The following is a 114,302-nucleotide window of genomic DNA, read 5'->3' as shown; positions in this document are numbered from 1 at the left end:
ACGCCCCCGCGTGGGCCCCACCGGCCTCGGCCGACCGGCCGCCCTTCCTACGACGTCTGTGGCGCGGCCGCCCCGAGGACCCCCGCTGGGTGCGCCCGGCCTTCCTCGGCGCTCTCCTGCTCATCGGCGCGCTCTACACCTGGAACCTGACGGCCTCCGGGTACGCCAACTCCTTCTACTCGGCGGCCGTCCAGGCGGGCAGCCAGTCCTGGAAGGCGATGTTCTTCGGCTCGCTGGACGCGGCGAACGCCATCACCGTCGACAAGCCCCCGGCCTCGCTGTGGCCGATGGCCCTGTCGGTGCGGGTGTTCGGCCTGAACTCCTTCGCGATCCTGTTCCCGCAGGTGCTGATGGCCGTCGCCACGGCGGCCGTGCTCTACGCCGCCGTCCGCCGCCGCTTCACCGCGACCGCCGGCCTGCTGACCGTGGCGGTCTTCGCCTCCACCCCGGTCGCCGCGCTGATGTTCCGCTTCAACAACCCGGACGCGGCCCTCGCCCTGCTGATGGCGACCGCCGTGTACTGCACGCTGCGCGCGCTGGAGAAGGCGCAGACGAAGTGGCTGCTGTGGGCGGGTGCGGCGATCGGACTCGCCTTCCTGGTCAAGACCCTCCAGGCGTTCCTGATCCTGCCCGTCCTGGCCGCCGTGTACGTCGTATGTGCGCCTACGACGGTGAGGAGGCGGGTCGGCCAGGTGCTGCTGGCCGGGCTCGCGATGGTCGTGGCCGGCGGCTGGTGGGTGGCGGTCGTCGAGCTGTGGCCGGCCTCCTCACGGCCGTACATCGGCGGCTCGCAGAACGACAGCTTCCTGGAGCTGACCTTCGGCTACAACGGCCTCGGCCGGATCAACGGCGACGAGACCGGCAGCGTGGGCGGCGGTGGCGGCGGCCAGGGCGGTGGCTGGGGCGAGACCGGCTGGGACCGTATGTTCGGCTCCAGCATCGGCGGGCAGATCTCCTGGCTGATCCCGGCCGCGCTGATCCTGCTGGTCGCCGCGCTGTGGCTGACCCGGAAGGCCGCGCGCACGGACACCGCCCGGGCAGCGTTCCTCCTCTGGGGCGGCTCGCTGCTGATCACCGCGCTGATCTTCAGCTATATGCAGGGCATCTTCCACGAGTACTACACCGTCGCCCTCGCCCCCTACCTCGCGCCGCTGATCGGCATGGGCGCGGCCGTCCTGTGGGAGGAACGCGGCCGCGCCTGGGCCTCGCTGACGCTGGCCGGAGCGCTGACGGCGACCGCGGCCTGGGGGTACGTCCTGCTGAACCGCTCCTCCGACTACCTGCCCTGGCTGAAGTGGCTGGTCCTCGTCGGCGGGCTGGTCGCCGCGCTGGGCCTGGCCTTCGTCACCCGGCTCGGCCGGCCGCTCGCGCGGGGCGTGGTGGGCCTCGGGCTCGTCACCGCCCTCGCGGGTCCGACGGCGTACACGCTGACCACGCTCGGGGAGGGTCACAGCGGCTCCATCGTCACGGCCGGTCCGGCGGTCGCGGGCGGCCGGGGAGGCCCCGGCGGTGGCGGAATGCCGGGCGGCGGTCCCGGGGGTGCCGGGGGTGACGGAGGCTTCCCCGGCCAGAACGGACAGAACCAGCAGAACGGCCAGAACCAGCAGAACGGCCAAGGCGGCCAGGCGGGCCAGCCCCCGACCGGCGGCTTCGGCGGAGGCTTCCCCGGCCAGAACGGCCAGAACGGCCAGAACGGCCAGAACGGCGGCGCCCAAGGCGAAGCCGGCGGCCCCGGCGGAGGCGGCGTCGGCGGTCTCCTCAACGGCGCGAACGTCGGCACGGAGGCCAAGAAGCTCCTGGAGGCCGACGCCGGCAGCTACACCTGGGCGGCCGCGGCCATCGGCGCCCAGAACGCCGCGAGCTACCAGCTCGCCACCGGTGAGCCCGTGATGGCGATCGGCGGCTTCAACGGCACGGACCCGTCCCCGACACTGTCCGAGTTCAAGAAGTACGTCGAGGAAGGAAAGATCCACTACTTCATCGCCGGAGGCGGCATGAGAGGCGGCATGGGCGGTGGCGGCGCGGGAGCCGGCACGTCCTCTGAGATCTCCGAGTGGGTGCAGGCCAACTTCAAGGAGGTCACGGTCGGTTCGGCGACGTTCTACGACCTCACGCAGGAGGCGGCCGGCAGCTGACCGAAACCCGGTTGTACACCGTAAAGGAACTCCTTTACGGTGTACAACCATGTCCACCTCCCCCCACCCCCAGGGCCACCCGCAGCGCTGGCTCATCCTCGGCGTGATCTGCCTCGCCCAGCTCACGGTGCTGCTGGACAACACCGTCCTGAACGTGGCGATCCCGTCCCTCACCGTGGAGCTGGACGCGGCCACCGCCGACATCCAGTGGATGATCAACGCGTACTCGCTCGTGCAGGCCGGTCTGCTGCTCACCGCGGGCAGCGCCGCCGACCGGTACGGCCGTAAGAAGATGCTGACCGCCGGACTCGCCCTGTTCGGGGCGGGCTCACTGGTCGCCGGACTGGCCGACACCGCCGGGCAGTTGATCGCGGCGCGGGCCGGCATGGGCGTCGGCGGGGCGCTGCTGCTGACCACGACCCTCGCGGTGGCGATGCAGATCTTCGCCCCCGAGGAGCACCCCAGGGCGATCGGCATCTGGAGCGCGGTGAACGCGCTCGGCTTCGCCTGCGGCCCGCTCATCGGCGGGTTCATGCTGGACCACTTCTGGTGGGGCGCGATCTTCCTGGTCAACCTGCCGGTCGCGGCCCTGGGCCTGGCCGCCGTGGTGGCGCTGGTCCCGGAGTCGAAGAACCCGCTGGGCGACCGCCCGGACCTGCTGGGCGCCCTGCTCTCCACGATCGGCATGGCCGCGCTGGTCTTCGCGATCATCTCCGGCCCGGCGCACGGCTGGACGTCCGGCCGGGTCCTGGCCGCCGCGGGTGTCGCGGTCCTGGTGCTCGGGGCGTTCGCGTACTGGGAGAGCCGTATCCCGTACCCGATGCTCGACCTGCGCTTCTTCCGTGACCGCAGGTTCACCGGCGCGGTCGCCGGCGCGGTCCTGATCACCTTCGGCATGGGCGGAGCGCTGTTCCTGCTCACCCAGCACCTCCAGTTCGTCCTCGGATACGGCCCTCTGGAGGCGGGCCTGCGGACCGCTCCGCTGGCGCTGGCCGTGGTGGTGCTCAACTTCTCGGGACTGTCGGCGAAGTGGACGACGAGCCTCGGCACCCCGGTGTCCATCCTGCTCGGCATGACGCTGATGGCGGGCGGGCTGGTGTCGATCGCCGTAGCCCCCGGCGGCTATGCCGGGACGCTGGCCGGGCTGCTGCTCATCGGTGTGGGCTGCGCGGTGGCCAATCCGGCGATGGCGCACGCGATCATGAGCGCGATTCCTCCGGAGAGGGCGGGCGTGGGGGCGGGCGTCAACGGGACGTTGGCCGAGTTCGGGAACGGCCTCGGGGTGGCTGTCCTCGGGGCGGTTCTCGTGGCAGGGGGTGCCGCGCCCTCTTCGACCAGGGCCTTCTCCGACGGGGTGTCCAGCAGTCTGTTCGTGGGGGCGGTTGCTGTGTTGCTCGGCGGAGTTGTTGCGGCGGCGTTGTTGCGACGGGCGGAGAGGGCAGACTCCGGGATGGTTGTCGCCCACTAGCCCGGCTGGTCCGTGGTTCTTCGCACCCACGCGGTAGAGCCGCATATCGGGCACAGCCCCGCGCCCCTGGGGGCATACAGTGAGCCGAAGTCGAGGAGTTAGGTGCGCCGATGGTGAAGGCTGCCGCAGGGCGGACCAGTGTGTGGCTCGAAGGAAAGGCCCGCCGCGGGAAGCAGGGGGGCGGAGGGCAGCCCTCGGGGCTGGACCGGGAGCGGATCACCGAGGTGTCGGTGCGGCTGCTGGACGCCGAGGGACTGGCGAAGTTCTCCATGCGACGGCTGGCCGGAGAGCTGAACGTGACGGCCATGTCCGTCTACTGGTACGTCGACACCAAGGACGACCTGCTCGAACTCGCCCTCGACCGCGTCTACGGCGAGCTGCGCCTGCCCGGCCCGGACAGCGGCGAGGACTGGCGGGTGCAGCTGCGCGCGCTGGCCACGGAGTACCGCGCGCTGCTGGTGCGTCACCCGTGGGTGTCCCCGCTCGCCGGGCGCTATCTGAACATCGGCCCGAACTCCCTCGCCTTCTCCCGCACCGTCCGGCGCGTGATCCGCGGGGCGGGCCTGCCCGCGCACGGGGTGATCGGCGCGATCGCGGCCGTCTTCCAGTTCGTCTACGGCTACGGCACGATCGAGAGCCACTTCCTCACCCGGGTCGCCGACGCCGGGACGACCCCGGACGAGTACTACGCCCACGCCATGAGCTCGGTGGCGGAGACACCGGAGACGGCCGAGGTCATCGAGGACTCGCGGGACATCATGGAGGCCCGCGGCGGCGACACCGTCGCCGAGATGCTCGACCGTGACTTCGACTTCGCCCTGGACCTGCTGGTCGCGGGCATCGAAGCCATGGCCGAGCGCGGCTGACCCGTACGTCAGTTGCTGAAGTAGAGGTACTTCCAGCTGCCGTACGTCGTGGAGTTGACCGAGTCACCGGACGAGCCGTTGACGTAGACGGACCGCATACGCGCCTTGATGCCGGCTTCATCGGGGGCGCCGAGGTCGACGGCGGACTTGCCGTTGGTGCCGAGGTCGAAGTACTCCTGGCCGATGGTGTGCCAGCCGCCCTGGTAGTAGGCCTGGAGGTCGAAGCGCTGCTTGCGGCCCGGGTAGTACGTCATGGTCGTGGTGAGCAGCGGGTTGGTGCTCTTGTGGAACCAGTAGTACGAGGTGGAGCCGATCTTGCCCGTCTTGTAGTGGCGGGACACGGCGGTCGACACCCGGACCTTGGCGTACGCGGTGACCTTGACGGTGCGCGGCTTGTAGCGGGAGTCGCCCTTGAAGACGGCGTAGACGGTGGTGTCGCGGGCCATGTCGACGACGCCGGCGATGTTGCCGTACGAGTTGACGGTCCCGGACTTGATCAGCCGCTTGGGCCGGTCGGTGCCGAAGGGGTCGGCCCAGATCTCCACGGTGCGGTTCTTGTACGTGGTGCCGAGGTGCGCGGTGAACCGCACATCGGCGCCGTACGAGTACACCTTGCCGTTGTTGTTCAGCGTCAGACCCGGCGTGGCCCGGGAGACGGACACCTTGTCGTAGGCGCTGGCCGCGGTGTGCTCGGCGTCGCCCGCGTAGGACACCCGGTAGGTGACGGTGCCGCCGGAGTACGGGGTGTCGGTGAAGGAGTAGGTGCCGTCCGCCTTCACCTTGGCCGCGGGCAGCGTCGCGCCGTCCGGGTGCTCCATGTCGGTGCGGGTCACCTTCAGCGGGGTGCCCGCCGGGAGCTTCACCGTCGCCGTGACCTTGCCGGTGACGGTGAGGGGCTTGGCGCGGGTGGCCGTGGAGGGGGCGTTCACCGTGATGGTGGGGACGCTGGCGGTGGGGCGGGTGAGGGCCTTCAGGGTGTAGCTGCTGTAGTCCCAGGTGCTGCTGACGAGCGCGAAGACCCGCGAGGCGTCCGGCGCCCAGGCGACCTCGTTGACGGCCGTGGTGCTGGTGCTGCTGAAGGTGCGCACCGGCTGGGTGGTGCCCGGCTTGTAGATGTTCACGCTGCGGTCGTAGACCTGGGCGATCGTGCCGTTCGGCGCGATGTCGGCGGACCAGCCCCAACCGAGCTGCGCGCCCTCGGTGAGCAGCCCGTCCGCGTACGTCCACTTGCGCATGCCGTTGGTGAGCACCTCGGCGGCGCCGGGCACCAGGTCGGCGTCCCCGAAGTAGTCCCCGCCGTCGCTCTTGGCGACCAGCTGCGGGGTCTCGCCCGAGACGTCGAGGATGTTCGACGCGCCGGAGGAGTCGCCGTTGTCGCTGACGGACAGCAGGCCCGGCGCCGACGGCTCGGCGTCCAGGAGGGCACCGTTGTAGTACGGCGCGACGCCCACCGGGAGCTGCTCCAGGCGCACCTGCTCGGTCGCGGCGGCCGGGTCGATCGAGCCCAGGTTGCCGTGGAAGTAGCCGTCGGTGCCGGTGGTCCGGTAGGAGAACCACAGCTTGCCGCCGGCGAAGGCGACCTGGCGCAGGGTGGCGCCCTCACCGACGTCGTGGCGGGCCTTGACCTCGAGGGTGGCCGGGTCCAGGGCCACGATCTCGTGGCTGCCGGCCACAGCGGCGTACAGCGTGGCGCTGTCCGCGGAGAGCGCGAGGTCGGTGACCCCGCCGAGCCCGCTCGCCGTCTGGAGCAGGTTGCCGGAATAGTCGCTGGCCAGGACCGTCCCGGCCGAGCTGTCGCCGACGAACACCCGCTGGTGCACGCCGTCCACGACGATGCCGCCGGGCGTCTTGACCACGGCGGACGCGGCCGACGCGGAGCCGGCCGTGGCGACGACGGTCAGGGCCGCCGAGCTGAAGAGGACCGCGAGCGCTGTCGCGGTCGAGATGCTGCGCGTACGCACAGTGCTGTGTACCCCCACGAGGAAACCCGGCCGGGCCGGGTGGTGTCGAGAGCGCCGCGCAGCGCCCGGACACGCCCGCACCCCAAGGGGCGGCGGCGTCCGGGGCGCGGCTGCTGGGGGCAGCGTATGGCATGCCTGTGACAGACGAGAACGCGGTTTCCGGCCGGGGCCCCTGAGGCCTCAGGCGACCGGCAGCGTTTCGCCCTGGACCGCCTGGATGTCCAGCTCCACCTTCAGGGTCGTGCCGACGGCGGCGATGCCCGCCTGGAGGATCTGGTTGTAGCGCAGGGCGAAGTCGTCCCGGTGCAGTTCGGCCGTCGCGCGGAACGCGGCGCGGGTGCCGCCCCAGGGGTCGGCGCCGGTGCCGAGACAGGCGAGGTCCAGGTCGACCGGTCGTACGACACCGTGCAGGGACAGCTCCCCGTGCACGGTCCACCGGTCGGGGCCGGCGGCGCTGAGGCCGGTCGAACGGTAGGTGATCTCCGGGTGGTTCTCGACGTCGAGGAAGTCGGCCGAGCGCAGGTGGGTGTCGCGCATGGCGTTGCCGGTGTCGATGGACGCGGCCCGGATGACCGCCTCCACCCGGGACTTGGTGAGGTCGTCCGGGGCGATCTCGATGGAGGCGGTGAAGTCGGTGAACCGGCCGCGCACCGAGGAGATGCCCAGGTGGCGGGCGACCGCGCCGACCGTCGAGTGCGCCGGGTCCACGGTCCACGGCCCCGGCGGCGGCAGTTCGGCCCCGCCCTGCCGGGCCAGCGTCACGGTGCCGACCTCGGCGCGGCCGCTCGCCGTGACGAGCGCGCTGGAGGCGGCGGGCGCGTAGCCGACGGCGGTCACGATCACCGTGTACGCGCCGGGCGCCAGGACGGTCGTGTCCCGCACGGCCCCCTCGTCGTCCGCCTCCGCCCGCAGCACCTGCGTGCCGCTCATGTCGGTGACGGTGACGACCGCGTGCGACACGGCCCATCCGTCGCGGGTCCGGACCTTCGCGGTCAGCCCCATCTCACGTACTCCTCATTCTTGGAAGAAGAACCGGCCCGCGGCGGGACGCGCACCTCCGCTCGGAGCGCGCGCCCCGCCACGGGCCGGGGTCCGGAACTACTCGCCGGGGTGGGCGAGTTCGATGTCGTGGCCGTCGACGCCGGGGCCGGCGACCCGCAGGGACGTCGCCACGGGCGGGTAGCCGGTCGCGATGACCGTGTACTCGCCGCTGTCCAGATCGGTGAAGGCGTACGCCCCGTCCGCGCCGGTCGTCGCCGTGCCGGCCACGTTGCCCGCCGCGTCCAGCAGCGTCACCCGGGCGTCGGCCAGCGGCCCGTGCGGGGCCCGTACGACGCCGGTGACCTGGGCACCCGCCTCCAGCTCGACCTCGATCCGGGTCACCCCGGTGCCGCCCACCTCGACAGGCAGGGCGCGCGGCCGGAACCCGGCGGCGTTGACCGCCACGGTGACCGTGCCGGGCACCAGCTCGCCGAAGGAGAAGTCGCCCTGCTCACCGGTGGCCGCGGTGGCCAGCAGTTCGCCTCGTACGTCGGTGACGACGACCATGGCGTCCCCGACCGGCCGCCCGTCCTCGGCGGCGCGGACCGTGCCGGTCAGGCCGCTGGTGCCGCTGAGGAGGATGTCGTACGCCACCGGGTCCTGGTCGACGACGACCGTGGAGGCCTGCGGCTGGAAGCCGTCGGCCGCGGCGATGAGCACGTACGAGCCCGCACCCGGGGCGTCGACGGTGTACGAGCCGTCCAGGTGGGCGACGGCGCGGCCCTGCTGGCGGCCGTCGAGGGAGATGAGGGTGACGGTGGCGTTCGGGACGGGGGTGGATTCCGCGTCCCGGACCACGCCGTGGACGGGAGTGCCGGTCGCGAGCGGCTCCTGGGAGACGGTCTCGCCGCCGTCGGCCGCCGGGGCCGAAGCCGCCGGGGCCGGGGTCTCCTCCGCCGGGGCCGGGGTCTCCTCCGCCGGGGTCCCCTCGACCGAGGCCGCTGCCTGGGCGAGGGCGCCCGTCGTGCGCAGGGGGACCTCCTTGATGAAGAGGGTGACGACGAAGGCGAGGAACGCGATCGGGGCGACGTAGAGGAAGACGTCGGCGATGCCGTGGCCGTACGCGCCCTCCAGCCAGCTGCGGATCGGGGCGGGCAGCCGGTCCATGTCGGGGATCTGCCCGGAGCCCGCGGCCTTGGCGGCGGCGGCCTGCTCCTGCGGGCTGAGCTGCCCGATGGTGTCCGCGGCGTAGTGGCTGATCCGGGTGGTCATCACCGAGCCGAGCGCGGAGACGCCCACCGCACCGCCCAGGGAGCGGAAGAAGGTGACGACCGAGCTGGCGGCGCCGAGCTCGTGCGGGGCGACCTGGTTCTGGGTGGACAGGACCAGGTTCTGCATCATCATGCCGACGCCGAGGCCGAGGACCGCCATGAACAGGGCGATCTTCCAGTAGTCGGTGTCGTAGCGCATGGTGCCGAGCAGGCCCAGGCCCGCCGTCAGCAGCACACCGCCGCTGACCAGCCAGGCCTTCCACTTGCCGGTCTTGGTGATGACCTGCCCGGAGACGGTCGACGACACGAACAGGCCGGCGATCATCGGGATCGTCATGACGCCCGACATGGTCGGGGACTTGTCACGGGCGAGCTGGAAGTACTGGCTGAAGAACACCGTGCCGGCGAACATCGCGATACCGACGAACAGCGAGGCGATCGAGGCCAGCGCGATGGTGCGGTTGCGGAACAGGTGCAGCGGGATGATCGGCTCGGCGGCCTTGGTCTCGACGAACAGGAAGATCAGCGCCAGCGCGAGCGCGCCGCCGACCATCGAGTACGTCTGCCAGGACAGCCAGTCGTACTTGTCGTCCGCGAAGGTGACCCAGACCAGCAGCAGGCTGACCGCGGCGGTGATGAAGAAGGCTCCGGCCCAGTCGACCTTCACCTTGCGGCGGCTCTCCGGCAGGTGCAGCGTCTTCTGCAGCACGAAGAGCGCGATCAGCGCGAACGGCACACCCACGTACAGGCACCAGCGCCAGCCGAGCCAGTCGGTGTCGGTGATGACGCCGCCGACCAGCGGGCCGCCGACCGTCGCGACCGCGAACGTCGCGCCGAGGTAGCCGGAGTAGCGGCCGCGCTCACGCGGGGAGATCATCGCGGCCATGATGATCTGCGCCAGCGCGGTGAGACCGCCGGCGCCGAGGCCCTGGATGACCCGGGCGCCGATCAGCATGCCGGAGTTCTGGGAGAGACCGGCGACGACCGAGCCGGCGATGTAGATGACCAGCGCTATCTGTACCAGCGCCTTCTTGCTGACCAGGTCGGCGAGCTTGCCCCACAGCGGGGTGGACGCCGTCATGGACAGCAGGGCCGCGGTGACGACCCAGGTGTAGGCGCTCTGGCCGCCGCCGAGGTCCTGGATGATCTCGGGGAGGGCGTTGGAGACGATCGTCGAGGACAGGATGGCGGCGAACATGCCGAGCAGCAGCCCGGAGAGCGCCTCCATGATCTGCCGGTGAGACATCGCCCCGCCGTCGGGGGAGCCTCCCCCGTGCTTGGCGTGGGCCCGCACACCGGTCGGTGTGGTCGTTGCCATGGGCTTCCTTCTCTTACTTCGATTCCGCGGGTGTACGGGTGGTCTGCTGTGGTTCTTCGGCGTACGTGGCCCGGCAGTCGCCGAAGCTGTCGCGCAGGCGGGTCATCAGCCGGATGAGCTGGCCCACCTCGTCGTCGGTCCAGTCGCCGAGGCGGGTGGCCAGCAGGTGGGTCGTCCGCCGGGACAGCTCGTCGAGCTGGGCGCGGCCCGTGGGGGTCAGGCGCAGGATCCTGGAGCGTTTGTCCGCCGGGTCGGGGGAGCGCTCGATCCAGCCGCGGGCTGCCACGTGGGCGACGTGCCTGCTGGTGACGGACATGTCCACCGAGAGCAGCTCCGCGAGCCGGCTCATGCGTATCTCGCCGTTCCTGTCCAGCAGCGTCAGCACCGCCGCCGAGCCCGCCGGGCAGTCGGGCGGCAGAATCCTCGCCATCCCGCGCTTCACGGCGCCTACGGCGCTGAGCTGGCGGGCGAGTTCCTCGTACAACGCCTGCTCGGCCATGGGCACCTCCTGATTTGTTGCTTAGGGCAACCATAGAAGTAGATGGTTGCCGCAGGCAAACGAAATCGGCTGCATCGGCCATAAAAAGTTGGCAAAGCCAAGCATCGCGAACGTAAACCGGCCAAGAGGCTCGGCCACCCCGCCGTGGTGGTCATCGCTGGTTGTCGCATACGACCCCGCAGCCGGAACCACGGCGTCGGTGCGGGCGCCCACCGGCGGGAGTGGGGCGTGGGGGTGCGGCGCAGCCCGGCGCTTAGCTGGTTACCACCCACGTTCCACGTGTAGGCGGTCCTAGGGGCCAGACCCGCGCCGGGCTCGCCGCGCCCCCACGCCCCCGAACCACCCACCGGCAAAGGCAGCGCCCCACCGGCCGCACCCCTCCGGCGACGAGATCGCCCACCGGCAGAAGCGAAACGCAGGAGGGGCCCTGCAGAGGTGACGCCCCGTCCCGCGGGTGGACGGCTTTCGCAAGGTCGGTCGGCCCCAGGTGTACCCGCCGCTTGGGCCGCGCAGTCGGATTCGCTAGGCTCGCGGCCCATGGCCAACACCCAGGACCCGCAGGGCAACTACGACCCCGCAGGCAGCACCCAGATGTTCCGCGCGTTCGTCGACGAGGCGCCGCAGGCCGGCAGCAGCCCGCAGGCCTCTTCCGGCCCGCGGGTCGGTCTGATCCTCGGCGTCGTCGTGGCGGTCGCGGTCGTCGCGGCTGTCGCCTGGCTCGCGCTGAAGTAAGGCGGGCGGGCGGCCGACCCAGGCCGCCCGTCAGGCCCAGTCCACCGAGACGTCCCGCGTCTCGACGTGCATTCCGAGCGGTACCCGCCACGCCTCCACGCACACCTTCCAGGTGCGTTCCGCGCGGGCCCCGGCCGCGATCGGCACCGGCAGGTCCTCCGTCGACCTCACCGTGCCCCAGTCGATGCCCAGCGCCCCGATGATGTGCGTACCGAAGGTGACCGTCCCCGAACGCACCGCCGTACCACCGGCGTTGTGCATCTCCAGCGTCACGTCCTCGCACCAGCGCTCCGCCACAGTCTCCCGCACCGGTTCGCCCACCCTCAGCTCGGCCGGCGACGGCGACGGCGACGGCGAGGGCGACGGCCCCGGCGACGACGCAGGCGGCGGTGCCGACGGCGGTCGAGACGGCGTACGGCCCCCACCGGAGGGCGATGTGGAGCCGGCCCCGGAGGGCGATGTGGAGCCGGCCCCGGAGGGCGACGTGGAGCCGGCCCCGGAGGGCGTCCGGGACTCCGCCGCGGTGGGCGCAGGAGTGACCCCCTCCCGCCGCGTCGGCCCCGGCGGACGTGGGCCTGCCTCCACCGAACCCCGCCCCTCGACGGGCACCCGCCTCTGTCCACCCGGCGGCTCCGGCGGAACCAGCGGCACCAGCGTCACCCCACCCGTCGGCGCGACAACCGAGCCACCCGTCCCCGAAGACCCCGGAGCCCCCACCGCCGTATAGCCACCCTCCCCCGCCCCACCACCCCCGCAGCCGCTCAACGCCACCGAGCCCAGGCAGACGACGGCCGCCGAAGCACCCAGCAGGGCGCGTCGGCGGCCGTGTGTCGTAGATGTGGAGGCGGTCGTCGCTCGAGGCATCGCGACATGGTGGCTGACGGAGCGTCAAATGAGAAGCCCCGCGCACAGCCCCTTCGCGTCAGTCCGAGATCAGGCCGTCCCGCAGCTGGGCCAGGGTGCGGGTCAGCAGCCGGGAGACGTGCATCTGGGAGATGCCGACCTCCTCGCCGATCTGCGACTGGGTCATGTTGGCGAAGAAGCGCAGCATGATGATCCGCCGCTCGCGGGGCGGGAGTTTGGCCAGGAGGGGCTTGAGGGACTCGCGGTACTCGACGCCCTCCAGGGCCGTGTCCTCGTAGCCGAGGCGGTCGGCCAGGGAGCCCTCTCCGCCGTCGTCCTCGGGGGCGGGCGAGTCCAGCGAGGACGCGGTGTAGGCGTTGCCGACCGCGAGGCCGTCGACGACGTCCTCCTCGGACACGCCCAGCACGGTGGCGAGTTCGGCGACCGTGGGCGAGCGGTCCAGCTTCTGGGACAGCTCGTCGCTGGCCTTCGTCAGAGCCAGCCGCAGCTCCTGAAGCCGGCGCGGCACCCGCACCGACCACGACGTGTCGCGGAAGAAGCGCTTGATCTCGCCCACGACGGTCGGCATCGCGAACGTCGGGAACTCCACGCCGCGTTCGCAGTCGAACCGGTCGATCGCCTTGATCAGCCCGATCGTGCCGACCTGGACGATGTCCTCCATCGGCTCGTTGCGCGAACGGAAGCGCGCGGCCGCGTAGCGGACGAGGGGGAGGTTGAGCTCGATCAGGGTGTCCCGGACGTACGCGCGTTCGGGGCTGTCCTCGTCGAGGGCGGCGAGCCGCAGGAACAGGGAGCGGGAGAGGGTGCGGGTGTCGATGTCCCCCGAGGCCGGCGGGGCAGGGACAGGTGCGGCCGGGAGGCCCTGGGCCGGCGCGGCCTCGAGGACCGCGGCGTCGTCGAACGCGGCGTCGGGCGCGGACTCGCTCTTCGTGAGCGTGAGCACCTTCGAGCTGCCCTTGTCTGCGGACATGCCACCCCCTTTGGGTCGCGGACGGTCGCGGCCGGCCCTCATGCCGAGGAGCACAGCCCTCACCTGAATACCGGAGCCGGAGCCACGGCAAACGCGCTTCCCGCAGAATGTCACATGTCGGCAACACGCTGTAGTGACATGTCGACATGCGAGATGCGAATCGGCCCTGGAAACAGGGGGTGTGACGGTTTTTCAGGGCTTTTTCGACAGCAACGCCGCAGGTGGACGATTCGCTCTCGCAGGTTATGCCTCGCGCACGCGTTCTACCTGCTCTCCAGCGCCCCTCAAGGCACCCGAGCGCCCGAGGCGCCCGAGGCGCCCAAGGCACTCAAGACGCCCAAGACGCCGGTCCGGTCAGGCCTCGATGCGGTTCGCCATGCGCAGCCGCTGGAAGCTTCGCGCGAGCAGCCGCGAGACATGCATCTGGGAGACGCCGAGTTCGGCACTGATCTGCGACTGGGTGAGATTGCTGTAGTAGCGCAGCAGCAGAATGCGCTGTTCGCGTTCGGGGAGCTGGACCAGGAGGTGGCGGACCATGTCCCGGTGTTCCACGCCGTCCAGGGCCGGGTCCTCGTAGCCGAGGCGGTCGAGGAGGCCCGGCAGCCCGTCGCCCTCCTGCGCGGCCTCCAGTGAGGTCGCATGGTACGAGCGCCCCGCCTCGATGCACGACAGCACCTCCTCCTCGGTGATGCGCAGCCGCTCGGCGATCTCGGCGGTCGTCGGGGTGCGCCCGAAGGCGGTGGTCAGGTCCTCGGTGGCGCTGGTGACCTGCACCCACAGCTCGTGCAGCCGGCGCGGTACGTGGACCGTACGGACGTTGTCGCGGAAGTAGCGCTTGATCTCGCCGACGACGGTCGGCATCGCGAAGGTCGGGAACTGCACGCCCCGCTCGGGGTCGAAGCGGTCGATGGCGTTGATGAGCCCGATGGTGCCGACCTGGACGACGTCCTCCATCGGCTCGTTGCGGGAGCGGAAGCGGGCGGCCGCGTAGCGCACGAGCGGGAGGTTGGCCTCGATGAGCGCCCCGCGCACCCGGTCGTGCTCCGGTGTGCCCGGCTGGAGGTCCTTGAGCTGGGCGAAGAGCACCTGGGTCAGCGCCCTGGTGTCCGCCCCTCGGCTGCGTTGCGGAGCGGCCGGAGCGGGAGCCTCTTCCTGGGGCGGCGCAGTACTGGCCGACACGGTCAACGCCACCTCTTCATCGGTCAACTCATCCGTCAAAAGCGGTCATAGCATCACAAGACATGCCCACTGTGTGCAAGCACCGCATAACGCCGTGTTGAGGTACGAGTTGGGATGGATCGGGGCGTAAGACGCACAACGGCCCCGCACCGTTCAGGTGCGGGGCCGTCGGGAAGCGGCTCAGAACTCGTAGTCGGCGATCACCCACGTGGCGAACTCGCGCCACAGCGCCACGCCCGCCTGGTGCGCGGGGTGCTCGACGTAGCGGCGCAGCGCCTCGGCGTCCTCGAACGCGGAGTTGATCGCGAAGTCGTAGGCGATGGGGCGGTCGCTGAGGTTCCAGCCCAGCTCCCAGTGGCGGAGCTCGGCGATCTCGCCGTCGAGGGCGCGGAAGGCCTTCTCGCCCTCGATGACGCGCGGGTCGTCGCGGTCGACACCCTCGTTGAGCTTGAAGAGGACCAGATGGCGGATCATGACTTACCTCCGTGGGCGACCCAGGTCATGAAGTCGCCGATGGCCTTCGCGGCGTCCGATATGCCCTCGAACCCTATCTGCACGTAGTCGGCCGCCTTGGCCGGGTCCGTGATGATCAGGTACAGGATGAAGACCACGAGCACATAGACGGCGATCTTCTTCGCGTTCACCGCCACCGCGGCCTCCCCTGTCGTCGCCTGCCGATGTCACCTGTCATGGTCACGGACGCCCGTGCACCGGCGGCGAGTGTAACTAGAGGCCGTATTCAACGACCAACGCCCTACCGGTCGGCACACCGACCGGGGAACGCACGAAGGGCCCCGTCTTGCGACGGGGCCCTTTCTTCGAGCGGTAGCGGAGGGATTTGAACCCTCGGTGACTTGCGCCACACTCGCTTTCGAGGCGAGCTCCTTCGGCCGCTCGGACACGCTACCGAGGGAGACCTTACAGCACGCCGGGCCCAGGTCAGAAATCGGTATTCGGGCCGGTCCTCAGCGGGTCCGGAAGAAGTCCGTGAGCTGCCGCGCGCACTCGTCCGCGAGGACGCCCTCGACGACCTCGGGCCGGTGGTTGAGCCGCCGGTCGCGTACGACGTCCCAGAGCGAGCCGGTGGCGCCCGCCTTGTCGTCGCGGGCGCCGTAGACGACACGGTCGACGCGGGAGAGGACGATCGCGCCCGCGCACATCGTGCACGGCTCCAGCGTCACCACGAGGGTGCAGCCGGTCAGCCGCCACTCGCCGAGCCGCTCGGCCGCGCGCCGGATGGCGAGCACCTCGGCGTGGGCCGTGGGGTCGCCGCCGGCCTCGCGCTCGTTGTGCCCGGTGGCCAGGACCGTCGTACCGTCCGCGGCCAGCACGACGGCGCCGACGGGCACGTCGCCGCCCCGGACGGCCAGTTCGGCCTCCCTCAGGGCGAGGCGCATCGGGGCCCGCCAGGGGTCGCGCACCGGGTCGGGGACACGGTCGCCCGTGTCCCCGCCGGTCGGGTCGTACGTGGTCATGTCCTGAGCGGTCAGCGGACGGTCTCCAGGACCTCCGAGGCTCCGAGGGCCTCGGCGATCTCGGTGAGCGCGTCCTCCGACAGTGCCTTCAGCTCCTTCTCGCTGACGCCGAGGTCGTCGAGGACACCGGGATCGCCGACCGGCCCGTGCGGTACGGCGTCGGCGGTGGCGGCCGGTCCGGCTTCGTCGGAGTCGTCGTCACCGTCCTCGCCGTCCTCGGTGCCGTCGAGGTCGAGGGCGTCCAGGTCGTCCTCGTCGCCGGGTTCCCGGCCGAGCAGTTCGTCGGTGAGCAGGATCTCCCCGTAGCTGCTGCGGGCGGCCGCGGCGGCGTCCGAGACATAGATCCGCGGGTCGTCCTCGCCGTCGATGCGGACGACGCCGAACCAGGCGTCCTCCTGCTCGATCAGGACGAGAACGGTGTCCTCGTCGGGAGAGGCTTCCCGGGCCAGGTCGGCCAGATCCGACAGGGTCTCCACATCGTCGAGCTCTGTGTCGCTCGCTTCCCACCCGTCTTCGGTGCGCGCGAGCAGTGCGGCGAAGTACACCGTGACTCTCCCACTGGTCAGAGGCGTGCCGGTTGGGGGTCCCCCCGGCGGAGGTTACGGGCGGAGAGAGCTCAGGCTCCGAGCCCCACCCACTCGGAATCGTGGCAGAAACAAGGCGCCCAGGGGACGTCTTCGGCTCCCTGTGTCCGGCAGTTTCGATCGCGGACCTGCGATCGGCTCACCGGCGTGCTCGTCGCCACCACCAGCGGATCGTACGCGGGTTTTGCCGCGGCCCACGCATGCCCGGCAAGGTCAACGCCCGTGACAGGAGCGGATCTTCCCGTTCCGCCGCGATCTTTCCGAGCGGCGGTTCTCTACCAGCGGAACGTCCGCATGCGCATCGCGTGCCGCAGCCGCGCGGCCTTGGCCCGCCGCGGCTGAACCCGGTCACGCAGTTCCCTCGCCTCGGCGAGTTCCCGAAGAAACCGGGCGCGCCGCCGACGCCGTTCGCCGTCCGACTCCGTCACCTGCTCGTCGGCGCCGTCGACGCCGTCGACGCCGTCGGCACCGCCGGTGGGTCGGTCGCCGGTTCCGGCGTCGGAGGCACCGCGGGAGGCGCCGCCCGCGCCGGCACCCGAGCCGGCACTTGAGGTGCTGCCGCTGCCACTGCGGGCCGCACTGCGGGTGCCGCCGCGCGACGCCGAGCCGCGGTCGTCCGTCCCGGCCCCGCCTGTGCGCGTCCCGGTGGCGGCCCTGCCCCTGCCGCGCACGGTCGGGGCATCGGCGTCCGGTTTCCTGCCCGGTGTCCTGTTCCCGGTCGTACGGGAACCCGGCGTGGCGGCCCCGGCCATGTCGCCGGTGTCGTCACGGCCCTTGCGGCTTCCGCGTTCGGTGCCCTCGCGGTCAGGCAGGTCTGGCATCGGCTCACCACCCCGGTCCGTCCCTCCCACTGTCCCCCGGCCGGGTGGTTCCATGCCAGCGCGCGGCGACAGGGAGCGCGGTTACTGTTATGGACATGCGTCTCCACGTCGTCGACCACCCCCTGGTCGCCCACAAGCTCACCACGCTGCGCGACCAGCGCACCGACTCCGCGACCTTCCGGCGTCTCGCCGACGAACTGGTCACCCTGCTCGCCTACGAGGCCACGCGGGACGTGCGCACCGAGCAGGTCGACATCGACACCCCGGTGTCCCGGACCACGGGCGTCAAGCTCTCCCACCCGCGCCCCCTCGTCGTGCCGATCCTGCGCGCGGGCCTCGGCATGCTGGAGGGCATGGTGCGGCTGCTGCCGACCGCCGAGGTCGGCTTCATGGGCATGATCCGCAACGAGGAGACGCTCCAGGCCTCGACGTACGCCACGCGCATGCCGGAGGACCTGTCCGGGCGGCAGGTGTACGTCCTGGACCCGATGCTGGCGACCGGCGGCACGCTCGTCGCGGCGATCCAGGAGCTGATCAAGCGGGGCGCCGACGACGTGACGGCCGTCGTGCTGCTCGCGGCGCCCGAGGGCGTCGAGGTCATGGAGCGGGATCTGGCGGGCGCGCCGGTGACCGTGGTGACGGCCTCCGTGGACGAGCGGCTCAACGAGCACGGCTACATCGTGCCGGGCCTGGGTGATGCGGGAGACCGCATGTACGGCGCAGCCGAGTAGAACGCCCTCTTAAGGGGCGCGGGGAACTGCGCGAACAACCACGACGAACGCGTAGACGCCCGAGTGCCGTCGGCCCACGGTGCGTTCGCGGCTTTCCGCCCGTTGTGGCTGATCGCGCAGTTCCCCGCGCCCCCGAAAAACCGCTCAGCAGGTCTTCTTCGACGTGCTCGGGGCCGGCGCCGGTGCCGTCAGCTTCGTCACGGCCTGGGCCGCGTCCGCCTTGGGCGTCAGCGCGCGGAACCTGTTGCCGATGATCAGGTCGAGGGCCGTGCCCTTGCGGCCGGGCTCGGTGCGGCGCTCCGCGCCGGTGAGCTGGGTGGCGAGGACGGGCAGCGAGGTGTCCTGGGCGCCGGCCGGGCCGAGGAGCAGGCCGGTGCCCTTGATCTTCTTGTCGTACTGGGCGCCGGCGTTGCCGACGTCGCCGATGCGGAAGCCGCGCCTCTTGAGCTCGTCCGCGGTCTGCTTGGCCAGGCCCTGCCGGGTCGTGGCGTTGAAGACGTTGACGGTGATCCGGCGCGGTTCTGGCAGGGCCGCGGCCGCGCTGGGCGACGGGCTCGCCTTCCGGGTGCAGTCGGCCGTGGAGCCGGCCGCGGTGGTGCTGTCCCCGTCGCCGCCGGAGAAGACGTCGATGAGCTGCAACGTGCCCCAGCCGGCCGTGCCGAGGACGGCGAGGGAGGCGACGACCGCGAGGACGACCCTGCCACGCCGCCGAGGGCGACGCATTCGTGGGTATTTGTCCCCCGTGATCCGGTACTGGCCGCCCATGCCAGGGGGAGTCAGCATGCTCATGGGCGCAGCGTAGTGCGACCGAGCGGCGATGCCTACTAGATGATCATTCGACGCCGCACGGACCAACCCGAAAGGGCCAACGCCGGACGGTCGACGCCGAACGGGTCAACGTCGAAAGGGCCGTCGCCCGAAGGGTCGACGGAGGAGCGGCGGCTCGCGTCAGTCCAGCTCGAGGACGCGCGCGTGCAGCACCTGGCGCTGCTGGAGCGCGGCGCGGACGGCGCGGTGCAGGCCGTCCTCCAGGTAGAGGTCGCCCTGCCACTTGACGACGTGTGCGAACAGATCGCCGTAGAAGGTGGAGTCCTCGGCGAGGAGGGTCTCCAGGTCGAGCTGCTGCTTGGTCGTCACGAGCTGATCGAGGCGGACCGGGCGCGGCGCGACGTCCGCCCACTGCCGGGTGCTTTCCCGGCCGTGGTCGGGGTACGGCCGGCCGTTTCCGATGCGCTTGAAGATCACACGGAAAGCCTACCGGTCAAGACGTTCCGGGCGCAGCCATGGAGACGCAGTGCGACTCTGGAAAAGATGCCGCGAATCGGGGTGAAACGGAACAGGGGTCCGAGATGAGCGACCGCGAGACCATGCCCGGGACCACCGGCCGTGAGACCCCGGGCAGTGCCCCGGCCCTCCCTGCACAGGCCCTTCGGATCGCCGCCGGGTACGCCTTCACCGGCCCCGCCCTGGACCTCGGCGCCCTGCTGTGGGACGGGGTCTGTCTGCCGGACGCGCAGGTGCGCATCCCGTTGCCCGTCCTCAACCGGCACGGCCTGGTCGCGGGGGCGACCGGCACCGGCAAGACCAAGACGCTCCAGCTGATCGCCGAGCAGCTCTCGGCGCAGGGCGTGCCGGTGTTCCTCGCCGACATCAAGGGGGACGTGTCGGGGATCTCCGCGCCCGGGACGGAGAACGACAAGGTGCGCTCGCGGGCCGCCGAGGTGCATCAGCAGTGGTCGGCGACCGGCTTCCCGGCCGAGTTCTACGCCCTCGGCGGGCTCGGCCACGGCATCCCGGTCCGCGCCACCGTCACCGGCTTCGGGCCGGTGCTGCTGTCGAAGGTGCTGCAGCTCAACCAGACGCAGGAGCAGTCCCTCGGCCTGATCTTCCACTACGCCGACACCAAGGGCCTGGAGCTGGTCGACCTCAAGGACCTGCGGGCGGTCGTCGCCTTTCTGACCTCCGACGAGGGCAAGGCGGAGCTGAGGAACCTCGGGGGCCTGTCCACCGCCACGGCCGGGGTGATCCTGCGCTCGCTGACCGCCTTCGAAGCGCAGGGGACGGGCGCGTTCTTCGGGGAGCCGGAGTTCGACACGGCCGAGTTCCTGCGGACGGCCGGGGACGGGCGCGGCATCGTCTCGGTCCTGGAGCTGCCCGCCGTACAGGACAGACCACAGCTGTTCTCCACGTTCCTGATGTGGCTGCTGGCCGACCTCTTCCACGACCTGCCCGAGGTGGGCGACGTCGACCGGCCGAAGCTGGTGTTCTTCTTCGACGAGGCTCATCTGCTGTTCGACGGGGCCTCGAAGGCGTTCCTGGACGCCATCACGCAGACCGTGCGGCTGATTCGCTCGAAAGGGGTCGGCGTGTTCTTCGTGACGCAGACCCCGAAGGACGTCCCCGCCGACGTCCTCGCCCAGCTCGGCAACCGGATCCAGCACGCCCTGCGCGCCTTCACACCGGACGACCAGAAGGCCCTGAAGGCCACGGTGAAGACGTTCCCGAACTCCGCCTACGACCTGGAGGAACTCCTCACCGGCCTCGGCACCGGCGAGGCCGTCGTGACCGTCCTCGGCGAGAAGGGCGCCCCTACGCCGGTCGCCGCTACCCGACTGCGCGCGCCGCAGTCCCTGATGGGCCCGGTCGAGCCCGCCGAACTGGACCGCGCGGTGACGTCCTCGCCGCTGTACGAACGTTATGCACAGGCTGTGGACCGAGAGTCGGCCTACGAGAAGCTGGCGCCCGCGCCTGAGGCGGACAAGCCACGCGCCAAGGCCCCGAAGGAGGAGCCGTCCATGGTGGAGCAGGTCGTCGGCAGCGGCATGTTCAAGTCCCTGGCCCGCTCCATCGGCACACAGGTCGGCCGCGAGATCACCCGCTCACTCTTCGGCACGGCCCGCCGGCGGCGGTGAGGGCCGGGCGCCCGGTGAGGGCGCCCGGCTCGGATGCTCAGGGGCGGGTTTCGCGCTCCTGAGCCGGCGGGCGCGGCTCCGGCCGCTTCCGCTCCGGTTTGGGTGTGCCGCGCGCGGCCTCGGCGCGCAGCAGGGCGCGCAGGACCGCGTAGGGGTCCGAGGGCATCTCGGTGCTCCTTGCGTCGTGACGGACAGGGCCTGGGGGAGCGGCTCTGTCAGCAGCGCAGGACCACGGTGCGCAGCACGTCCGGGCCGTACGACGGGAGGGGTGCGGCCGGGACGGCGGGGACGGGTGGCCGCCGTGGGGCCCGGACCGGGTCCGGGCGCGGGGGCGCGACAGGCCTGGGCAGAACGCGGTGCGGCGGGCGCAGGGCCGTGTCCAGGACGTCGTACTCGACGATCTCGCCGGGGACGGCCAGGGCGGCCGGTGCCGTGAGGCCCGCCGCCGCCGAGGGTGCGCCCGGCAGCAGCAGGACGAGCGCCAGCGCGAGCGCCCGCAGCCGGCGGCGGCTGCGAGCGAAGCGCGGTGCGGTGCTCATGCCCGGTGCTGTGCCCGGCACGGCCCCGGCGTCAGCACGCCGAGGCCGAGAACCGCCCGCTCGGACCACATGCGCCGCTCGCAGGGTGCGCGGTGCCTGCCGGCGGGGCCGAGCGTGACGAAGACGGTGACGATCTCCAGGACGCCGACGGACCCCACGCGTCCCTCACAGAGAGCGTGGCACCGTGAGGTGCGGCCGGGCATGACGGGGCGGTGACGATCTCTGCGAGGGCGTCGGGTCACACGCGTTGCTCGAGGGTTGTGCGGTACCTGTCGTGCGGGGCCGGGCATGTCGGCGGCGGTGACGGTCCCCCGGGGCCGTCGGATCGCACCCGCCGCTCACAGAGTGCGCGGCACCTGTCGGACGCGGCCGCGCATGACGACGGCCGTGACGATCTCCACGACGCCGACGGCCACGAGCCAGATGCCGCCGACGAGGGTGAGGACCGCGACCGACTCGAAGGGTGAGTCGATCAGCACGATGCCGCCGAGGAACGTGAGCACGCCGAGGAGGATCTGCCAGCCGCGGGCCGGCATCGAGCCGTCGGAGGCGGCGGCCAGGGTCTGGGTGATGCCGCGGATGAGCCAGCCGATGCCGATCCACAGGGCGAGCAGCAGGATCGACTGCATCGGGCCGCGGAAGCAGAAGAGACCCAGCAGGATCGACAGGGCGCCGCTGATGAAGGCGAGGACGCGCAGGGCGGTGGTGCGGTGGGTGCCGAACGCGGCGACGAGCTGGAAGACCCCGCTGATCACGAGGTAGAGCCCGAAGAGGATGCCGGCCGCGAACAGGCTGGCCCCGGGCCAGACCAGGACGAGGACGCCGAGGATCAGCGAGGCGACGCCGGTCAGCAGGACGACCTGCCAGGCGGCGCGGGAGAGGGCGTGAAGGGGGCCCTCGAAGGGGGGTTCCGGCTCACGGGGGGTGGGGCGCGGGGGTGCGCCGCCATGGACGCGGCGGTCGTCGTACTCGGTCATGATCAATGCTGCGACCGGGCGGCGGCGGTCCGCTACCTGGCGGAGTCCGTCCTGGTGACGTCCGCCCGCCCCCGAGGGAACCGCCCTCAGGCCTTTTCTCCTGCCTTGGCTCTTTTTGCGGCTGCCTTCAGCTCCTGCTTGTGTGCGCGCACCTTGGACAGGGACTCCGGGCCCGTGATGTCGGCGACCGAGCGGAAGGCGTCCGGTTCGCCGTAGGAGCCCGCCGCCTCGCGCCAGCCCTTCGGGCGGACGCCGAGTTGTTTGCCGAGGAGGGCGAGGAAGATCTGGGCCTTCTGTTTGCCGAAGCCGGGGAGGTCCTCCAGACGGCGGAGCAGCTCGCGGCCGTCGGGGACGCCCTTCCAGACGAGCTCGGCGTTGCCGTCGTAGTGCTCGACGAGGTAGTGGCACAGCTGCTGGATGCGCTGCGCCATGGAGCCGGGGTAGCGGTGCACGGCCGGTTTCTCCGACAGCAGCGCGGCGAAGTCCTCCGGGTCCTGGGCGGCGATGTCGTGGGCGTCCAGGTCCCGCGCGCCGAGCCGGTCGGCGATGGTCCGCGGTCCCTTGAACGCCCACTCCATCGGAACCTGCTGGTCCAGCAGCATCCCGACCAGCGCGGCGAGGGGTGAGCGGCCGAGCAGTTCGTCGGCCGCGGGGTCCTGGGCGAGGTGCAGCGTGACGTCCATCCCCCGATCATCCCTCCGCCTGGGTCGCGTAGCATTTCGCAGCACAGACTTAGGCAAGGCTTACCTAAAGCGAAAAGGGGTCGACGGTGACCGCCGAGATCTACCGGGACACGTGGGGCATCCCGCACCTGCGTGCCGACAGTGCCCTCGCGCTCGCCCGGGCCCAGGGCCGGGTCACCGCGCGTGACCGGGCCTGGCAGGTGGAGGTCGAGCGGCACCGGGCCCAGGGCACGACGGCCGCCTTCCTCGGCGCCGACGCCGTCGCCTGGGACGTGTTCGCCCGCAGGCTCCGGCTCGCCGACACCGCACGCCGGTGCTACGACCGTCTGGAGCGCACCGCCCCCGAGAGCGCCGAGTGGGTGTGCGCGTATGCCGAAGGAGTGAGCGAGGGACTCGCGGAGGCCCTCGCGCCCGAGTTCGCGCGGGTCGGGCTCGCCCCCGGGCGTTGGGAGCCCTGGACGCCGCTGGCGGTGTGGCTCACCGCGCACGTGCCGTTCGCCGGGTTCCCCGCCAAGATCTGGCGGGACCTGCTGCGGCGTCACCTCGGCCCCGGCGCGATCCCGCTCTTCGCCACCGACGGCCCCGGCACCCTCGGCAGCAACGGCTGGCTGATCGGCGGCGAACGCACCGTCAGCGGGCAGCCGCTGCTGGCCGGCGACCCGCACCGCTACATCGAGGACCCGGGCGTCTACCAGCAGATCCGCCTCGCCTGCGACGAGTTCGACGTCGTCGGCCTCGCCGTCCCCGGTGTCCCCGGCATCGCCCACTTCGGGCACACCGGCACCGTCGCCTGGGCCATCACCCACGCGATGGCCGACTGCCAGGACCTGTACCGGGAGCGGCTGCGCCGTACCGGTGCCGGGGTGGAGGCCCTGGGCCCCGACGGGCAGTGGCACCGCGCCGCCACGCACACCGAGACCATCGAGGTCGCGGGAGAGCAGGCCGTGCGGATCGAGGTCGTCGAGACCGAGCGCGGCCCGGTCGTCGCCGGGGGACCCGAGGGCCTCGACGACGGCACCCCGCTCGCCCTCAGCCTGCGCTACGCCGCCCGCGTCACCGGCGACCTCGGCTTCGGCGCCCTGCTGCCGCTGCTGCGCTCCCGCACGGTCGCCGACGTGGACCGGGCCGCCGACCTGTGGGCCGAGCCGGTCAACGTCCTCCAGGCCGCCGACACCGAGGGCGGCACCCTGCACCGGGTCGCCGGCCGGGTGCCGGTGCGCGCCGAGGCCAACCGGGCCGGGATCGTGGATGCCTGGGAGCCCGGCCACGACTGGCAGGGCTGGCACGCCATGCCCCGCGCCGGCCTCACCGACGGCGTCGCCGTCATGGCCAACGCCCGCGGCCTGGCCGGCCCGCTCGGCGTCGAGTTCGCCCCCCGCCACCGCGCCGAGCGCATCACCGCGCTGCTCTCCGAGAAGGAGCGGTGGGCGCCGCAGGACATGCCCGCCCTCCACATGGACACCCACCTCGCCTCCGCCGCGGCCCTCCTGGAGCGACTGGACGCCCTGGAGGAGCCCCTCAGCCCACGCGCCGCGGCCCTGCGCGACCGGCTCCTGCGCTGGGACCGCCGTATGGACGCCGGCAGCCGGGACGCCGGCGCCTACGCCGCCCTGCGCACCCGGGTCGTCCGGGCCCTGGCCGCGCAGCCCGTGTTCGCCGCGCTCGCCGAGCCGCCCGCGCACTCGGAGATCCTGCTGCCTTGGCTCGCCCTCGTGCCGCGTGTCGGCTTCGCGCTGGAGAACCTGCTGCGGGCGGACGACCTGTACGGCATCGACCGCCCGGCCCTCGTCCGCCGGGCCCTGGAGGAGACGGCCGCGCTGCCCGAGGCGACCTGGGGCGACACCCACCGCCTCGCCCCCTGGCGGGCCCTGCCGAACACGTCGTACGACGAACCGGGGCTGTCCGGCGACAGCGACTGCGTGCTGTGCACCTCGGCCGTCCCCGGTGTCACCGACCTCGCCGCCCGCGCCTCCGCGGCCCGCTTCGTGTGGGACCTCGCCCGGCGCGAGAACAGCCGCTGGATCGTGCCGTACGGCGCGTCCGGCGTCCCCGGCTCGCCCCACCACCGCGACCAGCTGCCGTTGTGGCTCGTGGGAGACCTCGCCCCGGTCGTCACCGACTGGGACCGCCTGGAGAAGGAGACCGATGTCTGACCTGGCCGCCACCACCCCGTACGCCTCCCGCGAGGCCGTCCACGAGCAGGAGGTCGACGGCTTCGGCACCGTCCGCGTGCTGCCCCTCGACCCGGCCGCCGACGCCCCGCTCCTGCACCGCTGGGTCAGCGAGGAACGCGCCGCGTTCTGGGGCATGACCGACCTGACCGAGACTCAGGTGGCCGAGATCTACGCCCACATGGACACCCTCGACACCCACCACGCGTTCCTCCTCGAACGCGACGGCGAACCGGTCGCCCTCCTGCAGACCTACGAGCCCGACGCCGACCGCGTCGGCGAGTGCTACGACGTCCGCCCCGGCGACATCGGCATCCACCTGCTGCTCGCCCCCGCGGGCCCCGGCGGCGCCCGGCCCGGCTGGACCGGCGCGCTGGCCCGCGCGATCTTCTCGTACGCCCTGCTCACCCTGGACCGGCGGCGGATCGTCGTCGACCCCGACGTACGCAACGACAAGGCCGTCGCCCTCTTCCACAAGCTGGGCTTCGAGGCGGGACCGGCGGTCGTGCTGCCCGAGATCGACCTGCCGGACGTGTACCTGCCGGAGAAGAACGCCCAACTCGCCTTCATCACGCGGGAGGTAGCCTTCCCGGCATGATGCCGGAGGAGCTCGTCGACCACTACGGCCTTCAGCCGATACCGCGCGAGGGCGGCCTGTTCCGCCGCACCTGGACCGGGCCAGACCGGCCCGACGGCCGCCCGGAGGGCACCGCGATCGTCGCCCTGCTCCACGCGGACGACTACTCGGCCCTGCACCGCCTGACGTCGGACGAGACCTGGCACTTCTACCTCGGCGACCCGCTGGAGCTGCTGCTCCTGGCCCCGGACGGCACCTCCCGTACGACCGTCCTGGGCCCGGACGTCCGCCGCGGCCAGCAGCCGCAGCTGACCGTGCCCGCCGGCACCTGGATGGGCGGCCGGGTCGTCCCGCCGGGCGCCTGGACGTTCTTCGGCTGCACCACCACCCCCGGCTTCACCTACGAGGACTACGAGCACGGCGACGCCGGCCGCCTCACGGCGCGCTACCCCGCCGAGGCCGACCGGATCATGACACTGTGCCGGCCATGAGCGAGCGGCGGTACGGACTCCTGAACGGCCGGGTCGCCCTGGTCACCGGCGCGGGCGGCGGCATCGGCCGCGGCATCGCCCTGCGGTTCGCCGAGGAGGGCGCGGCGGTCGCCCTGCACTGCCGTACGGCCGTGACGGCGGCCCACGAGACGGCCGCGCGCATCGCGGACTCCGGCGGCCGGGCGACCGTTCTCACGGCCGAGCTGACGGACCCCTCCGCATGCCGGGCGCTGGTGCGCGAGGCCGCGCGGTGGGGCGGCGGACGGCTGGACGCCCTCGTCAACAACGCGGCCGTCCAGCCCGTGCGCGACCTGCCCGGCATGACGGCGGACGAGTGGCGCGAGGTCGTCGACACCAACCTGACACCGGTGTTCGCCTGCACCCAGGCGGCGGCCGAGGTGATGCGCGACGCCGACGGCGGCTCGGTCACCCACATCGCCTCCGTCGAGGCCCACCGCCCCGCCCCCGGCCACGCCCACTACAGCGCCTCCAAGGCCGCCGTCGTCATGCACGCCCGCGCGGCCGCACTGGAGTACGGCGCCTGGGACGTCCGCGTCAACACCGTCTCCCCCGGCCTCATCGACCGCCCCGGCCTGACCGAGACCTGGCCGGAGGGCGTGAACCGCTGGCACGAGTCCGCCCCCCTGCGCCGCCTGGGCCGCCCGCAGGACATCGCCGACGCCTGCGTCTTCCTCGCCTCCCCGCTGGCGTCCTGGATCACCGGCCAGGACCTGGCCGTGGACGGCGGGGTGTCGGCGCGGCCGGGGTGGTGACCCCGCCCCCGACGCCGAGGTGAGCAGAACGGCCCGGAGATCCGTACCCGTACGACGTGCGACGCATCCGGCCTGCCCTCCTGCTCGGCATCCTCCTGCTCACCCTGCTCGCCCCGGCCACTCCCGCCTCCGCCCACGCCGCCCTGCGCGGCACCACCCCCGGCGACGGCACGGTTCTGCGGTCGGCCCCCCGCGACCTCACCCTCACCTTCACCGAGTCCGTGGCCCTGCTGGACGGCTCGATCCGGGTGCTCGACCCCGGAAGCCACCGCGTGCGCACGGGAGAGCCACTCCACGCGGCGGGCGGCGGCGACACGATCCAGGTGAGCCTGCCGCCGGACCTGGGGCGAGGCACGTTCACCGTCGCCTGGCGGGTCGTCTCCGCGGACAGCCACCCGGTCTCAGGGGCGTTCACCTTCTCGGTGGGTGAACCCACCCCCACCGTGGCGGCCACCGCCCCCTCCGAGGACCCGGCCACCACCACCCTCCACAACACCGCCCGCTACCTCGCCCACCTCGCGGCCGCCCTGCTCCTCGGCACCGCCGCGTTCGTGGAGGTGTGCCGCCCCCCGGACCCGGGCCGGCTGCGCCCGCTGCTGCGCACCGGCTGGTGGACCCTCCTCGCGGCCACGCTCGCCCTGCTGCTGCTCCGCGCCCCGTACGAGGCGGGCACCGGCCTCGCGACGGCCCTCGACCCCGCCGCGCTCACCCGCACCCTCGGCGGCCGCCCGGGCCTCACCCTCCTCGCCCGGCTGGCCCTGCTCGCGGCGACGGCCCTGTATCTACGACGCCCCGCCCGCGGCCCCCGCACCGGCGCGGCCCTCGCCGTCGGACTCGCCCTCACCTGGGCCACCGCCGAACACGCCTCGGCCGGCATCCAGGTGCCCGCGGCGATCGTCTCCACCGCGCTGCATCTGCTGGCCATGTCGGTGTGGCTGGGCGGCCTCGCGGCCCTCCTGCGCAGCACCCCCTCCACCGAGGCGACGGCCCGCTTCTCCCGACTGGCCCTCACCTGCGTGGCCGTCCTGGTGCTCACCGGCGTCTACCAGTCCTGGCGGGGCCTCGGCTCCCTGGACGCCCTGACCGGCACCTCGTACGGCAGGATCCTGGCGGCCAAGCTCGCCGCAGTGGCCGTACTGCTCGCGGCGGCGGCGTTCTCGCGCCGCTGGACGAACCGGCTCGCCACCCCCAGGCGCTCGGTCCTCACCGAGGCGGCCGTCGGTGTCCTGGTCCTGGTGCTCACCACGCTGCTCACGGCCACGCTCCCCGGCCGGTCCGCCGAAGCCGCGGAAGCCGCCGAAGCCGCTGGGGGCGGCACCCTCGCGGCAGCGGACCGCGTCACCTCCACCGCGACCGTCCCCTTCGACGTCGGCACCCCCGGCGGCCACGGCAAGGTGCAGGTCTCCTTCGACCCCGCGCGAGCCGGCGCGAACGCCGTCCAGGCCGTCGTCCTCGGCCCCGACGGCGGCATCGCCACCGTCCCCGAGCTGCGGATCTCCTTCACCCTGCCCGACCAGGACGTCGGCCCCCTCGACGCCCGCCTGAAGAACCTCGGCGGCTACTGGGGCACCGACGCCGTCACCCTCCCCCTCCCCGGCACCTGGACCATGAAGCTCACCGTCCGCACCTCTGAGCTGGACCAGGTGACCGAGACGGCCCCCGTCGTCATAGGCCCCTGAAGGGGTCAACCGAACGGATGACCCCCGAAGGGCCGCACCGGGGGAACAATGAAGGTGTTTGCCCAGTTCAGCGCGGCCAGGGAAGGCAAGGCGAATGACTCCCAGAGAGGAACGGGACGACACCCGCACCCTCGCGGTCGTCATGCACACCGCCTTCTTCGTGCTGCTCGGCGCGTCCCTGGCCCGCTACCTCGCCCGGCACGCCGGTGACCCACGCACGCCCTGGGTGATCGCCCTGTCGGTGCTGCTGGCGGCGCTGTACGTGCTGGGCCCGGCCCTCGGTACCCGGCTCAGCGCACGCCGGCTGGTGTGGCTGGGTGCGGTCGTGGGTGCGTGGGCGGTGCTGGTGGTGATGGCGCCGAGCTTCGCCTGGTGCGCGGTGCCGCTGTTCTACACCGGCCTGCGGACCCTTCCGGCGCGGGCCGCGGTGACCCTGGTCGCGCTGCTCACCGCCCTGACCGTGGGGGCCCAGCTGAAGCTGGCCGGCTGGGCGGACCCGAACGTCCTGCTCGCGCCGCCCGCCGTCGCCGCCGTGGCCACCGCCGTCTTCGTCGTCATGGAACGGCAGGCCGCCCGGCAGCGCGCCCTCATCGACGACCTGATCCGCACCCGCCGCGAACTGGCCGCCACCGAGCGCCGCGAGGGCACCCTCGCCGAGCGTGAGCGGCTCGCCCGCGAGATCCACGACACCCTCGCCCAGGGCCTGTCCAGCCAGCGCATGCTGCTCCAGGCCGCCGACCGGGTCTGGGACACGGCCCCGGACACCGCCCGCGCCCACATCCGCACGGCCGCCTCCATCGCCGAGTCCCACCTCGCCGAGGCCCGCCGTTTCGTGCACGACCTCACCCCCGCCGACCTGGCCGGTGCGGGCGGCCTGCCGGAGGCGCTGCGCGCGGTCGCCGAGCGGGAGAGCGGCGCGGACCTGACGGTGCGCGTCCACACCGAGGGCGCGGTGCCGAAGCTGCCCATGCCGGTGGAGTCGGCGCTGCTGCGGATCGCCCAGGGCGCTTTGGCCAACGTGCGTGAGCATGCCCACGCCGGCGCCGCCACGCTCACCCTGACCTGCCTGGACGACCAGATCGTGCTGGACGTGGCGGACGACGGGCGTGGCTTCGACCCCCGGTCCGTGAAGGCGTCCGCCGCCCGCGGCTACGGCCTGCCCGCCATCCGGGCCCGGCTGCGCCAGCTCGGCGGCACCCTCACCGTGGAGTCCGCACCGGGCGAAGGAACCGTCCTGTCCGCCGCGATCCCGCTGGAGCCGAAAGTGGAGCCCCGATGACCCGCATCCTCGTCTGCGACGACCACGTCGTGGTCCGCGCCGGCCTGCTCGCCCTCCTCGCCAGCGCCCCCGACATCGAGGTGATCGGCGAGGCGGGCAGCGGCGAGGAGGCGATCGCGCTGACCCGCAAGCTGGAGCCGGACGTGGTGCTGATGGACCTCCAGCTCGGCGAGGGCATCGACGGCGTGGAGACCACCCGCCGGATCGTCGCCTCGCGCACCGGCGACAAGCCGCACGTCCTGGTCCTCACCACCTACGACACCGACGCCGACATCACCCGCGCCATCGAGGCGGGCGCGACGGGCTATCTCCTCAAGGCCGAACGCCCCGAGGAACTCTTCGCCGCCATCCACGCCGCCGCCGAGGGCCGCACCGCGCTGTCCGCGCCGGTCGCCGGCCGGGTCATGGCCCAGATGCGCAGCCCCCGCCCCACCCTCACGCCCCGCGAGCGCGACATCCTCACCCATCTCGCCCAGGGCCTGCCCAACCGCGAGATCGCCCGCGCCCTCTTCATCAGCGAGGCCACGGTGAAGACGCACCTGCGCCGCATCTACGACAAGCTCGGCGTCGACACCCGCGCGGCGGCGGTGTCGGTGGCCAAGGAGCAGCGCCTCGTCCCGTGACGTCACAGGACCGCGATACCGAGGGGCCGGTGCCCCGCGGGCAGCCGCCGGGCGCGGCCGGTCGCCAGGTCCACGACCGTGATGCCGTCCCAGTACCCGTCCCGGGTGAACCCGCCGGTGACGTAGGCGGTACGCCCGTCCCGCGACACGGCGACGTCCTCGTGCGGCCCGTCCAGCGGATGCACCCGCTCCCGCCCGTCGGGCATGCGCACGGTCAGGGACGGCCCCCGGTCGGAGGCCGGATCGATCGGCCCGGTCCCGACGACGAGCAGCGTCCCGTCCGGCGTGACGGCGACCCCGTGCTGATGGGTGTTCGCGGTCATGGCCTCGACCCGGGACCGCCCCGTGCGCGGATCGACCACCACCAGCTTCTCGCCCTCGAACGGCAGCAGCAGCCGCCCGTCCGACGGCCGTACGGCGGCGTGGTGCGGCTTCAGCCAGGAGCCGAGCCCGCCCTCGGTGCCGTAGGGGGCGACCTCGATCCGCCGCGGGCGCCCGCGTGCGGGGACGACGGTGACGTCGAAGGAGTCGTGCCCGGTGACGTACACCTCGGAGCCGTCCCGGGAGACGTCCACATCGAACGGCCGCCGCCCGACGGGCACCGTCCGGACGACCTTCCGCGCGGCCGTGTCGACGACTTCGAGCACCCCGTTCCCGCCGGGGACATTGACCCCCACGTACGCGTACCGCCCGTCGGGCGCGAGCGCGATGCCCATGCCGCCGCCGCGGTACTCGCCGTACGCCGGCTGCCCGAGGCGGGTCGGGGAGGTCCGGTAGGGGATCAGTCCGAGTCGCCGCCGCGCCCGGGTGTCGATCACCGCGACCCCCTCGGCCGCCGCCACCCAGGCCAGTCCGTCGTCCCCGAGGGCGATCCCGTAGGGGGCGGCACCGGCCCGCACGGAGGCCACGGGCCCGCTCGCCGGGTCGACGAAGGTGACGGTGTCGGCCCCGAAGTCGGTGACGAGCAGAAGCCCGGCGGAGGAGGGGGCGGCGGAGCCGGTCGTACGACGTTCCGCGCGCGGCTCCTCCGGAGCGGCGGACGGCGTGCACGCGGAGGCGGCCACCGTCCCGGCGAGGGCGCCGAGGAAGGCACGCCGGTTCACCGGGCGGCCCTCCGCAGCAGGGCGGCGATCTCCTCGAAGCCGCGGCGCTCGGCGTGCCGCAGCGGCGTGACACCGTCCCCGTCGGGGAGGTCTGGCGTGGCACCGGCGGCCAGGAGCAGCTCGACGATCTGCTGGTGGGCGCGGCCCCCGTCACCGAGGATCACCGCCTCCAGCAGGGCGGTCCAGCCGAGCCGGTTGACGTGGTCGACGTCGATGTCGGTCTCGTCCAGCACGGCACGGACGTAGGCGACATGGCCGCGTTCGGCCGCGGGGATGAGGGAGACGCCGCCGTAGCGGTTGCGCAGCCGCAGGTCGGGGCCGTGGGGGAGCAGCAGCCGCATCATGGCGACGCTGCCGGTGACGCCGGTGACCAGCCAGGGGCTGTCGTCCTGGTCGTCCCGGGCGTTCGGGTCGGCGCCCGCGGCGAGGAGCAGCCTGGCGGTGCCGACGTGGTCGGCGAGCGCGGCGAGCAGCAGCGGGGTCCGGCCGTGCCCGTCACGGGCCTCGACATCGGCGCCCGCGTCCAGGGCGAGGCGCACGGTCGCGGTGTCGCCGCGCTGGGCGGCCTGCAGCAGTTCGTGGTCGAAGGCGGTCAAGGGATTCCTCCTGCCGCGCCTGGGCAGTACGGCTCTGATCATCGGCGTCCTCCGACACGTACGCCGGACCCGCCTAGGGCGGCGGGCCCGGCGTACCCATGTCACTTGGCGAGCGCGGCGGCGCCGGCCTGGGCGTACTTCTCGTCGAGGTCGCCGGACGGGGCGCCGGCCACGCCGATGCCCGCGATCGGGGCGCCCTTGGCGGTGACGGGCGCGCCGCCGCCGAGGAAGAGCGTGCCGGGGATGTCCTTCAGGTTGGGGGCCTGCTCCAGGCGCTTGGCCAGCTCGGAGGTGGGCGCGTTCCAGGACACGGCGGTGTACGCCTTGCGCTCGGCGGACTCGTAGGACTGCGGGCCGGCACCGTCGCCGCGCAGGGTGACGACGGTGTTGCCGTTGCGGTCGACGACGGCGACGGAGACGCGCTGACCGTCCTTCTCGGCGGCCTCCAGCGCGGCCTCGGCGGCGTCGGTGGCGGCGTCGATCGTCAGGTGCGTGGTCTGCGTGGTGTTGCTCTGCGCGGCGGCGGCCGGCGCGGCGGCCTTCGGCGCGTCCGCGGCACTCGCGGCGACGCTGCCGAACGTGCCCGCGGCCACGGCGGCCAGGACGGCGCCGCCGGTGAGGACGCGGGTACGGGTGGACAGGTTCCGCAGGGTCTTCTTACGAGCGTGCTGCATGACGGGGGAGCCCTTCGTGTGTGCCTCGGCCTGTCTTGTCGTCGGCCTTGCCATTGCTTCGATCCTCCGGCCGGATCCGGGCCCGGACGGTCGGCGGAGAGGCTGCGCACGAGGTGCGGAACGGATGACGCAGGGGTCGTCCGTTCGGATGACCCGAGGGCCTGTACTACGGTTCACGCGGGGATCGACAAGGGCTGGGGGAGCCGGTTGAACGCGCGGATTCTGGTCGCCGAGGACGACGAGAAGCAGGCCCGGCTGGTCCGGATCTACCTGGAGCGGGAGGGCCACGCGGTGCAGGTCGCCGCGGACGGCCGGACGGCCCTGGAGCGGGCCCGCACCGCCGCGCCCGACCTCATCGTCCTGGACGTGATGCTGCCCCTGGTCGACGGCCTCGACGTGTGCCGCATCCTGCGCACCGAGTCGGACGTGCCGATCCTGCTGCTCACCGCCCGCCGCACCGAGGAGGACCTGCTCCTCGGCCTGGACCTGGGCGCCGACGACTACCTCACCAAGCCCTACAGCCCCCGCGAACTGACCGCGCGCGTACGGGCGTTGCTGCGCCGCGCCAGGAAGTCGGGCACACCCGCGGCCGAACTGCTGCGGGTGGGGGAGGTCGAACTGGACACCGCCCGCTTCGAGGTGCGGGTCTCCGGCCGCGAAGTGACCCTCACGGCCAAGGAGTTCGCGATCCTGGAGACCCTCGCCCGGGAGCCCGGGCGGGTGTTCACCCGCGCCCAGATCATCGAGCGGGTCTTCGGCTTCGACCGGGACGTCCTGGAACGCACCGTCGACGCCCATGTGATGAACCTGCGCCGCAAACTGGAGGAGGACCCGCGGCGGCCCCGGCACCTGGAGACGGTGTACGGCCGGGGCTACCGCCTCGCGGACTGACCCCCGTCGGCCTCCGGCAGCGTGATCGTGAACGTCGTACCGGCGCCGAGGGTGCTGCGTACGCCGATCGTCCCGCCGTGGTCGGCGACGATCTGGCGGGCGATGGACAACCCGAGCCCGCTGCCGCCGGTCGCCCGGCCCCGGGAGGGGTCGGCCCGCCAGAAGCGGTCGAAGAGGTGCGGCAGGTCGCCGGCCGCGATGCCCGTGCCGGTGTCGGCGACCTCCACGACGGCCCGCCCGTCGCGCGCGGACAGCGCAAGGGTGACGGTCCCGCCGGCGCTCGTGGCCCGCAGCGCGTTGGTGACGAGGTTGCCGACGGCCTGCCGCAGCCGGTCCGGGTCGGCGTACACGGACACGGGGTGCGGCGCCCGCAGCTCCAGGGCCACCCCGACCGCCTCCGCCCGCGCACGCTGGGCCGTCCGCCCGGCCTCCAGCAGCTCGCGCAGCTCCACCTCGCGGCGGTGGTAGGTCAGCGCCCCGGCCTCCGCGAGGGCGAGGTCGTGCAGGTCGTCGACGATCCGCTGCTGGAGCAACGCCTCCTCGTGCAGGGAGTCCAGCAGCTCGGGCGTCGGCTCGACGACCCCGTCGCGCAGCGCCTCCAGATAGCCGCGCAGATTCGCCAGCGGGGTGCGCAGCTCGTGCGCGATGTCCCCGGTCAGCCGGCGCTGCCGCTCCTCACCGGCCTGCAGGGAGTCGGCCATGCGGTTGAACGCCACGCCCAGCCGCGCGATCTCGTCCCGCCCGGCCACCGGCACCCGCCGCTCCAGATCGCCCTCGCCCAGCCCCTGCGCCGCGAGCGTCATCGCCCGCACCGGCCGCAGCACGGCCCGGCTCAGCAGCAGCGCCCCCAGTACGGCGGCCAGCGCGACCCCGCCCGCCACCGCGGCAGCGGGCCCGGCGGCCAGCACAGGCGGGGCCTCGTCCCGGTAGCCGAGGGACACGTCGAGGCGGGGCGGGGCGAAGGACGCGGTGCGCTCGTCGAAGCCCCGCTGGAGGCAGGGCAGCAGGGGGGTCTCCCGTTCGCAGCGGAAGAGCGGGTCCACGCCCGGCCCCGGCACGTACGTCGTGGCGTCCTCGGCCGACCGGCAGTTGACCGCCGGCCCGGAGGCCTCGACGACCGGGATACCGTGCGCGTCCGGGCGGGCGGTCACCGGCACGCCCGCCCGGGTCAGGCAGGCCGCGTAGGCGGTCGCGGCCCGATAGCGCGGGATCCGGCCGAGGGTCGCCTTCACGGAAAGCCGGGCCCCCTGCCCCGCAGGGAACCGCAGCACCGGCCGCGCGTCGACCACCACGGGCGGCCGGCTGCCCCCGGGGCGCGGCTCCCTCCCGGCGAGCGCGTCGGAGTCGGCGAGCAGCACACCGCCCTCGGTGACGACCCGGATGCGCTGCCCGGTGTCCCGCGCGAGCCCGGCGACCGTCGGCCCGACCCCCTCCCAGCCGCCGTGCGCGAACCCGTACGCCCGCAGCTCCCCGCCGATCCGGGCGACGTCCTCCTCCCCGGCGGCCACCGCCTCCCGCACCTGCCGGTTCGCCTGCCGCAGCGTCAGCCACGCCGTCGCGGCCGTTGCAGTCAGTGCGACCAGCATCAACAGCCCCAGCACCCGCAGCCGGAAGCTCATGACCGTCCCCTCCCCGTTCCCCGACGGCACCCCACATGAGAGACCCAGACCGCAGGAAGTCCTAGGTGCCCGCCAGCGCCTCCGTCGGCGACAGTCTGCTCGCCCGGACCGCCGGATACAGTCCGGCGACCACGCCGATGACGACGGTCGCACCGATGCCCGCCGCACCGGCCCACACCGGGACCACGGTGGGCCACCCCCGGCTGAGCGCGTACCCGGCGGTGATCAGCGTCCCGAGGACCGTCCCGGCCAGCCCGCCGAGCAGTGACAGCAGCAGCGACTCGGCCACGAACTGGGCCCGGATCTGCCCCCGCCGCGCCCCGAGCGCCCGGCGCAGCCCGATCTCCGGGCGGCGCTCCAGCACCGAGATCACCATCGTGTTGCCCACGCCGACCCCGCCGACCAGCAGCGCCACCCCGCCGAGCCCCAGCAGCAGCCCGGTCAGCGCGGAACGCGTGGCCTCGCGGGCGGCGAGCGCGTCGGAGGGCCGGGAGACCCGCACCTCACCGGGCCGGTCGGGGCGTGCCGTGGCCGCGAGGACGGCCCGTACGGCGCCGACCCGGTCGTCCTGCGCACGGACGTAGACGGTGGACGGCTTGCCGTCGAAGCGCAGATACGTCCGTGCCGCCCGCCATCCCACCAGCGCGGCACTGTCGATCTCCGGCGCCAGCGGCACCGGGTCGAGGACGCCGACCAGCGAGAACCACCGGCCGCCGACCCACACCCGGGTGCCGGGCGCGTACACATCGAGGCGGCGGGCCGCGGTCGCGCCGAGCACCACCGCCGGGTACTCCTGCGCCGCGTCCCCCAGCCACCGCCCCCTGCGCACCTGCCCGCCGACGGCCGCCAGCAGCTCCGGCTCGGCCGCGAGCACGCTGAGCGACCCCGTACGCCCGACGGGCATCAGGTCACTGCGGTACACCTGCGCCCCGGTCTCTCCCGTGGCCGCGACCCGCTGCACCGGCGGTATCCGCCGGATCATCCCCACCGACTCCGGCGGCAGTTGCGCCGCGCCTCCCGCGAGGGTCTCCCCCGGTGCCACGCGCAGCAGATTCGTCCCGAGCGCGTCCAGCCGCCGGTCGACCTCCGCCTGCCCGGACCCGGATATCCCGACCACCGCGATCATCGCCGCCACCCCGATCGCGATCCCGACCGCGGACAGGAACACCCGCAACGGCCGCGCCCGCAGCCCGGCACCCCCGAGCCGTACGAGATCACCGACCCGCAGCCGGGGCGTACGCAGCCGCGCCCGCCGGCTCACCGGTGCGCCCCCGCATCCGTCACCAGGCGCCCGTCGCGCAGCTCGACACGACGCGGCAGCCCGGCGGCGATCTCCCGGTCGTGGGTGATGACGACGACGGTCGTCCCGGCGGCGTTGAGCTCCCGCAGCAGCGCGAGGACGGTGGCACCGGACGCGGAGTCGAGGTTCCCGGTCGGCTCGTCGGCGAGCAGCACGGCGGGCTCACCGACGACCGCACGGGCGACCGCGACCCGCTGCCGCTCCCCGCCGGAGAGCTGGTGCGGAAGATGACGCAGCCGGTGCCCGAGCCCGACCCGCTCCAGCGCGGCGGCCGCCCGCGCCCGCCGGCGCCGCGGGGCGACACCGGCGTACAGCAGCCCGTCGGCCACGGATTCCAGTACGGGCACACCGACGGCCAGATGGAACTGCTGGAACACGAACCCGATCCGGGTGGCCCGCAGCGCGGACACCTCCCGGTCGGACAGCCGCGCCACGTCGTGCCCGTCGACCAGCACCCGCCCGGTGGAGGGCCGGTCCAGACTGCCCATCAGATGCAGCATGCTCGACTTCCCCGACCCGGAGGGCCCGGTGACGGCGACGAGTTCACCGCGCCGGACCCGGAGGCTGACGTCCCGCACGGCGGCCACCCCACCGGGGTAGACCTTGGAGACCGACTCGAACTCCACGACCGCCGTCATTCCGGAATCCTCACCTTCATGCCCTCGCGGACGCCGGGCCCGCTCACCTCGACGTCCCCGTCGGCGAACAGCCCGGTCCGCACGGCGACGAACCGCCCGTCCGCGGTCTCCAGTCCGTGCCCGCCCTCGGCGAGCGCGACCAGCGCGGCGACGGGCACGGTCAGCACGTCCTCGGCCGTCCGCCCGGCGTACTCGACGGAGACGGGCCCGCTCTCCAGCCGCCCCAGGGCCCGCTGGTCGTCGACGGCGACGGTCACCGGCACGGTCGCCGGCTGCCCGGAGCCCTCCCCACCGGCCGGCGGCGAGGCCTGCCGCCCCACGACAGCCACCTCCCCCCGCACGGACTTCCCGTCCGGCAGTACGACGGTGACGTCCGCCCCGCGCACGGCCCACCGGGTGTCCGACGCCGAGGCCTGCACGACGACCTTCCGCGCGGTCCCCGTATAGGTGAGGACGTTCTCCCCGGCCGGTGCCCCGGGCTGCACCCCCAGCTGCCCGATCCGCACCTTCCCGGCCGAGTAGACGACGTCCCCCACCCCGACCCTCCCGGTCACCGGCACCCCGAGCGCCCGCTGCCACCGTCTGACGGCCTCGGCGGTCAGCTCGGTGAACGTCTCGTCGACGGTGAACCCGGTGTAGCCGAGGGCGGCGAGGTTGCTCTCGAACTGGAGCACATCCATGCCCCGCATGTCCCGGGGCGGGGAGGCAGCCGCGGAGACCTCGGGGCCGGGCTCTTCCTGTTCAGGCGACTCCTCCTGCTCGGGGGACTCCTCCTCCGGGACGGCCGAGACGCCGAGCTCCCGGTACATGGGAAGCGCCCCGTACATGAGCACCACAGGCCGGTCGTCGACGCGTACGAGCTGCTCACCCCGCCCGACGACAGCCCCCTGCCCGGGCAGCCAGGTGACGGTGCCGGAGGCCTTGAGCGGCAACGGCAGCTCGACCCCGTATCCCAACTGCCCGTCCACAGCCGTACGTTCGACAAGCGTGCCCCGGGCGACGGCCACCAGGCTCCCGCTGCGCGGCGAAGCGCCGGTGCGAGGCTCTCCACCGCCCCCGAGCCCGAGCGCCCCCACCACGGACACGCCCGCGACGACAGCCACCCCGCCGAGGACAAGCCCGACCCGAAGCCGGCGCCGGGCAGCGGGGCGCACCTCTTCCTGTACGTCGTCGTACGCCATGCTCACCCCTTGGCGGGCGGCGGGTCGCTGGGCTCCCCGATGATCGGCGCACACACCCGAGCCGCCCGCCGCGCCCCGGCCGAGGTCTGGTCCCACTCACCCTCGCCGTACCCGTCGGGCCCGGGATCGGGAAAGTCGGAAGCCCCGTTCTCCCGCATGCAGTTCGCGTACTTCTGCCTGACCTCGACCTGCTCAGGGGTGAGCGGATTGAGCGAGCGCTCCAGCCCGTCGGGCACCGGCGGATCGACGGACGCGCACTTCTCGGTGGCGGCCATGAACGCGGGATCCAGCTTCAACCGCCGCCGCGTGTCCCCGTCCCCACCGATCTCGACCTGCCCCTTCTCATCGGGGTCGTCGAGGTCCACCCCGTTCTCCCGCATGCACGCGACCCACGCCCGCTTCCCCTCCACGTACTCGGCGAGCGCGTCCTTCTCACCCCCCGCCCGGCCCGAGGAGGCACCCCCGGCGGACGGCACCTCACCGCCCCCACCGCCACCCCCGCACCCGGCGACCCCCAACACCACGACCGCCGCAGCGGCCCCCCACACCCGGCTCTTGCGCAACACCCTCAGTCCTCCCTGTCACCCGTCCCGACCGCGACGGGCAGGCCGACGGTAGGGCCGCGCCGATGAAGAACTTTTGAAAAACCTGTCAGCCACTCATGACGTGCCGTCCGGCCGAAGGAGGGCGGGCGAAGCAGCCACAGGAGGGCGGGCGAAGGACATGACGAAGGGCCCCGCCGATGATCAGCGGGGCCCTTCGTATCGCCTTGCCGGAGCCAGCGTCCTGCGTGGAGCTAAGCCGCCTCGGACCCTGCCGTACGCCTGCCCCAGGTGGGCTCCTGTACGTCCTCGAGCGGCACGGTCTCGTCGTCCCCGAAGTCGGGGGACTGGAAGGGGTTGGTCGCCGGCTGCGGCGCTGCCGCGGCCGAGTAACGGGTCTGCCCTTCCTGGGCGGAGAACAGCGACGTCAGATCGATGAGAGGTCTCTCTTTCGCTACAGGTCCCTGAAGGGGCCTGGTGTGCCGTGACCGGGCACTGCGGTTCTACAGCTTGGTCATCTTGCCGTACGGGCTCAGGATCCGCATTTGCGTCGAGCCGAAGTCCACGAGCGCCGCGATGCCGTCCTCGATGCCGATGACCCGGCCGAGGCCGTACACGTCATGCGAGACCTGGTCGCCCAGGGCGAAGTGTTTCGGGGCCGGTGCGACCGGGGCCTTGAAGGGGCTGGTGGGCAGATGACGCTTGGGTGCAGCAGGCTTTGTCATGGCTCAGTATGGGCCTGCGCACGGCTCTCCCGCTGTGGCCGTGGGCACAGATCCTTACGGCCATGACTCGGCCAGGGCCACTGACCTGGGGTTTCGGCATCGGGCGAGCGAAACAAAGTGTCGGACAGCGCATGCCCGGCCGCTTCCGGTCCGGGCCGCACGAGTGCGAACGACGCTGTGTCCCCGACGAACGCCAGAGGGGCCGGACCGCTTGCGTGGTCCGGCCCCTCTGGGCTGGCGGAGGATACGAGATTCGAACTCGTGAGGGGTTGCCCCCAACACGCTTTCCAAGCGTGCGCCCTAGGCCTCTAGGCGAATCCTCCGCTCGGAACATTACATGACCGAGAGGTGTGCTCGCGAACTCGTTCCCCCAGGCCGGGATCGGGTACCCTTGGCGCAGCCCCTCACGCGGCGCTATCTGACTGAACTCCCCCAGGGCCGGAAGGCAGCAAGGGTAGGTCGGCTCTGGCGGGTGCGTGGGGGGCGTTTGCGTTCCCCCTCCCGCGGGCCCCGTAGTCACGCTCGTCCGCCCGCGTCCCCGGGCTCCGCACCCAGCGCATCGGCCCGCGTCCCCGGGCCCGCCTCCGCGTGCGGTCCGCTTTGTCAGTGGGCGCCTATAACCTCGTATGCGTGTCGTCTCTTGCGCTGTACCGCCGCTATCGCCCGGAGTCGTTCGCCGAGGTCATCGGGCAGGAGCATGTAACCGACCCGCTGCAGCAGGCGCTGCGGAACAACCGGGTCAATCACGCGTACCTGTTCAGCGGTCCGCGTGGATGCGGCAAGACGACCAGCGCGCGCATCCTCGCGCGGTGTCTGAACTGCGAGAAGGGCCCCACGCCCACCCCTTGCGGCGAGTGCCAGTCCTGCCGCGACCTCGCGCGCAACGGCCCCGGTTCCATCGACGTCATCGAGATCGACGCCGCGTCCCACGGCGGTGTGGACGACGCCCGTGAGCTGCGCGAGAAGGCCTTCTTCGGACCCGCGAGCAGCCGCTACAAGATCTACATCATCGACGAGGCCCACATGGTCACGTCGGCCGGTTTCAACGCGCTGCTCAAGGTCGTCGAGGAGCCGCCGGAGCATCTGAAGTTCATCTTCGCCACGACCGAGCCCGAGAAGGTCATCGGGACCATCCGGTCGCGTACGCACCACTACCCGTTCCGGCTGGTCCCGCCCGGCACCCTGCGGGAGTACCTGGGCGAGGTGTGCCAGAAGGAGGACATCCCCGTCGAGGACGGCGTCCTCCCGCTCGTCGTGCGGGCCGGTGCCGGCTCCGTGCGGGACTCCATGTCCGTCATGGACCAGCTCCTCGCCGCCGCGGGCGCCGACGGTGTGACGTACGCCATGGCCACGTCCCTCCTCGGCTACACCGACGGCTCCCTCCTGGACTCCGTCGTCGAGGCCTTCGCCACCGGTGACGGGGCCGCGGCCTTCGAGGTCGTCGACCGTGTCATCGAGGGCGGCAATGACCCTCGCCGCTTCGTCGCCGACCTGCTGGAGCGGCTGCGGGACCTCGTCATCCTCGCCGCGGTCCCTGACGCCGCCGAGAAGGGCCTCATCGACGCCCCCGTCGACGTCATCGAGCGGATGCAGGCCCAGGCCAGTACGTTCGGCGCGGCCGAGCTCAGCCGCGCCGCCGACCTGGTCAACGACGGCCTGACCGAGATGCGCGGCGCCAACTCGCCCCGCCTCCAGCTGGAACTGATCTGCGCCCGCGTGATGCTGCCCGCCGCCTACGGCGACGAGCGGTCCGTCATGGCCCGCCTGGACCGCCTGGAGCGCGGCGTCAACTTCTCCGCGGCCGCCCCCTCCGGAATGCCGGCCATAGGCTACGCCCCCGGACCCGACGCCCACGCCGCCGCAGCCGTCCCGCCCGGCGGTGGCGCCGCCGCGGCCCGCGCGGCCGTACGAGGCTCCGGTGGCCCGGCACAGACCCCGGCGGCTCCTCCCGCCTCGGCTCCGGCCGCGCCTGTCCCCGCCGCGCCTACGAGGCCTGCCCCCGCCCCTGTCGCGGCCGAGCACGCGTCCCAGCCGGCCCCGGCGGCGCCTTCCGCGCCCGAGCCGCCCCAGCCGCAGCCGCAGCCGCAGCCCGTGGCACAGCCCCAGCCCACACCGCAGCCCGCACCGCAGCCCGCGGCCGCCGCCCCGGCCCCCGGCGCCTGGCCCACGGCCGCGCCCGCCGGCGGCGGCCGTCGTCCCGGCGGCTGGCCCACCGCGGCGGCCCCCGGCGGCGGTGCGCGCCCCGCCGCGGCTCCCCAGCCCGCGGCCCCCGCACAGTCCGCGCCCGCCGCGCCCCCGGCCGCCGCTGCCGCCTACACGCCCGCTCCCGGCGGTCTCGACCCGCGCGCGCTGTGGCCGAACATCCTGGAGGCGGTGAAGGACAAGCGCCGCTTCACCTGGGCGCTGCTGAACGCCCCGAACGCGCATGTGGTGGGCTTCGACGGCACCACCCTCCAGCTCGGGTTCGTCAACGCGGGCGCCATGGACCGCTTCGTGGGCAGCGGCAGCGAGGACGACCTCAAGGCGGTCCTGGCCGAGCGCTTCAACGTCCAGTGGAAGATCGACGCGATCGTCGACCCCTCCGGCGGCTCCGCACCCCCGCAGTCGGCCGGCGGTTACGGCTCCCCCGCCGCCCCCGGCGGCTACAACTCCGGCGGCTACGGCCACAGCACCGCAGCCCAGCCCACCGCGCAGGCCCCGTCCTCCGCCCCGTCCCGGCCCGCCCCCGCCGCGCAGTCCGCCTCGGCACAGGCTCCGGCCCACTCCACCCCTGCCCCCGCCCCGGCCCCGCAGCGCTCCGCTCCCGACCCCGTCGCCCCCGAGGACGACATCCCCGAGGACGACGACCCGGACCTCGACGAGTCGGCCCTGTCCGGCCAGGAGCTGATCGTGCGCGAACTGGGCGCGACGGTGATGGAAGAGTTCACGAACGAGTGAGCGGGGCCCTTGAAGAGGCGCCTGAAAGGGCCCTCGGCAGGGCACGGCAGAGGCGCCTCCCCGCGGCCCCTTCCGTAGAAACCCACAACCCGGCCGCCCCCACCTCTTGGGCAGCCCGCACAAAGGCACAACCCCGCCTCCGGTTAGGCTGACCCCGTGAAGGTCCTCGTCATCGGCAGCGGCGCCCGCGAACACGCCCTGTGCCGCTCCCTGTCCCTCGACCCCGCCGTCACGGCGCTCCACTGCGCCCCCGGCAACGCCGGCATCGCCGAGGTCGCCGAGCTGCACCAGGTCGACGCCCTGGACGGCGCCGCCGTGGCCGCGCTGGCCACGGAACTCGGCGCCGAGCTGGTGATCGTCGGCCCGGAGGCGCCCCTGGTCGCCGGTGTCGCCGACGCCGTGCGCGAGGCGGGCATCCCGGTCTTCGGCCCCTCGAAGGAGGCCGCCCAGCTGGAGGGCTCCAAGGCCTTCGCCAAGGACGTCATGGCCGGGGCGGGCGTCCCGACCGCCCGTTCGTACGTCTGCACGACCGCGGAGGAGGTCGCCGAGGCCCTCGACGCCTTCGGCGCCCCCTACGTCGTGAAGGACGACGGCCTGGCCGCCGGCAAGGGCGTGGTCGTCACCTCCGACCTGGAGGCCGCCAAGGCCCACGCGGCCGGCTGCGAGCGCGTGGTCATCGAGGAGTTCCTCGACGGCCCCGAGGTCTCCCTCTTCGCCATCACCGACGGCGAGACGGTCGTCCCGCTCCAGCCCGCCCAGGACTTCAAGCGCGCGCTCGACAACGACGAGGGCCCCAACACCGGCGGCATGGGCGCGTACACCCCGCTGCCCTGGGCCGACCCGAAGCTGGTCGAGGAGGTCATGGAGACCGTTCTCCAGCCGACCGTCGACGAGCTGCGCCGCCGCGGCACCCCGTTCTCCGGCCTGCTCTACGCGGGCCTGGCGATCACCAGTCGCGGTGTGCGGGTCATCGAGTTCAACGCCCGCTTCGGCGACCCCGAGACCCAGGTCGTGCTGGCCCGGCTGAAGACCCCGCTGGCCGGTGTCCTGCTGGCCGCCGCGAACGGCACCCTCGCCGACCTGGCGCCCCTGCGCTGGAGCGACGACGCGGCCGTCACGGTCGTCGTCGCCTCGCACAACTACCCGGACACCCCGCGCACCGGCGACCCCATCACCGGTCTGGACGAGGTGGCGGCCGAGGACGCCCCGCACGCCTACGTCCTGCATGCCGGGACCAGGCGCGACGGCGACGCCGTGGTCAGCGCGGGCGGCCGTGTGCTGTCCGTCACCGCGACCGGCAAGGACCTCACCGAGGCCCGCGAGCGCGCCTACCGGGCGGTCGCGCGCGTCCGCCTCGACGGCTCCCAGCACCGCACGGACATCGCCGCGAAGGCGGCCGGCGAGTAGAGCCGTAGAGCCGTCATGGACAACCCCTCGGGCCCCGTTCCGTCTCAGGAACCGGGGCCTGATCCTTGCCCTCCGTCATCCACCTTTCCCCAAAGCCATTCCATCGAGTGACCGATTCCCTTTCCGGCTGACGGGGACCCGGGGCCCAACTAGGGTGCGGCGCAAGCGTTCCGGCACTTGGCCCACCGGCATTGCGATGTCAGTGGCGGGTGCCACAGTGGGGGAGTGAGCAACGCCAGGAAAGCACCACGACGGCAGCGAGGGGGTGAGGTCCGGTCGTGACCGGCATGGGTGTGGAGGCAGGTACGCAGGCCGCTCGGTCGAGGGCCCTGGCCGTGCTGCGGGTGCGCAGCCGGGCGCTGGCGGTGGCCCTGCTGCCCGCCGCGGCCGCGGTGATCCTGCTGGCCGGCGGAGCCACGGACCATTTCGTGGGCCCCGGCTGGGACACCGCCCGCTGGGTGGTCTCGGTGCTCGCGGCCGTGGTGCTGCTGGTGGCCGGCGGCATCGCCCTGGTCGTCGCCCGCGCCCGGCCCGCCGTCAGCCCGACGGTGGCGGTCGCGGAGGACGCGGCGCCCGATCTGTACCGGCTGGTGCGCGACCTGGCCGACCGCCTCGACGTCCCCGCGCCCTCGGCGATAGCGCTCACCCCGGACTGCGACAGCTGGCTGGAGGACCGCACCCACCCGGCGCACGGCCCGCCCGCCCCGACCGGCCGCGACGAGATAGCGGACTCCCGCGGCGAGACCCGCCCCCGCCGTTCCGCGGCCGCGCCCGTCCTCGTCATCGGCTCGCCTTTCCTGTGGTGGATGCGCGTGGGCGAGCTGCGCGCGGTCCTCGCCCCGGTCGTCGCCGGTACGGGACCGTCGGCGCACCCCGACATAGCCGCCGCCCGGCGCTTCGTACGGGGTCTGGACGCCGCGGTGGCCGTCGCCTCGGCCCCGGGCCGCGGACCCGTCTCCCGGGCGCTGCGGGCGGGGGTCGGCTGGGTGGCCCGGCTGATGCTGAACGGCTGCCGGCAGTACGCGGTGGAGATGGAGCGCGGGGTCGCGGCCGCCGCGGCCGAGCGTGCACAGGCTGTGGACTACGGCCTGAGGATCGTCGCCCAGGAACAGGTCGGCCTGGCCTACGCGGGCTGGGACCGCCTCCTGACCCGGGTGGCCCTGCCCGCCTGGCGCATGGGCCGCTGGCCCTCCCGTCTCGACGCGGGTGTGGTGGCCGCCCTCACCGAGCTGTCCCGCCGCGACCGCCTGGCCGAGGGCTTCACCTCCCGGCTCGGCGAGCGCCCCGCCTGCGACCTCCTGGAGGAACCGGGCGTGGTCGACGAGGCGGCCTCTCTCCTCGCCGCCCGGCTCTTCCACGGCGGCCCCGCCGAGTCCGGGCCCGACTGGTCCCCGGTGGACTGGCAGGAGTATCCGGAGGAGGTCGTCGACCGCAAGTGGCGCACGGACGCCGCCCGCCTCCACCGCGTCCTCGACACCCTCGGCGTCCGCCGCCCCGCCCCGCACTCCGACGGCCCGACGCTGTCCCGCGTCCTGGACCACCTGACGTCCACCCCCGCGACGACGGACCCGGGCCCGGAGGACGCCGACCCGATGGCGCCCAGGACCCCGGCCGGCCCCGCCGAGACCTCGGAGCCCACCCAGGCCCAGGCCCTGGCACAGGAACCGGCCCTCCGCGCCTCGGCCGAGAACGAAGCCGAAGCCGAAGCGGAATCCGAGGCCCAGAACCAAGCCGAAGCCGAAGCCGAAGCGGAATCCGAGGCCCAGTACCAAGCCGGAGCCGAAGCGGACGACCACAGCACCAACCCCCGCTGCGCCGCCCTCGCCGACGGCCTCTCCGCCGAGCTGGCCCGCGAAGAGGCCGCGGCCCACCCCGCCACCACCCCCGGCACCCGCACCACGCTCTGGGACGACGACCTCCCCCTGTTCCCCCTCCAGCCCCCTCGCACCCCCCGGGAACTCCTCGCGGACCACATCACGGCCATGGTCTGCTGCGCCGCCATGGACACCGCGGGCGCCGCCCCCGGCCTGGACTGGCTGGACGGCCCCTCCCTCCTCGTCGAGGGAGAGCGCACCGCCGATCTCACCCCGAAGGTGCTCACCCTCCTGGAGGACGGTGACCCCACGCCCCTGCGGACCTGGCTCACCGAGGTCGGCATACGCCCGGAGAAGCCCGTACGGCTCGTCTGACAGGCGCGGAGGACCGTACCGGAGCAGTGTCTTCCACTTTCGGTCAATCGAAGACGAACAGTGACGAGATCCATGCGGAATGTGATGTGCTGGAACCGGTCGCGCACGTGGCAAGAACGCACGACATAGGACAGCCACACGCGCCCGCCACACGACGCACCGGCATACGGGGGTTCGAGGGAGGGGAGCCACCATGGGATCGGAGCACATCCGCCGCTGGGAGTCGGGGGCACTCGCCCACGCGGTGACGGACCCCTTCGGCCAGGGCCCCGTCCCCTGGCTGCGCGGCAGCGAGACCTACTTCGACGACACCGGCCATGTCGTCCCCTGGTACGTCGACCAGGCGCCGGGCCAGACGCCTCGCGAAGGCACCCCGCGTGTCCCGCCCCCGCGCAACGTCCCCGCCCCGTCCGGCGCCCCGCGCTCCGCCGACGACGTCCACCGGCAGATCAAGGGCTTCACCTCCGCCGGCGCGGTCGCCCCCGGCGAGGCCCTCGACTTCCACATCACCGTCGACCCGCCCCAGGAGTTCGGCGTCGACATCTACCGCATCGGCCACTACGGCGGCGACGGCGCGGCCAAGATCACCACCAGCCCGCGCCTGTCCGGCATCGTCCAGCCTCCGCCGCTGACCGCCGAACGCACCGTCTCCTGCCACCACTGGTGGCTGTCCTGGCGCCTTCAGGTCCCGTCGTACTGGAGCAACGGCGCGTACGTCGCCGTCCTGACCACCGCCGACGGCTACCGCTCCCACATCCCCTTCACCGTCCGCGACGACCACCCGGCCGACCTGCTGCTGCTCCTGCCCGACATCACCTGGCAGGCGTACAACCTCTACCCGGAGGACGGCCGCACCGGCGCCAGCCTCTACCACGCCTGGGACGCGGACGGCCGGCTGCTGGGGGAGGCCGACGCGGCCACGACGGTCTCCTTCGACCGTCCCTACGCCGGTGCGGGCCTGCCCCTGCACGTCGGCCACGCCTACGACTTCATCCGCTGGGCCGAGCGCTACGGCTACGACCTCGCCTACGCCGAAGCCCGCGATCTGCACGCCGGCCGCGTCGACCCCACCCGCTACCGGGGCCTGGTCTTCCCCGGCCACGACGAGTACTGGTCGATCCCGATGCGCCGCACGATCGAGCAGGCCCGCGACAGCGGCACCTCGCTCGTCTTCCTGTCGGCCAACACGCTGTACTGGCAGGTCGAGTTGGGCCCCTCCCCGTCCGGAGTGCCCGACCGCCTGCTGACCTGCCGCAAACGCAAGGGCCCGGGCAGGCCGGTGCTGTGGCGCGAAATCGACCGCCCCGAGCAGCAGTTGGTGGGCATCCAGTACGCCGGCCGGGTCCCCGAACCGCACCCCCTGATCGTCCGCAACGCCGGCCACTGGCTGTGGGAGGCGACCGGCGCGCACGAGGGCGACCCGATCGAAGGCCTGGTCGCGGGGGAGGCGGACCGCTACTTCCCACGCGTCCCGCTGCCCGAGCACGAGGAACGCATCCTGCTCGCCCACTCCCCGTACACCGACAGCGCAGGCGTCCTGCGGCACCAGGAGACCTCCCTGTACCGCGCGCCCTCCGGCGCCTGGGTCTTCGCTTCCGGGACGTTCGCCTGGTCCCCGTCCCTGGATCGCCCGGGCCACGTCGACGCCCGGATCCAGCGCGCCACCGCCAATCTCCTGGACCGCATCTGCAAACGCGACTGATCACGGCCTGCCGGCCCGGCCCCCGCGCGACCCCGTGTCCACGACCCGCTCCCCGATACGGGACAATCGAGCCACTTGGACAGAACCACGGGGAGGAACCGTGTCCGGATTCGTCGAAAAGCCCGAACCGATCCAGGTTCCGGGCCTGGTGCATGTGCACACCGGCAAGGTGCGCGACCTGTACCGGAACGAGGCGGGCGACCTCGTGATGGTCGCCAGCGACCGCATGTCCGCCTACGACTGGGTGCTGCCGACCGAGATCCCCGACAAGGGCCGCGTCCTCACGCAGCTGTCCCTGTGGTGGTTCGACCAGCTGCGCGACCTCGCCCCCAACCATGTGATCAGCACCGAGCTGCCCGAGGGCGCCCCCGCCGACTGGGCCGGCCGCACCCTGGTCTGCAAGTCGCTGCGGATGGTCCCCGTGGAGTGCGTGGCCCGCGGCTACCTCACCGGCTCCGGCCTGGTCGAGTACAACGACTCCCGTACGGTCTGCGGCCTCGCCCTGCCCGAGGGCCTGACCGACGGCTCCGAGCTGCCCGCCCCGATCTTCACCCCGGCCACCAAGGCCGCCGTCGGCGAGCACGACGAGAACGTCTCCTACGAGGAGGTCGCCCGCCAGGTCGGCGCCGACACCGCCGCCCTGCTGCGCCAGACGACCCTCGCGGTCTACGGCCGCGCCCGCGACATCGCCCGTGAGCGGGGCATCATCCTCGCGGACACCAAGTTCGAGTTCGGCTTCGAGGGCGACACCCTCGTCATCGCCGACGAGGTCCTCACCCCCGACTCCTCCCGGTTCTGGCCGGCCGACCAGTGGCAGCCGGGCCGCGCGCAGCCGTCGTACGACAAGCAGTTCGTGCGCGACTGGCTGACCTCGGCGGAGTCGGGCTGGGACCGCAAGAGCGAGCAGCCCCCGCCGCCGCTGCCGGAGCAGGTCGTCGAGGCGACCCGCGCCAAGTACATCGAGGCGTACGAGCGTCTGACGGGCACGCGCTGGGCGTAACCCCTGTGGCAGAGGGGGCTCCTGGGAAACCAGGGGCCCACGGCCCGGTGCGCAGCCAGGGCCCAGACACGAAGAAACCCCCGGCGGAAACCGGGGGTTTTTCTGGAGCGGACGACGAGGCTCGAACTCGCGACCTCAACCTTGGCAAGGTTGCGCTCTACCAACTGAGCTACGTCCGCATGCGCCGTGGCGCGAGAGCAACTATACCCAACCTCGCTCGCGCGCGAGACGCACTGCCGCATGACGGTTCTCCGCACCGAGCTTCGTGACGGCCGAGGAGAGGTAGTTGCGCACGGTCCCCTGGGACAGTGCGGCCCGCTCGGCGATCTCCGCGACGGGCGCCCCGTCGGCCGCCAGCTCCAGCACCTCGGCCTCCCGCGCGGTCAGCGGCGAGTCCCCGGCGGCGATCGCGTCGGCCGCCAACTCGGGGTCCACATAGCGGTTTCCGGCATGGACCGTGCGGATGATCTCGGCGAGCCGCTGCGCGCTGACGGTCTTCGGCACGAACCCGCGCACCCCCGCCGCCAGCGCCCGCTTCAGATGCCCGGGCCGGCCGTGGCTGGTCACGATCAGCGCCCGGCACTCCGGCAGTTCCGCGCGCAGGGATGTGGCCACCTTCACACCGTCCGCCCCCGGCATCTGGAGGTCCAGCACGGCGACATCGGGCCGGTGAGCCCGAGCCATGGCCAGCGCCTCCGGCCCGGTGGCGGCCTCCGCGACGATCACCAGGTCGTCCTCCAGCGCCAGCAGCGCGGCCAGCGCCCCCCGGATGAGGTGCTCGTCGTCGGCGAGCAGCACCCGCACGGTCATACGGCCGCCACCTCACTCATCTGCACCTGCGCCGTCACCGGCACCTCCGCCACCACCCGGAACAAGCCGTCGCCGACATGACCCGCCTCGAGCGTCCCGTCCACCGCGGCCAGCCGCTCCCGCAGCCCCGCCAGTCCGGAGCCGGCCCCCTGCGACGCCGTACCCGCCCCGTCGTTCTCCACCGTCAGCACCACCCGCCCCTCGGCCATCCGCAACCCCACGGCACACCGCCCCGCGTCCCCGTGCCGCAGCACGTTCGTCGTGGCCTCGCGGACCACCCACCCGAGCGCCGACTGCACCTCGGCGGGCAACGCCAAGGGCTCCTCGGCCATCTCGCACGTGATGCCCGCGGCCGTCAGCACCCCGCGCGCCCCGGCGAGTTCGGCCCCGAGGTCGGCCTCCCGGTAGCCGCGTACGACATCGCGCACCTCGCGCTGCGACTCCTGCGCGATCCGCTGCACCTCGATCATCTGCTCCACGGCCTCGGGCCGCTCGCGCCGCGCCAACTGCACGGCCAGCTCGCTCTTGAGGGCGATCACCGCCAGGTTCCGCCCCATCACGTCATGCAGGTCCCGCCCGAAGCGCAGCCGCTCCTCGGCGACGGCGAGCCGGGCGCGGGTCTCGCGGGCGGCGTCGAGCTCGTAGACGGCGTTCAGCAGCCAGACGGAGAAGATGGAGGTGAAGGCGAGGAACCCGCCGCCGAGCAGCACCATGAACCCGGTGAACAGCGCGGCCGGACCGGGGAGCCCGATGGGCCAGGAGACCGTCGAGGCGCCCGCCGCGAAGCCGCCGACGATCCCGAACACCCGCTTGCGGTCGCGCACCCCGAGCGCGATGGTGCCCGCCCCGAAGGCCAGGACGCCCCCGAAGACCGCACCCGCCGCCGACTCGACCTCCTCGCCGCCGGGCCCGCGCTCGGCGAGCCCGATCGCCCCGACCGCGATCACGGCCGTCACGGCGGCGAGCGCCCACAGCAGCCGCACCGGCTGCTCCCGCTGCCCGCGCGTCCAGTCCAGCGCCCGGGACGCGGTCACCGCCCCGATCACCGCGTGCACGGACACCACCAGCAGCAGCCAGAGCCCGACCCCGGCCCCCGCCTCCCCGAGCGCCGAGGTGCCGATCGCCAGCACCTCGATCACCCCGAAGAAGTGGAACGACCACCGCGTGTACGTCTCGACCTTCGCCGGTGTGCTCTTCGCCCGCCACCAGCCCCCCGCCCCGCGCATACGACCCCCGTAAGTCCCTTCAGCGGCGCGGTTCCCACCGGAACCACCGCCGTACAGCAAACACCGCGGCCAGCGTCCAGGCCAGCGCGGTCGCCGCCGCGCCCAGTGCCTCGGCGGCGGACAGCTCCCCGGTCCAGCCGCCCCGCACCAGCGTGATCGCCCCGGTGAGCGGAAGCAGCTCGAACACGGAGGCCACCCGGTCCGGGGCCAGCTCCAGCGGGACCATGATCCCCGAGCCGATCATCGACACCATCACCAGCGGCAGCGCGGTGGCCTGAGCGCTCTCCACCGTCCGGGTGAAGCTCGCGGTCACCGCGGCGAGGGCCGCACACAGCGCCAGCCCCAGCAGCAGCCCCAGCACGGCGAGCGGGGCCGCCTTCGGCGCCGGCACGTCCAGCAGCGCCGTACAGCCCACGACCAGCACCACAGACTGCACCAGCCCGGTGACGACGGCCGGCAGCGACGCCCCGGCCAGGATCTCCGCGTCCCGCAGCTCCCCGGTCCGCAGCCGCTTCAGCACCAGTTCCTCGCGCCGCCCCACGAACACCCCGACGAGCGCCGAGTACACCGCGAACAGCAGCGAGAACCCCACGGCCCCCGGCAGCAGCACAAGACCCACGCTGAGCCCGTTCTCCGCCAGGTCCATGTCCTCGACCACGGACCGCACGCTGAACGGCAGCACCAGCGGCACCACCAGCGCCCCGATGAGCATGCCCCGGCTCCGCCCGAACAGCGTCAGCTCGGCCCGCCCGAGCGCCGCGACCCGCCCCGCGACCGTGGTCATGCCGGCACCTCCACACGCTCCGCACGCTCGGCCTCCCGGGCGATGCCCAGGAACGCCTCCTCCAGCGACGCCGCCCGCACATCCAGCCCGTGCAGCTCGACACCGGCCCCCTCGGCCCACACCAGCAGCCGCGTCGCGGCCCGCTGCAGCTCGCGCGTGCGCAGCCGTACGACACCGCCGTCCACGCTGTGCCCGCTCACCCCCAGCTCGCCCAGCGGCGGCAGATCCCCGAGGAAGTAGCCCTCGGGCAGCCGGAAGGAGATGTGGGAGGGCTGGGCGTCCGTCACCTCGGCCGGTGTGCCCGCGGCGGCGATCCGCCCGTGGTGCAGGATCGCCAGCCGCCCGGCGAGATCCTCGGCCTCCTCCAGGTAGTGCGTGGTGAGCAGCACGGTCGTGCCGCGGCCCTGTAGCTCCCGCACCAGTTCCCAGGTCTCCTGCCGTCCCTCCGCGTCGAGCCCGGTCGTCGGCTCGTCGAGGAACAGCACCTCCGGATCGCCCAGCAGCGCCAGCGCCAGGTCGAGACGCCTGCGCTCCCCGCCCGACAGCTGCTTGACCCGTACGCCGGTCCGCCGGGCGAGCCCGACCCGCTCCAGCACCTCACCCGGCGCCCGCGCCCCGCTGACGCAGCCGGCCCACATCCGCGCGGTCTCGGCGACGGTCAGCTCCGACGGGAACCCGCCCTCCTGGAGCATGACGCCCATCCGGGGCCGTACGGCGGCCCGCTCGGCGTGGGGATCGTGGCCGAGGACGCGCACCCGGCCCCCGCTGGGCGGCGCCAGGCCCTCCAGCAGCTCGACGGTGGACGTCTTGCCCGCGCCGTTGGTGCCCAGCAGCGCGAAGATCTCGCCCTGTTTCACGTGAAACGAGATTCCGCGGACCGCCTCGAACCCGCCCCCGTACACACGCCGTAGATCGGTGACCTCGATCACGTGCTCTGTCGTGTTCATGGATTCAGCGTCCCGGCGGACGGACGCCGGCGGCAGTGCGCGCTGTCATCGCTCGGCATGACAAATGTCAGACCCGCCGCCAGGGCACCGAAAAGACTCCCCGGCACACGAAAAAACCCCGGTCACAAGGACCGGGGTCTCTCTCAAGAGCGGACGACGAGGCTCGAACTCGCGACCTCAACCTTGGCAAGGTTGCGCTCTACCAACTGAGCTACGTCCGCATTGCCTCCGATCGGCTTTCACCGACCGGCGCGAGCACCAGCCTACCTGATCCACAACAGTGGTCGGGACGGCGATGCAGAGCGGGTGACAGGAATCGCACACTGCGCCTTCCCCCTGGAAGGGGGATGTTCTACTACTGAACTACACCCGCAAGCCGCTGTGAGCTGGGCTTTTCGGCCCCGCCCCGTGGCGTGCTCCAGACTCTAGCTGATCAGCAGGGGTGCTGTGCAAGTCCGTTGCTCCGAGGGGCGGGTGAGCGGGTGCCCCGTGGCCGTCTCCGAGAGGCCTGCGCGCGGCTCACTGGGCCGCGGCGAACGCCTCGTAGACCTTCTTGGGGATGCGTCCGCGCGCGGGGACGTCCATCTTGTTCGCCTGGGCCCAGGCGCGGACCGCCGCCGGGTCGGGCGCGACCTCCGTCTGACGGAAGGCCCGGCCCGAGCGCGACCGCTTGCGGCCGGCCTCCACGTAGGGCGCGAGCGCCTCACGCAGTTTCTCGGCATTGGCTTCATTCAGGTCGATCTCGTACGACTTGCCGTCGAGTCCGAAGGCGATCGTTTCCGCCGCTTCCGAGCCGTCGATGTCGTCGAAGAGGGTGACCACGACCTTCTGCGCCACGAATATCGGTCCCTTCGTACGGCACCTCATGCAGCTCAGCTGCATCGACGTGCCGAGTTTGTCGGCTATTGCCAATTCATTTGTACAGTGCCCGGCATTGCAAAGTGAAGCCCGACTAAATCTCCCCGCGTGTCCGGACGCAATAGGTTTCGCAGGCCGATCGGCGATCTTTCCCGGGAATTTCCCCGGAAGCGCCCCTTCGATGCCTGATCGTGATGACGGTCACGTAGGTTCCTACGACTCTACTCGCGTAGAAATTTTGTGCGGGTAGTCTGAAGGAACCTGCTCAGCACCACACACCGGGAGTGCCAGTGGCACGCGTCGTAGTCGACGTCATGCTCAAGCCGGAGATCCTCGACCCCCAGGGCCAGGCGGTGCAGCGCGCACTGCCGCGGCTGGGTTTCGAAGGCATCTCGGACGTCCGTCAGGGAAAGCGTTTCGAACTGGAAGTTGACGGGCCGGTCGACGAGGCCGCGCTCGCCCGCATCCACGATCTTGCGGAATCCTTCCTCGCCAACACCGTGATCGAGGACTTCACCGTCAAGGTCGAGGAAGTCGCGGAGGCCGCGAAGTGACCGCTCGTATCGGCGTCGTCACTTTTCCGGGAAGTCTCGACGACCGGGACACCCAGCGCGCGATCCGCCTCGCGGGCGCCGAACCGGTTGCCCTCTGGCACAAGGACAAGAACCTGCACCAGGTCGACGCGGTCGTCCTGCCCGGCGGTTTCTCCTACGGCGACTATCTGCGCGCCGGCGCCATCTCCCGCTTCTCGCCGGTGATGGAGACCGTGATCGAGCAGGCGAAGGCGGGTATGCCGGTCCTCGGCATCTGCAACGGCTTCCAGATCCTCACCGAGGCCCACCTGCTGCCCGGCGGCATGCTCGGCAACGACCACCTGCACTTCATCTGCCGCGACCAGAAGCTGCGGGTGGAGAACGCGAACACGGCCTGGACCGTCGACTACACGGCCGGCCAGGAGATCCACATCCCGCTGAAGAACATGGACGGGCGGTACGTCGCCGACGAGCGCACCCTCGACATGCTCGAGGCCGAGGGCCGGGTCGTGTTCCGGTACCTCGACTTCAACCCCAACGGTTCCCTGCGGGACATCGCCGGCATCACCAACGAGGCCGGCAACGTCGTGGGCCTGATGCCGCACCCGGAGCACGCCACGGAGCCGCTCATCGGCACCGGCCGCACCGACGGCCTCCCCTTCTTCACCTCGATCCTCAAGAAGCTGGTCAACGCATGAGCCGGACGCCTCTGGACACGGTCGAGCACGCGGCCGCGACCCCCGACGTCGAGCTGCCCTGGGCCGAACTGGGCCTGAAGAAGGACGAGTACGAGCGCGTGGTCGAGATCCTCGGCCGCCGGCCCACCGGTGCCGAGCTCGCCATGTACTCGGTCATGTGGTCCGAGCACTGCTCGTACAAGTCCTCCAAGGTCCACCTCCGCCAGTTCGGCGAGAAGGCCCCCGAGTCCGACGCCATGCTCGTGGGCATCGGCGAGAACGCAGGTGTCGTCGACGTCGGCCAGGGCTACGCGGTCACCTTCAAGGTCGAGTCGCACAACCACCCGTCGTACGTCGAGCCCTACCAGGGCGCGGCCACCGGCGTCGGCGGCATCGTGCGCGACATCATCGCGATGGGCGCCCGCCCGGTCGCGGTCGTCGACCCGCTGCGCTTCGGTGCGGCCGACCACCCCGACACCAAGCGCGTCCTGCCGGGCGTCGTCGCCGGCATCGGCGGCTACGGCAACTGCCTGGGCCTGCCCAACATCGGCGGCGAGGTCGTCTTCGACGCCTGCTACCAGGGCAACCCGCTGGTCAACGCCGGTGCCATCGGCGTCATGCGGCACGAGGACATCCACCTCGCGAAGGCGTCCGGCGCGGGCAACAAGGTCATCATGTACGGCGCCCGGACGGGCGGCGACGGCATCGGCGGCGCCTCCATCCTCGCCTCCGAGACCTTCGACGACGCGAAGCCCTCGAAGCGTCCCGCCGTGCAGGTCGGCGACCCCTTCCAGGAGAAGCTCCTCATCGAGTGCACCCTGGAGGCGTTCAAGGAGAAGCTGGTCGTCGGCATCCAGGACCTGGGCGCGGCCGGCATCTCCTGCGCCACCAGCGAGCTCGCCTCCAACGGCTCCGGCGGCATGCGCGTCGAGCTGGACGACGTCCCCCTGCGCGACTCCACGCTCACTCCTGAGGAGATCCTCATGAGCGAGTCGCAGGAGCGCATGTGCGCGGTGGTGGAGCCGGAGAAGGTCGACCGCTTCCTCGCGATCTGCGAGAAGTGGGACGTCATCGCCACCGTCATCGGTGAGGTCACCGACGGCGACCGGCTGGAGATCTTCTGGCACGGCGAGAAGATCGTCGACGTCGACCCGCGCACGGTCGCCCACGAGGGCCCGACCTACGAGCGCCCGTACGCCCGCCCGTCCTGGCAGGACGAGCTCCAGGCGGACGACGCGAACAAGCTGCCGCGCCCGGCGACTTCGGAGGAACTGCGCGACCAGGTGCTGAAGCTGGTCGCCTCCCCGAACCAGGCCTCCAAGAAGTGGATCACGTCCCAGTACGACCACTTCGTGCAGGGCAACACCGTCCTCGCCCAGCCCGAGGACTCCGGCATGATCCGCATCGACGAGGAGACCGGCCTCGGCGTCGCCATCGCCACGGACGGCAACGGCCGCTACGCCAAGCTCGACCCGTACACGGGCGCGCAGCTGGCGCTGGCGGAGGCGTACCGCAACGTGGCGACGACCGGCGCCAAGCCCCTCGCCGTCTCCGACTGCCTCAACTTCGGTTCGCCCGAGGACCCGGCGGTCATGTGGCAGTTCGCGGAGGCCGTGCGCGGTCTGGCGGACGCCTGCCAGCAGCTCGGCACGCCGGTGACCGGCGGCAACGTCTCGCTGTACAACCAGACCGGCGAGGTCGCCATCCACCCGACGCCGGTCGTCGCCGTCCTCGGCGTGATCGACGACGTGGCCCGCCGCACCCCGGTCGCCTTCCAGGAGGAGGGCCAGCTCCTCTACCTGCTCGGCGACACCCGCGAGGAGTTCGGCGGCTCGGCCTGGTCCCAGGTCGTCCACGACCACCTCGGCGGTCTGCCGCCCAAGGTGGACCTGGAGCGCGAGCGGCTGCTCGCCGAGATCCTGATCTCCGCCTCCCGCGACGGCATGATCGACTCCGCGCACGACCTGTCCGACGGCGGTCTGATCCAGGCCGTGGTCGAGTCGGCGCTGCTCGGCGAGAAGGGCGCCCGCCTGATCGTCCCCGACGGCCTGGACGCCTTCACCTTCCTGCTGTCCGAGTCGGCCGGCCGCGCGATCGTGGCCGTCCCGCGCTCGGAGGAGGTCCGCTTCAACGACATGTGCGGCGCCCGGGGCCTCCCCGTCACCCGCATCGGCGTCGTCGACGGCGACACGGTGGACGTCCAGGGCGAGTTCACCCTCACCCTGGCCGAACTCCGCGAGGCCCACGAGAACACCATCCCGGCGCTGCTCAAGTAGGCGACGCCCGTACGACGGTGAAGGCCCCGCCCGTTTCCCGACGGGCGGGGCCCCTCGCGTTCCGGCCCGGCATAGGCTCGCCCCATGCCGGCCAAGAAGCGCACCCGTTCCTATGACCCCGCCCGGATCCGCGCCGCGGTGTTCGCCCAGTTCGGGCACGTACGCCAGGCCGTGAGCACCCTGACGCCCGATCAACTCGCGCTGCCCACACGGCTGGACGGGTGGACCGTACGGGATCTAGGCGCACACCTCACCATGACCGTCGCCGCGGTCAGCCGCGCGCTGGAGCGCGAGGAGCCCGCGAAGGCGGACATCGCGCTGCTCGACTACCCGTCCGTGACGGCCCCGTTCGCCGAGGCCATCGCCGACGGCACCCGGCAGCTCGCCGCCGCGACCCCCGACCTCGACGCGCTGTTCGCCCGCACCGAGGACGAGCTCACCGCCCGCCTCGCCGAGGTCGAGGCCCCGGAATCCCGCGTCCTCGACATCCGGGCCGGCGGCATGACCCTCACCGACTTCCTGGTCACCCGGACCGTCGAACTCGTCGTCCACACCGACGACCTGAACGCCGCCGTGCCCGGCCTGGACGTGCCGTACGACAAGCAGGCCCTGGCCGCCTGCACCCGGCTGCTGGCCGACGCGCTCGCCGCGAAGGCGCCCGGCGGCGCGACCGAGGTGCGCGTCCCGCCGTACGCCGTGGTGCAGTGCGTGGAGGGGCCCCGGCACACCCGCGGCACCCCGCCGAACGTCGTCGAGACCGACCCGCTGACCTGGATCCGGCTCGCCACCGGCCGCCTGACCTGGGCGGACGCGCTGGAGGCGGCGCAGGTCAGCGCGAGCGGGGAGCGGGCCGACCTCAGCGGGCTGCTGCCGCTGCTGGGGTGAGCCGGCCGACGGGGAACCGATTCGGCGGGCTCCCCGTCCCACCGGCATGGACAAGCAGCGACTGACCCTCGCGGCCCTCACCCTGCTCCCGCTCCTGGCCGCCTGCGGCACCGAGAAGGCCGGCGGTGACGCCGTCGGCGCCGGGCCGACCGTCACCGGGGTGCGCTGGGCCGTCACCGACGTCACCGTCGACGGCCGCACCAGCAAGGCCCCGGCCACCGCCCATCTGCGCATCGGCGCCGACGGCAGGGCCGAGGGCAACCTCGGCTGCAACGGCTTCAGCTCCGACGCCGCCCTGGACGGCGACCGCGTCGCCTTCCGGCAGCTCGGCGCCACCGAGATGGCCTGCGACGACCTGCACTTCGAGGAGACCCTCGCGAAGACCCTCACCGACGGCAGCCTCACCGCCCGGGTGAACGGCGACGACCTCACCCTGACCACCGCCGACGGCGACCGCGTCCGCCTCACCGAGCAGAAGCCGGCCACGCTGTCCGGCACGAAGTGGCAGATCACCGACCCCGCCTCCGACGGCCGCGCCCACCTGGTCTTCGACACCGCGAAGGGAACCCTCTCGGGAAGCCTGGGCTGCAACCGCGTGAACGCCGAGGCGACGGTCCGCGACGGCCGTATCACGCTGGGCTCGCTCGCCACGACCCGAATGATGTGCGAAGCCTCACTCATGAATACGGAGCGAAGCCTCGAACGGGTCCTGGACGGCACCGTCGACTACCGCATCGACGACCGCACCCTTACGCTGACCAGCCAAAACGGCGAAACCTTGACGGCTGTCGCCGCCGGGTGATCGATTACCGACGGGTATCCCCAATTCGGACCAGTGGTCGATCTCGCCTACACTCGAAGGCGTGCCACGTGGTGACGGTCGACTCAATCACGATCTGCTTCCCGGCGAGAAAGGCCCCCAGGACGCTTGTGGCGTCTTCGGTGTCTGGGCTCCGGGTGAAGAGGTCGCAAAGCTCACGTACTTCGGGCTCTACGCCCTCCAGCATCGGGGCCAGGAATCCGCGGGAATCGCGGTCAGCAACGGCTCCCAGATCCTCGTCTTCAAGGACATGGGCCTCGTGTCCCAGGTCTTCGACGAGACCTCTCTCGGTTCGCTCCAGGGTCATATCGCGGTCGGACACGCCCGCTACTCGACCACCGGCGCCTCTGTCTGGGAGAACGCCCAGCCGACGTTCCGTGCCACCGCGCACGGCTCGATCGCGCTCGGCCACAACGGCAACCTCGTCAACACGGCCCAGCTGGCCGAGATGGTCGCCGCCCTCCCGAACGACAACAACAGCCGCTCGACCCGCGTGGCTGCCACCAACGACACCGACCTGCTCACCGCGCTCCTCGCGGCCCAGGTCGACGAGGACGGCAAGCCGCTGACCATCGAGGAGGCGGCCCACCAGGTCCTCCCGAAGGTGCGCGGCGCGTTCTCGCTCGTCTTCATGGACGAGCACACCCTCTACGCCGGCCGCGACCCGCAGGGCATCCGCCCGCTGGTCCTCGGCCGCCTGGAGCGCGGCTGGGTCGTCGCCTCCGAGTCCGCCGCCCTGGACATCTGCGGCGCCAGCTACGTGCGCGAGATAGAGCCGGGCGAGTTCATCGCGATCGACGAGAACGGCCTGCGCAGCTCCCGCTTCGCGGAAGCGAAGCCCAAGGGCTGTGTCTTCGAGTACGTGTACCTGGCCCGCCCGGACACGGACATCGCCGGCCGCAACGTCTACCTCTCCCGCGTGGAGATGGGCCGCCGCCTGGCGAAGGAAGCGCCCGTCGAGGCCGACCTGGTCATAGCGACCCCGGAGTCGGGCACCCCGGCCGCCATCGGTTACGCCGAGGCCAGCGGCATCCCCTTCGGCGCGGGCCTGGTGAAGAACGCCTATGTCGGCCGCACCTTCATCCAGCCCTCCCAGACGATCCGCCAGCTCGGCATCCGTCTGAAGCTGAACCCGCTGAAGGAAGTCATCAAGGGCAAGCGCCTGGTCGTCGTCGACGACTCCATCGTGCGCGGCAACACCCAGCGGGCCCTGGTCCGCATGCTGCGCGAGGCGGGCGCCGCCGAGGTCCACATCCGGATCTCCTCGCCGCCCGTGAAGTGGCCCTGCTTCTTCGGCATCGACTTCGCCACCCGCGCCGAGCTCATCGCCAACGGCATGACCATCGACGAGATCGGCACCTCCCTGGGCGCCGACTCCCTGGCCTACATCTCCCTCGACGGCATGATCGAGGCGACCACCATCGCCAAGCCGAACCTGTGCCGCGCCTGCTTCGACGGCGAGTACCCGATGGAGCTGCCGGACCCGGAGCTGCTCGGCAAGCAGCTGCTGGAGACCGAGCTGGCCGCGGGCCCGGCCGCCACGGCCGCGGCCGACGCGATCCGTCGCCCGTAAGCCCCCGTAGTACGACACGAAAGTTCTCACCACACATGTCTGAGACAACTGGTGCCAGCTATGCGAGCGCGGGCGTCGACATCGAGGCGGGCGACCGCGCGGTCGAGCTGATGAAGGAGTGGGTGAAGAAGACGCAGCGCCCGGAGGTCGCGGGCCTCGGCGGCCTCGGCGGTTTCGCCGGCCTCTTCGACGCCTCCGCCCTCAAGCGCTTCGAGCGCCCGCTGCTCGCCTCCGCCACCGACGGCGTCGGCACGAAGGTCGACATCGCGCGCCAGCTGGGCGTCTACGACACCATCGGCCACGACCTGGTCGCCATGGTCATGGACGACATCGTGGTGTGCGGTGCCGAGCCGCTGTTCATGACCGACTACATCTGCGTCGGCAAGGTCCACCCCGAGCGGGTCGCCGCCATCGTCAAGGGCATCGCCGAGGGCTGTGTCCTGGCCGGCTGCTCCCTGGTGGGCGGCGAGACGGCCGAGCACCCGGGCCTGCTGGGCGCGGACGACTTCGACGTCGCGGGCGCCGGCACGGGCGTCGTGGAGGCCGACCGGCTGCTCGGCGCGGATCGTATCCGTACGGGTGACGCGGTGATCGCCATGGCGTCCTCCGGCCTTCACTCCAACGGGTACTCCCTGGTGCGGCACGTCCTGCTGAAGCAGGCCGGTCTCGCCCTGGACGCCCACATCGAGGAGCTCGGCCGCACCCTCGGCGAGGAGCTCCTGGAGCCCACCAAGATCTACTCGCTGGACTGCCTGGCCCTCATGCGCACCACCGAGGTCCACGCCTTCAGCCACGTCACCGGCGGCGGCCTCGCGGCCAACCTGGCCCGCGTGATCCCGGACACCCTGCACGCCACGGTGGACCGCTCCACCTGGACCCCGGGCGCGATCTTCGACCTCGTCGGCAGGACCGGCGACGTCGAGCGCCTGGAGCTGGAGAAGACCCTCAACATGGGCGTCGGCATGATCGCGATCGTGCCGCAGAGCTCCGTGGACGTGGCTCTGACGACGCTGGCCGACCGCGGGGTCGACGCCTGGGTCGCGGGCGAGATCACCGAGCGCGGCGAGCACACCACGGGCGCCGAGCTGGTCGGGGACTACGCGGTCTGAGCCGCGGGCCCGGCCTGCGGACAGCACAGAACCCGGTCGGTGGCAGTGCCACCGACCGGGTGAGTGCTCAATGCGTGGTCAAGCGCCGCGACGGTGTTGTGAAGAAGAGGGTCCGTCGTCTTCATCCTCGTCGTCGTCCTCATAGAGGTCGGCGTATCGAGAGTAAAGATCGTCCTCGTCATCCTCATCGTCCTCGAACGGCTCGCCGTTCGGCGGCTGGCTCGAAGTCGATGCGCCCAGTTCACTGGCCAGACGCGAGAGGTCAGTCCCACCGCTGTTGTACTTCAGCTGGCGGGCGACCTTCGTCTGCTTGGCCTTGGCCCGGCCGCGCCCCATGGCTCGACCCCCTCGGTGACGGGGCTCGACGGCCCCAGAGTCTGACACGCGTTCATGATCCGGAACGGAGCCTCCGCAGAGGTGCCGGTCCGTAGGGCTTCCACGGTACCTGAGCCCGCGCCCATACGGTACGTCGCCCGCAGCACGCGCGTGTGCACAGGACCTTCGAGGCGCCCCGTCCTCGCTGGTCAACGGCGATTTTAACCACTTATCGAGGGACGACCCGCCGGTAGAAGTGAGAGTTCTCTCCAACCGACCCCCGGCGGGTACCGCGCAAACCCCTGGCCCACGCTGTCCGGAACGTCAGCGTCCGCGCGCGGCGGCCGCCTCGTGCATCCGCTGCTCGGCGATCCGGTCGGCCGCGGCGGCCGGCGGAATCCCATCCGCCTTCGCACGTGCGAATATGGCCAGCGTGGTGTCGAAGATCTTCGCCGCCTTCGCCTTGCACCGCTCGAAGTCGAACCCGTGCAGCTCGTCGGCCACCTGGATCACGCCACCGGCATTCACCACGTAGTCCGGCGCGTAGAGGATCCCGCGGTCCGCGAGGTCCTTCTCCACACCCGGGTGCGCGAGCTGGTTGTTGGCCGCGCCGCAGACGATCTTCGCCGTCAGCACCGGCACGGTGTCGTCGTTCAGGGCCCCGCCGAGCGCGCAGGGGGCGTAGATGTCGAGGTCCTCGACGCGGATCAGGGTCGCGGTGTCGGCGACGGCCCGCACCCCCGTCGGGTGCGCCGCGAGGATGCGGCCCACGGCGTCCTCGCGCACGTCCGTGATCACGACCTCGGCGCCCTCCGCGCGCAGGTGCTCCACCAGGTGGTGGCCGACCTTGCCGACGCCGGCGATGCCGACCTTGCGGCCGCGCAGCGACGGGTCGCCCCACAGGTGCTGGGCCGAGGCCCGCATGCCCTGGTACACGCCGAACGCGGTCAGCACCGAGGAGTCGCCGGCGCCGCCGTTCTCCGGGGACCGGCCGGTCGTCCAGCGGCACTCGCGCGCCACGACGTCCATGTCGGCGACATAGGTGCCGACGTCGCAGGCGGTGACGTAGCGCCCGCCGAGCGAGGCCACGAACCGGCCGTAGGCCAGCAGCAGCTCCTCGCTCTTGATCTGCTCCGGGTCGCCGATGATCACGGCCTTGCCGCCGCCGTGGTCGAGCCCGGCCATGGCGTTCTTGTACGACATCCCGCGCGCGAGGTTCAGCGCGTCGGCGACGGCGTCCTGCTCGCTCGCGTACGGGTAGAAGCGGGTACCGCCGAGGGCGGGGCCGAGGGCGGTGGAGTGGATGGCGATGACGGCCTTGAGGCCGCTGGCGCGGTCCTGGCAGAGCACGACCTGCTCGTGGCCTCCCTGGTCCGAGTGGAACAGGGTGTGCAGTACGTCAGCAGGTGCGCCGGTTACGTCGGTCACTGTGGTGACTCCTGGGTAAGTAGCGGCGGTCGGGATGGGGGTCCCGTGCGGGTGGCGGGGCCCCGTTGGGCTGAAGAGTAGAGCGTCTTCGGGTCCGTCACCTCGCCGTGGTCAGGATCACCTACACACGGAGTACCCCCGTGGGACGATTCGGATAGTTTTCCCGTTCTTTGTGAGCGGGTTCCGCAGGTTTCCCCGGCAGGCGGCGGGGGAGGGAGCAGGCGTGCCCAAGGTGTCCTCGGTGATCGTCCCGTACGCGGCCTACTTGCGTGTGTACGAGCCGCTGGCCGCCTTCCCCGAGCCGGAACGCGACCACTGGACGCGCTACGCCCGCCGCCCCGACCGTCCGGGCTACCAGGACGAACTACGGCGCTCCCTGGCCGACTTGCTGCCCACCCCGCCGGTCGCGGTGCCGGTGCACGAGAGCGGCGACGCCTTCGTCCTTCAGGACGAGCGCGGCATCCACGTCTGCCCCTGGCGCACCCGGCTGCGCGGCTGGCAGGCCCTCGGTGATCTCGGCGAGGAGCTGCCCGCGTCGGTCCTGGACGCCGTACTGCCGCCGCTCGTGCGTGATCAGGCCGCGAAGGACTACGAGCGCTGGCTGGTCCGCAACCCCGACGCCCGGCCCTGGATCCGTACGGCGACCTGGCAGGTGCCGCTGAACTGGTTCGTGCTCGTCGCCGACGAGGAGCGGGAGTACGCCAAGGGCTCGGGCGACACCGGCGACGAGCCGCCCGTGCTGCGCTACCGCACCCCGATGGTGCAGGCCCGCCGCAGGGTCGCGCGGGGCCTGCGGGCGCTGAGGGACGCGATCGACGAGGGCCCGCTGATCGACGGCCTGGTGGACGTCGGGCGCTGGCTGGAGGAGTTCCACCCCCGCTCGCTGGTCGAGCTGGACTACGGCGGACTGGTGCACGTCCTGCCGGCGGGCGACCTGGAGGGCGATCACTCGGCCGCGGACGTGGCCGAGGGGATCGAGGCGCTGCGCCGGGGCGACGGGGTCGCGGCCGGGGAGGCGTACGGGCGGCTGGTGGAGCGCTGGCGCTCGGTGCGGGACCTGCGCTCGGCGAACTGAGCGTGCCCCCCGGACCGGGGACCTGACGCCGCAACAGAAACGACACCTTCCGAGTGACGTGCGTCACGGCCTGAAGGCTGTGCACCGCGTACGGTCGACCGCACTTCCAGAAGTTGACGGGACGTAGGTCCCGATCCGGGCGTTTACCCCAAGCGTGACAGACCGCACGTACGCGGCCCTTGCGCCCCTTGCCCCTCCTCGTGCCAAAATAGGACAAGGAGCCCGGGGAGGGCTCTTCTCAGCATTGCACGCTTAGGGGGGTCCGGTGACTCCTGATCGCTCTGTGACTGATCGTCACAGTCGCGTGACTGTCCGCTATGGCATGGTCCATCGGCTTCCGTCGCTGATGAACACCTGGGAGGGCAATTCCATCGGTTTGGCCGATGCGGCTGGACAGATGGTGTAGTTGTAGTGCCGAGGACAAGCCGTTCGTCCTATAACCGACTCGACTCGCGTCCGCCATTTCGGGCAACGCGGGTCAAGGTGCAGAATTTAGAGGAAAGAACCGAGAAGGTTCGGTTCTCCCGAGGAGGCCGCTCATGACCGCTCGCACCCCTGATGCCGAGCCGCTGCTGACCCCGGCTGAGGTCGCCACGATGTTCCGCGTCGACCCCAAGACGGTCACGCGGTGGGCGAAGGCCGGCAAGCTCACGTCGATCCGCACGCTCGGCGGGCATCGGCGCTACCGCGAGGCCGAGGTCCGCGCTCTGCTCGCGGGCATCCCGCAGCAGCGCAGCGAGGCCTGAACAACTCCATAACCGGGCAAACCGGCCGGACCCCCAACCTGGCCATGACGCCCGACCCATAGCTCCACACGACGTGGGACCTGCCCCAACAGGGCCCGTGTGTCGTTGATCGCGCTGGACTCCGCCGGGTCCAGCGCGATTTTTTTGTGCCCTTCGCGCCTACGGAGAGTGTCCGGCGGCGGGGTGGGGGAGGGCTGTGCATGGCCTGGGTGCGACCCCTGAAGACTGGTGCAATTGCACATATTAAATTGACCAGTTGTAGGAGTGGGGTAAGAACCACTGTTTCGGAAACTCGTCCGGTGACTCCCGTCACATGGCGCGGTACTTGTTGCCTCCGGCACCTCTGCGCTAGTGGAGGCGCAGGTTCCAGAGTCCCATCCCTGTACGGCTGTTGAGGCCGGCGAAGGTCACGAGCCGGAGGGTTCCTCGCCCTCCATGTCTCCCTCGGGGACCTCAGTACCCCTCGGTGCGGAATCCATGGCCTGCCGCAGCAACCGATGACACACCGGGCAGTGCCGCGTCAGATGCCGGTACGACGACGCCGCCGCCAGATGCGCCCGCAGCAACGCCCGCGTCTCATGCCTGACCGAAGCCGCCATACGCCCCCTCCAGCCCCCGTCCCGCCACGACCCTGCCTTCCGGGGTACCGAGGGAATGTGACGCCGTCAAGGCGGCTGTGGGGCCTTTGGAGGGTCGCCAGGGGGCTGGGGAAGCCTTGTCGGACCGGGCGGCCCTTGTCGAGGCAAACACGACTGAGGCCCGCATCCGGTATCGGATGCGGGCCTCGATCGGTCCTGGCGGGGTTTGCTGTGAGCATGAGTAAGGCCCGCGATCCCTTGCGGGTGCGGGCCCTACTCTCACTGCGGTCCTGACGGGATTTGAACCCGCGGCCTCCACCTTGACAGGGTGGCGAGCACTCCAAACTGCTCCACAGGACCAGGTTTCGCGGCGTTTCGCGTTTCTGCGTTGCGCTGCGAGAAGGACTGTACAGGAGGGTGAGCCCGCCGGTCGAACTCACCCTCAGTGCGGGTGCGGTTACGGGGCGGCGGCGTCGATCGCCTTCACGATCCGCTTGTCGGAGACGGGGTAGGCCGTGCCCAGCGCGTGCGCGAAGTAGCTCACCCGCAGCTCCTCGATCATCCAGCGGATCTCCAGGACGGAGGCCGGCACGGGCCGCCCCTTCGGCAACTGCTCCAGCAGCCACGCGTACTCGTCCTGCATGTCATGGACCTTCTCCATACGGGTCGTGTCCCGCTGGACCCCCGTGGGCATCTGCTGGAGCCGCCGGTCCGCCGCCACCAGATACCGCATCAGATGCGGCAGCCGCGCGATCCCCGCCTCCGTCACGAACCCCGGCCTCACCAGGGCGTCCAACTGCGCCCGGACATCCGCCAGGTTCGGCAGCAGCGCAGGGCTCCGTACGGCCTTCAGACGCCGCTCACAGGCCTGCCAGGCCGCCAGCACCTGCTGCACCTGTCCGACCGTACGCACCGTCGTGTCGACGATCTCCGCCCGCACCTTGTCGTACAGCTTCCGGTACGACTCCTCGTCCCACGCCGGCCCGCCGAAGTCGCCGATCAGCTTGTCCGCCGCCGCCATCGCGCAGTCGTCGAACAGCGCCTGCACCGAACCGTGCGGATTCGCCGACAGCGCGAGCTTCTGCGCGTTCGTCAGGCGATCGCTCGCGAACTTCGCGGGATTGACCGGGATGTTGCGCAGGATCAGCCGCCGCGTGCCCTTCCACATCGCCTCGGCCTGCTCGGCCTCGGTGTCGAAGAGCCGCACGGAGACCGTGTCGCCGTCGTCCACCAGCGCCGGGTACGCCTTCACCGGCTGCCCCGCCCGGCGCGTCTCGAAGACCCGGCTCAGCGAGCCGATCGACCAGTCCGTGAGGCCCCTGCGCTCCAGCGACTCCCCGCCCTCACGGGAGGCCGTCGCCGCGGCCGCCTGCGACAGCGCCTTGCGCGCCTTCGGCTTCAGCCGGAGCTTGAGCGCCTCCAGGTCCTTGTCCTCCGCGAGCTTGCGGCGGCGCTCGTCGACGATCCGGAAGGTGATGCGCAGATGGTCCGGCACCTTCGCCCAGTCGAAGTCGTCCGCCTCGAAGGGCACGCCGACCATCCGCTTGAGCTCACGCGCCATGGTGACCGTCAGCGGCTCCTGCAGCGGGACCGCCGTGTCGAGGAACCGCTTGGCGAAGTTCGGCGCCGGCACGTAATTGCGGCGGATCGGCTTGGGCAGCGACCGGATGAGCTCCGTGACCACTTCCTCCCGCAAGCCCGGGATCTGCCAGTCGAAGCCCTCGTCCGTGACCTGGTTGAGCACCTGGAGCGGGATGTGGACCGTCACACCGTCCGCGTCCGCACCCGGCTCGAACTGGTACGTCACCCGGAACTTCAGCTGGCCCTGCCGCCAGGAGTCCGGATAGTCGGCCTTCGTGACCGCCTCCGCCGACTCGCGGATCAGCATCTCCCGCTCGAAGTCCAGGAAGTCCGGCTGCTCGTGCCGCTTGTGCTTCCACCACGAGTCGAAGTGCGCCCCGGACACCACGTGTTCGGGCACCCGCTGGTCGTAGAAGTCGAACAGCGTCTCGTCGTCGACCACGATGTCCCGGCGCCGCGCCCGGTGCTCCAACTCCTCGACCTCGCTGAGGAGTTTGCGGTTGTCGGCGAAGAACTTGTGGTGCGTACGCCAGTCGCCCTCGACCAGCGCGTTACGGATGAACAGCTCGCGCGAGACCTCCGGGTCGACCCGCCCGTAGTTGATCTTCCGCTGGGCGACGATCGGCACGCCGTACAGCGTGACCTTCTCGTACGCCATCACCGCCGCCTGGTCCTTCTCCCAGTGCGGCTCCGAGTACGTGCGCTTGATCAGATGCCCGGCGAGCGGCTCCACCCACTCCGGCTCGATCTTCGCGTTGACCCGCGCCCACAGGCGGGAGGTCTCCACCAGCTCGGCCGACATCACGAAACGCGGCTGCTTCTTGAACAGTGCCGAGCCCGGGAAGATCGCGAACTTGGCGTTGCGGGCGCCCAGGTACTCGTTCTTGTTGCCGTCCTTCACGTCCTTCATGCCGATGTGCGACAGCAGACCGGCGAGGAGGGAGACATGGACGCGGTCGGCGGGGGCGTCGTCCTCGCTGAGGTGGATGCCCATCTGCTTGGCGACCGTGCGCAGCTGGCTGTAGATGTCCTGCCATTCGCGAATGCGCAGGAAGTTCAGGTACTCCTGCTTGCACATACGCCGGAACGAGCTGGAGCCGCGCTCCTTCTGCTGCTCACGCACGTACCGCCACAGGTTCAGATACGCCAGGAAGTCGCTGGTCTCGTCCTTGAAGCGGGCGTGCTGCTGGTCGGCCTGCGTCTGCTTCTCGGCCGGCCGCTCCCGCGGGTCCTGGATGGACAGTGCGGCGGCTATGACCATGACCTCGCGGACACAGCCGTTCTTGTCGGCCTCCAGCACCATCCGGGCCAGCCGCGGGTCCACCGGCAGCTGGGCCAGCTTGCGGCCGGTGTCCGTCAGCCGCTTGCGGGGGTCCTTCTGCACCGGGTCCAGCGCGCCCAGCTCCTGCAGCAGCTGCACGCCGTCACGGATGTTGCGGTGGTCCGGCGGGTCGATGAACGGGAACTTCTCGATGTCACCGAGCCCCGCCGCGGTCATCTGCAGGATGACGGACGCCAAGTTCGTCCGCAGGATCTCCGCGTCCGTGAACTCCGGCCGCGCGAGGAAGTCCTCCTCGCTGTACAGCCGGATGCAGACACCGTCGCTGGTCCGGCCGCAGCGGCCCTTGCGCTGGTTGGCGCTGGCCTGCGAGATCGGCTCGATCGGCAGCCGCTGCACCTTGGTGCGGTGGCTGTAGCGGGAGATACGAGCGAAGCCGGGGTCGATGACGTACTTGATGCCGGGGACCGTCAGGGACGTCTCCGCCACGTTCGTCGCCAGAACGATCCTGCGCCCCGTGTGCGGCTGGAACACCCGGTGCTGCTCGGCGTGCGACAGCCGGGCGTAGAGAGGGAGGACCTCGGTGAACCGGTACTGCTTCTTGTTCAGGGCGTCAGCGGTGTCCCGGATCTCCCGCTCACCGGAGAGGAAGACGAGGATGTCGCCCTTCCCCTCGCCCATCAGCTCCTCGACCGCGTCCGTGATGGCCGTGATCTGATCGCGGTCGGCGTCCTCGGCGTCCTCCTCCAGCAGCGGCCGGTAGCGGACCTCCACGGGATACGTCCGCCCGCTGACCTCGATGATCGGCGCGTCCCCGAAGTGCCGGGAGAACCGCTCGGGATCGATCGTCGCGGAGGTGATGACGACCTTGAGGTCGGGCCGCTTCGGCAGCAGCTGGGCGAGATAGCCCAGCAGGAAGTCGATGTTGAGGGACCGCTCGTGGGCCTCGTCGATGATGATCGTGTCGTACGCCCGCAGCTCGCGGTCCGTCTGGATCTCGGCGAGCAGGATGCCGTCCGTCATCAGCTTCACGAAGGTGGCGTCCGGGTTCACCTGGTCGGTGAACCGCACCTTCCAGCCGACGGCCTCCCCGAGCGGGGTCCGCAGCTCCTCCGCGACGCGCTCCGCGACCGTGCGCGCCGCGATACGCCGCGGCTGGGTGTGCCCGATCATCCCGCGCACACCCCGACCGAGCTCCATACAGATCTTCGGGATCTGCGTGGTCTTCCCGGACCCGGTCTCACCGGCCACGATGACGACCTGGTGATCGCGGATGGCGTCCGCGATCGCGTCCTTCTTCTGGCTGACGGGAAGCTGCTCGGGATAGGTGATCGCCGGCACCTTCAGGCGCCGCCCGGCCATCCGCTCCTCGGCCCGGGCGACCTCCGCCTCGATCTCCTCGAGCACGGCGGCCCGGGCCTCCGGCTTACGGATCTTGCGGGCACCCTCCAGCCTCCGCCCGAGCCGGTGCGCATCGCGCAGCGACAACTCGGTCAGACGGGCGGCGAGGGAGCCGAGGGCGGAGGCAGGCTGCGTAGACATACGCGATCCAGGATCTCATCCCCGCCAAATTCCTGGCGAACGCTTTTGCTCCGCCCCCTGTCCGTCAGCCACCCGACCCCTGTCCGTCAGCCGCCCGGCGCCTGCGGCTCCCGCTGCGCGGGCGGCCTTCGACGTAGTCCTCGCTGCCGCTGCCCACGAAGTGCCGAGGGCCGGGGTCCAGGTGGACGGGCCGCGAGGACCAGACGGCCTCCCAGTCCCTGTGAGCGACGAAAACCCCCTCCGGTTTGCCCGGAGGGGGTTTTCGTTCTTGTGGCTGGGGCCGGGGTCGAACCGGCGACCTATCGCTTTTCAGGCGATCGCTCGTACCAACTGAGCTACCCAGCCACGAGGCTTCCGAGGAAACCTCAGCGGTCCTGACGGGATTTGAACCCGCGGCCTCCACCTTGACAGGGTGGCGAGCACTCCAAACTGCTCCACAGGACCTTGCTTTTGTGTGCGAGCGACAGGCTCAAGTGTCGCACACCGTACTGCGTGCCCCCAACGGGATTCGAACCCGTGCTACCGCCTTGAAAGGGCGGCGTCCTAGGCCGCTAGACGATGAGGGCTATCGGCCCGCCTGGGCGCTTCTCAGCGCGTCGGGGACGTGAGAAGCATATGGGATGGCGGGAGGTATCGCCAAAACGGTTTACGGGGAGGTCGTGGAGGGAGTCGTGGGAGGCGTCGGGGAGGCCGAGGACGCGCCGGGGGTGTTCTCCTCCGGCAGGTGGCGGCTGACCTCGGCCGTCGTGAGGCCGAGGCCGCCCAGGCGGATCTCGTCCCAGGCCTGGAGGCGGCGGGTTCCGCGGTCGAAGTAGAGGATCGAGGTCTCGATCGGGTCGGGGTGTTCGCCTTCGATCGCGCGCAGGCCGCTGCCTCCGGTGGAGCCCTCGATGCGCAGGCGTGTGCCGTACTTCAGGACCTCCATCTCCTGGTGGTGGAGGTGGCCGGACAGGACCAGCGGGACCTCGCCGTCCGTCTCGCGGGCCGCCGAGGGCTCGTGGGCCACGGCCACGTCCACCGGTGTCCCCGCCGCGCGCTGGTCGCGCAGGGCCGTCGCCAGGCGGGCACCGGCCAGTTCCTGGGAGGTCTCCTGCTCCTGGGAGCGGTCGGGGGTGAACTGGGGGTCGCCGATGCCGGCGAAGCGCAGGCCCGCGATCGTCGTGGCCCGGCCGTCGTCGAGGACGTGGACGTTCTTCAGGCCCTTCAGGTAGCGCTGGGTCACGCGGGAGTCGTGGTTGCCGCGGACCCAGACGTAGGGCGCGCCGAGGTCCTCGATCGGGTCCAGGAAGCCGTTCTCCGCGGCCGTGCCGTGGTCCATGGTGTCGCCGGAGTCGACGATGACGTCGACGTCGTACTGCTCCACCAGCGAGGCGATGATCTTCCAGCTCGCGGGGTTGAGGTGGATGTCCGAGACGTGCAGGACGCGGATGGTGGAGGGGTCGGGGGTGTAGGCGGGGAGCGTGGACGTGGCGTCGTAGAGCTTGGTGACGTTGGTGACCAGGCGGGCGAGTTCCTTCTGGTAGACGTCGAACTCGGTGACGATGCTGCGTGCGTTGCCGACCAGGGAGGGGGCGGAGGTCAGCAGGCCGGAGAAGCGGGGTTCGAGGACGGACTTGGGGTTCCAGGTGGCGTACGCCGTGATGCCGGAGGCGGTGAGCAGGGCGAGGGCGAGGCCGCCTGCGGTGAGGGCGCGGCGGGGGCGGCGGTAGACGGCGAGGCCGAGGGCGGTGGCGCCGGAGACGACGGCGACGCAGGAGCGGACGGCGAGGTCGAGGGTGCCGCGGCCGACGTCCTGGGCGACCTCGTCCTGGAGGCCGGAGAGGCGCTCGGGGTGGTCGACGAGGGCCTGGGCGCGGGCGGGGTCGAGCTGGTCGACGTTGACGTCGAGGCGCACGGGGGCGGTGTGGCTGTCGAGGTGGAGGGCGCCGAGCGGGGAGACGTTGATCTTGGTGCCGCCGGTGAGGGAGGGGCGCAGCGTCATCGTCGTGTCCATGGGGCCGACCGGGGTGCGGACGTTGCCGACGATCAGCAGGCCCAGCCAGGCTCCGACGAGGACGACGGTGAGGAGGCCGAGGGAGCGGAGCCAGGGGTTGGGGCGGTCGTCGAGCGTGGGGCGGGGCGGGGCGGTGACGCGGGCCATTGGTGCCGTATGCCCCAGGCTGCGGGCTCGTATGCGGGGATTTCGCCGCGTCCCCTACAGGGGTGTACGGGGGTGTCGTACCGGACAATGGCGGTGTGCTGGAGATGACGCGCGAGGAGTTCGAGGAGCTGGTCTCCGAGGCGCTGGACCGGATTCCGCCGGAGTTGACGCGGTTGATGGACAACGTCGCGGTGTTCGTCGAGGACGAGCCGCCGACGGAGGACCCGGAGCTGCTCGGGCTGTACGAGGGGACTCCGCTGACGGAGCGCGGTGAGTGGTACGCGGGGGTGCTGCCGGACCGGATCACGATCTACCGGGGGCCGACGCTGCGGATCTGTGAGTCCCGCGAGGACGTGGTCGCGGAGACGGAGATCACGGTGGTGCACGAGATCGCGCATCACTTCGGGATCGACGACGAGCGGCTGCACGCGCTGGGTTACGGCTGAGCGCGGCTGCCGGGGCCTGTCTTCGGGACCTTGCCGGCGTCGCGGGGCGGCGCGTACATCTGCCTGGCCCTTGCAGTCGGCCTGATCCGGACAGCGGGCCCTGGGCCGGGGTGGCGTGTCTTCTTGTGGGCGGCGGGAGTTGGGCAGGGCGACTTCCCGCCGCGCCCCCGGAGGTGGCTGCCCGTGCGCTCCATGTACGTACCCGTCCGACTGGCCGCCACGGTGGTGGCGGTCGCCGCTGCCGCCGGCTGTATGAGCGTGGGAGACGACGACGGCAAGGGCGCGCCGCCCGCGCACTCGGCGGGGGAGCGGGGCGGTGAGGCGCCGGAGGGCGGTGTCCCCGCGCCGGGTGTGGGTGCCGGGTACGACGGCGGGGGCGGTGGCGGCGGTGGTGCGGCCGGTGGCGATGAGGATCCGCGGCCGAAGGGCGGAGAGAAGGGCGAGGCGAAGGGCTCGGCGGTGCCTTCGGTGTCGCCGTCGGTGAGTGCGAGCGCGTCGGCGTCGGCGCCTGACCGGCCGGGTCGGCCGGGTCGGCCGCCGGGTCGGCCGGGCGAGCCGGAGCCGACGCGGGCGGAGCCGACGCCGACGAAGGCGGAGCCGTCGCCGGAGCCCCCGCCGACGCCGACCGAGCCCGCGCCGTCACCGACGCCGACCGAGGCGGAGCCGTCGTCGTCGGCGCATCCCGAGCCGGGTCCGCAGCTGGAGCAGCGGGAGCCGGCGCCGGCCGCGGGAACTCCGGCGTAGTCGCCGCACGGGCCTGACCTGCGAGAACGGGGCGAGTTTGCCTTCAGGGGTGGTGAGTGCGTATGGTGGTAGATCGTTTGATCCCATTTGCCCGGCGCCACAACAGAGCGCGCCGTGTGGCGCGTACTCTCCCTTGCCGTGGCGGACCGCATTGAGGCGGTCGTATGCGAATCACGGAGTTGACGGGCGCGTGCCGATGAGACTCCGGAAGGTTTCGCATACGCATGTCCATTTCCAGCACTGATCACACCGTCCTGCCCGAGGACATCGAGAACGTCGAGACGGACGTCGAGACGATCGTCGACGGCGTCGAGAACGCCGAGACGGTCGAGGCCACCGACGCCTCCGACACCCCCGACGCCCCCGAGCTCACCTTCGCGGACCTCGGTCTGCCCGAGGGTGTCGTGCGCAAGCTCGCGCAGAACGGCGTGACCACCCCCTTCCCGATCCAGGCCGCGACCATCCCGGACGCGCTGGCGGGCAAGGACATCCTCGGCCGGGGCCGTACCGGTTCCGGCAAGACCCTCTCCTTCGGTCTGCCGACGCTGGCCCAGCTGGCCGGCGGCCGCACCGAGAAGAAGCGCCCGCGTGCGGTCATCCTCACGCCGACCCGCGAGCTGGCCATGCAGGTGGCCGACGCGCTGCAGCCGTACGGCGACGTCGTGGGCCTGAAGATGAAGGTCGTCTGCGGCGGTACGTCGATGGGCAACCAGATCTACGCCCTGGAGAAGGGCGTCGACATCCTGGTCGCCACGCCGGGCCGACTGCGCGACATCATCAACCGCGGCGCCTGCTCCCTGGAGGACGTGCAGATCGCCGTCCTCGACGAGGCCGACCAGATGTCCGACCTGGGCTTCCTGCCCGAGGTCACCGAGCTGCTCGACCAGGTGCCCGCGGGCGGCCAGCGGATGCTGTTCTCCGCCACGATGGAGAACGAGATCAAGACCCTCGTCGACCGTTACCTGACCTCGCCCGTCCTGCACGAGGTGGACGCGGCGCAGGGTGCGGTCACGACGATGTCGCACCACATCCTCATCGTGAAGCCCAAGGACAAGGCGCCGGTCACCGCCGCGATCGCCTCCCGCAAGGGCCGCACGATCATCTTCGTCCGCACCCAGCTGGGCGCCGACCGTGTCGCCGAGCAGCTGCGCGAGGCGGGCGTGAAGTCGGACGCGCTGCACGGCGGCATGACGCAGGGCGCGCGCACCCGGACGCTGGCGGACTTCAAGGACGGTTACGTCAACGTCCTGGTGGCCACGGACGTCGCCGCCCGCGGTATCCACGTCGACGGCATCGACCTGGTGCTGAACGTGGACCCGGCCGGTGACCACAAGGACTACCTGCACCGCGCCGGCCGTACCGCCCGTGCGGGCCGTACCGGCACGGTCGTGTCCCTGTCCCTGCCGCACCAGCGCCGCCAGATCTTCCGCCTGATGGAGGACGCGGGCGTCGACGCCTCGCGCCACATCATCCAGAGCGCCGGCGCCTTCGACCCGGAGGTCGCCGAGATCACCGGTGCCCGGTCGATGACCGAGGTGCAGGCCGAGTCGGCGGGCAACGCCGCCTCGCAGGCCGAGCGCGACGTGGCGCACCTGACCAAGCAGCTGGAGCGCGCCCAGCGCCGTGCCACCGAGCTGCGCGAGGAGGCCGACCGCCTGGTGGCGCGTGTGGCCCGCGAGCGCGGCGAGGACCCGGAGGCGGCCGTGGCCGCGGCGGCCGAGGCGGCTGTCGTCGCCGAGGTGTCCGTGCCGGAGCAGCCTGCGGCGCAGGATGTGGACCGGGTGGAGCGGACGGAGCGCTCCGACCGTGACGAGCGCCCGTACGAGCGCCGTGAGCGCCGTGACGACCGCGGTGGTTTCAACCGCGACCGTCGTGACGACCGCGGTGGCCGTTCCTTCGAGCGTCGTGACGACCGTGGCGGCCGTTCTTTCGAGCGCCGTGACGACAACCGCGGTGGCTTCAACCGGGACCGTCGTGACGACAACCGCGGTGGCTTCAACCGCGACCGCGACGACCGTGGCGGCCGTTCTTTCGAGCGCCGTGACGACAACCGTGGCGGCTTCAACCGGGACCGTCGTGACGACAACCGCGGTGGCTTCAACCGCGACCGTGACGACCGTGGCGGCCGTTCCTTCGAGCGCCGCGACGACAACCGTGGCGGCTTCAACCGCGACCGTCGTGACGACAACCGCGGTGGCCGTCCCTTCGAGCGCCGCGACGACAACCGCGGTGGCTTCAACCGCGACCGCGACGACCGTGGCGGCTTCCGCCGTGACGAGCGCACCGGTCACCGCGGCAGCGACCGTCCCTTCAACCGCGACCGCCAGGGCGACCGCCCGGGCTTCCGCACCGGCGGCCACGAGCGCCCCTACGGCCGCCGCGACGACCACCGCAGCGGCGGCTCCTTCGGCCGCCGCGAGGACAAGCCGCGCTGGAAGCGCAACGGCTGAGTCCTGAGGTCCGACTGAACGCCGTGGCCCCCACCCGAACGGGTGGGGGCCACGGCGTTTTTGCGCCTGATCGCGGCTCGGTAATCCCTTACTGCGCGCCTGTGAACCGGCTGTAGGATCAGCTCACTTTTGCTGGGGCGGACGCGACGGCCGGGGGGCCAGGGACACCGGGGAGCGGTGTGCGTCCTGCCTCGTCTCTTTGGGGAGGGACCCTTGAACTCGCGTGTACGCGCGCGCTCTTCCGCGTTCCGGCGTGGCCGGATCACCTTCGCTCTGGTGGGCCTGGCCGCGGCGCCGGCGACCTCACCGGTGACGGTATCGCTGACGTGCTGGCGCGCGACCGGGCTGGGACGCTGTGGCGGTACGACGGCACGGGGACGGGCACGTTGAAGGGCCGCGTGAAGGTGTTCTCGAACTGGGGTGCCTCGTACAACGCGGTCGTGGGCGTCGGTGACATCACCGGCGACGGCAAGAACGACCTGGTGGCACGCGACACCGCGGGCAACCTGTACCGCCAGAACGGCACCGGCAAGGGGTCCTTCGCCGCGCGCGTGAAGATCGGCACCGGCTGGCAGACCTACAAGGGGATCTCCTGATGCGCAGGACTTACAGACTCGCGGCCCTGTCCGCGGTGCTCACGCTGGGGCTGAGCACGCTGCTGCCGGCCGCTTCGGCGGTGGGGGAGGAGGCACCGCAGGAGACGGTGGTGCCGGCGACGATGCGGAGCAGTCCTCTGACGGCGCGGCTCAGCTACCACGACACCACGGTCGGTGGTGAAGCCGCGGGTGCCGAGGGGGTCGTCCACTGGCTGGAGGGATCCGGAGTCGTGTGGACGCGGTACTCGGACGGCCGGTCCCACACGGTGCCGGCACAGCCGCCGGAGGTCGTGACCAGGTACGGGACAGGAACCGACGTTCTGGCGTCCCGCTACAGCGACGGCCGCGTCGAACTGTGGAACGCAGTGGACGGAACGACCCGGACCCTGCACATTCCCGAGGGCCACACCCTGTCCGGCGGTGTGATCGGCAGCACGGCCATCACCTACGTCTACGTCACCGCCGAGGACGGGACCACCCGGCGGGAGTTCCACCTGCTCAGCCCGGGACCTGACGGAAGCACGCGTGACGTGGTCGTGAGCGGCATGCCGGAGGGCATGAACAACCTCGCGCCGAGGAGAGGGGACGCCCGGGAGCTGTACTTCAGCGGCACGGTCGACGGCAGCACCCGTCTGGTGTCCGTCGACGCCGAGAGCGGGCTCGTCCGAGGCTGGACGCCCAGCCGGCTCCTCGGCAGCTACGTCGTGATGTCCGCCGACCACGTCGTCGCGTACAACGGAAGCACAGCCACAAAGGCGTACGTCTATTCCCGCACCGACCTCTCGGCGCCCCCGGTCGAGGTGCCGCTGGACACCGCCGACGGGTCCTATCCCGCGCGTCATCTCTCTGTGGTGGGGGACTGGCTCGTCAGGCAGCCGTCCAGCGGCAAGGTGATCGCGGTACCGATCGGCGGCGGTACCCCCGTCACCTTGCTGGCCTCGTCGAACTACGGCATCTCCGTCTCGTCGTACGGCAGCGCGGTCGTCGTCGGCGGCTCCGGCTACGACGACTGGGGCATCCGGCGCATCCAGGAGACCGAGGACGGCAAGCTCGTCGTCACCAAGATCAAGGACCTGCCGATCCCCCCGTACCGGATCCGGGGTCTGGCTCTCGACCAGGGACGGCTCCTGGTCGCCGAAGACAACGTCAGCTCGGGCCGAGGTCTCGCCGTGCGGACCGTCGCGCCCACCGGTACGCCCGAGTTCAGTAACTTCACGGCCTACGACGGCGAGAGAGCGCTGGGCGACTGCCCGACGACCGAGGGAGGCTGCCGACTGCACGGCACAGCCGACAGCCGTGCGGTCTGGCTGACGCAGTACCCGGGAACAGACGACCAACTGGCGGCCAACGGCCCTCGGCTCCACGACTCCTGGATGGACATCGTTCCCGACGGCGGTCAGGTCACGGACGTGTCCGGCCGCTACCTGATCCACACGGCAGCGTCCCGGCAAACCGTGTTCGAGATCGGCGGCTCCACTCCGGTCGCCACGCGCCCGCCCCGCGCTGCGGCTCTTTCCGGCCACGTCCTGTGGTCGGCGGGCACGACCCCAGGCAACGTCACGCTGTACAACCTGGTCACGAAGAAGACCGCCGGGACCGTCACCACGGACGCGGGGTGCGTCCCGACCGAACTCCAGTCGGTCGGCCGCTACCTGTACTGGACCTGTGACGGCAGGGCCGGTGTCTACGACCGTACGGCGAAGAAGTCCGTCCGGGTGCCGGCCGGTGAGGCCAAGCTCGGTGACGGGTTCGTCGTCACCCACGACAAGCAGGCCGGGAAGCTGACGCTGACGACCGTCGCCGGCGGCGCCCCCGTGAGCCGGGTGATCGGGGACCTGCCGGACACCGGTGTCTCACAGCGGGACGTGCGCTGGACGGTCGACGAGGCCGGCGCGAACGCCGCGTACGTCGACGGCGAGGAGCAGGTGCACCTGGTGCCGTCCGGGGTGCCGCAACAGCCCCTGCGGTTGCTGACGTCCGTGGAGAGCCCGGCGCTCGTCAAGGCACGTGAGGTCGGCACGCCGGACACCCTGGCCGCCATGCTGCTGTCGAAGCCGTCGGTGAGCTGGCGGCTGACCGTGCGGAACAAGGTCACGGGCCAGATCGTGGACACACGCTCCGGAGGCGCGGCGCGCGGAGAGCTGCGCATCGGCTGGGCCGCTACGGACGCCAAGGGCGCGATGCTGCCGCACGGCACCTACGTGTGGACGCTGGAGGTCGCGCCGGCGGACGGCGTCGGTGCCCCGTTGCAGGTGGGCGGCACGGTCGAGGTGTACGGCAAGGCGCCGTACCGTGATCACTCCGGCCCCTCGGACCAGCCGGACGGCGTCGGTGACCTGCTCACGCTCAGCTCCTCCGGCCTGATGACGTTCCACAAGGGCAACGGCAAGGGCGCCTTCTCCGGGACCGTGTTCATGCCCGGCTGGTCGACCAAGGTGACGGCGGTGCCGTTCGGCGATCTGGACGGCGACCGGTACAACGACGCGCTCGTGCGGATGCCTGACGGTTCGCTGCGCGGCTACACGGTGCCGAACGGCTCGGCACCCATGCTGGGGCAGCCGTACAAGAATCTCGGCACCGGCTGGAACGCCCACAACGTCCTCACCTCCCCCGGCGACCTCACCGGCGACAAGCGCCCCGACCTGCTGGCGAGGAGGGCGTCGACGGGTGACCTCTACCTGTACGCCGCGAAGAGCGACGGCACCCTGGCGTCCGCGAGGAAGATCGCGTCCGGCTGGGGCATCTACACCAAGGTCGTCGGGGCCGGGGATCTCACCGGTGACGGCATCGGGGACGTGCTGGCGCGGGACCGGGCCGGGGCGCTGTGGCGGTACGACGGCACGGGGACGGGTGTGCTGAAGGGCCGGGTGAAGGTGTTCTCCAGCTGGGGCGTCTCCTACAACGCCGTAGTCGGCGTAGGCGACATCACCGGCGACGGCAAGGCCGACCTGGTCGCGCGGGACACCGCGGGCAACCTGTACCGGCAGAGCGGCACCGGCAAGGGGTCGTTCGGGGCCCGGGTGAAGATCGGGTCGGGCTGGCAGGGCTACAAGGGCCTGTTTTAGCCAAGCTGTGACGCATGTCACGCCCCCGGTGAGGGAATTGCTGGGGGCATGACAGATGACGTCAACGCGAGCGGGCCACCGACGGACGAAGAGCGGCTGGCCCAGCTCGGTTACACGCAGGTGCTCGCCCGCCGGATGTCGGCGTTCTCCAACTACGCGGTGTCGTTCACGATCATCTCGGTGCTGTCGGGCTGTCTGACGCTGTACCTGTTCGGCATGAACACCGGCGGCCCCGCGGTGATGACGTGGGGCTGGGTCGCCGTCGGCCTGATGACGCTGTTCGTGGGCCTGTCCATGGCCGAGATCTGCTCGGCGTATCCCACCTCGGCGGGCCTGTACTTCTGGGCGCACCGGCTCGCCCCCGCCCGGACGGCGGCCGCCTGGGCGTGGTTCACCGGCTGGTTCAACGTGCTGGGCCAGGTCGCCGTGACCGCGGGCATCGACTTCGGGGCGGCGTCCTTCCTCGGCGCGTACCTGAACCTCCAGTTCGGCTTCGAGGTGACGCCCGGCCGCACGATCCTCCTCTTCGCGGGCATCCTCGTCCTGCACGGCCTGCTGAACACCTTCGGCGTGCGGATCGTCGCGCTGCTGAACAACGTCAGCGTGTGGTGGCACGTCCTCGGCGTGGCGGTCATCGTCGGCGCGCTGGCCCTCGTCCCCGACCGCCACCAGTCGGCGTCGTACGTCTTCGGCGAGTTCGTGAACCACACCGGCTGGGGCAGCGGCGTGTACGTGGTGCTGCTGGGACTCCTCATGGCCCAGTACACCTTCACCGGCTACGACGCCTCCGCGCACATGACGGAGGAGACGCACGACGCGTCGACGGCCGGCCCGAAGGGCATCGTCCGGTCCATCTGGACGTCCTGGATCGCCGGCTTCGTCCTCCTGCTGGGCTTCACCTTCGCCATCCAGTCGTACGAGGGCGCCCGGATGTCCCCGACCGGCGCGCCGCCCGCCCAGATCCTGCTCGACGCGCTGGGCGCGAGCGCCGGAAAGCTGCTGCTGCTCGTGGTGATCGGGGCGCAACTGTTCTGCGGCATGGCGTCGGTGACGGCCAACAGCCGCATGATCTACGCCTTCTCCCGCGACGGCGCCCTGCCCTGGTCCCACGTCTGGCACACGGTCAGCCCGCGCACCCGCACCCCCGTCGCGGCGGTCTGGCTGGCCGCACTCGGCGCGCTCGCGCTGGGACTGCCGTACCTGATCAATGTGACGGCGTACGCGGCGGTGACCTCGATCGCCGTCATCGGCCTCTACATCGCCTACGTCATCCCGACGCTGCTGCGCGTGCGCAAGGGGGAGGCCTTCCAGCGGGGCCCGTGGCACCTGGGGCGCTGGTCGGGGATCGTGGGCGTGGTCTCGGTGGCCTGGGTCGGCGTCATCACGGTCCTCTTCATGCTCCCCCAGGTCTCCCCGGTCACCTGGGAGACCTTCAACTACGCCCCCTTCGCCGTCCTCGCCGTCCTCGGCTTCGCCGCCGCCTGGTGGCTGGCCTCGGCCCGGCACTGGTTCCTCAACCCCGACCACGAGCGCACCATCGCCCGCGAGGCGGCCCGCGCCGGCACACCCGAACCGGTCGATCCCTAGCCATTCGCCACTCCGACGCGGCCGGGTCCCCGATACCCGATCGGAGACACGGCCACGTCCGGCTATGCTCGGGTAGGCAACATCGCCAGGGCCCTTAGCTCAATTGGCAGAGCAGTGGACTTTTAATCCATTGGTTGTGGGTTCGAGTCCCACAGGGCCTACCAGGACGACCCCAGCTCACGGGCTTCATGAGCTGGGGTCGTGTCCGTTTTGGGATGCTCCACGATCGCTAGCTGGCCCGCTGCTGGCCCGAGGGGTCCACGAGAGGTGCTCTGACAGCGGAACAGCCGCCCCTCCCTCCATGCGGCCGCCCCAAGGGGGTGAGGACGGCCGTGGTCGCGGGGCTACTCCACCCACACGAGGCCGTGAGTGTCCTCGTGTGAGGTGCGCCCGGTGTAGTAGTCCATGTGCTGACGGTTGGTGTGGGGGCTCTTCGTGCAGTGGCCGTGACCACTCGGGTGCTCCAGCCAGCAGTAGCCACCCGCACGGCCGGCGGACTGCTCGGCCTCGCGCATCCGCTCGGCGAGGTCGCGCAGCGGCCCGGGTTGCTCCTTGGTCACCTGCGGCCGTCCCGGATCATCCGCAGCAAGATGGCGCCCGCCTCGCAGCCCGCCGGATTGTGCCTGCAGGTGTCACAGTCCGGTGCGTGGATGTGGAGCGCGGTGAACGCCGCCCTGCTGGTGCACTGGCAACAGGCCCGCGGGAAAGTCGAGTAGTGCCCATCGAGGCGGCGGTGTCTGCGCTCGCCGAGGTCGACCGCTGTCTCGGCAGTGAGGGGGGTGTCGCACCAGATGCACATGGCGCCGCGGACCTGCCCGACAGACAGCCCGTCCAAGGGCGGAAGCGGCAGCAGCTTCGACACCCTGGATGGGACTTCTTGGATCTGGATCGTGATGCTCACGCTGCTTGCTCCCGTCGCCGGCGGGCCTGGGCGAGCCGCAGGGCTACGTCGGGTGTCTCGGATGCCTTGGCCATGAACGGGACGCTACGGACGAAGCGTTGACGTGAGGTAGGCGGTGTTCTCGAATGTTCTCGGCGTCTGGCCGAATGTTCTCGTGTGGTCTCGTATGGAGTGCGTCACGCTGTGGAGCGGGACCGTCGGCGTGGTGATGCTGGTGGCGACGAGAGCCCCACGCAGAGGGAGGGACCATGGCACGACGACTGCGGTTCATCGGTACGGACAGCAAGAACGGCGGCTGCCCCGCACTGCATGAGGACGTCGCAACAGGTGACGTCATCGTGCAAGGGCCGCCCGTCACCGACCCCGGTGAGCTCGCGCAGCTCCAGCACCTCGGCAGCGGTGACGTCGCCGTTGTGGTGCCGCGTGAACTGCTCGTCAATCACGCTCCGAAGGAGATGCAGCGGGTGCCCCAGCTGATCAGTCCGGAGGAGTTCGGCCGGCTCTTCGAGACGTTCGAACACTCGGCGTGGCACCTGGAGACTCTCGGCGGGCCTACGCCTCGGACCGCGAGGACGAGGGGTATGCCGAGTTCCTCGCCACGGGCAGCGCACCGATGGACCTCGACAGCGACTGGTGCACGAACATCTCCCGGCAGACGTCGGCCGGTAAGTATGTGGGCCGTGTGCGGGTCGTCGACGACCCGCCGACGGACGGACAGCGGTTCCTCCTGTCCTACGCGCGGGTCAACGCGGCCACCGGAGAGGACGTCCGAAACCTCCGGCGCGAGGACGCCGACCGCGCGTACCTGCCCGCCGAGGACTTCTGGATCTTCGACAGCCGTCTGGTCGCGATCCTGCGCTTCGACGACGAAGACGCCTGGCATGACGTGGAGATCATCACGGAACCCGCCGAGGTTCTGAAGTACTGCCAGATCCGCGACGCCGCTGTGCATGCCTCGCAGCCGTACGAGGAGTTCGCGGCGCACGTCGGCATGAAGGGCTGACACGGCACCGGTGACCACCGACTACCAGCAGGCCCGCGAGGCCCTCGGCACGCGGTTGAGGGAACTGCGTCTTTCGGCTCCCGAAGGTCGGCTCACCGGTACGCGACTCGCCGACCGGCTGGGCTGGCCGCACTCGAAGGTCTACAAGCTGGAGAGCGGTCGACAGACCGCCACCAGCGACGACCTGCGTGCATGGGCGAACGGGGTGGGCCGACCCGACGTGTTCGACGAACTCGACGCCCGCCTCAGGGGCTTCGAGAGTCACATCCGCTCATGGCGCCGCCAGCTCGCGGCAGGCCACCGACCCGTCCAGGACAACTGGAACTTGGAGGTCAACCGCTCCAAGGTCATCTACGCCTGGGAGGAGGCCTCCGTCCCGGGCATGCTCCAGACCGCCGACTACGCCCGCGCGATGTTCCTGCGATATGCCGACCTCCACGGCTCCGTACGAGACACCGAGGACGCCGTTCGGGTCCGGCTCCAGCGTCAGGCGTGGCTGTACGAGGCCGGCCACCGCCTCCACGTGCTGATCTGGGAGGCGGCCCTGCACGCGCTGATCTGCTCGCCGTCCGTGCTCGCGGCTCAGCTCGATCGGCTTGCGGGCACGGTCGGCATGGACACCGTCGAGCTGGGGATCGTTCCCCTCTGCGCGGCACTGAAAATCCCGCCCGCGAACGGGTTCTGGGTCCTCGATGAGCGGCTCGTCATCGCGGAGGACTGGCACGCGGAGATATGGCTCGACGACGCCGACTCCGTGGCCACCTACCAGCGGGTGTGGCGCACGCTCAGCGAGTCCGCGGTGTACGGCGCGGACGCACAGAGAGTGATCAGCCGGGCCCGACGGCCGCTGTCGGCCTGGTGACGTAGGGAGACTGGAATCCGCCGCGACGGCCGGTCAGCCTGCTGTCGTGCTCTTGCCCGCGGTCCCGGTGGGCGGCTGCTCCACGACGAAGGACCCCTTGCCGCGAACGGTGACGATGAGGCCCCGCTCCCGGAGTTCCTGGGCGGTCCGCCGTGCCGTGAGCCGCGCCACGCCGTACTCGTCGGCAAGGTGATTCTCCGACGGAATCGGCCTGTCCGGTGCCAGCTCTCCGGACTCGATCTTCCCGGCGATGATGTCGGCAAGCTGGACGTAGAGCGGCCTCGCGCTCATCGGGTCCAGGCTCGGGGCCTTCTTCTCTGCATCGCTCATATGTCCAACGTAGGCATACGTCGACCTGCACGGTCGAGTGGATCCCTCTGTACTTGTATGTAGAGGGGTGCATACAGGTGTAGCTTCCGGAGACAGAAAGACCCCGGCGAGGTGGATCAGACCTCCCGGGGCATGGCCGATCTGAACGGAGCAGACCGACATGCAGGACCTTATCCGCAGTCTCGCCGAGTGGCTGAGGCTCGTGTTCGCCTCCGGCACCGGACGGCGGCGCGCAGGAGCCCACCCCGCCGCCACGCGGCGGCCGACCGTCGCTCGCGCCGCCCGCTCTCCCGAGACCTCTCTCCTCCCTCACCGCTCTCCCTACGGCCTCGATCTCCCTCTCGAGGGCACGGAATGCCGCCTCGTGCGCCCATATCTCACGGCGCATGAGCGAGAGCGGGCCCTCCAGCGGCGTCGGCGCCTCGCCCTCGTTCTCGCAGCCGACTTCGGGATCGACCTCGACCGGCACCTGGTCGGCGCGAGGGAGGTAGTGGCGTGATGGAACCGGTCGCCGTGCCCCGCCTTCTGCCCTGGCTGTCCCCGGAGGGCAAACCGTGCTTCCTCGTCCCCGGCAGCGGGGATGGGCCGCTGTCCCGTCTGGCCGACGATATGGAGGCCGTGCAACTGGAGACGGCCGGGGCGGTGGCCCGTCTCGCCGGGAAGGTTCTGGACGACCCCAAGTCCCCGTACACCGAGGTGCGTTACGCCGGGCTACGACTCGTCGAGTGCCTGCGCGATGTGCTGCGCGTCGCCGAGTCGCGGGGCATGCGCCTGGTGCCACCGGAAACCGGAGACAACGGCGAACCGGGGGACGTCGACATCGCGGCCCGTGGACGTGAGCGGGGAGGAGCCTCATAGGTCCGCACTGCGCATACCGCTAGCGCCACGCCGGGCGTACCAGCCACGGCGATGCACACGGCGCCCGCGCCGACTCCGGTCGGCTCGGGCGCCGCTGCGTTTTCCGGGCGTCACCGCCGCCGGAACGGGTGTCACCGCCACCAGAAGCTGTAAGCCCGGCCCAGTGCGTCGATCGCCGTCTCGTCGAGCTCGGGGTGCCGGTTGCGGGTGTCGGCCTGGTAGGCGTGGGTGGCGGTCTGGAGGTTCTGGGTGGTCCAGTCGGCCTCGAAGGTGTTCATCTCGGCGACCACCGTCTCGGCGTACGACAGGAGGCGTTCGGCCTCGGTGGGCTCGAACGCCTCTCGCACGGATTGGGGGCTGGGCTTCGGGTACGGCAGTCCCGCTCCCAGCAGGTACAGGGTGACGGCCCGGCTGCGGTGGTCGTCCGTCACCCGGGCGTCACCGGTTCGGCTGCTCTCCACGGGTGTAGAGCGTAGTCTCCGAGCCGTTCTGCGAGTCGACGGAAACCACCTTGCTGACCTTGGCGTTGCGCTTGAGGTTCTCGAACTCGGTGTACCAGATCGCGTTCGGCCGCACGTACGGGCCGAGGATCACATGCACCACCCCGCTGGCCTGCCGCGCGTACTCCTCCGACACCGCCGACCAGGCCACCTCGACCTTCTGCGAGCCGTCCCAGGTCGGCATGGTGATGTTCCGCTGCTCCAGCAGCATCCCCAGGGTGACGCCCTTGCGCTCGGTGGCGATCCGCTCGGCGATGTCCTCGCCGCCCGCCCCCAGCCCCGACCAGAAGTACGCGGTGCTCCGCCGCGTCGAGAAGTCCCCGACGACGACCTCGGCCCCGACCGTCCGCAGCGCCGAGGCGACCTGCGGCACGGCGGACTCGGACGGGTGGAAGGTGGCGTGCCCCCACTCCCCGTTCTGCTCCCGGTCCGGGTACACCGCGATGACGGCGGTCCTGCCCGACGCCTGCGCCGCGCTGCCCGACGCCTGCGCCGTTCTCCCCGACCCGTGCGCCGCGACAACCGCCGCCCCGCCACCGGCCCGCTCCCCGGCCACCGCCCCGACCGGCTGCCCACCCAGCAGCAGGAAGACGGCCGCTCCGGCGGCCAGGGTCCTCGACAGCCATGCCCTCATTACGGCACCACACTCCTAGCCACGTGATCACTGTGTGCGATCGGGAGGCTACAACACGTGATGAGGCGGAGGGGTGCGCTACACCGCTGCCCGCCGCACCAGCAGGTAGCTCCGGCGGCTCGGGTGCTCCGTGTCCGGGTACGGGGCCCGGTCCAGGTGGGCTGTGGGCGAGAGGCCTGCTGCGGTGAGGGAGCGGGTCTCCGCGGTGGGGTCGAGGAAGTGGAAGGTGAGGTCGACCGGGTGGTCCCACCAGGTCGACAGGTGGCGGGAGTCGCCGGGGGCGGCGTCGGGGTCGCTGGTGTGGAAGGAGAGCAGGGCGTGGCCGCCGGGGCGGAGGACGCGGGCGAACTCGGCGTAGGCGAGGGGGCGTTGGGCGGCGTCCAGGTGGATGACCGCGTAGAGGCACAGGAGGGCCGAGACCGAGGAGGAGCGGATCGGGAGCCTGGTCATGTCGGCGGCCGCGAAGGGGAGGGCCGTCGTGCGGCGGGCCACACCGCACATGGCCGGGGAGAGGTCGAGGCCGGTCACCTGGGCACCGCGGGCCGCCAGGTAGGACGTGGCGTGGCCGGGGCCGCAGCCGATGTCGAGGACGGGGCCGTCGCCGGCGAGTTCGGCCAGGGTGTCCAGGAGGGCGCGGTCGAGGGGCTTGCCCGTGAGTTCGCCGGCGATCTCGGTGGCGTAGCGCTCGGCGACGGTGTCGTAGCTGCGGCTGGTGGAGGTGGGCAACGGGAGACCTCGATGTCGGCGTTCCCGTCCGTCCACGGGCTCGCGCCCCAGTATCGCCCTCAGCCCGCCGTGAGGTCCGTCAATTCTCCCAGCGCGAGCGTGTGTTGGGTCTGCAGGACCTTCGCGTGCAGGTAGCGGACGTTGTGCGCGGTGGTGAACACCCCGGTGGGGACGCGGTCGTGGACCGTGATGCCGAGGCCCTCCAACTGGGCCGCCTTGTCGGGGTTGTTGGAGAGCAGGTCGAGCTCCGTGATGCCGAGGGCGCGCAGCATCTGGGCCGCCGCCGTGTAGTCGCGGTCGTCCTCGGGGAGGCCCAGGGCCGCGTTGGCCTCGTACGTGTCGAGGCCCTGGTCCTGAAGGGCGTAGGCGTCGAGCTTGTTGTAGAGGCCGATGCCGCGTCCCTCCTGGCGGAGGTAGAGCAGGACGCCGCCGCGGTCGGCGATGCGCTCGACCGCCTCGCGCAGCTGCGGGCCGCAGTCGCAGCGGGCCGAGCCGAAGACGTCGCCCGTCAGGCACTCGGAGTGCAGGCGGACCAGCGGCACGGCCCCCGGCTCGCCCGGCTCTCCAAGGATCACCGCCACGTGTTCCGCGCCGTCCGTCAGTCCGTGGAACGTCACCAGCTCGGCGTCGACGCGGTAGCCGTCGGCGAAATTCAGCGGGACCCGGACGCGGGCGCGCTGGGTGGCGGCGGGGATGTCGGGCATGAGGTCTCCGTCCCTCGGTATGCGGCTTGTGCTTCAGATTTGAAGCAGTGCACCTGACGGGACCGTATCTTGTGCTTGAAACTTTAAGCAACCTGGCGTGACGTACGTCACGAACGGCGCAGCCACGGCACGTCGTCGTCCTCCGCCGCACCTCTGATCGCCGTGCAGATCTCCTCCAGCTGGCCCACCTGCTCCGGGCTCAGCCGGTCGAACAGGCGCCTGCGGACCGTCTCGACGTGGCCCGGCGCCGTGCGCTCCAGGACGGTCATGCCCTGGTCGGTCAGCGTGGCGATGCTGCCGCGCCGGTCCGAGGGGCAGCCCTCCCGGCCGACCAGGCCGTCCTTCTCCAGGCGGGTGACGGCGTACGTCAGCCGGCTGCGGGTGATCTTCAGCGCCTCGGCCAGCTCCGTCATGCGCAGCCGCCGTTCCGGTGTCTCGGACAGGGTGGCCAGGATGGAGTAGTACAGATGCGGCATGCCGGCGTCCTGCTGGAGCTGCCGGTCCAGCGCGTCCTCCAGGAGGTGCGTCGCGGCGACGTAGGCGCGCCAGGCGCGCTGCTCGTCCGGGGTGAGCCAGCGGGTCGTCATGCCGCCAGTGTAGGTTTGCTTCAAACTTGAACCAAGTCCGGCCGTTTCGAGAATCCCGTCCCCCCGAGAACCCCGTCCCCTTCCGAGAATCCCGTCCTTCCGAGAACCCCGTCCGCCCCGGTAACCCCGTCCGCCCCGAGAATCCCGCCCGTTCCGCGATTCCCGCCCGCTCCGAGAATTCCGCCCGTTCAGACCACTCCGCCCCGCTCCGAGAGGGCCGCCGATGCCGTACCCGTACGTCCTCCTCTCCGCCGCCGTCTCCCTCGACGGCTACCTCGACGACACCGGCCCCGACCGTCTGCTGCTCTCCTCGCCGGCCGACTTCGACCGGGTCGACGCCGTACGGGCCTCCTGCGACGCGATCCTCGTCGGCGCCGGCACCCTGCGCGCAGACAACCCGCGGCTGCTGGTCAACTCCGCCGAGCGGCGTGCCGCGCGGGTGGCCGCCGGGCGGCCGGAGTTCCCGCTCAAGGTCTGCGTCAGCGCCACCGGCGACCTCGACCCCGGCGCCCGCTTCTGGCACACCGGTGGCGAGAAGGTCCTGTACACCACCGACAAGGGCGCCGAGCGGGCCCGGCGAGCGGGGATCGCCGCCGACGTCGTCGCCCTCGGCCCCGTGCTCGACTGGCGGGCCGTCCTGGAGCATCTGCACGACGTACGCGGTGTACGGCGGCTCATGGTCGAGGGTGGCGGCACCGTCCACACCCAGCTCTTGAAGGAGCAGCTCGCCGACGAACTCCAGCTCGTCCTCGCGCCCCTGCTGGTCGGCACCCCCGACGCGCCCCGGCTGTTCGGGCCCGGCGGCTACCAGGGCGGCCGGCTGCGGCTCGTGGAGACCCGGCGCATCGAGGACGTCGTGCTGATGCGGTACGAGCCCACCGCGCCCGGCGCCGGCAGCGTCGCCGTGCCCGCCGACCGGCACTGGCTCGCCCTCGCCTGCGAGCTGGCGGCGCTGTGCCCGCCGTCGCGGACGGCGTTCAGCGTGGGCGCGGTCGTGGTCGCCGCCGACGGCACCGAGCTGGCCCGCGGCCACTCCCGCGAGGGCGACGACCCGGTGGTGCACGCGGAGGAGGCCGCGCTCGCCAAGATCGACCCGGCCGACCCGCGGCTGCCCGGCGCCACCGTCTACTCCAGCCTGGAACCCTGCGCCCGCCGTGCCTCCCGGCCCGCGCCCTGCGCCCGGCTGATCCTCGACGCGGGCGTACGCCGCGTGGTCACCGCCTGGCGCGAACCCGACACCTTCGTCACCGACGCGGACGGCAGCGGGCTGCTCGCGTCCCACGGCGTCGACGTCGTCGTCCTGGCGGAGTACGAGGGTGCGGCCAAGGCGCCCAACGCGCATCTGCTCGGCTGATCTGGGGGAAACCCGCAGGTCAGAGGGGTGGGCCTAAACGCTTCGCTTTATGTCCCGCGGATGGCGTACACTGGTTTCAACGACGCGGGGTGGAGCAGCTCGGTAGCTCGCTGGGCTCATAACCCAGAGGTCGCAGGTTCAAATCCTGTCCCCGCTACTGAAGACTCAGGGCCGGTATCCATGCAGATGGATACCGGCCCTGAGTGTTTCCCACACACCTGCCACCCCGCCTTCCCGGACCATCCCCCGGTCGGACTCCCCCGCTCGCCGCCCTCGCCCGCCGCGGCGACCCTGGACGGACGGGGCCCGACGCGCGGCCCGCGACGACATGCGCCTGCGGGAGTACGAGTGGTGCCGCCTGCTGAGCTGGGTCCCGAGCGGAGAGCCGGCGCGAGGGAGCACGCCGAGCCCGGCGATCTCGCGGGCCCCAGGCCCGGCGATCCGGCGGATCCGACAGCCGGCGATCCCGCGGACCCGAGGCCCGGTGATCCCGCGGGCCTGAAGCCTGATGATTCCGCGGCCCTGAAGCCCGGCGATCTCGCGGACCCGAGGCCCGGTGATCCTGCGGACCCGAGGCCTGGTGATTCCGCGGGCTTGAAGCCTGGTGATTCCGCGGGCCCCAGGCCCGGTGATCTTGCGGGACCGAGACCCGGCGATCCTGCGGGTCCGACGGCCGGTGATCTTGCGGGCCCGAGGCCCGGTGGTCCCGCGGACCGGAACCCCGGCGACCCCACGGCCCCGAGGCCCGGTGGTCCCGCGGACCGGAACCCCGGCGACCCCACGGCCCCGAAGACCAGCGATCCCGCGGACCGGAACCCCGGCGACCTCGCAGACCCCAACCCCGGCAACCCCCCGCACCCCGACCCCGACGCCCCCGCGCCCAGCACCAGACCCCCCGAGCGGCGGCGGATCTCCTGCGCCCGGACCCTCGTCCGCGCCCTCCCGGCCGTGCTGATCGCCGCCGGTGCGGCCTACGACTCCTTCACGCCGGCCGCGTACACCGCGGTCCCCTTCTTCACGGCGGCCCCCCTCGTCGCCGCCCCCCTCTACTCCCGGCGCGGCACGCTGCTCACCGGGGCCGCCGCGATCGTCGTCGTACTGGGCGTGCATCTGCTGATGGGGATCGTCCTGGACGTGGAGTCGGTCACCGAGCTGCTCACCGTGGTGACGGTGTCCTTCCTGGCGGTCGTCATCAACATCCTGGTGCGTCGCGGCGACGAGCGCCTTGCCTCCGCGCGCGAGATCGCCGAGGCCGCGCAGCGGGCCGTGCTGCCGGAGCCCGCCGAGCGGATCGGCGGGTTCGAGATCGCCGCGCGCTACGAGGCGGCGCAGGCGGACGCGTTCATCGGGGGCGACCTGTACGCGGTGCAGGACAGCCCGCAGGGGGTGCGGCTCGTCGTCGGGGACGTACGCGGCAAGGGCATGGGCGCGGTGTCGGCGGTCGCCGTCGTCATCGGGGCGTTCCGGGAGGCGGCCGAGCAGGAGGCCACGCTGGAGGCGGTCGCCCAGAGGCTGGAGCGCGCCCTGGACCGCGAGGGCACGCGGCGCGACGGGCTGGACGCCCACGAGGGGTTCACCACGGCCGTGCTGGCCGAACTCCCGCACGGCGACGGCGTCGTACGTCTCCTCAACCGCGGCCATCCCGCCCCGCTCGTGCTGCACGCCGACGGCACCCTCGTCCCGCTGTCCGCCCACCGGCCCGCCCTGCCGCTCGGCATGAGCGACCTCGGCCGCTGGCCGGACCGCGCCGAGGAGCACCCCCTCCCCGGCGGCGCCACCCTGCTGCTCTTCACCGACGGCCTGTCCGAGGCCCGTGACGCCCGCGGGGTGTTCTACGACCCCGAGGCGCGGCTCGCCGGGCGCACCTTCCGCGGCCCCGGCCAGTTGCTGCGCACCCTCGCGGAGGAGGTCCGCCGGCACACCGGCGGCGCCCTCGCCGACGACATGGCGCTGCTCGCCGTACGGCGCCCGGCCCGGGGTGACGTGCTGTGATCGGGCGAGCGCCCTGCGCATAACATCTGAGTCACCATCAAAAACTCGGACGGTACTGAGTACGGGTCAACTCGCCCGTTTTTCGCCCCTCCTGGGTTCTACGTCCCTGTCGATCGCGTTAATGATCAAGCCGAACGGCTTGGAATTGGAGCCCCGGTTCTATTAACGTCCGATAACGCAGCGCGGTCGTCCCAGCCGTCACAAGAGACGGCTCCGTGCGCACGCGCCGAATCCCGTCAGGGAACCGGGGAACCACCAACTTGGGGTGAATCGGGCGTATTTCGCCGTGGACACACGGTGTCATATACGCGCGTAGGAGACCTTCCTGCTCCGAACCCGTCAGCTAACCCGGTAGGCGAGAAGGAAGGAAAGGAGCACGCCCACGTGGCGTCCAACCGCCCTGCCCCGCATGCCCCGTTCATGCCGGGCCAGCGCACCGCCGAGACCGAGGAAACGTTCGTCTACGGCGGCCACCCCACCGACGAGGGACCGTGGGAGGAGTGGAACCCCACCGCGGACTCCGTCCGCCCCGTCCGCGGCCGGCACCGCGTCGCCAAGCAGCGCGGCGGCGGACTCGCCCGCAGCTCCACCGTCCTCGGCGTCGGCGTCATAGCCGCGGTCGGCGCCGGCGGCATGGCCAGCGCCCAGTCCGGCAAGCCGCCGGTCGCCATCTCCATGCCCGACCTGCCCTCCATCGGCTCCCTCATCTCCGACGACGCGCCCGCCGAGGAGACCACCGAGGCCGTCGCCCCGCTCAGCAGCCTCGGCACCGACACGGCCGACGCCACCGAGGACACCGCCGACGCCGGTGAGGCACTGCGCGCCCGCATCATGGCGCAGGCCGCCCAGCAGCAGGACCAGGCCGACACCAAGGCCGCCCAGGCGGCCCAGGCGGCCCAGGCCGCGGCTCAGGCCGCCGCCGAGAAGGAGGCCGCCGAGGCCGCCGCCAAGGCCGAGAAGGAGGCGGAGGCCAAGGCCGCCGCCGAGAAGGCCGCAGCGGAGGAGGAGGCCCGCAAGAAGGCCGAGGCCGAGCGCCTCGCCGAGCTGGCACGCCAGTACACGCTGCCGACCTCCTCGTACACGATCACCTCCACCTACGGCCAGGCCGGCTCGATGTGGTCCTCCGGCTACCACACCGGCCTCGACTTCGCCGCGCCCACCGGCACGCCGATCAAGGCGATCCACACCGGCACGATCACCGAGGCCGGCTGGAGCGGGTCGTACGGCTACAGCACCGTCCTCACCCTCGAGGACGGCACCGAGATCCGCTACGCCCACCAGTCCTCGATCAACGTCAGCGTCGGCCAGACGGTCAACACGGGCGATGTCATCGGGCGCGTCGGCGCGACCGGCAACGTCACCGGGCCGCACCTGCACCTGGAGGTGCACATCGACGGGGCCGGCGTGGACCCCATGGCATGGCTGCGGGACCGGGGCCTGAACCCCTGACGCCCCCTCCGCTCGACTGAAACCCCGGTGGTCCTGACGACAACCCCCCGACGTCAGGGCTGCCGGTTTCGTCTGCCTAGGGGCAGGCCCTAGGACCGGTACGGGTTGTACGCCGGGTACAGCGGCTGGGCCGGGTACAGCGGCTGGGCCGGGTAGGCCGGGTGCGGCTGGATCCCGTAGCCGTAGCCGGGTGCGTAGTACGCCCGGACCGGTGTCGTCGCCCGGGCCGCGTACTGCAGAGCCGGGTGGGCCACCTCGTGGCGGGCCCACAGCTCGTGCAGCAGCGCCTGCTCCCGTACGACGAAATCGGCGCCCGCGCGGCCGCGGCGGGCCCGGTGCCGCAGGAAGGCCAGGGACGTGGCGTACGCCTCGTACTGCGCCACGGCCCGCTTCGCCCGCTTGCCCAGGTGGCGGTCGGCGTACTCGCGGGCCAGCCGGCGGGCGCGCATCGAGCCGAGCGCGTACGGCTCCGCCGGGGTCAGCCAGCCCGCCGCGACATACGGCGGGAGTTCCTCGCGCACCGTGCGCAGCTCCCGCTGCCGGGTCCAGATCACCAGCCAGGTCAGCAGGCCGAACGCGGGCACCATGAACGCCCCGTACACCGCCAGGAACCCGAACTCGCCGAAGGTCGCCGAGCCGTTCCACAGCGCGTGCATGCCCATCGCCAGGAGGAGGCCGGAGACGGGGACGGCCGTGCGGCGCAGGGTCTGGCGCTCACCGGACAGGGCGGCGATGCCGAAGCCGATGCCGGTCAGGACGGTGAACAGCGGATGCGCGAACGGCGACATGATCACGCGGACGAAGAAGGTCGCGGCGGTGACGGACGCGATGCCGCTGCCGCCGGTGAGCTGGTCGGTGCCGAAGGCGTTGCCCAGATAGAGGATGTTCTCCGTGAACGCGAAGCCGGTCGCGGTGACACCGGCGATGACGACACCGTCGACGATCCCGGTGAAGTCCGCTCTGCGGAACAGGAACAGCAACAGGATCGCGGCCGCCTTCGCGGACTCCTCGACGACCGGCGCTATCACCGTCGCGCCGAGGGTGTCGGCACTGGACGGGTCGGCCGTCGCCGTCGCTATCCAGCGCGTCGCGAAACTGTTCGCCACGATCGCGATCAGCGCCGCCGCGCACGCGCCCCAGGCGAAGGAGAACAGCAGATTGCGCCAGGGTCCCGGCTCCACGCGGTCCAGCCAGCGGAACGCGGCTATGAGCAGCGGGACGGGCAGCACCGCGAGGCCCAGCCCCACCAGGAAGCCGTCGGTGCCGGTCTGCTCGCGCACCAGGGCCAGGATCACCAGCCCGGACAGCGCCAGCAGGGTGATCAGCGCGGCGTAGCGCACCCAGGTGCGTTGCCACCAGTGCGGATGCCGTGTGCCGCCGACGGAGCCTGAGCCTGAGGGACGGGGCGGACGGGGCGGATGTGCCGGGTACGCCGGGTACGGAGGACTGGTGGCCACGACATCGACCCTAACGGGGGACACGGGGTTGGCGCTTGGCTTCCCTATGGGGGCTAAGGGCTTCCCCAGGGGGCTACGGGGTCAGCCCTGGGGCTTCCTTCGCGCCGTGCTGTACGCGACGGAAGAGCAGGTCGTTCACCACATGACCCTTGTCCAGTCCCTGCCCCTCGAAACGGGTCAGCGGGCGGAAGCCGGGTCGCGGAGCGAAGCCGCCGTCCGGCTGGGTGTTCTCGAAGTCGGGGTGCGCATCGAGCACCTCCAGCATCTGCTCGGCGTACGGCTCCCAGTCCGTGGCGCAGTGCACCAGCGCGCCCGGCCTGAGGCGGGTGGCGGCGAGGCTGAGGAACTCCGGCTGGATCAGCCGGCGCTTGTGGTGGCGCTTCTTCGGCCAGGGGTCGGGGAAGTAGACGCGCAGGCCGTCGAGGGAGTCCGGGGCGAGCATCTCGCGCAGCAGGATGATCGCGTCGCCGTTGGCGACCCGGATGTTGGTGAGCCCGCCTCGGTCGGCGAGGCCCAGCAGGTTGCCCTGGCCGGGGGTGTGGACGTCCACCGCGAGGATGTTGGTGTCCGGGTCGGCGGCGGCCATCTGGGCGGTCGCCTCGCCCATGCCGAAGCCGATCTCCAGGACGACCGGGTTGTCGTTGCCGAACAGCTCGCCGAGGTCGGGGATCTTGTGCCCGTCGATGTCCAGGCCCCACTTGGGCCACAGGCGCGCGAGGGCGTCGGCCTGGCCGGCGGTGACTCGGCTGCGGCGGGGCTGGAAGCTGCGGATCCTTCTCTCGAAGTGGGAGCCGGCGGGGTCGGGCTGGGGGCCGTCCGGGAAGCGCGGCGCTCCGCGAGGGCGCGCGGGTCGGGGCTCGGGGGTGTTCGGGGTGTCAGACACAGTGGGGTGATTTTACGTGGGGGCGGGGGAGGGGCGCCGAGGGTCCGGCCCCCGACGGTCCGGCCCTCGCTCCAGTCCTCCCGCCCTCCCGCCCTCCCGTCCTCCTGTCAAAGAGGCATCACGCCTCGCCCAGTGCCGTGAGTGCGAGGCGCGCCACCTCTCTCCCGATCGGGAGGGACGCCGTGGCGGCAGGGGAGGGGGCGTTCAGGACGTGGACGGCTCTCGGCGCTTCCTTGATGAGGAAGTCGTCGACCAGGGTGCCGTCGCGCAGGACGGCCTGGGCGCGGACGCCGGCCGGGGCGGGGACCAGGTCCTCCTGCGTGACGGCGGGCAGGAGCCGGCGGACCGCCTCGGTGAAGGCGGCCCGGGACAGGGAGCGGTGCAGCTCGCCCGCGCCGTAGCGCCAGTGACGGCGGGCTATGTGCCAGGAGCCGGGCCAGGCGAGGGTGGCGCCCAGCTCGCGGGGCCGTACGGTCCTCCAGTCGTAGCCCTCGCGGGCCAGGGCGGGCACGGCGTTGGGGCCGATGTGGACGCCGCCGTCGATACCGCGGGTGAGGTGGACGCCGAGGAAGGGGAACGCCGGGTCCGGCACCGGGTAGACGAGGCCCCGCACCAGCTCCGGCCGCGCCAGCTCGTAGTACTCGCCACGGAAGGGGACGATCCGCATGTCCGGCTCGTCGCCGGTCATCCGGGCCACCTCGTCGCAGCGCAGCCCGGCGCAGTTCACCAGCACCCGCCCCCGTACGACGTCCCCGCGCGCGGTGCGCACGGCCACGCCGAGAGCGGGGCGGCGGTCCACCTGGACGACCTGCGCGCCGTAGCGGATGTCGGCGCCGGAGGCCTCGGCGAGCTGCCGGGCGACCCCGACGAAGTCGCACACGCCCGTGCTGCCGACGTGTATCGCCGCGAGGCCACGCACCTCGGGTTCGTACTCCGTGATCTGGGCGGGTCCCAGCTCCCGTACCGGAATGCCGTTCTCCCGGCCGCGCTGCACCAGTGCGTGCAGCCGGGGCAGCTCCTCCCGCTCGGTGGCGACGATCAGCTTGCCGGTGACGGCGTGGTCGATGCCGTACTCGGCGCAGAACTTCACCATCTCGGCGGCGCCCCGCACCGCGTACCGCGCCTTGAGCGAGCCCGGGCGGTAGTAGATCCCGCTGTGGATGACGCCGCTGTTGCGCCCCGTCTGGTGCCGGGCCGGGCCCGGCTCCTTCTCCAGCACCGTCACCCGTGTGCCGGGCGCGGCCCGCGTGATCGCGTACGCCGTCGACAGCCCGACGATCCCCCCGCCGATCACCAGCACATCGCAGTCGTACGCGAACCCGGATCGCACCCGCACCACCTCCCGCATCCGATAGTGCACTGCGCCACTGACAACGCCTTCAAACGCATGTGCCCCGACGGGTGAGGGGCCGTGTCGGTGGCTGTCTACGCCGGAGCCATCAGCAAGGGCCGCGCCCTCTCCCGCAGCTCCACCACCCGGGGCTCGTCCCCGTACGGCTCCAGCCGGTGCAGCAGATCCTTGACGTACTCCGTGGTCCGGGCCGAGGAGATGCGCCCGGCCACCTCCACGGCCCGCACCCCCTGCTCGCACGCCGCGTCGAGGTTCCCGGACTCCAGCTCGGCGACGGCCGAGACGACGAGCCGCAGCCCATGGGACCGTACGAACTCCTCGGTCGGCTTGGACAGGGCGTACTCGGTGAAGCGCCGCACCTGGCGGGGCGCCTTCAGGTCGCGGTAGCACTCGGCCGCGTCCGCGGCGAAGCGGTCGTAGGAGTAGAAACCCAGCCAGCTGGGGTCGCTGTCGCCGGGACGGGCCCGTTCCAGCCAGCTCTCGGCGGCCTTCAGGGAGGCGCCCGCCGCCTGCGCGTCTCCGGCGCGCGCGTGCGCGCGTGCCTCGACGAGGCGGAAGAAGCTCATCGTGCGCGCGGTGGCCAGGCCCCGGTTGCGCTCCAGGGCGGCCTGCGCGAGGTCGACGCCCTCGTCGCCGAAGCCGCGATAGGTGGCCTGGAGGGACATGGAGGCCAGGACGTACCCCCCGAGGGGGACGTCCGCGGCCGCGCGGGCGAGGCGCAGGGCCTGGATGTAGTAGCGCTGGGCGGCCTCCTGCTGGCCGGTGTCGAAGGCCATCCAGCCGGCCAGCCGGGTCAGCTCGGCGCTGGCGCCGAACAGGGCGCGGCCGACGTCGTCGGAGTAGGAGCCCAGCAGCAGCGGGGCCGCCTCCACTCGTAAACACTCGGGGACCATGGAGGAGCGCCAGTCGCCGCCGCCGTACTTGGAGTCCCAGCGCCGGGCGTCCTCGGCGGCCTCCCGCAGCTTCTGCACATCGCTGTGGCCGACTTTGAGCGGTGAGCCGGTGCCCTCCGCGTGGCTCGGCTCGCGTGCGACCGAGCTGTCGGCCGGGGTTATCAGCCATCGTGACGCGGGCGTCGCGTACGCGGTGACGGCGAAGGATCCGGCCAGCGACTGCCAGATGCCGCCGGAGCCGGCGCGGCGCCCGGCGAGATCGAGCCGGTAGAGCTCGGTGGCTGATTTCACCGCCTGGCCGACGTCCCGGGGGAAGGCGAGGCCCACCTCGGGCGCGGGGTCGGCATCCGCGAGACCGATCTCGTGCAGCGGCACCGGCCGGCCGAGTTTCTGGCCGATCGCGGCCGCGATCAGATGCGGTGCCGCACCCTGCGGCACCATGCCCTTCGACACCCAGCGCGCCACCGACGTCTTGTCGTAGCGAAGCGTCAAACCCCGTTGTGCGCCAAGGTCGTTGACGCGCCGCGCGAGGCCTGCGTTGCTGATTCCCGCGAGGGCGAGAACGGCGCCGAGCTTTTCGTTCGGCCCGCGTTGCTCCCTGGACATGCGCCACCCCTCGACACAGACGGCTGCCGCCCTGGCATAACCACGCGGCATTCGTAAACCCAGCGTAGTTCGCCGCATCCCAAGCGTTAAGGGGCATTGTTCCGGATGGCGGGATTGTGGTCCGCACTGAAGTACGGCCCGGGCACGGTGCGTTGCGGCGCGCTCCCGCTGTGTGGCCGTGCGCCTGTGTGTGCGCTCTTCTCCGGCCATCTGGGGAGCGATTCCATGGCTCTTGCGTGGGTCGGCCCGCTGTACTGGATCCAGTGGGCTGGGGGACACCGCCGCCTTCATCCCCGCGGGCGGCGGACCGGTCCGGGAGGCGAACTCCGCCTCCCGGGCTGCGCGCACCCGGTGGTGCGCAGAGCCTGTACGGAGCGTGTGCGGCAGCGGATCAACACCCGCGGCTCCGCCGTTTTTTGGCCGAAATTCGACCCCCTCGGGCAGGGGGGAACAGCCCTCCCACCACGGGAGTTGAGGGCGCGCAAGGTGTTTCGAGGGAGCATTCAGGGGGCGCATTCGCGTCGCACGCGCCCCACCTCCCCCGGCCACCGCTCCGCCGAAGCCCCCGCGCGCGGGGGCTGATTCGGTGTGCCGCAAGCGGCACCGCCGACGCTCTGGGACGCGTTCTTCGTGGCAGCATGGTGAACCGGTTCGTACGGTGCACTGGTTGTCCACAGCCTGTGGAGGCGTCCATGCGGTGGTTGGTGGGATGGAGCAGCGCCGCCGCGCGAGCCGCCGGGCCCGGTTCGGCAGGAGCCACCGGCTACGACGGCGAGACCCTGCACCCCGTCGGCTCCCACCTGTTGTGGGGCGACCCCGACCCGCTGTGGGCCGTCGGCGACTGGCGCCCCGACGAGATCCGCGTCGTGAGGGCCGACGAACAGAACCGCATCGCCGTCCTGGGCACCTGCGGCGCCAGCGACGAAGAACTGCGGCTCGGCCTGTTCACCGCGCGCGGGGGCGCCCTTCGCCATCTGACGGCCTGGTCCGGCAGCTACACGGCCGTCGTCCAGGTCGGCCGCCGCATCACCGTCTGCGGCGATCTGGCGGGCGCCCGCCCGGTGTTCTACGCCCCCTGGGCCGACGGCACCGCCTACGCCACCGCCGCCCTGCCGCTCGCCGACCTCGTCGAGGCCAACCTCGACTTCGGCCACCTCGCCGCCCTCCTGGCCGCCCCGGACGTCCCGGCCGCCCTCTACGACTCCACGCCCTACGACGGCGTACGGCGCATCCCGCCGGGGCACGCGCTGATCCTGCGCACCGGGGCGCGCGAGGTCGCCGGCTACGAGCCGGTCGCCTCCCTCGCCGTCGCCGCGCCCCCCGCCGACCCCGACAGCGCCGTCGACGCCGTACGCGACGCCCTCATCGAGTCCGTACGCACGCGCCTGGCCGCACCCCGCCACGTCCCCGGCACGGGCATCGACCCCGGCCCGGTGCCCGGCATGGGCCCCGCCGAACGGCGCGCCGCGCGCGGGATGCCCGTCCCCGGCATCGGCGCCGACCTCTCCGGCGGGCCGGCCTCCAGCACCCTCGCCCTCCTCGCGGCCGGCCTGCCCGGCATGCCCGGCACCGTCCTGGGCCACGGCACGGGCGCCGGAGAACGCCTCCTGGCGGTCACCTTCAACGACCTGGCGGTAGGCGGCCGAGAGGCAGAGCTGGAACGCGCAGGAGCCCTGGCCGCCAACCCCCGCCTGCACCACGTCGTGGTCACCGGGGGCGAGGACACACTCCCCTACGCCGAACTGGACGGCCCCCTGACGGACGAGCCGAGCCCCACCCTGGTCACGGCCGCCCGCCACCGGGCCCGCCTCTCCGCCGGCAGCGCCGACCACTTCACCGGCTACGGCGCCCGCCAGGTCCTCGACGCCCACCCGGCCCGCCTCGCCGACCTCCTGATGGACCGCAAGAGGAGACACCTCGTCCGCCCCGTCGCCGCCCTCGCCAAGGCCGACGGCTCCGTCATGGTCCCCGCGCGCGTGTACGGCGCCGCCCGCCGCCTCGCCCGTACCTCCTACAGCACCGGCGTGGAGACCCTCGCCGCCCGCCTCGCCGACCGCCGCTTCGACGACCCCGGCAGCGCGGTGGGCGCCTCCCTGGCCGCCCTGGCCTGGGCCTGCCCGGGTCCGGCCGCCCGCTGGCTCACAGGTGAGGCACTGGCGGAAGTATCGATTCGCTTGCAGTCCGCCACCCACCGCGCCGCCGGAGGCCCCGGCCAACGCCCCGGCGACCACCGCGCGCGTGCCGCCCTCGCCCGCACGGCAGCCGACATCCGCGTCCTGGAACAGGCCGCCGAAATCCGCTTCCAGCGCCTGCACGCCCCCTTCCTCGACAACCAGGTCGTCCGCGCCTGCCGCGACCTCCCCGAGGCCCTGCGCGTCCAGCCGGGTGCCCGCGCGTCCATCCTCAGCGCCGTCCTCAAGGGCGCCGGAGTCCCCGACGTACCCCCCGGGTGGGGCGCCCCCTCCCACGCCCCGGCCGCAGCCGCCGCCCGCACCGGCCTGCGCGTCGCCGCCGACTCCCTGATCGCCCTCTTCGACACGCCCCTCCTCGCCCAGGCCGGCCTCGTCGAGGCCCGCGTCGTCCGCAAGGCGCTGCGCTCGGCCGCCGCGGGTGAACCCCTTCCCCTCGACGGCCTCGCCCACCTCGTCTCCCTCGAACTCTGGCTCCAACGCCTTCTCTCCCGCCGAGGCACCTGCTGGACCGGCACCCCGGCCCGCGCCCGCGCCGTACCGGCGGGCATCACCCCCCAAAGGGGCGCCCTGGGAGCGGGAGCCGGCGCCCGCAGAGCCTGACCTCGCCCGCAACCGGGCCTCTCCCGCCGTACGCGACTGCGGGCCGTCGTGGGTTGATCGCGCAGTTCCCCGCGCCCCTGAGGAGGTGGGCCTCTCCCGCCGTACGCGACTGCGGGCCGTCGTGGGTTGATCGCGCAGTTCCCCGCGCCCCTAAAGGACGTGGGCCGTTCCCGCCGTATGCGACTACCGGCCGTCCGGGGCTGATCGCGCAGTTCCCCGCGCCCCTGAGGGACACGTCCGTCAGCCGCGTACGGCCGTGAGCAACCGCGGACGGTGGGCGATGGGGCCAGCCGCGTACGGCGGGGAGGGGACGGGACGGGGGGTTGTCCGCCCGCAGCGGCCGGCGGAAACCCCGAGCACCTCTATGAGGGACCAGATCGCCGGACCGAGGACGGACAACCCCCCGGCCCGTCCCCGTCCCACCCACCCAGCGGATGCGCTACGGCAAGCCCCACCGAAGCCGCGCAGGCCGCCGCAGGCACACCAGCCACAATGACTCGGTGCGGTACAGAATCCTGGGCGTCACCGAGGCAGACGACGACAACGGCAACCCCGTCCCCGTCGGCGGCCCCCGCCTACGCGCACTGCTCACGGCCCTGGCCCTCCACCCAGGCCGCATCACCCCCACCGACACCCTGATCGACGAGGTCTGGCCGGACGACCCACCCCAGGACGCCCCCGCCGCCCTCCAAGCACTCATCGGCCGCCTACGCCGCACCCTCGGCCGAGAGGCGATCGTCTCCGCCCCCGGCGGCTACCAACTCGCCGCAGCAAAAGACGACATCGACCTCCACCGCTTCGAGCACCTCGTCCACACCGGCACCACCGCCCTCACCCACAACGACCCCCACACCGCCGCCCACCACCTCACCACCGCCCTGGCCCTGTGGCGCGGCCCCGCCCTCGCCGACCTCCCGGACCGCACCACCGCCGCCACCCGCCCGGAGGCCCTCCGCCTGGAGGCGACCCGCACCCGCATCGAGGCGGACCTACGCCTGGGCCGCGCCCGAACCGTCGTACCCGAACTGCAGGAACTGACCACCACCCACCCGTACGACGAACCGCTGCAGGCCCTCCTCATCCGAGCCCTGCGCGACACGGGCCGCACGGCAGACGCCCTGGCCGCGTACGAGACGGCCCGCACAGCCCTGGCGGACGCCCTGGGCACGGACCCGGGCCCCCAACTCCGCGCACTGCACGCAGAGCTCCTGCACGGGAAACCCGGCCCCCCGCCCGCCCCCACCCCGCCCGCCCCCACCCCGCCGCTCCCCCCAAGGCGCCCCGAACGGACCGGCAACCTCCGCCCCCGACTGACTTCTTTCGTGGGCCGGGAACTCGAGATCGACGCCGTCCGTTCCGAATTGCACAGGGCCCGACTGGTCACGCTCACCGGACCGGGCGGCTCTGGCAAGACCCGCCTCGCCGAGGAAGCCGCCGCCGGGCTCCCACAGGCCTGGCTGGTCGAGCTGGCCCCGCTCGACCGGCCGGAGGCGGTACCAGGCGCGGTGGTCAGCGCGCTCGGTCTGCGCGAGACCGTGCTGCTGACCAACGACCTGGCCACCCCGCAGGAGGACCCGGTCGCCCTCCTTGTAGAGCACTGCGCAACCCGCAGCGAACTCCTGATCCTTGACAACTGCGAACATGTCATCGACGCGGCAGCGGACCTCGCCGAAACCCTGCTCACCCACTGCCCGGGGCTCACGATCCTCGCCACCAGCCGTGAACCCCTGGGCGTGCCGGGCGAGTCGGTGCGCCCGGTCGAGCCGCTGCTCCCCGACCAGGCACACCGGCTCTTCGCGGAGCGCGCCGCGGCGGTGCGGCCCGACGCCGCGGAGGTGCTGCGGGACACGGAGGCCGTAGCGGAGATCTGCCGCCGTCTGGACGGGCTTCCGCTGGCGATCGAGCTGGCCGCGGCACGGCTGCGGCTGCTCACGCCCCGCCAGATCGCCGACCGGCTGGACGACAGGTTCCGCCTGCTGACCTCCGGAAGTCGCACGGTTCTGCCGCGCCAGCAGACCCTGCGGGCGGTCGTCGACTGGTCCTGGGACCTGCTGGAGGAACCGGAGCGGATGATGCTGCGCGAGGCGTCGGTCTTCACGGGCGGCTGGGACCTCGCGGCGGCGGAGGCGGTGTGCGGCGGGCCGGCCGCGGACCTGCTGGGGGCGCTGGTGGACAAGTCCCTGGTGGTGGCGACCCCGAGCGAGTGGGACGGCGCGGAGGGGATGCGCTACCGCATGCTGGAGACGATCCACGAGTACGCCGTCGAGCGGGCGGCGGAAGTGCCCGAGCAGCGCGCAGAGGCGGAGCGACGGCACCGCGCGTGGGTGCGCGCGTTGGTGGAGGAGGCCGAGCCGAAGCTGCGCTCGGAGGGCCAACTGCCGTGGATCGCCCGCCTGGAGACCGAGTTGGACAATATCCGGGCGGCACTGACCAGCGCCCTCACCGCGGGCGAGGAGGCCGAGGCCGCCGCGATCGCTCTTGCCATGGGCTGGTTCTGGTGGCTGCGCAACTACCGCAGGGAGGGAGCGGACTGGATCACACAGATCCTCACGTTGGAAAGCCCCAACGCGCCCCTCGCAACCCCCCAGTACCCCGCAGCCACCCACAATTCCGCAGCCACCCAGGACCCGGAGCCCACCCCCAACACCGCCGCGCCCACGACCCCTTCCACCCTCACCCCCCTGGACGCCTACCTCACAGCCCCGGCCGACGAGACGAATCACCCCCTCCACCCCCTCCGTATGGACCTGAGGATGCTGCACCTCTTCCTCACCTCGGACTCCGAGCCGGTGGACAGCAATGACGACCCCCGCCGCGAGGAGTACCTCGCCCGGCTGCGGCGGCGCTACGAGCACGGTGGACCGGCGGCGGCCCGGATGCCGGGGATCATCTGGCCGCTGACGGTGTTCCATCTGCGCGGCACCCTGGACCCGAGGCCCGCACTGGACGCGGCGGTCGCCAACTGCCGAGCCCACGGCGGGGACTGGGAGCTGGCGGCCACCCTGATGTTCCGCGTGCACCTCGCCGTCGACTCGGCCGGCGGACTGCAGGGCGTGGACGACGACCTGGCCGAGCTGCGCACGCTCAGCCGACGGGTCGGCGACCGCTGGCTGGGCGCGCAGGTGTGCAGCGCGGCCGGTGAGGCGGCGATGGCCCGGGGCCGTTTCCAGGAGGCCGGGGTCGAGTACCGGGAGGCGCTGCGGCTCGCGCACGAGGTCGGTGCGTATGCCGAGACGCCGTTCCTGGTGGCCCGCCTCGGTGAGATCGCCTATCGCGCGGGCGACCGCGCCACCGCCGTGGCCGCGCTGGACGAGGCCAGCGACGCGGCCGTCCGGTACGGGGTGCCGGAGTCCCGGGCGTTCATGAACCTGCTGCGGGCCTATATGGCCCTGGAGGACGAGGACATCGCGGGCGCGCGGGAGTGGGGCGAGGCGGCTCGGGAGGCTGCCGCGCGCAGCCCACTGCCGCCGCAGTTCACGGCCGCGCTGGACGGGCTCGACGGGTTGGTCACGGCCGCCGAGCGAGGTCCCGAGCACGGGCTGCCACTGCTGGCGGACACCCTGCGCCGGGCGGTGGCCGACCACTGCGCAGACTCGGTCACGGCGGGTCTGACGGAATCGCTGGCGGTCCTGCTGGGCCGGCTCGGCGATCACCCGCGCGCGGCCCGGTTCCTCGCGGCAGCAGACCGGCTGCGCGACGGCCGGCCGCGCACCATGCCGGAGGCCGCCCATGTCGAGCGCACCCTGGCAGCCGTCGGCGAGGCCCTGGGCGCCGAGCGCCTGGAGCGGGAGACCGCCCAGGGGCGGACGCTCACTGTCGACGACGTCCTGGACGAGCTGGAGGGGCGCAGCAGCTAGGAGCAGGTGAACCGCGACTGCGCCCAGTCGGCCAGGGCCATGTGGTCGAAGTGGCTGTGGGGCTCGACGACCAGCTGGATGGTCTTGTAGCCGGTGATGTTCACATGGACGGGCACCGCCGGGTCGCCGCCCTTGATCCGGTCGGACCTCCACAGCGGGACGCCGTCGGCGAGGACGGAGAAGTACACCTGGCCGAGCTTCATGGTCATGTCGTCGACACCGACCACGGCGTCGTAGGCGGTGCACTCGCGGTTGAGGTCGATGATGACGGAGGACTGGCCGTTGACGGTCACGCCGTGTGCGTAGGTCTGCTCGCCGATCGACAGGTTCCGGCGCTGCCACACCCAGCTGCTCTCGCCGAGCCGCATCTCCGGCGCGGTGCCGTCACCGGCGACGTCGTACGCCAGCTCGTTCCACCGGTATACGGCCGGTGGCGGCGGGGGAGTGGGCGTCGGGGTCGGGGTGGGAGTCGGGGTGGGAGTCGGCGTGGGTGTCGGCGTCGGGGAGGGCGTGGGCGTCGGGGTCGGAGTCGGCGTGGGTGTCGGAGTCGGGGTCGGTGTGGGAGTCGGCGTCGGGGACGGCGGCGGCGCGGCCACCACGGGCTCCGGGGTCGGAGTCGGAGTTGGCGTCGGGGTGGGAGTGGGCGCGGGCGGCGGTGCTTCGACGACCGGCTGCGAGGCGGGCGGCTTGGCCACCGGCTCCTTGGGGGTGGTGTCGCCGACCAGCGCGAGCGCGATCGCGGCGGCCGCCACGGCGACCACACCGGCCGCGATACCGGCCTTCACCGGCGCGCCGAGCCCCTCGGAGGCGGCCGCGCCACCCGCGCTGGACCCCGAGGAGCCGCTTGCCGCGGCGGCGGCACCCGCGGCGCCCGCGGCTCCGGCCCCGGTCCCGCCGGCGATGAGCGCGGCGGCCTTGGCGTACCCGGCGGCACCGAACCAGCCGATGACCGCGACCGGCACGACGGCGGGGATGCTGCTGGCGACCTCTTCGATCTGGCTGGCTGCCAGCCGGCACTTGGCGCACTCCTCCAGATGCTTGCGCAGCCCCCGCTCGGCGCGGGTGCGCAGCTTGCGGCGGGCGTACGTGCCGAGCTGGTCGGCGTAGCGGGCGCACTCCTCGTCGCCGGCGAGGGAGGCGCTGACGTGGGCCTGGAGGTAGGCCTGCTTCAGGCCCTCGCGGGCCCGGCTGGCCAGCACGCGCGTGCCGTTGGCGTCGAGGCCGAAGAGCGTGGCGACGGCGCTGGGCGACTCGTCCTCGACCTCGGTGTGCCACAGCACGGCCTGCCAGCGCTCGGGCAGCGACCGGAAGGCCTGCATGGCCATGGACTGCTCGGCCTCGTGCATCGCGAGCACGTCCGCGCCCAGGTGCAGTTCGAGCGTGTCCGTGTCGGAGGTGTCCGACACCCGCGCGGCCTCCGTGGCGAACACCGCGAAGTCGTCGACCAGTTGCTCCCGCTTCGCGGAGTTGGTCCAGTTCGCGGCGACGCGGCGGACGCTGGTGAGCAGATAGGCGCGCACCGCGTGCTCCGGGCCCGAACCGCCGCGCACCGCCTGGAGCATGCGGGCGAAGACCTCCGCGGTGAGGTCGTCGGCGGTGTGGGCGTCACGGCAGCAGGTGCGGGCGTAGCGGCGTACGGCGTCGGCGTGGCGGCGGTAGAGCTCCTCGTAGGCCGAGTCGTCGCCCGAGCGCATCTGCTCGATCAGCTCGGCGTCGGACGGCGGAAGCTCGATGGGCGGCGGCAGCACGCTGTCCTCGCGCCACCCGCCGTCCCGCCGTCCGCGCTGTGCAGGAACGCTTCCCTCGGCGAACACGCCGTCACCCGCAGGAACGCTTCCCTCGGCGAACACGCCGTCACCCGCAGGAACGCTTCCTTCAGCGAGAACACCGCCATCGGCAGACACACTCGCCTCACCGAGGACGCCGTCGTCGGCCGGCATGCCCCCCTGAGTCGGGACGCTTCCCTCGGCCGGGGCACCACCCTGAGCGGGGACGCTGCTCTCGGTCGGCACGCCACCCTGAGCGGGGACGTTTCCCCCGGCCGGCACGCCACCCTGAGCAGGGACGCTCCCTTCGGCCGACACACCACCCTGAGCCGAACCGCTCCCCTCGGCCTGGACGCTTCCCTCGACCGGGGCACCCCCCTGTGCCGGGACGTTTCCCTGGGCCGGGATGCCGTTCTCGGTGGGCAGGGCCCACCCCGCCGGGTCGGCGCCCGACGGTCCGTCGGCGCGGCCGCCCTGGCTCGGCACCTGCGGGGAGGTGCGGTCGCCGGTCTCCGGGTCACCCTCGCCGAGTGACTCGTCCCGCCCGTCAACGCTCATCGCGGAAGCCCCCGCCGCCAGCCCAACCAGTCCCGACCACCGAGCCAGACTGCCACAACGGATTTCGGCGTGGGCCCCGCAGGAACGGATCGACCACTCGTCCGAGGGGATCGAGCGGCGACGAGTACTGGCCGTCACTCTTTCGGGGAAGGAGCAACGGACGCCTGACGCGGAAGAGTTGAAGGGCGGTACCGGACAAGTCCGGTACCGCCCTTCAGGCGGCGGCGGGATCCGGGAGCACCCCGGGCGCCCCGGCCGCCGCCACCTTGCGCGTCACTCCACTCACGCGGGCCGCGAGCGCAGACCCTCCAGCAGGATGTCCAGCAGCCGGGCCGAGGCGGCCGCCTGCTGGGCCGCGTCGGGCAGCGAGGGCGCCGCCGTGGCGATCACCAGCAGCACGTCCGACACCGACACGTCCGGCCGCAGCTCACCGGCCGCACGCGCCCGGTCCACGAGCTGACCCACCACCTCCAGCAGTGCCGCCGCGCCCGAGTCGTCCACCGTGTCGTCCTGCACCAGCCGCAGCTCGCCCGAGCCGGGCTGGGGCTGGCTGCGCTGCTGCGGAACCCGCGCCTCGTCGAGCGGGTCGGCGTCGTCGGCCACGCCGACCCGCAGCACCTGCGGCGGCAGCAGCCGCCCGGCGCCCGAGGCCACGGACGTACGCAGGAAGCGCGACAGCGCCGACCACGGCTCGTCCTCCTGGCCCAGTGCCGCGCGCGCCTGGTCGGTCAGCCGGGAGGTCTCCTCCTCGGCTATCCGGCGCACCAGTACGTCCTTGCTCGGGAAGCGCCGGTACACCGTGCCGACACCGACCCGGGCCCGCCGCGCCACGTCCTCCATCGGCGCGCCGTACCCGAGCTCGCCGAACACCTCGCGCGCGGCACGCAGCACGTGCTCGAGGTTGCGCTGCGCGTCCACACGCAGCGGCGCCGAGCGGGAGCTCTCCCCGCGTCCGTTGCCCACCGCCCCGCCGGGAGCGATGGCAGACGCGGTGGCCCAATGAGAATCCTGAATGTGCATATGAAATCCCCCGGTAATGACGTCTCCCCCCGGAGACTCTCCCCGCCATTTGGATGCCGGAGCGCGCGGAAGAGACACCGGAACCCGGGTCCGCCCGCAGCGGACCCGAAGAGCGCATCCCCCTACACCCCGTCGACATACGAACATAGTTGAGAGAGAGTCAATTCAGAAGGGGCAGGTTCCGCACAGAGCGCCCCCCGATCGGAGTACGAGCCGTATACGTCCCGGTTGCGCCCGCTTGCGCCCCCCACCCCACACCCACTGACCTGCACGCCTTCCCCGTACTCCGGCAATTCGCCCAGCGCGCCGCGCCGACGGCCCCCGGTCACACAAATTGCCGAGGCTGTGGACAAACGAAGGCGCGGGGTGCGTCATGGGATGGTGAAGGAACGTGCGCGCATTCTCGTTGTCGGCGGCGGCTACGTCGGGATGTACACGGCCCTGCGTCTCCAGCGGCACCTCAGAGCGGAACTCAGGCGCGGTGACGCCGAGATCACCGTCGTCACACCCGACCCGTACATGACCTATCAGCCGTTCCTCCCGGAGGCGGCCGCCGGATCCATCTCCCCCCGCCATGTCGTGGTCCCCCTGCGCCGGGTGCTGCCGCACTGCCGGGTGATCGTCGGCGAGGTCACGGCCGTCGACCACATGCGCCGGACCGCCACCCTCACCACCCTCGCCGGCGAGGAGGGCGCCGGACCCGAACAGCTCCCGTACGACGAACTCGTCCTCGCCCCCGGTTCCGTCTCGCGCACCCTGCCCGTGCCCGGCCTCGCCGAACACGGCATCGGCTTCAAGACCGTCGAAGAGGCCATCGGCCTGCGCAACCACGTCATCGAGCAGATGGACATCGCCTCCTCCACCCGCGACCCCGCGGTCCGCGACGCCGCCCTCACCTTCGTCTTCGTCGGCGGCGGCTACGCCGGAGTCGAGGCCCTCGGCGAACTGGAGGACATGGCCCGCTACGCCGCGCGCCACTACCACAACGTCCGGCCCGAGGACATGAAGTGGATCCTCGTCGAGGCCTCCGACCGCATCCTGCCGGAGGTCGGCCCCGACCTCGGCCGCTACACCGTCGCCGAACTGCGCCGCCGCAACATCCAGGTCCTCCTCGGCACCCGCCTGGAGTCCTGCGCCGACCGCGTCGCGGTCCTCAGCGACGGACAACGTTTCCCGACGCGTACGGTCGTATGGACCGCCGGCGTCAAACCGCACCCCCTGCTCGCCGCGACCGGCCTGCCCCTCACCGAACGCGGCCGGCTGCGCTGCACGGCCCAGCTCGCGGTCGACGGCGCCGAGCACGCGTGGGCCGCGGGTGACGCCGCCGCCGTCCCGGACGTCACCGCCGACGACGGCCGCGACTGCGCCCCCAACGCCCAGCACGCACTGCGCCAAGCCCGCACCCTCGGCGACAACGTCGCCCACGCCCTGCGCGGCGAACCCTTGGAGACATACGCCCACAAGTACGCGGGTTCCGTCGCCTCGCTCGGCCTGCACAAGGGCGTCGCCCACGTCTACGGGCGAAAACTCAAGGGCTACCCGGCATGGTTCATGCACCGCGCCTACCACCTCAGCCGCGTGCCCACCGTCAACCGCAAGGCACGCGTCCTGGCCGAATGGACCCTCGCGGGACTGTTCAAACGGGAGATCGTCTCCCTCGGTTCACTCGAACACCCTCGAGCGGAGTTCGAACTCGCGGCCGGGGGAAAGCCTTCAGGCGACCCGAAGGGGTCGTCCTGACCGGAGCCAGGAACTCGACGCACCGGCCGGGCGTCTGACGGATGTCGGCCCGGTCCGCCACACTGCCAGACTGGTCCACGCGTCAGGACGGACCCCCAACCCGCCCTGCGACCCACGAGGCTTTTCCCAAGTGCTGCATTTCCCGGGGACGGCACCCACCCGCGCCCCGGGGGCCCCGGCTGGGTCCGGAGCCGGCCGACGACCACTACACGAGGCAAGGATTCGTGAACTTCACGCGTTGGAGCGCCCGGCTCCCCGGAACGCAGCGCCGCGCCGCAGCGCGGACCGAACCCACGGTCGCTCCCGAGCGCCGAGCGGACAGCCGAGGCGAAGGCTCCGTGCCCGCGGCCCGCGCCGAACAGCCGACCGGCGAACCGTCCCCCGTGCCCGCCGTCGACGACCTGCCGGTCCGCGAGGTCCTCGACCGCGTGCCCGCCCTCGTCGCCCTCGTCCACGGCACCGACCACCGCCTCGCCTACGTCAACGACGCCTACACCGCCGCCTTCGGCCCCAGACCGCCCGGCGAACCCGCGGGCGACGCCCTGCCCGAACTCGTCGAGCTCGGCCTCATGCCCCTGCTCGACCAGGTCCTGCGCAGCGGCAAGCCCCGCACGGTCAAGTCCCGCAAGGCCTGCGACGGCCGGTCCTACACCTTCACCTGCACGCCCGTCACCGAGGGCGGCCCCCACACCGGCGGACCCGGCGTGCTGGTCTTCGCCACCGACGTCACCGACCACGCCGAAGCCGCCGAACGCCTGCGCGCCAGCGAACGCCGCCAGCGCGAGACGGCCGTCACCCTCCAGCGCTCCCTGCTCCCCCAGGAGCTCGAAGAACCCGACGACCTGCGCATCGCCGCCACCTACCAGCCCGGCGGCACCGAGGCCGCCGTCGGGGGCGACTGGTACGACGTCATCACCCTCGGCGGCGGCCGCACCGCCCTCGTCATCGGCGACGTCATGGGCCGAGGCGTCCGGGCGGCAGCGGTCATGGGCCAGCTCCGTACGGCCGTCCGCGCCTACGCCCGTCTCGACCTGCCCCCGCACGAGGTCCTCCAGCTCCTCGACGGCCTGGCCACCGAGATCGACGCCAACCAGATCGCCACCTGCGTCTACGCCATCCATGACCCGAACGAGGGACGGCTGGTCTACTCCTCGGCCGGGCATCTGCCCATCCTCGTGCGCGACGAGAGCGGCACCGTCCTGCGCGCCGACGAACCCACCGGCCCGCCGCTCGGCACCGGCGGCTGGATGCACGCCTCCGGCTCGGTCCCCCTCGGCCCCGGCGCCACCGCCGTCCTCTACACCGACGGCCTCGTCGAACGCCGCGACGAGGACCTCGACGAAGGCATCGCCGCCCTCGAACGCGCCCTGTCCGGAGCCACCGGCAGCCCCCAGGTCGTCTGCGACCGCCTGCTGCGCTCCGCCGGCGTCGCCGCCGACCACGACGACGACGTGGCCGTCCTCGTCCTCCAGCAGCCTGCCCGCACCGGCGCGGAGAGTGACCTCTTCCGCAACGCGGCGCTGGAGCTGCTGGGCGGTGTGGAGGCGGCTCCCCGCGCCCGTGCGTTCGCCTCCGGCGTGCTGACCAGTTGGCGGTTCCCGACCGAGCTGCACGATCTGGGCGTCCTGGCGGCGAGCGAGCTGGTCGCCAACTCGCTCCAGCACGGCACCCCGCCGATGCGGTTGCGGCTGCGCCGCACCGACCGACGTCTGATTGTCGAGGTCACCGACGGAGACGATCATCTGCCCCGACGACGGCGGGCCGAGCCCGGGGACGAGTCGGGCCGAGGCATCGCGATCGTCGCCACGATCGCCTCCAGCTGGGGGTGCAGGCGTACTCCCGGTGGGGGCAAGGCCGTGTGGTGCGAGTTCGCTTTGCCGAAGGGGTGACAGAACGGCCGACCGAGGGGGTGGTCTCTGCCCTCGGCCGGCCGTCCGTCGTCCGTGGTTGATCGCGCAGTTCCCCGCGCCCCTCAAGCCTCTGCCGGCACGGTCTCCGTACGAGCGCGGCCGCCCCTCGCCACCACCCGGGTACGAGCCACCCACGGGTGGTCCTGCGCCTCGGTCAGGCGTCGGCCCAGGCGTATGGCCAGGACGCTGATGCCCAGGGAGAACAGCAAGAAGGTCACGATGTACGGCGCGTGCAGGCTGGCGCCCATCGGGCCGCCCACCGCCGGGCCGACGGCCAGAGCCAGCTGCTTCACCAGGGCGAAAGCCGAGTTGTACTGACCGGCCATCCCCTCCGGAGCCAGGTCCGCCACCAGCGGCGCCACGGTCGGCGACAGCATCGCCTCGCCGAGACCGAACAGGGCGTACGTCGAGACGAACGCGGCCGTCGCCATCGCCTGGCTGGTGTGCCCCAGCCCCGCGTACCCGGCGGCGATCCACGCCACGGCCCAGATCAGACCCACAGCCGCGATCACCCGCGACCGCCGGCGCCGCTCGACGAACTTCAGCACGGCGAACTGCGCGACGACGATCATCGCGGTGTTGGCGGCCAGCGCGGTCCCCAGCGCGGACGTCGATATCCCGGCGGCCTCGACGCCGTACGCGCTCAGGCCCGACTCGAACTGTCCGTAGCAGGCGAAGAAGAGCACGAAGCCCAGAACCATCAGCTGCACCATGGCGCGGTTGCCCAGCAGCTGGTTCCAGCCGCCCTTGGCCGACTGCGCCGGGCTGTCCTCTATACGGGGGGAGTGCGGCATCCGCACGGTCGACATCACGACGACCAGCAGCAGGAACATCGCCGCCTCGATCGCGAAGAGCAGGGTGAACGACGACACGTGCGAGGTGTCGACCAGGTGGCCGCCTATCAGGCCGCCCACACCGAGGCCCAGGTTCTGCAGGAAGAACTGCATCGCGAACGCCCGCGACCGGGTCTCCGCGGACGAGCAGTCCACGATCATCGTGGCCAGCGCCGGCTGCATCACGGCCTGACCCGCGCCCAGCGCCGCCGCCGACAGCAGTACGGTCGCCGCGCTGCCCGACAGACCCAGGCTGAGCGCACCGAGGGCAGCCGTGACCAGGGCCGTGAGCAGCACCGGAAGCGGGCCGCGCCGCACGATCGCCCGACCGGCGAACGGCAGCACTATCAGCGCGGCCACGGCGAAGACAGCGAGGACGAACCCCGCCGTCGTGGCACCCAGACCCCGCACCTGCGCCACATAGACGTACAGGTAGGGGACCGTGAAGCCGAGACCGAACGCGCTGAGTGCGTTGCCCACGTGGATCCGGCGCAGCGCTGCGCCCATCTCCCTGGTCACGTTCACCTCTCTCAGTAGTTAGGAGTGAAGACTTCGAAACTAAACTTCGAAGCTAAAGAGTACATGTCCAAGGACTTCGATGCCAAGCCGCTCCGTGCGATACTTCGGCCATGGGCGACAACCCCGGCATCAGCGAGCCGACACTCGAAGAACAGATCGCCGCCTACCAGCGCGAGTTCCAGGACCTCGACCCACAGGTCGAGAAGATCGTCTCGGCGCTGTCCCGCCTGAACCGGCGGATGAACGTCGCCTACGGCCGCCAGACCTCCGCCCTCGGCATCAGCAACGCCGAGTGGGAGGTCCTCAAGGCCCTCGTCCTGTCCGGCGCCCCCTACCGCATGGGCCCCAGCGACCTCGCCAAGCGCCTCGGCCTCACGCCGGCCGCGATGACCCACCGGATCGACCGGATGGTCGCCGAAGGTCTGGTCACCCGGGAGCGCGACGAGTCCAACCGGGTCCGCGTCATCGTGGAGCTGACACCCGAGGGCCGCGAGAAGTGGCTGGAGGCCATGCGCCTCGCCTCCGTCTTCGAGGAGGGCCTCCTCCAGGACCTCACCCCGGCCGAGCGAACCGTCCTCGGCGAAGTGCTCGCCCGGCTGCTGCGCCGTGTGGAGGACGCCCAGCCGGACGCCGGCGGCCGCCTCACCGACCTCGACTGAGCAGGTCACAGGCCGTCCCGGGAGGGCACTTGACACGCCCCTCCCCGATGCGTAAAGTTCTTCGGGTTGCCACGGAGCCGTAACGGTTCTGCGACAGCACCTCCCGCCGCATCAGCGGCAACAAACCACTCAGCAAGATCTCCCGACGGGGTTGATTTCGGCTTGCCCGAATTCAATTCGAATGGGGTTCTGCGACCCCGATCCACTCGATTGGGAATCGCGGAGCGGATCCGCTAAGGTTTGAGACGTCGGAACGGCCCAAGCGGCCGGGAAGACAAACCCCCTGACTGGGAGTCAGACGCCGAAAGGATCTGATAGAGTCGGAAACGCCGGAAAGGGAAACGCGGAAGCGGGAACCTGGAAAGCACCGAGGAAATCGGATCGGAAAGATCTGATAGAGTCGGAAACGCAAGACCGAAGGGAAG

Annotated in this window: 96 protein-coding genes, 11 tRNA genes, 1 other RNA gene, 2 pseudogenes and 1 riboswitch (1 of these 111 running past the window's edge); of the genes and pseudogenes, 48 read left to right on the top strand and 62 right to left on the bottom strand. The window is 72.1% G+C overall.

The window, feature by feature from the left end; all coding sequences use genetic code 11:
* From ACIQ6Y_RS12920 to ACIQ6Y_RS12910, 3 genes are all read left to right on the top strand, one after another.
* Positions 1–2,135, top strand: the 3' portion of a protein-coding gene (locus ACIQ6Y_RS12920; RefSeq protein WP_404036672.1) for an ArnT family glycosyltransferase. It extends 19 nt beyond the left edge of the window; 2,135 of the gene's 2,154 nt are visible here — the last part of the coding sequence; its start codon lies off the left edge, out of view; the stop codon is at positions 2,133–2,135.
* Positions 2,136–2,184: 49 nt separating this feature from the next.
* Positions 2,185–3,603 (top strand): MFS transporter, encoded by a 1,419-nt coding sequence (locus ACIQ6Y_RS12915; RefSeq protein ID WP_404036669.1) that lies wholly within the window; start codon positions 2,185–2,187, stop codon positions 3,601–3,603.
* A 110-nt stretch (positions 3,604–3,713) separates the two neighbouring features.
* Complete coding sequence (locus ACIQ6Y_RS12910; RefSeq protein WP_404036666.1) at positions 3,714–4,469, top strand: TetR/AcrR family transcriptional regulator; 756 nt, start codon at positions 3,714–3,716, stop codon at positions 4,467–4,469.
* 8 nt (positions 4,470–4,477) lie between these two features.
* Here the strand turns inward: ACIQ6Y_RS12910 and ACIQ6Y_RS12905 are convergent, their stop codons facing one another.
* From ACIQ6Y_RS12905 to ACIQ6Y_RS12890, 4 genes are all read right to left on the bottom strand, one after another.
* Complete coding sequence (locus ACIQ6Y_RS12905) at positions 4,478–6,430, bottom strand: YncE family protein (protein ID WP_404036663.1); 1,953 nt, start codon at positions 6,428–6,430, stop codon at positions 4,478–4,480.
* A 180-nt stretch (positions 6,431–6,610) separates the two neighbouring features.
* Positions 6,611–7,432, bottom strand: coding sequence for a YceI family protein (locus tag ACIQ6Y_RS12900; protein ID WP_404036661.1), 822 nt, complete (start codon positions 7,430–7,432; stop codon positions 6,611–6,613).
* 96 nt (positions 7,433–7,528) lie between these two features.
* Positions 7,529–10,000 carry an MFS transporter gene (locus ACIQ6Y_RS12895; RefSeq protein ID WP_404036658.1) on the bottom strand — a complete coding sequence of 824 codons (2,472 nt, stop codon included), beginning with the start codon at positions 9,998–10,000 and terminating at the stop codon, positions 7,529–7,531.
* 13 nt (positions 10,001–10,013) lie between these two features.
* Positions 10,014–10,499: a MarR family winged helix-turn-helix transcriptional regulator gene (locus tag ACIQ6Y_RS12890; RefSeq protein WP_404036655.1), complete on the bottom strand. Its 486-nt coding sequence runs from the start codon at positions 10,497–10,499 to the stop codon at positions 10,014–10,016.
* Positions 10,500–11,036: 537 nt separating this feature from the next.
* Between ACIQ6Y_RS12890 and ACIQ6Y_RS12885 the strand changes: the two genes are divergently transcribed.
* A complete protein-coding gene (locus tag ACIQ6Y_RS12885; RefSeq protein ID WP_404036652.1) occupies positions 11,037–11,231 on the top strand; it encodes a hypothetical protein in 195 nt (64 codons plus the stop codon).
* Positions 11,232–11,261: 30 nt separating this feature from the next.
* Here the strand turns inward: ACIQ6Y_RS12885 and ACIQ6Y_RS12880 are convergent, their stop codons facing one another.
* The 9 genes from ACIQ6Y_RS12880 to ACIQ6Y_RS12840 form a co-directional block, all read right to left on the bottom strand.
* Positions 11,262–11,540, bottom strand: coding sequence for a hypothetical protein (locus ACIQ6Y_RS12880; RefSeq protein WP_404036650.1), 279 nt, complete (start codon positions 11,538–11,540; stop codon positions 11,262–11,264).
* Positions 11,541–12,153: 613 nt separating this feature from the next.
* Positions 12,154–13,065: an RNA polymerase sigma factor SigF gene (locus ACIQ6Y_RS12875; RefSeq protein WP_404036647.1), complete on the bottom strand. Its 912-nt coding sequence runs from the start codon at positions 13,063–13,065 to the stop codon at positions 12,154–12,156.
* A gap of 354 nt (positions 13,066–13,419) precedes the next feature.
* Entirely contained in the window at positions 13,420–14,283 is an 864-nt protein-coding gene (locus ACIQ6Y_RS12870) for an RNA polymerase sigma factor SigF (RefSeq protein WP_404036644.1), read from the bottom strand.
* A gap of 141 nt (positions 14,284–14,424) precedes the next feature.
* A complete protein-coding gene (locus ACIQ6Y_RS12865; RefSeq protein ID WP_404036641.1) occupies positions 14,425–14,718 on the bottom strand; it encodes a Dabb family protein in 294 nt (97 codons plus the stop codon).
* Complete coding sequence (locus ACIQ6Y_RS12860) at positions 14,715–14,894, bottom strand: hypothetical protein (RefSeq protein WP_404036638.1); 180 nt, start codon at positions 14,892–14,894, stop codon at positions 14,715–14,717. Before ACIQ6Y_RS12860 ends, ACIQ6Y_RS12865 begins: the two co-directional genes overlap by 4 nt.
* A 173-nt stretch (positions 14,895–15,067) precedes the next feature.
* Positions 15,068–15,152, bottom strand: a tRNA-Ser gene (locus tag ACIQ6Y_RS12855).
* Between the two features lie 57 nt (positions 15,153–15,209).
* Positions 15,210–15,719 (bottom strand): tRNA adenosine(34) deaminase TadA, encoded by a 510-nt coding sequence (gene tadA / locus ACIQ6Y_RS12850; protein WP_404036635.1) that lies wholly within the window; start codon positions 15,717–15,719, stop codon positions 15,210–15,212.
* Positions 15,720–15,730: 11 nt separating this feature from the next.
* A complete protein-coding gene (locus ACIQ6Y_RS12845; RefSeq protein ID WP_404036632.1) occupies positions 15,731–16,264 on the bottom strand; it encodes a hypothetical protein in 534 nt (177 codons plus the stop codon).
* A 314-nt stretch (positions 16,265–16,578) separates the two neighbouring features.
* A complete protein-coding gene (locus ACIQ6Y_RS12840) occupies positions 16,579–17,124 on the bottom strand; it encodes a response regulator (protein ID WP_404038410.1) in 546 nt (181 codons plus the stop codon).
* 95 nt (positions 17,125–17,219) lie between these two features.
* On the opposite strand from ACIQ6Y_RS12840, the gene upp reads away from it, so the two are divergent.
* A complete protein-coding gene (gene upp, locus ACIQ6Y_RS12835) occupies positions 17,220–17,855 on the top strand; it encodes a uracil phosphoribosyltransferase (protein WP_404036629.1) in 636 nt (211 codons plus the stop codon).
* A gap of 144 nt (positions 17,856–17,999) precedes the next feature.
* On the opposite strand, the gene ACIQ6Y_RS12830 is transcribed toward upp, so the two are convergent.
* Both ACIQ6Y_RS12830 and ACIQ6Y_RS12825 read right to left on the bottom strand, forming a co-directional pair.
* Positions 18,000–18,644 (bottom strand): LytR C-terminal domain-containing protein, encoded by a 645-nt coding sequence (locus ACIQ6Y_RS12830; RefSeq protein WP_404036626.1) that lies wholly within the window; start codon positions 18,642–18,644, stop codon positions 18,000–18,002.
* A gap of 159 nt (positions 18,645–18,803) precedes the next feature.
* Positions 18,804–19,100, bottom strand: coding sequence for a type II toxin-antitoxin system VapB family antitoxin (locus tag ACIQ6Y_RS12825; protein WP_004943146.1), 297 nt, complete (start codon positions 19,098–19,100; stop codon positions 18,804–18,806).
* A gap of 104 nt (positions 19,101–19,204) precedes the next feature.
* Here ACIQ6Y_RS12825 and ACIQ6Y_RS12820 point away from each other — a divergent pair, with 104 nt between their 5' ends.
* The gene (locus ACIQ6Y_RS12820; RefSeq protein ID WP_404036623.1) at positions 19,205–20,767 is read left to right on the top strand and encodes a helicase HerA-like domain-containing protein; all 1,563 of its coding nucleotides are present in this window, start codon (positions 19,205–19,207) and stop codon (positions 20,765–20,767) included.
* Between the two features lie 37 nt (positions 20,768–20,804).
* Here the strand turns inward: ACIQ6Y_RS12820 and ACIQ6Y_RS12815 are convergent, their stop codons facing one another.
* The 5 genes from ACIQ6Y_RS12815 to ACIQ6Y_RS12795 form a co-directional block, all read right to left on the bottom strand.
* Positions 20,805–20,933, bottom strand: a complete 129-nt coding sequence (locus ACIQ6Y_RS12815; RefSeq protein WP_404036620.1) for a hypothetical protein — start codon at positions 20,931–20,933, stop codon at positions 20,805–20,807.
* A gap of 49 nt (positions 20,934–20,982) precedes the next feature.
* Positions 20,983–21,306 (bottom strand): hypothetical protein, encoded by a 324-nt coding sequence (locus tag ACIQ6Y_RS12810; RefSeq protein WP_404036617.1) that lies wholly within the window; start codon positions 21,304–21,306, stop codon positions 20,983–20,985.
* Positions 21,303–21,464, bottom strand: a complete 162-nt coding sequence (locus ACIQ6Y_RS12805) for a hypothetical protein (protein WP_404036615.1) — start codon at positions 21,462–21,464, stop codon at positions 21,303–21,305. Before ACIQ6Y_RS12805 ends, ACIQ6Y_RS12810 begins: the two co-directional genes overlap by 4 nt.
* 180 nt (positions 21,465–21,644) lie before the next feature.
* Positions 21,645–22,283, bottom strand: coding sequence for an HdeD family acid-resistance protein (locus ACIQ6Y_RS12800; RefSeq protein WP_404036612.1), 639 nt, complete (start codon positions 22,281–22,283; stop codon positions 21,645–21,647).
* An 86-nt stretch (positions 22,284–22,369) separates the two neighbouring features.
* Positions 22,370–22,966 (bottom strand): HhH-GPD-type base excision DNA repair protein, encoded by a 597-nt coding sequence (locus tag ACIQ6Y_RS12795; RefSeq protein WP_404036609.1) that lies wholly within the window; start codon positions 22,964–22,966, stop codon positions 22,370–22,372.
* Between the two features lie 86 nt (positions 22,967–23,052).
* On the opposite strand from ACIQ6Y_RS12795, the gene ACIQ6Y_RS12790 reads away from it, so the two are divergent.
* The 7 genes from ACIQ6Y_RS12790 (at position 23,053) to ACIQ6Y_RS12760 (ending at position 30,559) form a co-directional block, all read left to right on the top strand.
* Positions 23,053–25,119 (top strand): penicillin acylase family protein, encoded by a 2,067-nt coding sequence (locus ACIQ6Y_RS12790; RefSeq protein WP_404036606.1) that lies wholly within the window; start codon positions 23,053–23,055, stop codon positions 25,117–25,119.
* Complete coding sequence (locus tag ACIQ6Y_RS12785; RefSeq protein ID WP_404036603.1) at positions 25,112–25,735, top strand: GNAT family N-acetyltransferase; 624 nt, start codon at positions 25,112–25,114, stop codon at positions 25,733–25,735. The genes ACIQ6Y_RS12790 and ACIQ6Y_RS12785 overlap by 8 nt, the downstream gene beginning before the upstream one ends.
* Positions 25,732–26,205, top strand: a complete 474-nt coding sequence (locus ACIQ6Y_RS12780; protein WP_404036600.1) for a cupin domain-containing protein — start codon at positions 25,732–25,734, stop codon at positions 26,203–26,205. The genes ACIQ6Y_RS12785 and ACIQ6Y_RS12780 overlap by 4 nt, the downstream gene beginning before the upstream one ends.
* Entirely contained in the window at positions 26,202–26,978 is a 777-nt protein-coding gene (locus tag ACIQ6Y_RS12775) for an SDR family NAD(P)-dependent oxidoreductase (RefSeq protein ID WP_404036597.1), read from the top strand. Before ACIQ6Y_RS12780 ends, ACIQ6Y_RS12775 begins: the two co-directional genes overlap by 4 nt.
* Positions 26,979–27,034: 56 nt before the next feature.
* Positions 27,035–28,657, top strand: coding sequence for a copper resistance CopC/CopD family protein (locus tag ACIQ6Y_RS12770; protein ID WP_404036595.1), 1,623 nt, complete (start codon positions 27,035–27,037; stop codon positions 28,655–28,657).
* Positions 28,658–28,751: 94 nt separating this feature from the next.
* Positions 28,752–29,936, top strand: a complete 1,185-nt coding sequence (locus ACIQ6Y_RS12765) for a sensor histidine kinase (RefSeq protein WP_404036592.1) — start codon at positions 28,752–28,754, stop codon at positions 29,934–29,936.
* On the top strand, positions 29,933–30,559 hold the full coding sequence (locus ACIQ6Y_RS12760) for a response regulator (protein WP_404036589.1): 627 nt from the start codon (positions 29,933–29,935) through the stop codon (positions 30,557–30,559). Before ACIQ6Y_RS12765 ends, ACIQ6Y_RS12760 begins: the two co-directional genes overlap by 4 nt.
* A 2-nt stretch (positions 30,560–30,561) precedes the next feature.
* On the opposite strand, the gene ACIQ6Y_RS12755 is transcribed toward ACIQ6Y_RS12760, so the two are convergent.
* The 3 genes from ACIQ6Y_RS12755 to ACIQ6Y_RS12745 all read right to left on the bottom strand — a co-directional run bounded on the left by ACIQ6Y_RS12755 (position 30,562) and on the right by ACIQ6Y_RS12745 (position 32,908).
* Positions 30,562–31,662 carry a YncE family protein gene (locus ACIQ6Y_RS12755; RefSeq protein ID WP_404036586.1) on the bottom strand — a complete coding sequence of 367 codons (1,101 nt, stop codon included), beginning with the start codon at positions 31,660–31,662 and terminating at the stop codon, positions 30,562–30,564.
* Positions 31,659–32,258, bottom strand: coding sequence for an ankyrin repeat domain-containing protein (locus ACIQ6Y_RS12750; protein WP_404036583.1), 600 nt, complete (start codon positions 32,256–32,258; stop codon positions 31,659–31,661). Before ACIQ6Y_RS12750 ends, ACIQ6Y_RS12755 begins: the two co-directional genes overlap by 4 nt.
* Before the next feature lie 101 nt (positions 32,259–32,359).
* Complete coding sequence (locus ACIQ6Y_RS12745) at positions 32,360–32,908, bottom strand: heme-binding protein (protein ID WP_404038283.1); 549 nt, start codon at positions 32,906–32,908, stop codon at positions 32,360–32,362.
* A gap of 231 nt (positions 32,909–33,139) precedes the next feature.
* Between ACIQ6Y_RS12745 and ACIQ6Y_RS12740 the strand changes: the two genes are divergently transcribed.
* Positions 33,140–33,823 (top strand): response regulator transcription factor, encoded by a 684-nt coding sequence (locus ACIQ6Y_RS12740; protein ID WP_404036581.1) that lies wholly within the window; start codon positions 33,140–33,142, stop codon positions 33,821–33,823.
* Here the strand turns inward: ACIQ6Y_RS12740 and ACIQ6Y_RS12735 are convergent.
* The 7 genes from ACIQ6Y_RS12735 to ACIQ6Y_RS12705 form a co-directional block, all read right to left on the bottom strand.
* Positions 33,805–35,442, bottom strand: coding sequence for a sensor histidine kinase (locus tag ACIQ6Y_RS12735; RefSeq protein ID WP_404036578.1), 1,638 nt, complete (start codon positions 35,440–35,442; stop codon positions 33,805–33,807). The two genes, ACIQ6Y_RS12740 and ACIQ6Y_RS12735, sit on opposite strands and share 19 nt — an antisense overlap.
* 61 nt (positions 35,443–35,503) lie before the next feature.
* Positions 35,504–36,703 carry an ABC transporter permease gene (locus ACIQ6Y_RS12730; RefSeq protein WP_404036575.1) on the bottom strand — a complete coding sequence of 400 codons (1,200 nt, stop codon included), beginning with the start codon at positions 36,701–36,703 and terminating at the stop codon, positions 35,504–35,506.
* The gene (locus ACIQ6Y_RS12725) at positions 36,700–37,380 is read right to left on the bottom strand and encodes an ABC transporter ATP-binding protein (RefSeq protein ID WP_404036574.1); all 681 of its coding nucleotides are present in this window, start codon (positions 37,378–37,380) and stop codon (positions 36,700–36,702) included. The genes ACIQ6Y_RS12730 and ACIQ6Y_RS12725 overlap by 4 nt, the downstream gene beginning before the upstream one ends.
* Positions 37,377–38,561, bottom strand: coding sequence for a peptidoglycan-binding protein (locus tag ACIQ6Y_RS12720; RefSeq protein WP_404036571.1), 1,185 nt, complete (start codon positions 38,559–38,561; stop codon positions 37,377–37,379). Before ACIQ6Y_RS12720 ends, ACIQ6Y_RS12725 begins: the two co-directional genes overlap by 4 nt.
* Positions 38,562–38,563: 2 nt before the next feature.
* On the bottom strand, positions 38,564–39,127 hold the full coding sequence (locus ACIQ6Y_RS12715) for a hypothetical protein (protein ID WP_404036569.1): 564 nt from the start codon (positions 39,125–39,127) through the stop codon (positions 38,564–38,566).
* Positions 39,128–39,606: 479 nt separating this feature from the next.
* Positions 39,607–39,828 carry a hypothetical protein gene (locus tag ACIQ6Y_RS12710; RefSeq protein ID WP_404036566.1) on the bottom strand — a complete coding sequence of 74 codons (222 nt, stop codon included), beginning with the start codon at positions 39,826–39,828 and terminating at the stop codon, positions 39,607–39,609.
* A gap of 235 nt (positions 39,829–40,063) precedes the next feature.
* Positions 40,064–40,151: transfer RNA gene (locus ACIQ6Y_RS12705), tRNA-Ser, on the bottom strand.
* 72 nt (positions 40,152–40,223) lie between these two features.
* On the opposite strand from ACIQ6Y_RS12705, the gene ffs reads away from it, so the two are divergent.
* The 6 genes from ffs to ACIQ6Y_RS12675 all read left to right on the top strand — a co-directional run bounded on the left by ffs (position 40,224) and on the right by ACIQ6Y_RS12675 (position 49,063).
* Positions 40,224–40,322, top strand: an RNA gene (ffs, locus tag ACIQ6Y_RS12700) — signal recognition particle sRNA small type.
* Positions 40,323–40,458: 136 nt separating this feature from the next.
* A complete protein-coding gene (locus ACIQ6Y_RS12695; protein WP_404036563.1) occupies positions 40,459–42,765 on the top strand; it encodes a DNA polymerase III subunit gamma and tau in 2,307 nt (768 codons plus the stop codon).
* Between the two features lie 156 nt (positions 42,766–42,921).
* Complete coding sequence (gene purD / locus ACIQ6Y_RS12690; protein WP_404036560.1) at positions 42,922–44,172, top strand: phosphoribosylamine--glycine ligase; 1,251 nt, start codon at positions 42,922–42,924, stop codon at positions 44,170–44,172.
* 287 nt (positions 44,173–44,459) lie between these two features.
* On the top strand, positions 44,460–46,361 hold the full coding sequence (locus ACIQ6Y_RS12685; protein WP_404038280.1) for a hypothetical protein: 1,902 nt from the start codon (positions 44,460–44,462) through the stop codon (positions 46,359–46,361).
* Between the two features lie 193 nt (positions 46,362–46,554).
* Entirely contained in the window at positions 46,555–48,063 is a 1,509-nt protein-coding gene (locus ACIQ6Y_RS12680; RefSeq protein WP_404036557.1) for a N,N-dimethylformamidase beta subunit family domain-containing protein, read from the top strand.
* A gap of 100 nt (positions 48,064–48,163) precedes the next feature.
* Positions 48,164–49,063, top strand: coding sequence for a phosphoribosylaminoimidazolesuccinocarboxamide synthase (locus ACIQ6Y_RS12675; protein ID WP_404036554.1), 900 nt, complete (start codon positions 48,164–48,166; stop codon positions 49,061–49,063).
* Positions 49,064–49,166: 103 nt separating this feature from the next.
* On the opposite strand, the gene ACIQ6Y_RS12670 is transcribed toward ACIQ6Y_RS12675, so the two are convergent.
* From ACIQ6Y_RS12670 to ACIQ6Y_RS12635, 8 genes are all read right to left on the bottom strand, one after another.
* Positions 49,167–49,242, bottom strand: a tRNA-Gly gene (locus tag ACIQ6Y_RS12670).
* A 22-nt stretch (positions 49,243–49,264) separates the two neighbouring features.
* Positions 49,265–49,873 (bottom strand): response regulator, encoded by a 609-nt coding sequence (locus tag ACIQ6Y_RS12665; RefSeq protein ID WP_404036551.1) that lies wholly within the window; start codon positions 49,871–49,873, stop codon positions 49,265–49,267.
* On the bottom strand, positions 49,870–51,099 hold the full coding sequence (locus ACIQ6Y_RS12660) for a sensor histidine kinase (RefSeq protein ID WP_404036548.1): 1,230 nt from the start codon (positions 51,097–51,099) through the stop codon (positions 49,870–49,872). The genes ACIQ6Y_RS12665 and ACIQ6Y_RS12660 overlap by 4 nt, the downstream gene beginning before the upstream one ends.
* Before the next feature lie 19 nt (positions 51,100–51,118).
* A complete protein-coding gene (locus tag ACIQ6Y_RS12655) occupies positions 51,119–51,883 on the bottom strand; it encodes an ABC transporter permease (protein WP_404036545.1) in 765 nt (254 codons plus the stop codon).
* Positions 51,880–52,830 carry an ABC transporter ATP-binding protein gene (locus ACIQ6Y_RS12650; RefSeq protein ID WP_404036542.1) on the bottom strand — a complete coding sequence of 317 codons (951 nt, stop codon included), beginning with the start codon at positions 52,828–52,830 and terminating at the stop codon, positions 51,880–51,882. The genes ACIQ6Y_RS12655 and ACIQ6Y_RS12650 overlap by 4 nt, the downstream gene beginning before the upstream one ends.
* A gap of 148 nt (positions 52,831–52,978) precedes the next feature.
* Positions 52,979–53,051 (bottom strand) — tRNA-Gly (locus tag ACIQ6Y_RS12645).
* 80 nt (positions 53,052–53,131) lie between these two features.
* Positions 53,132–53,203, bottom strand: a tRNA-Gly gene (locus tag ACIQ6Y_RS12640).
* Positions 53,204–53,349: 146 nt separating this feature from the next.
* Positions 53,350–53,667, bottom strand: a complete 318-nt coding sequence (locus tag ACIQ6Y_RS12635; protein ID WP_386384663.1) for an Lsr2 family protein — start codon at positions 53,665–53,667, stop codon at positions 53,350–53,352.
* 311 nt (positions 53,668–53,978) lie between these two features.
* Between ACIQ6Y_RS12635 and purS the strand changes: the two genes are divergently transcribed.
* From purS to purM, 7 genes are all read left to right on the top strand, one after another.
* Complete coding sequence (gene purS / locus ACIQ6Y_RS12630; RefSeq protein WP_015659417.1) at positions 53,979–54,242, top strand: phosphoribosylformylglycinamidine synthase subunit PurS; 264 nt, start codon at positions 53,979–53,981, stop codon at positions 54,240–54,242.
* A complete protein-coding gene (gene purQ / locus ACIQ6Y_RS12625; protein WP_404036539.1) occupies positions 54,239–54,919 on the top strand; it encodes a phosphoribosylformylglycinamidine synthase subunit PurQ in 681 nt (226 codons plus the stop codon). The genes purS and purQ overlap by 4 nt, the downstream gene beginning before the upstream one ends.
* Positions 54,916–57,174 carry a phosphoribosylformylglycinamidine synthase subunit PurL gene (gene purL / locus ACIQ6Y_RS12620; RefSeq protein WP_404036536.1) on the top strand — a complete coding sequence of 753 codons (2,259 nt, stop codon included), beginning with the start codon at positions 54,916–54,918 and terminating at the stop codon, positions 57,172–57,174. The genes purQ and purL overlap by 4 nt, the downstream gene beginning before the upstream one ends.
* An 84-nt stretch (positions 57,175–57,258) precedes the next feature.
* The gene (locus ACIQ6Y_RS12615) at positions 57,259–58,059 is read left to right on the top strand and encodes a sterol carrier family protein (protein WP_404036533.1); all 801 of its coding nucleotides are present in this window, start codon (positions 57,259–57,261) and stop codon (positions 58,057–58,059) included.
* A gap of 46 nt (positions 58,060–58,105) precedes the next feature.
* Complete coding sequence (locus tag ACIQ6Y_RS12610) at positions 58,106–58,861, top strand: META domain-containing protein (protein WP_404036530.1); 756 nt, start codon at positions 58,106–58,108, stop codon at positions 58,859–58,861.
* A gap of 61 nt (positions 58,862–58,922) precedes the next feature.
* A complete protein-coding gene (purF, locus tag ACIQ6Y_RS12605; protein WP_404036527.1) occupies positions 58,923–60,452 on the top strand; it encodes an amidophosphoribosyltransferase in 1,530 nt (509 codons plus the stop codon).
* Positions 60,453–60,487: 35 nt separating this feature from the next.
* The gene (gene purM / locus ACIQ6Y_RS12600) at positions 60,488–61,561 is read left to right on the top strand and encodes a phosphoribosylformylglycinamidine cyclo-ligase (protein WP_404036525.1); all 1,074 of its coding nucleotides are present in this window, start codon (positions 60,488–60,490) and stop codon (positions 61,559–61,561) included.
* Positions 61,562–61,639: 78 nt separating this feature from the next.
* On the opposite strand, the gene ACIQ6Y_RS12595 is transcribed toward purM, so the two are convergent.
* A complete protein-coding gene (locus tag ACIQ6Y_RS12595; RefSeq protein WP_055624925.1) occupies positions 61,640–61,897 on the bottom strand; it encodes a DUF3073 domain-containing protein in 258 nt (85 codons plus the stop codon).
* A 303-nt stretch (positions 61,898–62,200) separates the two neighbouring features.
* Positions 62,201–63,304 (bottom strand): Leu/Phe/Val dehydrogenase, encoded by a 1,104-nt coding sequence (locus tag ACIQ6Y_RS12590; protein ID WP_404036522.1) that lies wholly within the window; start codon positions 63,302–63,304, stop codon positions 62,201–62,203.
* A gap of 223 nt (positions 63,305–63,527) precedes the next feature.
* Here ACIQ6Y_RS12590 and ACIQ6Y_RS12585 point away from each other — a divergent pair, with 223 nt between their 5' ends.
* Both ACIQ6Y_RS12585 and bldC read left to right on the top strand, forming a co-directional pair.
* The gene (locus tag ACIQ6Y_RS12585; protein WP_404036519.1) at positions 63,528–64,379 is read left to right on the top strand and encodes a hypothetical protein; all 852 of its coding nucleotides are present in this window, start codon (positions 63,528–63,530) and stop codon (positions 64,377–64,379) included.
* A 539-nt stretch (positions 64,380–64,918) separates the two neighbouring features.
* Positions 64,919–65,125 (top strand): developmental transcriptional regulator BldC, encoded by a 207-nt coding sequence (gene bldC, locus ACIQ6Y_RS12580; protein WP_003949541.1) that lies wholly within the window; start codon positions 64,919–64,921, stop codon positions 65,123–65,125.
* Positions 65,126–65,532: 407 nt separating this feature from the next.
* On the opposite strand, the gene ACIQ6Y_RS12575 is transcribed toward bldC, so the two are convergent.
* The 7 genes from ACIQ6Y_RS12575 to ACIQ6Y_RS12545 form a co-directional block, all read right to left on the bottom strand.
* Positions 65,533–65,724, bottom strand: a complete 192-nt coding sequence (locus ACIQ6Y_RS12575; RefSeq protein WP_404036516.1) for a DUF6274 family protein — start codon at positions 65,722–65,724, stop codon at positions 65,533–65,535.
* A 264-nt stretch (positions 65,725–65,988) separates the two neighbouring features.
* Positions 65,989–66,063 (bottom strand) — tRNA-Asp (locus tag ACIQ6Y_RS12570).
* 97 nt (positions 66,064–66,160) lie between these two features.
* On the bottom strand, positions 66,161–70,105 hold the full coding sequence (hrpA, locus tag ACIQ6Y_RS12565; RefSeq protein WP_404036513.1) for an ATP-dependent RNA helicase HrpA: 3,945 nt from the start codon (positions 70,103–70,105) through the stop codon (positions 66,161–66,163).
* A gap of 271 nt (positions 70,106–70,376) precedes the next feature.
* Positions 70,377–70,450: transfer RNA gene (locus ACIQ6Y_RS12560), tRNA-Phe, on the bottom strand.
* Positions 70,451–70,474: 24 nt separating this feature from the next.
* Positions 70,475–70,549, bottom strand: a tRNA-Asp gene (locus tag ACIQ6Y_RS12555).
* A 49-nt stretch (positions 70,550–70,598) separates the two neighbouring features.
* Positions 70,599–70,671: transfer RNA gene (locus ACIQ6Y_RS12550), tRNA-Glu, on the bottom strand.
* An 80-nt stretch (positions 70,672–70,751) separates the two neighbouring features.
* A complete protein-coding gene (locus tag ACIQ6Y_RS12545; RefSeq protein ID WP_404036511.1) occupies positions 70,752–72,245 on the bottom strand; it encodes a metallophosphoesterase in 1,494 nt (497 codons plus the stop codon).
* 95 nt (positions 72,246–72,340) lie between these two features.
* On the opposite strand from ACIQ6Y_RS12545, the gene ACIQ6Y_RS12540 reads away from it, so the two are divergent.
* The 7 genes and pseudogenes from ACIQ6Y_RS12540 (at position 72,341) to ACIQ6Y_RS12510 (ending at position 81,297) form a co-directional block, all read left to right on the top strand.
* On the top strand, positions 72,341–72,691 hold the full coding sequence (locus ACIQ6Y_RS12540; protein ID WP_404036508.1) for a metallopeptidase family protein: 351 nt from the start codon (positions 72,341–72,343) through the stop codon (positions 72,689–72,691).
* 183 nt (positions 72,692–72,874) lie between these two features.
* On the top strand, positions 72,875–73,435 hold the full coding sequence (locus ACIQ6Y_RS12535) for a hypothetical protein (RefSeq protein ID WP_404036505.1): 561 nt from the start codon (positions 72,875–72,877) through the stop codon (positions 73,433–73,435).
* 224 nt (positions 73,436–73,659) lie between these two features.
* Positions 73,660–75,885, top strand: a complete 2,226-nt coding sequence (locus tag ACIQ6Y_RS12530) for a DEAD/DEAH box helicase (RefSeq protein ID WP_404036502.1) — start codon at positions 73,660–73,662, stop codon at positions 75,883–75,885.
* Between the two features lie 290 nt (positions 75,886–76,175).
* A pseudogene (locus tag ACIQ6Y_RS12525) lies at positions 76,176–76,481 on the top strand (FG-GAP repeat domain-containing protein); the annotation flags it as partial.
* Positions 76,481–79,546, top strand: coding sequence for an FG-GAP repeat domain-containing protein (locus ACIQ6Y_RS12520; protein ID WP_404036499.1), 3,066 nt, complete (start codon positions 76,481–76,483; stop codon positions 79,544–79,546). The pseudogene ACIQ6Y_RS12525 and the gene ACIQ6Y_RS12520, both read left to right, overlap by 1 nt.
* Before the next feature lie 48 nt (positions 79,547–79,594).
* Complete coding sequence (locus ACIQ6Y_RS12515; RefSeq protein WP_404036496.1) at positions 79,595–81,133, top strand: amino acid permease; 1,539 nt, start codon at positions 79,595–79,597, stop codon at positions 81,131–81,133.
* An 88-nt stretch (positions 81,134–81,221) separates the two neighbouring features.
* A tRNA-Lys gene (locus tag ACIQ6Y_RS12510) sits at positions 81,222–81,297 on the top strand.
* Between the two features lie 180 nt (positions 81,298–81,477).
* On the opposite strand, the gene ACIQ6Y_RS12505 is transcribed toward ACIQ6Y_RS12510, so the two are convergent.
* The gene (locus ACIQ6Y_RS12505) at positions 81,478–81,693 is read right to left on the bottom strand and encodes a hypothetical protein (protein ID WP_404036494.1); all 216 of its coding nucleotides are present in this window, start codon (positions 81,691–81,693) and stop codon (positions 81,478–81,480) included.
* Positions 81,690–82,034: a hypothetical protein gene (locus tag ACIQ6Y_RS12500; RefSeq protein ID WP_404036491.1), complete on the bottom strand. Its 345-nt coding sequence runs from the start codon at positions 82,032–82,034 to the stop codon at positions 81,690–81,692. The genes ACIQ6Y_RS12505 and ACIQ6Y_RS12500 overlap by 4 nt, the downstream gene beginning before the upstream one ends.
* 248 nt (positions 82,035–82,282) lie before the next feature.
* Here ACIQ6Y_RS12500 and ACIQ6Y_RS12495 point away from each other — a divergent pair.
* A pseudogene (locus ACIQ6Y_RS12495) lies at positions 82,283–83,037 on the top strand (DUF6879 family protein).
* A 10-nt stretch (positions 83,038–83,047) separates the two neighbouring features.
* Positions 83,048–83,899 (top strand): helix-turn-helix domain-containing protein, encoded by an 852-nt coding sequence (locus ACIQ6Y_RS12490; protein WP_404036488.1) that lies wholly within the window; start codon positions 83,048–83,050, stop codon positions 83,897–83,899.
* A gap of 33 nt (positions 83,900–83,932) precedes the next feature.
* Here the strand turns inward: ACIQ6Y_RS12490 and ACIQ6Y_RS12485 are convergent, their stop codons facing one another.
* Complete coding sequence (locus ACIQ6Y_RS12485) at positions 83,933–84,229, bottom strand: GntR family transcriptional regulator (RefSeq protein WP_404036485.1); 297 nt, start codon at positions 84,227–84,229, stop codon at positions 83,933–83,935.
* A 498-nt stretch (positions 84,230–84,727) separates the two neighbouring features.
* Here ACIQ6Y_RS12485 and ACIQ6Y_RS12480 point away from each other — a divergent pair, with 498 nt between their 5' ends.
* Positions 84,728–85,087, top strand: a complete 360-nt coding sequence (locus ACIQ6Y_RS12480; RefSeq protein ID WP_404038277.1) for a hypothetical protein — start codon at positions 84,728–84,730, stop codon at positions 85,085–85,087.
* Between the two features lie 131 nt (positions 85,088–85,218).
* Here the strand turns inward: ACIQ6Y_RS12480 and ACIQ6Y_RS12475 are convergent, their stop codons facing one another.
* The 5 genes from ACIQ6Y_RS12475 to ACIQ6Y_RS12455 all read right to left on the bottom strand — a co-directional run bounded on the left by ACIQ6Y_RS12475 (position 85,219) and on the right by ACIQ6Y_RS12455 (position 88,238).
* Positions 85,219–85,548, bottom strand: a complete 330-nt coding sequence (locus tag ACIQ6Y_RS12475; protein WP_404036482.1) for a hypothetical protein — start codon at positions 85,546–85,548, stop codon at positions 85,219–85,221.
* A complete protein-coding gene (locus ACIQ6Y_RS12470; protein WP_404036479.1) occupies positions 85,526–86,221 on the bottom strand; it encodes a hypothetical protein in 696 nt (231 codons plus the stop codon). Before ACIQ6Y_RS12470 ends, ACIQ6Y_RS12475 begins: the two co-directional genes overlap by 23 nt.
* A gap of 78 nt (positions 86,222–86,299) precedes the next feature.
* Entirely contained in the window at positions 86,300–86,947 is a 648-nt protein-coding gene (locus ACIQ6Y_RS12465; protein WP_404036476.1) for a class I SAM-dependent methyltransferase, read from the bottom strand.
* Between the two features lie 59 nt (positions 86,948–87,006).
* A complete protein-coding gene (gene ribA, locus ACIQ6Y_RS12460; RefSeq protein WP_404036473.1) occupies positions 87,007–87,651 on the bottom strand; it encodes a GTP cyclohydrolase II in 645 nt (214 codons plus the stop codon).
* A gap of 107 nt (positions 87,652–87,758) precedes the next feature.
* A complete protein-coding gene (locus ACIQ6Y_RS12455; RefSeq protein WP_404036470.1) occupies positions 87,759–88,238 on the bottom strand; it encodes a MarR family winged helix-turn-helix transcriptional regulator in 480 nt (159 codons plus the stop codon).
* A gap of 223 nt (positions 88,239–88,461) precedes the next feature.
* Between ACIQ6Y_RS12455 and ACIQ6Y_RS12450 the strand changes: the two genes are divergently transcribed.
* From ACIQ6Y_RS12450 to ACIQ6Y_RS12435, 4 genes are all read left to right on the top strand, one after another.
* Positions 88,462–89,592, top strand: coding sequence for a dihydrofolate reductase family protein (locus ACIQ6Y_RS12450; RefSeq protein ID WP_404036468.1), 1,131 nt, complete (start codon positions 88,462–88,464; stop codon positions 89,590–89,592).
* Positions 89,593–89,675: 83 nt separating this feature from the next.
* Positions 89,676–89,749, top strand: a tRNA-Met gene (locus ACIQ6Y_RS12445).
* Between the two features lie 791 nt (positions 89,750–90,540).
* Positions 90,541–91,584: a PP2C family protein-serine/threonine phosphatase gene (locus ACIQ6Y_RS12440; protein WP_404036465.1), complete on the top strand. Its 1,044-nt coding sequence runs from the start codon at positions 90,541–90,543 to the stop codon at positions 91,582–91,584.
* Positions 91,585–91,798: 214 nt separating this feature from the next.
* Positions 91,799–91,957, top strand: a riboswitch (cyclic di-AMP (ydaO/yuaA leader).
* A gap of 11 nt (positions 91,958–91,968) precedes the next feature.
* Positions 91,969–93,033 carry a M23 family metallopeptidase gene (locus tag ACIQ6Y_RS12435; protein WP_404036462.1) on the top strand — a complete coding sequence of 355 codons (1,065 nt, stop codon included), beginning with the start codon at positions 91,969–91,971 and terminating at the stop codon, positions 93,031–93,033.
* 89 nt (positions 93,034–93,122) lie between these two features.
* On the opposite strand, the gene ACIQ6Y_RS12430 is transcribed toward ACIQ6Y_RS12435, so the two are convergent.
* From ACIQ6Y_RS12430 to ACIQ6Y_RS12415, 4 genes are all read right to left on the bottom strand, one after another.
* Complete coding sequence (locus tag ACIQ6Y_RS12430) at positions 93,123–94,490, bottom strand: PrsW family intramembrane metalloprotease (protein WP_404036459.1); 1,368 nt, start codon at positions 94,488–94,490, stop codon at positions 93,123–93,125.
* Positions 94,491–94,563: 73 nt separating this feature from the next.
* Complete coding sequence (gene trmB, locus ACIQ6Y_RS12425) at positions 94,564–95,373, bottom strand: tRNA (guanosine(46)-N7)-methyltransferase TrmB (RefSeq protein WP_404036457.1); 810 nt, start codon at positions 95,371–95,373, stop codon at positions 94,564–94,566.
* Between the two features lie 118 nt (positions 95,374–95,491).
* The gene (lhgO, locus tag ACIQ6Y_RS12420) at positions 95,492–96,721 is read right to left on the bottom strand and encodes an L-2-hydroxyglutarate oxidase (protein WP_404038274.1); all 1,230 of its coding nucleotides are present in this window, start codon (positions 96,719–96,721) and stop codon (positions 95,492–95,494) included.
* Positions 96,722–96,798: 77 nt separating this feature from the next.
* A complete protein-coding gene (locus ACIQ6Y_RS12415; RefSeq protein ID WP_404036454.1) occupies positions 96,799–98,223 on the bottom strand; it encodes an MFS transporter in 1,425 nt (474 codons plus the stop codon).
* A 692-nt stretch (positions 98,224–98,915) separates the two neighbouring features.
* On the opposite strand from ACIQ6Y_RS12415, the gene ACIQ6Y_RS12410 reads away from it, so the two are divergent.
* Positions 98,916–101,015, top strand: coding sequence for an asparagine synthase-related protein (locus ACIQ6Y_RS12410; protein WP_404036451.1), 2,100 nt, complete (start codon positions 98,916–98,918; stop codon positions 101,013–101,015).
* 500 nt (positions 101,016–101,515) lie between these two features.
* Entirely contained in the window at positions 101,516–104,872 is a 3,357-nt protein-coding gene (locus ACIQ6Y_RS12405; RefSeq protein ID WP_404036448.1) for a BTAD domain-containing putative transcriptional regulator, read from the top strand.
* Here ACIQ6Y_RS12405 and ACIQ6Y_RS12400 read toward each other — a convergent pair.
* Entirely contained in the window at positions 104,869–106,812 is a 1,944-nt protein-coding gene (locus ACIQ6Y_RS12400) for a sigma-70 family RNA polymerase sigma factor (RefSeq protein WP_404038272.1), read from the bottom strand. The two genes, ACIQ6Y_RS12405 and ACIQ6Y_RS12400, sit on opposite strands and share 4 nt — an antisense overlap.
* 666 nt (positions 106,813–107,478) lie before the next feature.
* Complete coding sequence (locus ACIQ6Y_RS12395) at positions 107,479–108,216, bottom strand: TetR/AcrR family transcriptional regulator (protein ID WP_404036445.1); 738 nt, start codon at positions 108,214–108,216, stop codon at positions 107,479–107,481.
* Positions 108,217–108,594: 378 nt separating this feature from the next.
* Between ACIQ6Y_RS12395 and ACIQ6Y_RS12390 the strand changes: the two genes are divergently transcribed.
* A complete protein-coding gene (locus ACIQ6Y_RS12390) occupies positions 108,595–109,956 on the top strand; it encodes an NAD(P)/FAD-dependent oxidoreductase (protein WP_404036442.1) in 1,362 nt (453 codons plus the stop codon).
* A gap of 224 nt (positions 109,957–110,180) precedes the next feature.
* A complete protein-coding gene (locus tag ACIQ6Y_RS12385) occupies positions 110,181–111,845 on the top strand; it encodes a SpoIIE family protein phosphatase (RefSeq protein WP_404036439.1) in 1,665 nt (554 codons plus the stop codon).
* 83 nt (positions 111,846–111,928) lie between these two features.
* Here the strand turns inward: ACIQ6Y_RS12385 and ACIQ6Y_RS12380 are convergent, their stop codons facing one another.
* Complete coding sequence (locus ACIQ6Y_RS12380; RefSeq protein WP_404038269.1) at positions 111,929–113,206, bottom strand: MDR family MFS transporter; 1,278 nt, start codon at positions 113,204–113,206, stop codon at positions 111,929–111,931.
* A 122-nt stretch (positions 113,207–113,328) separates the two neighbouring features.
* Here ACIQ6Y_RS12380 and ACIQ6Y_RS12375 point away from each other — a divergent pair, with 122 nt between their 5' ends.
* Positions 113,329–113,877, top strand: coding sequence for a MarR family winged helix-turn-helix transcriptional regulator (locus tag ACIQ6Y_RS12375; RefSeq protein ID WP_404036436.1), 549 nt, complete (start codon positions 113,329–113,331; stop codon positions 113,875–113,877).
* The last annotated feature ends 425 nt before the right edge of the window (positions 113,878–114,302 follow it).

It is taken from the genome of Streptomyces sp. NPDC096205 (assembly GCF_044763135.1).
Taxonomy (GTDB): Bacteria; Actinomycetota; Actinomycetes; order Streptomycetales; family Streptomycetaceae; genus Streptomyces.
The sequence above is the reverse complement of the archived record's forward strand: the minus strand, read 5'-3'. Positions and strand labels throughout refer to the sequence as shown.

Coding starts and splice junctions, on each gene's coding strand:
- ACIQ6Y_RS12915 (WP_404036669.1), top strand. CDS start 2,185: ATGTCCACCTCCCCCCACCCCCAGGGCCACCCGCAGCGCTGGCTCATC.
- ACIQ6Y_RS12910 (WP_404036666.1), top strand. CDS start 3,714: ATGGTGAAGGCTGCCGCAGGGCGGACCAGTGTGTGGCTCGAAGGAAAG.
- ACIQ6Y_RS12900 (WP_404036661.1), bottom strand. CDS start 7,432: ATGGGGCTGACCGCGAAGGTCCGGACCCGCGACGGATGGGCCGTGTCG.
- ACIQ6Y_RS12895 (WP_404036658.1), bottom strand. CDS start 10,000: ATGGCAACGACCACACCGACCGGTGTGCGGGCCCACGCCAAGCACGGG.
- ACIQ6Y_RS12890 (WP_404036655.1), bottom strand. CDS start 10,499: ATGGCCGAGCAGGCGTTGTACGAGGAACTCGCCCGCCAGCTCAGCGCC.
- ACIQ6Y_RS12885 (WP_404036652.1), top strand. CDS start 11,037: ATGGCCAACACCCAGGACCCGCAGGGCAACTACGACCCCGCAGGCAGC.
- ACIQ6Y_RS12875 (WP_404036647.1), bottom strand. CDS start 13,065: ATGTCCGCAGACAAGGGCAGCTCGAAGGTGCTCACGCTCACGAAGAGC.
- ACIQ6Y_RS12865 (WP_404036641.1), bottom strand. CDS start 14,718: ATGATCCGCCATCTGGTCCTCTTCAAGCTCAACGAGGGTGTCGACCGC.
- tadA (WP_404036635.1), bottom strand. CDS start 15,719: ATGACCACGTACGACCCGACCGGCGGGGACACGGGCGACCGTGTCCCC.
- ACIQ6Y_RS12840 (WP_404038410.1), bottom strand. CDS start 17,124: ATGCCAGACCTGCCTGACCGCGAGGGCACCGAACGCGGAAGCCGCAAG.
- upp (WP_404036629.1), top strand. CDS start 17,220: ATGCGTCTCCACGTCGTCGACCACCCCCTGGTCGCCCACAAGCTCACC.
- ACIQ6Y_RS12830 (WP_404036626.1), bottom strand. CDS start 18,644: ATGAGCATGCTGACTCCCCCTGGCATGGGCGGCCAGTACCGGATCACG.
- ACIQ6Y_RS12820 (WP_404036623.1), top strand. CDS start 19,205: ATGAGCGACCGCGAGACCATGCCCGGGACCACCGGCCGTGAGACCCCG.
- ACIQ6Y_RS12815 (WP_404036620.1), bottom strand. CDS start 20,933: ATGCCCTCGGACCCCTACGCGGTCCTGCGCGCCCTGCTGCGCGCCGAG.
- ACIQ6Y_RS12810 (WP_404036617.1), bottom strand. CDS start 21,306: ATGAGCACCGCACCGCGCTTCGCTCGCAGCCGCCGCCGGCTGCGGGCG.
- ACIQ6Y_RS12800 (WP_404036612.1), bottom strand. CDS start 22,283: ATGACCGAGTACGACGACCGCCGCGTCCATGGCGGCGCACCCCCGCGC.
- ACIQ6Y_RS12795 (WP_404036609.1), bottom strand. CDS start 22,966: ATGGACGTCACGCTGCACCTCGCCCAGGACCCCGCGGCCGACGAACTG.
- ACIQ6Y_RS12785 (WP_404036603.1), top strand. CDS start 25,112: ATGTCTGACCTGGCCGCCACCACCCCGTACGCCTCCCGCGAGGCCGTC.
- ACIQ6Y_RS12780 (WP_404036600.1), top strand. CDS start 25,732: ATGATGCCGGAGGAGCTCGTCGACCACTACGGCCTTCAGCCGATACCG.
- ACIQ6Y_RS12775 (WP_404036597.1), top strand. CDS start 26,202: ATGAGCGAGCGGCGGTACGGACTCCTGAACGGCCGGGTCGCCCTGGTC.
- ACIQ6Y_RS12765 (WP_404036592.1), top strand. CDS start 28,752: ATGACTCCCAGAGAGGAACGGGACGACACCCGCACCCTCGCGGTCGTC.
- ACIQ6Y_RS12760 (WP_404036589.1), top strand. CDS start 29,933: ATGACCCGCATCCTCGTCTGCGACGACCACGTCGTGGTCCGCGCCGGC.
- ACIQ6Y_RS12735 (WP_404036578.1), bottom strand. CDS start 35,442: ATGAGCTTCCGGCTGCGGGTGCTGGGGCTGTTGATGCTGGTCGCACTG.
- ACIQ6Y_RS12725 (WP_404036574.1), bottom strand. CDS start 37,380: ATGACGGCGGTCGTGGAGTTCGAGTCGGTCTCCAAGGTCTACCCCGGT.
- ACIQ6Y_RS12720 (WP_404036571.1), bottom strand. CDS start 38,561: ATGGCGTACGACGACGTACAGGAAGAGGTGCGCCCCGCTGCCCGGCGC.
- ACIQ6Y_RS12710 (WP_404036566.1), bottom strand. CDS start 39,828: ATGACAAAGCCTGCTGCACCCAAGCGTCATCTGCCCACCAGCCCCTTC.
- ACIQ6Y_RS12685 (WP_404038280.1), top strand. CDS start 44,460: ATGGGTGTGGAGGCAGGTACGCAGGCCGCTCGGTCGAGGGCCCTGGCC.
- ACIQ6Y_RS12680 (WP_404036557.1), top strand. CDS start 46,555: ATGGGATCGGAGCACATCCGCCGCTGGGAGTCGGGGGCACTCGCCCAC.
- ACIQ6Y_RS12665 (WP_404036551.1), bottom strand. CDS start 49,873: ATGACCGTGCGGGTGCTGCTCGCCGACGACGAGCACCTCATCCGGGGG.
- ACIQ6Y_RS12660 (WP_404036548.1), bottom strand. CDS start 51,099: ATGCGCGGGGCGGGGGGCTGGTGGCGGGCGAAGAGCACACCGGCGAAG.
- ACIQ6Y_RS12655 (WP_404036545.1), bottom strand. CDS start 51,883: ATGACCACGGTCGCGGGGCGGGTCGCGGCGCTCGGGCGGGCCGAGCTG.
- ACIQ6Y_RS12650 (WP_404036542.1), bottom strand. CDS start 52,830: ATGAACACGACAGAGCACGTGATCGAGGTCACCGATCTACGGCGTGTG.
- purL (WP_404036536.1), top strand. CDS start 54,916: ATGAGCCGGACGCCTCTGGACACGGTCGAGCACGCGGCCGCGACCCCC.
- ACIQ6Y_RS12615 (WP_404036533.1), top strand. CDS start 57,259: ATGCCGGCCAAGAAGCGCACCCGTTCCTATGACCCCGCCCGGATCCGC.
- ACIQ6Y_RS12610 (WP_404036530.1), top strand. CDS start 58,106: ATGGACAAGCAGCGACTGACCCTCGCGGCCCTCACCCTGCTCCCGCTC.
- purM (WP_404036525.1), top strand. CDS start 60,488: ATGTCTGAGACAACTGGTGCCAGCTATGCGAGCGCGGGCGTCGACATC.
- ACIQ6Y_RS12595 (WP_055624925.1), bottom strand. CDS start 61,897: ATGGGGCGCGGCCGGGCCAAGGCCAAGCAGACGAAGGTCGCCCGCCAG.
- bldC (WP_003949541.1), top strand. CDS start 64,919: ATGACCGCTCGCACCCCTGATGCCGAGCCGCTGCTGACCCCGGCTGAG.
- ACIQ6Y_RS12575 (WP_404036516.1), bottom strand. CDS start 65,724: ATGGCGGCTTCGGTCAGGCATGAGACGCGGGCGTTGCTGCGGGCGCAT.
- hrpA (WP_404036513.1), bottom strand. CDS start 70,105: ATGTCTACGCAGCCTGCCTCCGCCCTCGGCTCCCTCGCCGCCCGTCTG.
- ACIQ6Y_RS12545 (WP_404036511.1), bottom strand. CDS start 72,245: ATGGCCCGCGTCACCGCCCCGCCCCGCCCCACGCTCGACGACCGCCCC.
- ACIQ6Y_RS12530 (WP_404036502.1), top strand. CDS start 73,660: ATGTCCATTTCCAGCACTGATCACACCGTCCTGCCCGAGGACATCGAG.
- ACIQ6Y_RS12520 (WP_404036499.1), top strand. CDS start 76,481: ATGCGCAGGACTTACAGACTCGCGGCCCTGTCCGCGGTGCTCACGCTG.
- ACIQ6Y_RS12515 (WP_404036496.1), top strand. CDS start 79,595: ATGACAGATGACGTCAACGCGAGCGGGCCACCGACGGACGAAGAGCGG.
- ACIQ6Y_RS12485 (WP_404036485.1), bottom strand. CDS start 84,229: ATGAGCGATGCAGAGAAGAAGGCCCCGAGCCTGGACCCGATGAGCGCG.
- ACIQ6Y_RS12480 (WP_404038277.1), top strand. CDS start 84,728: ATGGAACCGGTCGCCGTGCCCCGCCTTCTGCCCTGGCTGTCCCCGGAG.
- ACIQ6Y_RS12470 (WP_404036479.1), bottom strand. CDS start 86,221: ATGAGGGCATGGCTGTCGAGGACCCTGGCCGCCGGAGCGGCCGTCTTC.
- ribA (WP_404036473.1), bottom strand. CDS start 87,651: ATGCCCGACATCCCCGCCGCCACCCAGCGCGCCCGCGTCCGGGTCCCG.
- ACIQ6Y_RS12455 (WP_404036470.1), bottom strand. CDS start 88,238: ATGACGACCCGCTGGCTCACCCCGGACGAGCAGCGCGCCTGGCGCGCC.
- ACIQ6Y_RS12450 (WP_404036468.1), top strand. CDS start 88,462: ATGCCGTACCCGTACGTCCTCCTCTCCGCCGCCGTCTCCCTCGACGGC.
- lhgO (WP_404038274.1), bottom strand. CDS start 96,721: ATGCGGGAGGTGGTGCGGGTGCGATCCGGGTTCGCGTACGACTGCGAT.
- ACIQ6Y_RS12415 (WP_404036454.1), bottom strand. CDS start 98,223: ATGTCCAGGGAGCAACGCGGGCCGAACGAAAAGCTCGGCGCCGTTCTC.
- ACIQ6Y_RS12410 (WP_404036451.1), top strand. CDS start 98,916: ATGCGGTGGTTGGTGGGATGGAGCAGCGCCGCCGCGCGAGCCGCCGGG.
- ACIQ6Y_RS12400 (WP_404038272.1), bottom strand. CDS start 106,812: ATGCCGGCCGACGACGGCGTCCTCGGTGAGGCGAGTGTGTCTGCCGAT.
- ACIQ6Y_RS12395 (WP_404036445.1), bottom strand. CDS start 108,216: ATGCACATTCAGGATTCTCATTGGGCCACCGCGTCTGCCATCGCTCCC.
- ACIQ6Y_RS12390 (WP_404036442.1), top strand. CDS start 108,595: ATGGTGAAGGAACGTGCGCGCATTCTCGTTGTCGGCGGCGGCTACGTC.
- ACIQ6Y_RS12380 (WP_404038269.1), bottom strand. CDS start 113,206: ATGGGCGCAGCGCTGCGCCGGATCCACGTGGGCAACGCACTCAGCGCG.
- ACIQ6Y_RS12375 (WP_404036436.1), top strand. CDS start 113,329: ATGGGCGACAACCCCGGCATCAGCGAGCCGACACTCGAAGAACAGATC.